This window comes from Pseudomonas sp. MYb541 (assembly GCF_037479595.1).
Classification (GTDB): Bacteria; Pseudomonadota; Gammaproteobacteria; order Pseudomonadales; family Pseudomonadaceae; genus Aquipseudomonas; species Aquipseudomonas canadensis.
Genome location: NZ_JBBGYS010000028.1, coordinates 1 through 88,649 on the forward strand (window position 1 = coordinate 1; position 88,649 = coordinate 88,649).

The 88,649-nt window shown below is 60.2% G+C and carries 87 protein-coding genes, 2 tRNA genes and 1 pseudogene; 52 read left to right on the forward strand and 38 right to left on the reverse strand.

The genetic code is table 11. The annotated features are described in order from the left end of the window. From cysN to WH299_RS17745, 3 genes are all read right to left on the reverse strand, one after another. On the reverse strand, positions 1 to 1,879 hold a 1,879-nt coding region (gene cysN, locus WH299_RS17735; RefSeq protein ID WP_339550914.1), incomplete at its 3' end, for a sulfate adenylyltransferase subunit CysN. Between the two features lie 9 nt (positions 1,880 to 1,888). Beyond that, positions 1,889 to 2,806 (reverse strand): sulfate adenylyltransferase subunit CysD, encoded by a 918-nt coding sequence (gene cysD / locus WH299_RS17740; RefSeq protein WP_005784641.1) that lies wholly within the window; start codon positions 2,804 to 2,806, stop codon positions 1,889 to 1,891. 256 nt (positions 2,807 to 3,062) lie between these two features. After that, the gene (locus WH299_RS17745) at positions 3,063 to 3,821 is read right to left on the reverse strand and encodes a Nif3-like dinuclear metal center hexameric protein (RefSeq protein WP_339550915.1); all 759 of its coding nucleotides are present in this window, start codon (positions 3,819 to 3,821) and stop codon (positions 3,063 to 3,065) included. Positions 3,822 to 3,922: 101 nt separating this feature from the next. Between WH299_RS17745 and algW the strand changes: the two genes are divergently transcribed. Both algW and WH299_RS17755 read left to right on the forward strand, forming a co-directional pair. Continuing rightward, positions 3,923 to 5,077, forward strand: coding sequence for a Do family serine endopeptidase AlgW (algW, locus tag WH299_RS17750; RefSeq protein ID WP_028618771.1), 1,155 nt, complete (start codon positions 3,923 to 3,925; stop codon positions 5,075 to 5,077). 112 nt (positions 5,078 to 5,189) lie between these two features. Beyond that, a complete protein-coding gene (locus WH299_RS17755) occupies positions 5,190 to 7,286 on the forward strand; it encodes a TonB-dependent siderophore receptor (protein ID WP_339550917.1) in 2,097 nt (698 codons plus the stop codon). Positions 7,287 to 7,412: 126 nt separating this feature from the next. Here the strand turns inward: WH299_RS17755 and hemH are convergent, their stop codons facing one another. Both hemH and WH299_RS17765 read right to left on the reverse strand, forming a co-directional pair. Next, positions 7,413 to 8,438: a ferrochelatase gene (gene hemH, locus WH299_RS17760; protein ID WP_126570458.1), complete on the reverse strand. Its 1,026-nt coding sequence runs from the start codon at positions 8,436 to 8,438 to the stop codon at positions 7,413 to 7,415. 14 nt (positions 8,439 to 8,452) lie between these two features. Beyond that, on the reverse strand, positions 8,453 to 9,352 hold the full coding sequence (locus WH299_RS17765) for a TIGR01777 family oxidoreductase (protein WP_339550919.1): 900 nt from the start codon (positions 9,350 to 9,352) through the stop codon (positions 8,453 to 8,455). Between the two features lie 210 nt (positions 9,353 to 9,562). On the opposite strand from WH299_RS17765, the gene WH299_RS17770 reads away from it, so the two are divergent. The 12 genes from WH299_RS17770 to WH299_RS17825 all read left to right on the forward strand — a co-directional run bounded on the left by WH299_RS17770 (position 9,563) and on the right by WH299_RS17825 (position 19,547). Then, entirely contained in the window at positions 9,563 to 10,549 is a 987-nt protein-coding gene (locus tag WH299_RS17770) for an NAD(P)/FAD-dependent oxidoreductase (RefSeq protein ID WP_028618767.1), read from the forward strand. Continuing rightward, positions 10,546 to 10,761 (forward strand): TIGR02450 family Trp-rich protein, encoded by a 216-nt coding sequence (locus WH299_RS17775; protein ID WP_122723673.1) that lies wholly within the window; start codon positions 10,546 to 10,548, stop codon positions 10,759 to 10,761. Before WH299_RS17770 ends, WH299_RS17775 begins: the two co-directional genes overlap by 4 nt. Before the next feature lie 113 nt (positions 10,762 to 10,874). Next, positions 10,875 to 11,834 carry a YbgA family protein gene (locus WH299_RS17780; RefSeq protein ID WP_122723672.1) on the forward strand — a complete coding sequence of 320 codons (960 nt, stop codon included), beginning with the start codon at positions 10,875 to 10,877 and terminating at the stop codon, positions 11,832 to 11,834. 3 nt (positions 11,835 to 11,837) lie between these two features. After that, positions 11,838 to 12,767, forward strand: coding sequence for a MerR family transcriptional regulator (locus WH299_RS17785; RefSeq protein ID WP_126570460.1), 930 nt, complete (start codon positions 11,838 to 11,840; stop codon positions 12,765 to 12,767). After that, entirely contained in the window at positions 12,768 to 14,213 is a 1,446-nt protein-coding gene (gene phrB / locus WH299_RS17790; RefSeq protein ID WP_339550921.1) for a deoxyribodipyrimidine photo-lyase, read from the forward strand. Next, positions 14,206 to 14,628 carry a nuclear transport factor 2 family protein gene (locus WH299_RS17795; protein ID WP_122723669.1) on the forward strand — a complete coding sequence of 141 codons (423 nt, stop codon included), beginning with the start codon at positions 14,206 to 14,208 and terminating at the stop codon, positions 14,626 to 14,628. The genes phrB and WH299_RS17795 overlap by 8 nt, the downstream gene beginning before the upstream one ends. After that, positions 14,625 to 15,407: an SDR family NAD(P)-dependent oxidoreductase gene (locus WH299_RS17800; RefSeq protein WP_122723668.1), complete on the forward strand. Its 783-nt coding sequence runs from the start codon at positions 14,625 to 14,627 to the stop codon at positions 15,405 to 15,407. The genes WH299_RS17795 and WH299_RS17800 overlap by 4 nt, the downstream gene beginning before the upstream one ends. Beyond that, positions 15,404 to 16,651 carry an NAD(P)/FAD-dependent oxidoreductase gene (locus tag WH299_RS17805; protein WP_339550922.1) on the forward strand — a complete coding sequence of 416 codons (1,248 nt, stop codon included), beginning with the start codon at positions 15,404 to 15,406 and terminating at the stop codon, positions 16,649 to 16,651. Before WH299_RS17800 ends, WH299_RS17805 begins: the two co-directional genes overlap by 4 nt. Beyond that, complete coding sequence (locus WH299_RS17810) at positions 16,648 to 17,457, forward strand: DUF1365 domain-containing protein (protein WP_028618759.1); 810 nt, start codon at positions 16,648 to 16,650, stop codon at positions 17,455 to 17,457. The genes WH299_RS17805 and WH299_RS17810 overlap by 4 nt, the downstream gene beginning before the upstream one ends. Further along, on the forward strand, positions 17,444 to 18,715 hold the full coding sequence (locus tag WH299_RS17815; RefSeq protein WP_028618758.1) for an SAM-dependent methyltransferase: 1,272 nt from the start codon (positions 17,444 to 17,446) through the stop codon (positions 18,713 to 18,715). The genes WH299_RS17810 and WH299_RS17815 overlap by 14 nt, the downstream gene beginning before the upstream one ends. Then, entirely contained in the window at positions 18,708 to 19,187 is a 480-nt protein-coding gene (locus WH299_RS17820) for a DUF2878 domain-containing protein (RefSeq protein WP_339550923.1), read from the forward strand. Before WH299_RS17815 ends, WH299_RS17820 begins: the two co-directional genes overlap by 8 nt. Positions 19,188 to 19,241: 54 nt before the next feature. After that, entirely contained in the window at positions 19,242 to 19,547 is a 306-nt protein-coding gene (locus WH299_RS17825; RefSeq protein WP_028618756.1) for a YkgJ family cysteine cluster protein, read from the forward strand. A gap of 66 nt (positions 19,548 to 19,613) precedes the next feature. Here WH299_RS17825 and WH299_RS17830 read toward each other — a convergent pair whose 3' ends face one another. From WH299_RS17830 to hemA, 6 genes are all read right to left on the reverse strand, one after another. Then, the gene (locus tag WH299_RS17830; protein ID WP_123478062.1) at positions 19,614 to 20,132 is read right to left on the reverse strand and encodes an acyloxyacyl hydrolase; all 519 of its coding nucleotides are present in this window, start codon (positions 20,130 to 20,132) and stop codon (positions 19,614 to 19,616) included. Between the two features lie 112 nt (positions 20,133 to 20,244). Then, entirely contained in the window at positions 20,245 to 21,039 is a 795-nt protein-coding gene (gene murI, locus WH299_RS17835) for a glutamate racemase (RefSeq protein ID WP_339550924.1), read from the reverse strand. Further along, positions 21,032 to 21,787, reverse strand: coding sequence for a molybdopterin-synthase adenylyltransferase MoeB (locus WH299_RS17840; protein WP_122723664.1), 756 nt, complete (start codon positions 21,785 to 21,787; stop codon positions 21,032 to 21,034). Before WH299_RS17840 ends, murI begins: the two co-directional genes overlap by 8 nt. Further along, on the reverse strand, positions 21,781 to 22,611 hold the full coding sequence (prmC, locus tag WH299_RS17845) for a peptide chain release factor N(5)-glutamine methyltransferase (protein WP_122723663.1): 831 nt from the start codon (positions 22,609 to 22,611) through the stop codon (positions 21,781 to 21,783). The genes WH299_RS17840 and prmC overlap by 7 nt, the downstream gene beginning before the upstream one ends. Then, positions 22,612 to 23,694: a peptide chain release factor 1 gene (gene prfA / locus WH299_RS17850; protein ID WP_095014625.1), complete on the reverse strand. Its 1,083-nt coding sequence runs from the start codon at positions 23,692 to 23,694 to the stop codon at positions 22,612 to 22,614. Further along, positions 23,691 to 24,980 carry a glutamyl-tRNA reductase gene (gene hemA, locus WH299_RS17855; protein WP_123478056.1) on the reverse strand — a complete coding sequence of 430 codons (1,290 nt, stop codon included), beginning with the start codon at positions 24,978 to 24,980 and terminating at the stop codon, positions 23,691 to 23,693. The genes prfA and hemA overlap by 4 nt, the downstream gene beginning before the upstream one ends. A gap of 182 nt (positions 24,981 to 25,162) precedes the next feature. Between hemA and WH299_RS17860 the strand changes: the two genes are divergently transcribed. The 19 genes from WH299_RS17860 (at position 25,163) to WH299_RS17950 (ending at position 39,460) form a co-directional block, all read left to right on the forward strand. Further along, on the forward strand, positions 25,163 to 26,887 hold the full coding sequence (locus WH299_RS17860) for a tetratricopeptide repeat protein (RefSeq protein WP_028618750.1): 1,725 nt from the start codon (positions 25,163 to 25,165) through the stop codon (positions 26,885 to 26,887). A 4-nt stretch (positions 26,888 to 26,891) separates the two neighbouring features. Next, a complete protein-coding gene (gene lolB / locus WH299_RS17865) occupies positions 26,892 to 27,509 on the forward strand; it encodes a lipoprotein insertase outer membrane protein LolB (protein ID WP_122723661.1) in 618 nt (205 codons plus the stop codon). A 49-nt stretch (positions 27,510 to 27,558) separates the two neighbouring features. Further along, entirely contained in the window at positions 27,559 to 28,362 is an 804-nt protein-coding gene (gene ispE / locus WH299_RS17870) for a 4-(cytidine 5'-diphospho)-2-C-methyl-D-erythritol kinase (protein WP_218169695.1), read from the forward strand. A 36-nt stretch (positions 28,363 to 28,398) separates the two neighbouring features. Next, positions 28,399 to 28,473, forward strand: a tRNA-Gln gene (locus tag WH299_RS17875). A gap of 45 nt (positions 28,474 to 28,518) precedes the next feature. Then, a complete protein-coding gene (locus tag WH299_RS17880; RefSeq protein WP_003171603.1) occupies positions 28,519 to 29,460 on the forward strand; it encodes a ribose-phosphate pyrophosphokinase in 942 nt (313 codons plus the stop codon). Between the two features lie 137 nt (positions 29,461 to 29,597). Continuing rightward, a complete protein-coding gene (locus WH299_RS17885; protein ID WP_068933641.1) occupies positions 29,598 to 30,194 on the forward strand; it encodes a 50S ribosomal protein L25/general stress protein Ctc in 597 nt (198 codons plus the stop codon). 167 nt (positions 30,195 to 30,361) lie between these two features. Further along, positions 30,362 to 30,946 carry an aminoacyl-tRNA hydrolase gene (gene pth / locus WH299_RS17890; RefSeq protein WP_028618746.1) on the forward strand — a complete coding sequence of 195 codons (585 nt, stop codon included), beginning with the start codon at positions 30,362 to 30,364 and terminating at the stop codon, positions 30,944 to 30,946. Between the two features lie 21 nt (positions 30,947 to 30,967). Next, positions 30,968 to 32,068 (forward strand): redox-regulated ATPase YchF, encoded by a 1,101-nt coding sequence (gene ychF, locus WH299_RS17895; protein WP_122723659.1) that lies wholly within the window; start codon positions 30,968 to 30,970, stop codon positions 32,066 to 32,068. 316 nt (positions 32,069 to 32,384) lie between these two features. Further along, positions 32,385 to 33,308 (forward strand): sigma 54-interacting transcriptional regulator, encoded by a 924-nt coding sequence (locus tag WH299_RS17900; protein ID WP_122723658.1) that lies wholly within the window; start codon positions 32,385 to 32,387, stop codon positions 33,306 to 33,308. Between the two features lie 162 nt (positions 33,309 to 33,470). Beyond that, positions 33,471 to 33,659, forward strand: coding sequence for a hypothetical protein (locus WH299_RS17905; RefSeq protein ID WP_126570466.1), 189 nt, complete (start codon positions 33,471 to 33,473; stop codon positions 33,657 to 33,659). A gap of 101 nt (positions 33,660 to 33,760) precedes the next feature. Further along, a complete protein-coding gene (locus WH299_RS17910) occupies positions 33,761 to 34,129 on the forward strand; it encodes a hypothetical protein (RefSeq protein ID WP_256656601.1) in 369 nt (122 codons plus the stop codon). Positions 34,130 to 34,135: 6 nt separating this feature from the next. Continuing rightward, positions 34,136 to 34,933, forward strand: a complete 798-nt coding sequence (gene sctJ, locus WH299_RS17915; protein WP_123478322.1) for a type III secretion system inner membrane ring lipoprotein SctJ — start codon at positions 34,136 to 34,138, stop codon at positions 34,931 to 34,933. Continuing rightward, positions 34,930 to 35,487 (forward strand): type III secretion protein, encoded by a 558-nt coding sequence (locus WH299_RS17920; RefSeq protein ID WP_123478054.1) that lies wholly within the window; start codon positions 34,930 to 34,932, stop codon positions 35,485 to 35,487. The genes sctJ and WH299_RS17920 overlap by 4 nt, the downstream gene beginning before the upstream one ends. Further along, positions 35,424 to 36,104, forward strand: a complete 681-nt coding sequence (gene sctL / locus WH299_RS17925; RefSeq protein WP_311196605.1) for a type III secretion system stator protein SctL — start codon at positions 35,424 to 35,426, stop codon at positions 36,102 to 36,104. The genes WH299_RS17920 and sctL overlap by 64 nt, the downstream gene beginning before the upstream one ends. A 45-nt stretch (positions 36,105 to 36,149) precedes the next feature. Next, a complete protein-coding gene (locus WH299_RS17930; protein ID WP_123478051.1) occupies positions 36,150 to 36,368 on the forward strand; it encodes a hypothetical protein in 219 nt (72 codons plus the stop codon). 1 nt (position 36,369) lies between these two features. Then, on the forward strand, positions 36,370 to 36,762 hold the full coding sequence (locus WH299_RS17935; RefSeq protein WP_256656602.1) for a type III secretion protein: 393 nt from the start codon (positions 36,370 to 36,372) through the stop codon (positions 36,760 to 36,762). Between the two features lie 12 nt (positions 36,763 to 36,774). Next, a complete protein-coding gene (gene sctC, locus WH299_RS17940; protein WP_126570468.1) occupies positions 36,775 to 38,910 on the forward strand; it encodes a type III secretion system outer membrane ring subunit SctC in 2,136 nt (711 codons plus the stop codon). Then, positions 38,907 to 39,110, forward strand: a complete 204-nt coding sequence (gene hrpT / locus WH299_RS17945; RefSeq protein ID WP_339550926.1) for an HrpT family type III secretion system protein — start codon at positions 38,907 to 38,909, stop codon at positions 39,108 to 39,110. Before sctC ends, hrpT begins: the two co-directional genes overlap by 4 nt. A gap of 11 nt (positions 39,111 to 39,121) precedes the next feature. Then, the gene (locus WH299_RS17950) at positions 39,122 to 39,460 is read left to right on the forward strand and encodes a transcriptional regulator (RefSeq protein WP_123478045.1); all 339 of its coding nucleotides are present in this window, start codon (positions 39,122 to 39,124) and stop codon (positions 39,458 to 39,460) included. On the opposite strand, the gene sctU is transcribed toward WH299_RS17950, so the two are convergent. From sctU to WH299_RS18005, 11 genes are read right to left on the reverse strand one after another with little or no spacing between them, the layout of a single operon-like run. Next, complete coding sequence (gene sctU / locus WH299_RS17955) at positions 39,461 to 40,558, reverse strand: type III secretion system export apparatus subunit SctU (protein WP_126570470.1); 1,098 nt, start codon at positions 40,556 to 40,558, stop codon at positions 39,461 to 39,463. Beyond that, a complete protein-coding gene (gene sctT, locus WH299_RS17960; protein WP_123478042.1) occupies positions 40,555 to 41,343 on the reverse strand; it encodes a type III secretion system export apparatus subunit SctT in 789 nt (262 codons plus the stop codon). Before sctT ends, sctU begins: the two co-directional genes overlap by 4 nt. A 10-nt stretch (positions 41,344 to 41,353) precedes the next feature. After that, positions 41,354 to 41,617, reverse strand: coding sequence for a type III secretion system export apparatus subunit SctS (sctS, locus tag WH299_RS17965; protein ID WP_028618733.1), 264 nt, complete (start codon positions 41,615 to 41,617; stop codon positions 41,354 to 41,356). A 7-nt stretch (positions 41,618 to 41,624) separates the two neighbouring features. Continuing rightward, positions 41,625 to 42,278, reverse strand: a complete 654-nt coding sequence (gene sctR / locus WH299_RS17970) for a type III secretion system export apparatus subunit SctR (protein ID WP_123478040.1) — start codon at positions 42,276 to 42,278, stop codon at positions 41,625 to 41,627. Beyond that, positions 42,275 to 43,288 carry a FliM/FliN family flagellar motor switch protein gene (locus tag WH299_RS17975; protein WP_339550928.1) on the reverse strand — a complete coding sequence of 338 codons (1,014 nt, stop codon included), beginning with the start codon at positions 43,286 to 43,288 and terminating at the stop codon, positions 42,275 to 42,277. The genes sctR and WH299_RS17975 overlap by 4 nt, the downstream gene beginning before the upstream one ends. Beyond that, positions 43,285 to 43,743 (reverse strand): type III secretion system HrpP C-terminal domain-containing protein, encoded by a 459-nt coding sequence (locus WH299_RS17980; protein WP_126570473.1) that lies wholly within the window; start codon positions 43,741 to 43,743, stop codon positions 43,285 to 43,287. The genes WH299_RS17975 and WH299_RS17980 overlap by 4 nt, the downstream gene beginning before the upstream one ends. After that, on the reverse strand, positions 43,740 to 44,168 hold the full coding sequence (gene sctO / locus WH299_RS17985; RefSeq protein ID WP_126570474.1) for a type III secretion system stalk subunit SctO: 429 nt from the start codon (positions 44,166 to 44,168) through the stop codon (positions 43,740 to 43,742). Before sctO ends, WH299_RS17980 begins: the two co-directional genes overlap by 4 nt. Further along, positions 44,155 to 45,513: a FliI/YscN family ATPase gene (locus WH299_RS17990; RefSeq protein ID WP_123478032.1), complete on the reverse strand. Its 1,359-nt coding sequence runs from the start codon at positions 45,511 to 45,513 to the stop codon at positions 44,155 to 44,157. The genes sctO and WH299_RS17990 overlap by 14 nt, the downstream gene beginning before the upstream one ends. Next, positions 45,510 to 46,415, reverse strand: a complete 906-nt coding sequence (locus WH299_RS17995) for an FHA domain-containing protein (protein ID WP_123478318.1) — start codon at positions 46,413 to 46,415, stop codon at positions 45,510 to 45,512. The genes WH299_RS17990 and WH299_RS17995 overlap by 4 nt, the downstream gene beginning before the upstream one ends. Before the next feature lie 34 nt (positions 46,416 to 46,449). Then, complete coding sequence (sctV, locus tag WH299_RS18000) at positions 46,450 to 48,543, reverse strand: type III secretion system export apparatus subunit SctV (RefSeq protein ID WP_323623512.1); 2,094 nt, start codon at positions 48,541 to 48,543, stop codon at positions 46,450 to 46,452. Then, complete coding sequence (locus WH299_RS18005; protein ID WP_339550930.1) at positions 48,540 to 49,604, reverse strand: HrpJ domain-containing protein; 1,065 nt, start codon at positions 49,602 to 49,604, stop codon at positions 48,540 to 48,542. Before WH299_RS18005 ends, sctV begins: the two co-directional genes overlap by 4 nt. Before the next feature lie 262 nt (positions 49,605 to 49,866). Here WH299_RS18005 and WH299_RS18010 point away from each other — a divergent pair, with 262 nt between their 5' ends. The 5 genes from WH299_RS18010 (at position 49,867) to idi (ending at position 52,963) form a co-directional block, all read left to right on the forward strand. Further along, entirely contained in the window at positions 49,867 to 50,418 is a 552-nt protein-coding gene (locus tag WH299_RS18010; RefSeq protein WP_028618724.1) for an RNA polymerase sigma factor, read from the forward strand. Between the two features lie 192 nt (positions 50,419 to 50,610). Next, positions 50,611 to 50,687, forward strand: a tRNA-Met gene (locus WH299_RS18015). Positions 50,688 to 51,069: 382 nt separating this feature from the next. After that, on the forward strand, positions 51,070 to 51,861 hold the full coding sequence (locus WH299_RS18020) for a terpene synthase family protein (protein WP_339550931.1): 792 nt from the start codon (positions 51,070 to 51,072) through the stop codon (positions 51,859 to 51,861). After that, positions 51,848 to 52,150, forward strand: coding sequence for a methyltransferase (locus WH299_RS18025; RefSeq protein WP_339550932.1), 303 nt, complete (start codon positions 51,848 to 51,850; stop codon positions 52,148 to 52,150). The genes WH299_RS18020 and WH299_RS18025 overlap by 14 nt, the downstream gene beginning before the upstream one ends. A 270-nt stretch (positions 52,151 to 52,420) precedes the next feature. Next, positions 52,421 to 52,963: an isopentenyl-diphosphate Delta-isomerase gene (gene idi, locus WH299_RS18030; RefSeq protein ID WP_339550933.1), complete on the forward strand. Its 543-nt coding sequence runs from the start codon at positions 52,421 to 52,423 to the stop codon at positions 52,961 to 52,963. Between the two features lie 2 nt (positions 52,964 to 52,965). Here idi and WH299_RS18035 read toward each other — a convergent pair whose 3' ends face one another. Beyond that, positions 52,966 to 57,264: an AvrE-family type 3 secretion system effector gene (locus WH299_RS18035; protein WP_339550935.1), complete on the reverse strand. Its 4,299-nt coding sequence runs from the start codon at positions 57,262 to 57,264 to the stop codon at positions 52,966 to 52,968. A gap of 243 nt (positions 57,265 to 57,507) precedes the next feature. Between WH299_RS18035 and ggt the strand changes: the two genes are divergently transcribed. Then, the gene (gene ggt / locus WH299_RS18040; RefSeq protein ID WP_126570478.1) at positions 57,508 to 59,337 is read left to right on the forward strand and encodes a gamma-glutamyltransferase; all 1,830 of its coding nucleotides are present in this window, start codon (positions 57,508 to 57,510) and stop codon (positions 59,335 to 59,337) included. A gap of 26 nt (positions 59,338 to 59,363) precedes the next feature. Then, positions 59,364 to 60,089, forward strand: a complete 726-nt coding sequence (gene pgeF, locus WH299_RS18045; RefSeq protein ID WP_122723654.1) for a peptidoglycan editing factor PgeF — start codon at positions 59,364 to 59,366, stop codon at positions 60,087 to 60,089. On the opposite strand, the gene ddlA is transcribed toward pgeF, so the two are convergent. Both ddlA and WH299_RS18055 read right to left on the reverse strand, forming a co-directional pair. After that, a complete protein-coding gene (gene ddlA / locus WH299_RS18050; protein WP_339497133.1) occupies positions 60,079 to 61,173 on the reverse strand; it encodes a D-alanine--D-alanine ligase in 1,095 nt (364 codons plus the stop codon). The two genes, pgeF and ddlA, sit on opposite strands and share 11 nt — an antisense overlap. Positions 61,174 to 61,217: 44 nt before the next feature. After that, positions 61,218 to 61,856 carry a LysE family translocator gene (locus tag WH299_RS18055; protein ID WP_323623517.1) on the reverse strand — a complete coding sequence of 213 codons (639 nt, stop codon included), beginning with the start codon at positions 61,854 to 61,856 and terminating at the stop codon, positions 61,218 to 61,220. A gap of 142 nt (positions 61,857 to 61,998) precedes the next feature. Between WH299_RS18055 and WH299_RS18060 the strand changes: the two genes are divergently transcribed. Beyond that, on the forward strand, positions 61,999 to 62,820 hold the full coding sequence (locus tag WH299_RS18060) for an AraC family transcriptional regulator (protein WP_028618706.1): 822 nt from the start codon (positions 61,999 to 62,001) through the stop codon (positions 62,818 to 62,820). Here WH299_RS18060 and WH299_RS18065 read toward each other — a convergent pair. Next, entirely contained in the window at positions 62,797 to 64,134 is a 1,338-nt protein-coding gene (locus WH299_RS18065; RefSeq protein ID WP_339550943.1) for an MFS transporter, read from the reverse strand. The genes WH299_RS18060 and WH299_RS18065 overlap by 24 nt on opposite strands. A gap of 122 nt (positions 64,135 to 64,256) precedes the next feature. Between WH299_RS18065 and WH299_RS18070 the strand changes: the two genes are divergently transcribed. Then, the gene (locus tag WH299_RS18070) at positions 64,257 to 65,141 is read left to right on the forward strand and encodes a LysR family transcriptional regulator (RefSeq protein ID WP_126570479.1); all 885 of its coding nucleotides are present in this window, start codon (positions 64,257 to 64,259) and stop codon (positions 65,139 to 65,141) included. A 94-nt stretch (positions 65,142 to 65,235) separates the two neighbouring features. On the opposite strand, the gene WH299_RS18075 is transcribed toward WH299_RS18070, so the two are convergent. From WH299_RS18075 to WH299_RS18085, 4 genes and pseudogenes are all read right to left on the reverse strand, one after another. Beyond that, a complete protein-coding gene (locus WH299_RS18075; RefSeq protein WP_339550936.1) occupies positions 65,236 to 65,814 on the reverse strand; it encodes a flavin reductase family protein in 579 nt (192 codons plus the stop codon). A gap of 53 nt (positions 65,815 to 65,867) precedes the next feature. Next, complete coding sequence (locus WH299_RS29695) at positions 65,868 to 66,299, reverse strand: methyl-accepting chemotaxis protein (RefSeq protein ID WP_371923945.1); 432 nt, start codon at positions 66,297 to 66,299, stop codon at positions 65,868 to 65,870. Between the two features lie 108 nt (positions 66,300 to 66,407). Further along, a pseudogene (locus tag WH299_RS29700) lies at positions 66,408 to 67,226 on the reverse strand (PAS domain-containing protein); the annotation flags it as partial. A 63-nt stretch (positions 67,227 to 67,289) separates the two neighbouring features. Beyond that, positions 67,290 to 67,622 carry a DUF2790 domain-containing protein gene (locus tag WH299_RS18085; RefSeq protein WP_028618701.1) on the reverse strand — a complete coding sequence of 111 codons (333 nt, stop codon included), beginning with the start codon at positions 67,620 to 67,622 and terminating at the stop codon, positions 67,290 to 67,292. 226 nt (positions 67,623 to 67,848) lie between these two features. Here WH299_RS18085 and WH299_RS18090 point away from each other — a divergent pair, with 226 nt between their 5' ends. The 3 genes from WH299_RS18090 (at position 67,849) to WH299_RS18100 (ending at position 71,621) form a co-directional block, all read left to right on the forward strand. After that, positions 67,849 to 69,168 carry an OprD family porin gene (locus WH299_RS18090; protein WP_126570481.1) on the forward strand — a complete coding sequence of 440 codons (1,320 nt, stop codon included), beginning with the start codon at positions 67,849 to 67,851 and terminating at the stop codon, positions 69,166 to 69,168. A gap of 345 nt (positions 69,169 to 69,513) precedes the next feature. Continuing rightward, positions 69,514 to 70,188: a heavy metal response regulator transcription factor gene (locus tag WH299_RS18095; RefSeq protein WP_028618699.1), complete on the forward strand. Its 675-nt coding sequence runs from the start codon at positions 69,514 to 69,516 to the stop codon at positions 70,186 to 70,188. After that, positions 70,185 to 71,621 carry a heavy metal sensor histidine kinase gene (locus tag WH299_RS18100; RefSeq protein WP_126570483.1) on the forward strand — a complete coding sequence of 479 codons (1,437 nt, stop codon included), beginning with the start codon at positions 70,185 to 70,187 and terminating at the stop codon, positions 71,619 to 71,621. The genes WH299_RS18095 and WH299_RS18100 overlap by 4 nt, the downstream gene beginning before the upstream one ends. Here WH299_RS18100 and WH299_RS18105 read toward each other — a convergent pair. From WH299_RS18105 to WH299_RS18120, 4 genes are all read right to left on the reverse strand, one after another. Beyond that, positions 71,545 to 74,682 (reverse strand): CusA/CzcA family heavy metal efflux RND transporter, encoded by a 3,138-nt coding sequence (locus tag WH299_RS18105; RefSeq protein WP_308908315.1) that lies wholly within the window; start codon positions 74,680 to 74,682, stop codon positions 71,545 to 71,547. The two genes, WH299_RS18100 and WH299_RS18105, sit on opposite strands and share 77 nt — an antisense overlap. 18 nt (positions 74,683 to 74,700) lie before the next feature. Further along, entirely contained in the window at positions 74,701 to 75,804 is a 1,104-nt protein-coding gene (locus WH299_RS18110; protein ID WP_177050428.1) for an efflux RND transporter periplasmic adaptor subunit, read from the reverse strand. 18 nt (positions 75,805 to 75,822) lie between these two features. After that, the gene (locus WH299_RS18115) at positions 75,823 to 77,043 is read right to left on the reverse strand and encodes a TolC family protein (protein ID WP_339550939.1); all 1,221 of its coding nucleotides are present in this window, start codon (positions 77,041 to 77,043) and stop codon (positions 75,823 to 75,825) included. Between the two features lie 109 nt (positions 77,044 to 77,152). Further along, complete coding sequence (locus tag WH299_RS18120) at positions 77,153 to 78,058, reverse strand: cation diffusion facilitator family transporter (RefSeq protein ID WP_126570486.1); 906 nt, start codon at positions 78,056 to 78,058, stop codon at positions 77,153 to 77,155. 292 nt (positions 78,059 to 78,350) lie between these two features. On the opposite strand from WH299_RS18120, the gene WH299_RS18125 reads away from it, so the two are divergent. Further along, positions 78,351 to 79,721, forward strand: coding sequence for a GntT/GntP/DsdX family permease (locus tag WH299_RS18125; protein ID WP_028618693.1), 1,371 nt, complete (start codon positions 78,351 to 78,353; stop codon positions 79,719 to 79,721). Positions 79,722 to 79,724: 3 nt separating this feature from the next. Here WH299_RS18125 and WH299_RS18130 read toward each other — a convergent pair whose 3' ends face one another. Beyond that, a complete protein-coding gene (locus tag WH299_RS18130; protein ID WP_339550940.1) occupies positions 79,725 to 81,014 on the reverse strand; it encodes an MFS transporter in 1,290 nt (429 codons plus the stop codon). Positions 81,015 to 81,199: 185 nt separating this feature from the next. On the opposite strand from WH299_RS18130, the gene WH299_RS18135 reads away from it, so the two are divergent. Continuing rightward, positions 81,200 to 82,618, forward strand: a complete 1,419-nt coding sequence (locus WH299_RS18135; RefSeq protein ID WP_339550941.1) for a short-chain fatty acid transporter — start codon at positions 81,200 to 81,202, stop codon at positions 82,616 to 82,618. 36 nt (positions 82,619 to 82,654) lie between these two features. Here WH299_RS18135 and WH299_RS18140 read toward each other — a convergent pair whose 3' ends face one another. Together WH299_RS18140 and WH299_RS18145 are read right to left on the reverse strand one after the other, a co-directional pair. Then, positions 82,655 to 82,777, reverse strand: a complete 123-nt coding sequence (locus WH299_RS18140) for a HepT-like ribonuclease domain-containing protein (protein ID WP_122723638.1) — start codon at positions 82,775 to 82,777, stop codon at positions 82,655 to 82,657. A 1-nt stretch (position 82,778) separates the two neighbouring features. Beyond that, positions 82,779 to 83,108 (reverse strand): nucleotidyltransferase family protein, encoded by a 330-nt coding sequence (locus WH299_RS18145; RefSeq protein ID WP_339497112.1) that lies wholly within the window; start codon positions 83,106 to 83,108, stop codon positions 82,779 to 82,781. Positions 83,109 to 83,340: 232 nt separating this feature from the next. On the opposite strand from WH299_RS18145, the gene WH299_RS18150 reads away from it, so the two are divergent. From WH299_RS18150 to WH299_RS18165, 4 genes are all read left to right on the forward strand, one after another. Beyond that, positions 83,341 to 83,661 (forward strand): hypothetical protein, encoded by a 321-nt coding sequence (locus tag WH299_RS18150; RefSeq protein WP_122723636.1) that lies wholly within the window; start codon positions 83,341 to 83,343, stop codon positions 83,659 to 83,661. Positions 83,662 to 83,743: 82 nt separating this feature from the next. Beyond that, positions 83,744 to 85,444 carry an acid phosphatase gene (gene acpA, locus WH299_RS18155; RefSeq protein WP_123477993.1) on the forward strand — a complete coding sequence of 567 codons (1,701 nt, stop codon included), beginning with the start codon at positions 83,744 to 83,746 and terminating at the stop codon, positions 85,442 to 85,444. A gap of 122 nt (positions 85,445 to 85,566) precedes the next feature. Next, positions 85,567 to 86,736 carry a hypothetical protein gene (locus tag WH299_RS18160; RefSeq protein ID WP_339550942.1) on the forward strand — a complete coding sequence of 390 codons (1,170 nt, stop codon included), beginning with the start codon at positions 85,567 to 85,569 and terminating at the stop codon, positions 86,734 to 86,736. Positions 86,737 to 86,881: 145 nt separating this feature from the next. Continuing rightward, the gene (locus WH299_RS18165; protein WP_122723633.1) at positions 86,882 to 87,403 is read left to right on the forward strand and encodes an SET domain-containing protein-lysine N-methyltransferase; all 522 of its coding nucleotides are present in this window, start codon (positions 86,882 to 86,884) and stop codon (positions 87,401 to 87,403) included. On the opposite strand, the gene can is transcribed toward WH299_RS18165, so the two are convergent. Beyond that, positions 87,400 to 88,044, reverse strand: a complete 645-nt coding sequence (gene can, locus WH299_RS18170) for a carbonate dehydratase (RefSeq protein WP_028618686.1) — start codon at positions 88,042 to 88,044, stop codon at positions 87,400 to 87,402. The genes WH299_RS18165 and can overlap by 4 nt on opposite strands. A 154-nt stretch (positions 88,045 to 88,198) precedes the next feature. Here can and WH299_RS18175 point away from each other — a divergent pair, with 154 nt between their 5' ends. Beyond that, positions 88,199 to 88,603 (forward strand): serine kinase/phosphatase, encoded by a 405-nt coding sequence (locus WH299_RS18175; RefSeq protein WP_123477991.1) that lies wholly within the window; start codon positions 88,199 to 88,201, stop codon positions 88,601 to 88,603. Positions 88,604 to 88,649 lie beyond the last annotated feature (46 nt).

Here is an 88,649-nt window from a genome sequence, read left to right on the forward strand (position 1 = left end):
GCAACAGCTCCAGCACTTGCTTGACGCTTTCTTCCAACGACAAGGCCTGGGTGTCGATGACCAGATCGGCATTCAACGGCACGTCATACGGGAAGGACTCACCAGGGATGTTGTCCCCACCAGCAGCGTACAGCCCCTGCGGATCACGCTCGGCGCACACCAGCGGCGACGCCTGCACGTACACCGTCAGCAGGCGGTCGGCGCCGATGAGTGCTTTGGCCTGTTCACGGCCTTCGGCATCCGGGGCCACGAACGCGGCCAAGGTCAGCAGGCCCGCTTCGTTGAACTGACGCGCCACATGGGCGGCACGACGCCAGTTCTCGGTACGACCGGCCCGGTCCTGCGGCAAGCCCTTGTTCAGGTCGTGACGCAGGTTCTGGCCATCCAGCACGAACACCGCACGGCCCATGTCGAAGAGCTTGCGCTCAACCGCGTAGGCCAAGGTGCTCTTGCCAGCGCCCGACAGGCCGCTGAACAGCACGGTAGCCGGCTGCTGACCAAAGCGCAGTGCGCGCTCTTCGGTGGCGACGTGAGCCAGCTTGCCATGCTGCGCCGAGCTGCCGTGGGTGACCGGCGGCGCGATGATCATGCCCGCCGCCACGGTGCCGTTGGTCAAACGGTCGATGACAATGAACGCGCCAGTGGTGCGGTTGCTGTCGTAACCGTCCAGGGCGATGGCGGCGTCGAGGCTGACCTTGACCCGGCCGATCTCGTTCAACTGCAGCGAACTCGCCGGGCCTTCGGCCAGGGTGTTCACATCCACGCGGTGCACGATGCTGGTGATGGAACCCGGCACGTAGCTGGTGGCGCGCTTGATGTCGTATTTTTTGCCCGGCAGCATCGGCTCTTCCGCCATCCACACCAGCATGGCGTCGAAGGCATCGGTCACTTGCGGCACGTTGTCGGCGTGTACCAGCAGATCGCCACGGGAGATGTCGATCTCGTCTTCCATGGTCAGGGTCACGGCCTGGCCTGGGCCGGCGTGTTCCAGCTCACCTTCAAAGGTGACGATGGATTTGACGCGGCTGCTCTTACCCGACGGCAGCACCACGACTTCGTCGCCCTTGTGCACGATGCCACTGGCCAAGGTGCCGGCAAAACCACGGAAGTTCAGGTTCGGACGGTTGACGTACTGCACCGGGAAACGCAGGTCGGTGTAGTTGCGGTCGTTGGCGATCTCGACGGTCTCGAGGATCTCCATCAGCGACTGCCCGGTGTACCAAGGCGAACGCTCACTCTTGTTCACCACGTTGTCGCCCTTGAGCGCCGACATCGGCACGAACGCCAGGGTGCTCGGCTTGAACGCGATACCGTCGGCGAACTTCAGGTAATCGGCCTTGATCTGCTCGAATACGCTCTGGTCGAAGCCATTGATGTCCATCTTGTTGACGGCCACCACGATATGCTTGATGCCCAGCAAAGAGGCGATAAAGCTGTGGCGACGGGTCTGGGTCTGCACGCCATAACGCGCGTCAATCAGGATGATCGCCAGGTCACAGGTGGAGGCACCGGTGGCCATGTTGCGGGTGTACTGCTCATGGCCGGGGGTGTCGGCGATGATGAATTTGCGTTTGGCGGTGGAGAAGTAGCGGTAGGCAACGTCGATGGTGATGCCTTGCTCACGCTCGGCCTGCAGGCCGTCGACCAGCAGTGCCAGGTCGATATCATCGCCAGTGGTGCCGGACTTCTTCGAATCGCGGGTGATGGCTTCCAGGTGATCTTCGTAGATCATCTTGGAGTCGTGCAGCAGGCGCCCGATCAGGGTGCTCTTGCCGTCGTCGACGTTGCCGCAGGTCAGGAAGCGCAACATTTCCTTGCGCTCGTGCTGGCCCAGGTAGGCGAGGATGTCCTCGCTGATCAAATCAGATTGATGCGACATGACAGCCCCTTAGAAATAGCCTTGACGTTTTTTATCTTCCATCGAGCCTGCACCATCGTGGTCGATGACACGGCCCTGGCGCTCGGAAGTTCGCGTCAGGAGCATTTCCTGAATGATGTCCGTCAGCGTCTCGGCTTCGGACTCCACCGCGCCCGTCAACGGGTAGCAGCCAAGGGTACGGAAACGTACTTTCTTTTTGACGATTCGGGCTTTGTCTTCGTCGGACAGGTGCTCGAGGATGCGGTCGTCGTCGATCATGATCAACGTGCCGTTCTTCTCGATCACTTCACGCTCGGCGGCGAAGTACAGCGGCACGATCGGGATGCCTTCGAGGTAGATGTACTGCCAGATGTCCAGCTCGGTCCAGTTGGACAGCGGGAACACGCGGATGGACTCACCCTTGTTGACGTTGCCGTTGTAGACGTTCCACAGCTCGGGGCGCTGGTTTTTCGGGTCCCAGCGGTGTTTGCTGTCGCGGAATGAGTACACGCGCTCTTTGGCGCGGGACTTCTCTTCATCGCGACGGGCGCCGCCAAAGGCCGCATCGAAACCATGCTTGTCCAGGGCCTGTTTGAGGCCTTCGGTCTTCATGATGTCGGTGTGCTTGGCGCTGCCGTGGGTGAAGGGGTTGATGCCCTGCGCCACGCCGTCCGGGTTCACGTGGGTGATCAAGTCCAGGCCCAGCTCCTCGACCATCTTGTCGCGGAACTTGTACATCTCCTGGAATTTCCAGCGGGTGTCGACGTGCATCACCGGGAACGGCAGTTTGCCCGGGAAGAAGGCCTTGCGTGCCAGGTGCAGCATCACGGCGGAGTCTTTACCGATCGAGTAGAGCATCACCGGGTTGTCGAACTCGGCGGCGACCTCGCGGATGATGTGGATGCTTTCCGCCTCCAGCTGTTTCAGATGCGTCAGTTTGTCGACCATGGTTACTCACGGAAAAACGATCTTATGGACGGCCAGCGGGCCGTGTTCGAGCGGGGCATGCTAGCACAGCACCTGCTTCTATTCAGGGAGCCATCTAGATCGAAACGGCATATGAATATGCCCCATAGTTTGGCGTGGAACTCGGTCAAGTGTGGGAGCTGGCTTGCATGCGATGCAGGCACCTCGGTCATTCAGACAGATCGAGTTGATGCCATCGCAGGCAAGCCAGCTCCCACACTTTATCCCGTAGTGAGGCTCAGATCGGGTTAGGGCAATCGATGAAGAGATGCTCCAGCGCGAAGCGCCGCGCCAGGTAATCCCCTAGCGCCTGCACGCCATAACGCTCGGTGGCGTGGTGGCCGGCGGCGATGAAGCTGATGTCGTTTTCGCGGGCGCTGTGAAAAGTTTGCTCGGAGGCTTCGCCGCTCAGGTACAGGTCGACGCCGGCGGCGATCGCCTGATCGATGTAGCCCTGGCCACCGCCGGTGCACCAGCCGACACGGCGGATCATTTCGCTGCCTTCGATCAGCAGCGGTTCACGGCCCATGACCTCCTGCACACGGCGGGCGAAATCACGGGGCGACAGGGGCTCGGCAAGGGAGCCGACCAGGCCGACGATCTTGGGGTTGCTCGGGTCCAGCGAGCCTTCGACCGTGATATCCAACTGACGGGCAAGTTGCACGTTATTGCCGACATCGGGGTGCAAGTCCAGCGGCAGATGGTAGGCCAACAGGCTGATGTCGTGCTTGAGCAGCGTCTTGAGGCGACGCTGTTTCATCCCGGTGATGCAAGGGTTTTCGCCTTTCCAGAAATAGCCGTGGTGCACCAGGATCAAATCGGCCTGGGCTTCGACGGCCGCATCCAGCAAGGCCTGGCTTGCGGTCACGCCGCTGACGATGCGCATCACTTGAGGGCGGCCCTCGACCTGCAGGCCATTGGGGCAATAATCGGCAATTTTAGCGCTGCCAAGGTAGCGGTCCGCTTCCTCGACGAGGGTGGTAAGGGGGACGGCCATAAAAGACTCCTAAATATCCCGTTCGCAGGCGTCGCAGCCTCGTATAATGCGCGACATTATGGGCGCTCTCTCGCCCCCTGCAACCTGTCAGGACTTACTTGATGCTCAAGGCGCTGCGTTTTTTTGGATGGCCATTGTTGGCTGGCGTGCTGATCGCGATGCTGATTATTCAGCGTTACCCCGAGCTGGTGGGCCTGCCCAGCCTGGATGTGAACCTGCAACAGGCACCGCAGACCAGCGCGGTGGTGCAAGGCCCGGTGACTTATGCCGACGCGGTCACCATCGCCGCCCCGGCGGTGGTCAACCTGTACACGACCAAGGTCATCAACAAACCGGCGCACCCGCTGTTTGAAGACCCGCAGTTCCGCCGCTACTTCGGCGACAACGGGCCCAAGCAGCGGCGCATGGAATCCAGCTTGGGGTCGGGCGTGATCATGAGCCCCGAAGGCTACATCCTCACCAACAACCACGTGACCACCGGCGCCGACCAGATTGTGGTGGCCCTGCGCGACGGTCGCGAAACCCTGGCCCGCGTGGTGGGCAGCGACCCGGAAACCGACCTCGCGGTACTGAAGATCGACCTGAAAAGCCTGCCGTCCATCACCCTCGGTCGTTCCGATGGTTTGCGCGTCGGTGATGTGGCACTGGCCATCGGCAACCCGTTCGGCGTGGGCCAGACCGTGACCATGGGCATCATCAGCGCCACCGGGCGTAATCAGTTGGGCCTCAACAGCTACGAAGACTTCATTCAGACCGACGCGGCCATCAACCCGGGCAACTCAGGCGGTGCACTGGTGGATGCCAATGGCAACCTGACCGGTATCAACACGGCGATTTTCTCCAAGTCCGGCGGCTCACAGGGCATCGGCTTTGCGATCCCGGTGAAGCTGGCGATGGAAGTGATGAAGTCGATCATCGAGCACGGCCAGGTAATCCGCGGCTGGCTGGGGATTGAAGTGCAACCGTTGACCAAGGAGCTGGCCGAGTCGTTTGGCTTGACCGGACGCCCAGGCATCGTGGTCGCCGGGATCTTCCGCGACGGCCCGGCGCAGAAAGCCGGCCTGCAACTGGGCGATGTGATCCTCAGCATCAATGGCGAACCGGCCGGTGATGGCCGTAAGTCGATGAACCAGGTGGCGCGAATCAAGCCGACCGACAAGGTGGCGATCCAGGTGATGCGCAACGGCAAAGAGATCAAGTTGCTGGCGGAAATCGGGCTGCGTCCGCCGCCTGCACCGGTCAAGGAAGAGGAATAACCCGTCACTCACAGGTGCTCGTACGCGGGCACCTGTAAGCTTATATTTCAAAGCAATTCATTCTCATTGGTCATGTTATATTGTTTCAATACCGCTATTGGAACGCTCTATCATGCCGTCTCGAAGAATCGCCCCCTTGGCTGGCCTGGCCTTGGGTTTGCTGCTCGACCCCGCTTACGCCGAAGAAAACACCCTGGAACTCGACGCCATCAGCGTCACCACCGACGCCTATGAGTCCACCACCGGGCCCGTCAAAGGCTACCGCGCCACCCGTTCGGCCAGCGCGACAAAGACCGACACCGCGATTCGCGACATCCCACAGTCTATCAGCGTGATTCCCGCCACGGTGCTCAAAGACCTGGGCAGCAGCAACGTGGAGCGCGCCCTGGAGTTTGCCGGCGGCGTGTCCAAGCAGAACAACTTCGGTGGCCTGACACTCTACGAATACAGCGTGCGCGGCTTTACCACGTCGGAGTTCTATCAGGATGGCTTCAGCGCTAACCGTGGCTACCCGAGCACACCCGACGCGGCGAACATCGAGCGCATCGAAGTGCTCAAAGGGCCCGCCGCCAGCCTGTATGGCCGTGGCGATCCTGGCGGCACGGTGAATATCGTCACCAAGAAGCCCCAGCCTGAAGCCTTCACCACCCTGCAAACCAGCGCCGGCAGTTGGGACCGTTATCGCACTGCCATTGACGTCAACACCCCGCTGGACAGCGAAGGCAAGGTGCTGACTCGGGTCAACCTGGCGGTAGAAGACAACCACAGCTTCCGCGACCACGTGCAAAGCAAGCGGGTATTCGTCGCGCCTTCGTTCAGTTGGCAATTGGACCCGGACACCAGCCTGCTGGTGGAAAGCGAATTCGTCCGCCACAGCTCCACCTTCGACCGTGGCATTGTCGACGCCTCCGGCGTATCCCGCTCCACCTTCCTCGGCGAACCCAACGATGGCGATATCGACAACCACAACAACCGCATTCAGGCGACCCTCGAACACCACCTCAATGACGCCTGGAAACTGCGTCTGGCCAGCCACTACAAGCAAGGCAGCCTGTGGGGCGACGCCTCGGAAAACCGCGCGCTGAATGCCGACGGCCACACCATCGACCGCCGCTACCGCGAGCGCTCCACGGGTTGGCACGACAGCATCACCCAGCTTGAACTGCGGGGAATGTTCGATATCGGCAGTTGGCAGCACGAGTTGCTGATCGGCACCGAATACGAGGACTACCGCAAGAAAGAACGCGTCACTGCGATTGGCGGTAGCCGCTACCCCATCGACATCTACAATCCGGTTTACGGCAAGCCCAAACCCAACGGCGCGCGCTCCGGTACTGACTTCTTCGAACAGACCAAAAGCCACGCGCTGAACCTGCAAGACCAAATTATCTTCACCGACCGCCTGCGCGGTATGGTCGGTGCGCGCTTCGAACATTTCGAGCAGAGCATCGACGACTTCACGCGCAACCACGCCAAGAGCAAGCAGACCCACGACGCCTTTACCCAACGCGCCGGCCTGCTCTATCAGCTCACACCGCAACTCGGGGTGTTCGCCAATGCCTCAACGTCGTTCAAGCCCAATAGCGGCCTGGACGCCAACAACAAATCCTTCAAGCCCGAAGAAGGCGTGGGCTATGAAGTGGGAATCAAGAGCGAGCTGTTCGACGACCGCCTCAGCGCCACCCTCGCCGCCTTCCATATCGAGAAGGAAAACGTACTGACCCTGGACCCGGCCACCAACCTCAACCGCGCCGTGGGCAAGGCGCGCAGCCAGGGTTTTGACCTGCAACTGACCGGGCAAGTGACCGATGCCGTAAGGGTGATTGGTGCGTTTGCCTACATCGACGCTGAAGTGACCAAAGGCGATAAAGCCATTCCCGCCGGCAGCCGCATCCTTGGCGTGGCCAAGCACAGCGGCAGTCTGTTGGGGGTGTATGAGTTCCAGGATGGCGCGTTGCGCGGCTCGGACCTGGGCGCGGCGTTCACGTATGTAGGCGATCGTTCAGGGGAGGCCGGCACGAACTTTGAGTTGCCGGCCTATCACACCGTTGATCTGCTGGCCCATTACAAGGCTACGGACAACGTCACCGTGGGGCTGAACCTCAACAACCTGTTCGATGAGAAGTACTACGAGCGGTCGTACAGCAACTATTGGATCAATCCGGGTGAGCCGCGCAATCTCACGGTCAGCCTGACCCTGAATCTGTAAACACGGTCAAACCATGTGGGAGCAGGCTTGCCTGCGATAGCGGTGTATCAGCCAACAACTCTATCGGCTGACACTCCCTCATCGCGGGCAAGCGCGCTCCCACATTCTGATCTTCACTTGGTTCGGTTACAGCGTTGTCGGCGCCCGCTCGCACAAGGTATTGAGCGCCTTCGCCCACTGCGGATCATCATTCAGGCACGGCACCAATACTAACTCTTCCCCCCCAGCCTCGCGGAACTGCTCGAGCCCACGATCGCCGATTTCCTCCAGAGTCTCGATGCAGTCGGCGACAAACGCCGGGCACATCACCAGCAGCTTTTTCACGCCTTGCTTAGCCAGGGCTTCCAGGCGCGCTTCGGTGTAGGGTTCGATCCATTTGGCGCGGCCCAGGCGTGATTGGAACGCCACCGACCATTTATCTTCCGGCAAGCCCAGTCGTTCAGCAAAATCGCGGGCGACGCTGAAACATTGCGCGCGGTAGCAGGTTTTCAACACCTCAGGCGAGGCGTTCTTGCAGCAGTCGGCATCCTTGAAGCAATGCTGGCCTGTCGGGTCGAGTTTGGTCAGATGACGTTCTGGCAGGCCGTGGAAACTCAGCAGCAGGTGATCGTAATCCTGCTCCACATAGGAGCGGACACTCGCCGCGAGCGCATCGAGGTATTCCGGCTGGTCGTAGAACGGCTGCAAGATCGAGAACTGCACGCTCAGCTTCTTATCACGTACAACCCGCTTGGCCTCTTCAATCACCGTGGTCACAGTGCTGTCGGCGAACTGCGGGTACAGCGGCGCCAGGGTAACTTTGCGGATGCCCTGGGCGGCGAGGCGCGTCAGCACGCTTTCAATGGACGGTTCGCCGTAGCGCATCGCCAACTCCACCGGGCCTTGGGTCCACTGCGTGGTCATCTGCTGCTGCAAACGCCGGCTGAGCACCACCAACGGCGAACCCTCATCCCACCAGATGGAGGCGTAGGCGTGGGCCGACTGCTCGGGGCGCTTGATCAGGATCAACGACACCAGCAAGCGCCGCACCGGCCACGGCAGGTCGATCACATAAGGGTCCATCAGGAACTGATTGAGGTAGCTGCGCACATCGGCCACCGAAGTGGACTTTGGCGAGCCCAGGTTGACCAGTAACAACGCGTGATCCGTCATGCAACATCCTATCTCTAGAGGCGGCTGGACAAGTCATCCAGAGCCGCGCGCAACTCAGTGAACTGGAAAGTGTAACCGGCGGCCAACAAGCGCTCGGGCACCGCCTTCTGCCCGCCCAACAGCAGGCCGGACAATTCGCCCAGGCCCACCTTCAATGCAAAGGCCGGCATCGGCATGAACGCCGGGCGGTGCAACACCTGGCCCAGGGTTTTCGCAAACTCGCGATTGCGCACCGGGTGTGGCGCGCAGGCATTATAAGGACCACTGGCATCAGGCTTGTGCAGAAGAAAATCAATCAGGGCGATTTGATCCTTGATATGCACCCACGGCATCCACTGCCGACCATTGCCGATAGTCCCGCCCAGCGCCAGTTTGAAAGGCAGCAACAGCCGCGACAAAAAGCCGCCCTCGGCTGACAACACCAAACCGGTCCGCACCAACACCACGCGAATCCCTAACGCTTCAGCGCGTAGGGCGGTTTCTTCCCAGGCGATGCACAACTGGCTGGGGAAATCGTCCTGCACCGGGCCGCTGGCTTCGGTCAATTCGCGTTCGCCGCCGTCGCCGTACCAGCCCACCGCCGAACCGGAAATCAACACCGCTGGTTTTTGTTCCAAGCCTTCAAGCCACGCCAGCAAAGTTTCTGTAAGACTGATGCGGCTGCTCCACAACAGCGCCTTGCGCTTGTGAGTCCACGGGCGGTCAGCGATCGGCGCACCCGCCAGGTTAATGACCGCATCCACCGGGCCGATAACCTGTTGCAGGTGCTCAACGCCTGCGACTTGAGCGCCGCATCGCATGGCAACCTGTTCCGGATGACGGCTCCACACCGTCAGCCGATGACCCTGCGCGAGCCAGTGCTGGCAGAGTTGGTGGCCGATCAGGCCAGTACCGCCGGTCAGCAAAATGTGCATGGGATGTTCCTCATGTAACGTTCGCCGCCCATCGCTAGTCTATTTTATAAGCAGGGATCGATTTGAACGGGCGTAACATTGGATTAAGCCTCTGCTTTAACCATAGGTCACGCCGTAAGAACAGGTAAGCCAAAACTTATACCAAAAAACAATATTGTACAGCTATTGGTGTCGGCGTAGTCTGTACCCAACGGTAAAACGAGGCCCCCTATGACTGTTCCCATCGCGATCATCGGCACCGGCATCGCCGGTCTCTCCGCCGCCCGAGCGTTACGAGACGCGGGGCACGTTGTACAACTCTTCGATAAAAGCCGTGGCAGCGGTGGCCGCATGTCCAGCAAGCGCAGCGATGCCGGCTCCCTGGACATGGGCGCGCAATACTTCACCGCCCGCGACCGGCGCTTCGTCAACGAAGTGCAACGCTGGCAAAGCAATGGCTGGGCCGAGCAATGGAAACCCCAGCTGTACAACTTCAAGTCCGGCCAACTCACCCCCTCCCCCGATGAACAGATCCGCTGGGTCGGCACGCCGCGCATGAGCGCCATCACCCGCGCCCTGCTCGACGACCTGCCGGTGGAGTTCGGGTGCCGCATCACCGAGGTGTTTCAAGGCAAACAACACTGGAACCTGCTGGACGCCGACGGCGAAAACCACGGCCCGTTCAGCCACGTGATCATCGCCACCCCAGCACCCCAGGCCACCGCCCTGCTGGCTGCTGCGCCCAAGTTGGCCAGTGCCGCCGCCGGCGTGAAGATGGACCCAACCTGGGCCATCGCCCTGGCCTTCGAAAAGCCTCTGGATACGCCGATGGAAGGCTGTTTCGTGCAAGACAGCCCCCTCGATTGGCTCGCGCGCAACCGCAGCAAACCGGGGCGTGACACCCACCTCGACACGTGGGTACTGCACGCCACCAGCACGTGGAGCAAGGCCCATCTGGACCTGCCCAAGGAAGCGGTGATCGAACATCTGCATGGCGCCTTCGCCGAACTGCTGCACAGCGCCATGCCCGCGCCATCTTTCAGCCTGGCGCACCGCTGGCTCTATGCTCGACCGTCCAACAGCCATGAATTCGGCGTGCTGGCCGATGCCGACCTGGGCCTTTATGTATGTGGCGACTGGTGCCTGTCGGGCCGGGTCGAAGGGGCATGGCTCAGTGGCCAGGAAGCCGCGAGACGCTTGATCGAACACCTGCAATGAACCGCATCAATCCTGCAAAACTGCTGCTGTCGAAATGGACAGCAGCTCAGCCTCGCAACAAAGAAAAACACTTCTTGGTCACCGAACTGTTTCGGGATGCAGAAGGCGTCGTGCTGGAAATCGAACTGCAAGCCGTCATGACCCGTCGCGCCGAACGCTGCGCCTGGCAAACCCTGCAAAACGATGACGCCTGGAAAATCGGCTGGAAATAGCTGACCTGCAAAAAACTTGTACAAATAATTTGACTTGTACAGCATCGAACCTATGATGAGATTTAGTTGTACAAGACTTTAATTTTGTACAGGAATCTTGCAGAGGTTCGCTTATGTCCAGCACCACTAAACCGAAGATCGCCATCAGCGCCTGCCTATTGGGCGAGAACGTGCGCTTCAACGGCGGCCATAAACAATCCCTGTTGTGCAGCCAGACTCTCGCCGACTATTTCGACTTCGTGCCGCTGTGCCCCGAGGTCGCCATCGGCCTGGGCATTCCCCGCGAACCGATCCGCCTGGTGGGCGACCCGGCCCACCCGCAAGCCGTCGGCACGGTACACCGCGAACTGAACGTCACTCAGCCACTGGACGATTACGGCCGGCAGATGGCGTCGGAACACACCGACCTGTGCGGCTACATCTTCATGCAGAAGTCGCCGTCGTGCGGACTGGAGCGGGTCAAGGTGTACCGCGACAACGGCACCCCGGTCGACGGCGGCGGGCGTGGTATCTACGCCCAGGCGTTTTGTGCGCGTCACCCCAATCTGCCGGTGGAAGAAGACGGTCGATTGAATGACCCAGTGCTGCGGGAAAACTTCCTGACCCGCGTCTTCGTCTACGCCGATTGGCAACAGCTGCTGGCCGAAGGCCTGACCCGCCACCGGCTGCTGGCCTTTCATTCACGCTACAAATACCTGTTGATGGCCCACAGCCCGGCGCACTACAAAAGCCTCGGACACCTGCTGGGCAGCATGACCAAAGAGACCCACCTCGATGAACTGGCCACCTGTTACTTCAGCGACTTGATGACCGGCCTGAGCCAATGCGCCACCCGTGGCACCCATACCAACGTGCTGCAACACATCAGTGGTTACCTCAAACAAGTCATCAGTACCGACGACAAGCAGGAAATGCAGACCGTCATCGGCCAGTACCGCCAAGGCATCGTGCCGCTGGTGGTGCCATTGACCCTGCTCAAGCACCACTTTCGCCAACACCCGGACCGCTACATCGCGCAGCAGGCCTACCTGCAGCCGCACCCGGAAAACCTCAGCCTGCGAAATGCGATCTAGACCATGAAAGCTGTCCTGCAAGACGAACCCGGCGAAGACATCACCCAAGCCCTCGAAGACGGCTGGCTGCCAATCCGCGAAGTGGCGCGCCAGACCGGCGTCAACGCCGTGACCCTGCGCGCGTGGGAGCGCCGCTATGGCCTGATCGTGCCCCAGCGCACGCCTAAAGGTCATCGGTTGTTCAGCGCCGAACATGTCCAACGCATCCACACCATCCTCACCTGGCTCAATCGCGGCGTGCCGGTGAGTCAGGTCAAAGGCCTGATTGACTCAGCGCTCACTGTTCCCGATATCGTTGAAAACGAATGGCACACCCTGCGCCAGAGCCTTGTGCAAGCCATCAGCGAATTGGCCGAACGCCGCGTGGATGACGCCTTCAACCAAGCCATGGCGCTGTACCCGCCACGCACCTTGTGCGAGCAACTGCTGCTGCCACTGTTGCAGGAGCTGGAACAACGCTGGCAAGGCCAGTTCGGCGCGCAGATGGAGCGGGTGTTTTTCCTGTCCTGGCTGCGCAGCAAGTTCGGCGCGCGTATTTATCACAACAATCGTCAGCTGCATGGCGCGCCGTTGCTGTTGGTGAACCAGTCCGACGTTCCCCTGGAGCCGCACCTGTGGCTCAGCGCCTGGCTCGCCAGCAGTGCCGACTGCCCGGTAGAAGTATTCGACTGGCCGCTGCCTGCCGGTGAGCTGGCCCTGGCGGTAGAACACCTGCAACCGCGCGCGGTGCTGCTGTATTCGAGCAAGGCGCTCCACCTGTCGGCTTTCGCAAAACTTTTGGGTGGCGTCAGTTGCCCAAAATTGATGGTCGGACCAACGGTATGCATCCACCAGGCCGAGTTGACCGTATTAACCCAAGACATTCCTGATTTGTTCGTCGCCGAAGACCTGTTGTCGGCCCACCAGCTACTGATCCAGCGTGGACTTGTTTAAATGCATTTGATCTGGCTGCGCACCGACCTGCGCCTACACGACAACACCGCCCTGGCCGCCGCGAGCCAGCGGGGCCCGCTGGCGGCCGTGTACCTGATCACGCCGCAGCAATGGCTGGACCATGACGATGCGCCGTGCAAAGTGGACTTTTGGCTGCGCAACTTGCAAGACCTGAGCAAGACGCTGGGCGCGCTGAACATCCCCCTGCTGATTCGCACTGCGGCCACTTGGGATCAGGCACCCGACGTATTGAGCATGTTGTGCCGCGAGCTATCGGTGGAGTCAGTCCACGTCAACGAGGAATACGGCATCCACGAAAGTCGCCGAGACGCGGCCGTGTCCAAGGCCTTGGAAGCTGATGGCGTGACCTTCCACAGCTACCTCGACCAACTGTTCTTCCAGCCCGGCAGCGTGTTGACCAAGACCGGCACGTATTTCCAGGTGTTCAGCCAGTTCCGCAAGGTCTGCTACACCCGTCTGCACAGCGCGCTGCCGCGTATCATCGCAGCGCCAAAGGCCCAGGCACCGATCAAGCTGAACAGCGACCCGATCCCAAAGACGGTCGAAGGTTTCGAACCACCCAGCGATAGCCTGCGCGCCCTCTGGCCGGCCGGTGAAGACGAAGCCCGGCGGCGCCTCGACGCCTTTGCCGATCAACAAATCAGCTACTACAAAGACGAGCGCGACTTCCCCGCCAAGCCCGGCACCAGCCAGTTGTCCGCCTACCTTGCGGCGGGTGTGGTTTCGCCGCGTCAGTGCCTGCATGCCGCGCTGCAAACTAATGGCGGCGAGTTTGAAAGTGGCGACATGGGCGCCATCACCTGGATCAACGAGTTGCTCTGGCGTGAGTTCTACAAGCACATCCTGGTGGGTTACCCACGGGTTTCTCGTCACCGCGCTTTCCGCCCCGAAACCGAAGCCGTGGCCTGGCGCAATGCGCCCAAGGATCTCGCCGCCTGGCAGGAAGCGCGCACCGGCTTGCCAATCATCGACGCGGCCATGCGCCAACTGCTGGAAACCGGCTGGATGCACAACCGCCTGCGCATGGTGGTGGCAATGTTTCTGACCAAAAACCTGCTGATCGACTGGCGCGAAGGTGAGCGTTTCTTCATGCGCCACCTGATCGATGGCGACCTCGCCGCCAATAACGGCGGCTGGCAGTGGAGCTCATCCACCGGCACCGACTCGGCACCGTACTTCCGGATTTTCAGCCCGTTGAGCCAGTCGGAGAAATTCGACAGCGAGGGCATTTTCATCAAGCACTGGCTGCCGGAGTTGGCCGCACTGAATAAAAAAGAAGTGCACAACCCCGAAGCCGTCGACGGCTTGTTCGGCGTGGCCGACTACCCGCGTTCGATTGTCGACCTGAAAAAGTCCCGCGAACGCGCCCTGGCCGCCTTCCGCAGCCTGCCTTCGCGCCAAGTTGTCGGGGGCGAACATGAGTGACTTCCTGCGCCGCTTCGCCCAGGTCTTCGCCACGCTGGACAAGCACAATCTGCATTTGCTCGACAACCTGTACAGCCAGGACATCGCCTTTGCCGACCCGCTGCACGAAGTCCACGGCCTGCCCGCCATGCACCGTTACTTCGCAGAGCTGTACAGCAACGTCAGCCAACTGCGCTTCGACTTCCACGGCTTCGACCAGGTGGCCGAAGGCGAAGGTTACCTGCGCTGGAAAATGAGTTTCTGCCACCCGCGCCTGGCGGGCGGCAACGTCATCCGCGTGGAAGGCTGCTCGCACCTGATGTGGCGTGACAAGGTGTACCGCCATCGCGATTACTTCGATGCCGGTGCCCTGCTGTACGAACACTTGCCCGTACTGGGCCGCGTCATCAGTTGGCTGAAAAGGAGAATGGGATGAGCAGTACATCGCCCCGCCGTTATTGGCTGACTGGCGCCAGCAGTGGCATCGGGGCCGCATTGGCCGTGGAGTTGCTCAACAGCGGCGCCCACGTGGCGCTCAGCTCGCGCACCAAAGGGCCTTTGGAAGCGCTCGCGCAACGTTATCCCGGCCAGGTGATGGTGGTGGCGGGCGACCTGACCAACAGCCAGACCGTGCGTGAGATCGGCGAACATATTGGGGTGGTCTGGGGTTCGCTGGACACCGTGATCCTCAATGCCGGCACCTGTGAGTACGTGGACGCGCGGCAGTTTGATTCGTCCATCATCGAGCACGTCGTGCGCACCAACCTGCTGGCCAGCAGTTATTGCATCGAAGCCGCCCTTCCGTTGTTACGCGCCGGGCACACGCCGCACTTGGTGGGTGTCGCCAGCGCCGTGACCTACCTGCCGATGCCGCGCGCCGAAGCCTACGGTGCGTCAAAAGCCGGCCTGCGCTACCTGTTCGAATCCTTGCGCATCAGCCTGTCGCCGGAAAATATCGACGTCACGGTGATCAGTCCGGGTTTTGTCGACACGCCGTTGACCGAACGCAATGATTTCCCGATGCCACTCAGTTGGCCGGCGGACAAAGCCGCCAAACATATCTTCAATAAACTGGAAAAGCGTCCGCTGGAAATTGCCTTCCCCGCGTTGTTCATCGCCGCTCTCTGGCCACTGTCGAAACTGCCGAACCGCGCACAATTGGTCATTGGCAAGCGCATGTTGCGCAGCCAGCCGCCGAAGAAGGACGACCTGTGAAGATCGCCATCATCGGCAGCGGCATCGCAGGGCTGACCAGCGCCTACCTGCTCAGCCGCCAGCATGAGATCACGCTGTTCGAAGCGGGCGACCGCATCGGCGGGCATACCCACACGGTCAACGTGACCGTCGAGGGCCAAAGCTATGCGGTGGACACGGGCTTCATCGTATTCAACGACTGGACGTACCCCAACTTCATCCGCCTGTTGGGACAGATCGGGGTAACGTACAAACCTACCGAGATGAGCTTTTCGGTGTGCGACGAGCACACTCGGTTCGAATACAACGGTAATAACCTCAACAGCTTGTTTGCCCAGCGCCGCAATATTTTGTCGCCGAGGTTCTGGGGCATGCTGCGTGACATCTTGCGCTTCAATCGCCAGGCGCCGCTCGACCTGCAGGAACAGCGCATCAGCGCCGAGATGACCCTGGGCGACTACCTCGACGCCAACGGTTACGGCGAGCGGTTTATCCGCCATTACATCGTACCGATGGGCGCGGCGATCTGGTCGATGTCGCTGGCCGACATGCTGGGTTTCCCCTTGCAGTTCTTCGTGCGTTTCTTCAAGAACCACGGTTTGCTGTCGGTGAGCAACCGCCCACAATGGTGCGTGATCGAGGGGGGGTCCAGCCGCTACATCGAACCGCTGACCCGCAGCTTTCGTGAACAGATCCGCCTCAATTGCCCTGTGCATAACGTCGAGCGCACCGACGACGGCGTGGTTATCCACAGCCCGGCCGGCAGCGAGGCATTTGATCGTGTGGTCTTCGCCTGCCACAGCGACCAGGCCCTGGCGTTATTGGCCGACCCGAGCCAGGCCGAACAAGACATCCTGGGTGCCCTGCCCTACGCCGACAACGACGTGGTGCTGCACACCGACACTCGCCTGCTGCCCGATCGCAAACTGGCCTGGGCCAGCTGGAACTACCGGCTCAGCGGCACTGCGCAGAAGCAGGCGGCAGTGACCTATGACATGAACATCCTGCAAGGCATCGACAGCGCCACCACCTTTTGCGTCAGCCTCAACCAGACGACGATGATCAACCCGCTGAAAGTGCTTGCCCGCTACACCTACGCCCACCCGCAATACAGCCTGGCGGCGGTGGCAGCTCAAGGGCGTCGGGAAGAAATATCCGGCGTGCGCAATACCTTTTATTGCGGCGCCTACTGGGCCAACGGTTTTCACGAAGACGGCGTGGTCAGCGCGCTGCACGTGGCTCAAGCCTTTGGGGAAACCCTGTGAACAGCGCCCTGTACAGCGGCTGGATTGCCCATCGCCGGTTTGCGCCCAAGGCCCATGCCTTTCGCTACCGCATCGGCTTGCTGTACCTGGATTTGAGCGAAGAACACGAAGTGCTTGGCCTTTCGCCCCTGGCCGGGCGTAGCCGCCTGGCGCCCTTCGGTTTTCGCCAGCAGGACTATCTGCGTGAATTGACGCGCACCGGCATCAGCTTGAGTGATGCCGTGCGCCAGGAAGTCGGCAAGGCACTGGGGCGTACACCCCAGGGCGTTATCTGCCTACTGACCCAGGCCCGCAGTTGGGGCCTGGCTTTTAACCCCGTGAGTTTCTTCTACTGCTTCGAGGCCGACGGACGTCTGGCCGCGATCCTGTGTGAAGTGACCAACACCCCGTGGCGCGAGCGTTATCACTACGTGTTGCCGGCCCTGGCCCTGGGCACGGATGAGCACCAGCATTTCGCCGTGGCCAAGGCCTTCCATGTGTCGCCGTTCTTGCCGCGCGACTTGGAATACCGCATGAGCTTCAGCCCGCCCGCCGCCAAACTCGGCGTGCACATGGCTGACTGGCAAGGCGAATTGAAAGTCTTCGACGCCACCTTGAGCCTGCAAAAAGAGACGCTCAACCGTGCCAGCCTGCACCGCTACCTATGGCGCTTTCCGTGGATGACCGCCAAGACGTGTCTCGCGATCTATTGGCAGGCCCTGCGCCTGTTGCTCAAACGCACACCGATTTTTTCCCACCGGGCCGCCGATGGCGCCTCTCGCACTGCAGTCGGGTACACCAAGGATCGCCGCCATGAAATCCCCTAGTTTATCGGTCAAGACCCATCGCCTGAACGTCAACGGCATGACTGCCGCGCTGCTGCGCAAAGCCGTGCTGCGTCAACTCAGCCAATTGCGCCATGGTCAATTGGTGGTGATCGAAGACGGCGAGCGGCAAGTCTTCGGCGCACGCGAAGCGCACCTGCTGGGCGAAATCCAGATCCTTGATTCGGCCGTGTGGGGCCTGGTGGCGGCCAACGGTTCCATCGGTGCCGGCGAGGCATTTATCCACGGTTACTGGAGCAGCCCGGACCTCACGGCAGTGGTTCGCGTGATGGTCAGCAACCTCGACGTACTCGACGCGATGGAAGGCGGCCTGGCACGCCTGGCACGCCCCTTCACCCAGGGCCTGCACTGGCTCAACCGCAATACGCGCAAGGGCTCGCAGAAGAACATCGCCGCCCACTACGACCTGGGCAATGACCTGTTCGAAGAATTCCTCGACCCGACCATGATGTACTCGGCGGCTCAATTCCTGACCGCCGACGACACCCTGGAACAGGCGCAATTGAACAAGCTGGAGCGCATCTGTCAGAAACTCGCCCTCAAGCCCGGCGACCACCTGCTGGAGATCGGCACCGGCTGGGGCAGCATGGCGCTGTACGCGGCGCAGCATTATGGCTGCAAGGTCACCACCACGACTTTGTCCAAGGAACAGTTCGCCTACACCGAAAAACGCATCGCAGCCCTGGGCTTGCAAGAGCAGGTCACGCTGCTGCTGCAGGACTACCGCGACCTTACTGGCCAGTACGACAAGTTGGTGTCGATTGAGATGATCGAGGCGGTGGGCCATCGCTTTCTGCCGACCTACTTCAAACAGTGCGCGCACTTGCTCAAGAGCGACGGCCTGATGTTGCTGCAAGCCATCACCATTCGTGAGCAACGCTTTGAACAGGCCAAGCGCAGCGTGGATTTTATCCAGCGCTACATCTTCCCCGGCGGCGCCCTGCCCTGCGTGCAGAACATGCTGCACATCGTCAGCCGCGATACCGATATGAACCTGCTGCACATGGAGGATTTTGGCCTGCATTACGCGCGAACCCTGCGCCTGTGGCATGAGAATTTTCGCCGCGCCCACGGTCGCCTCGCCGAACTGGGCTACGACGAGTATTTCCTGCGCCTGTGGGAGTTTTACCTGTGTTACTGCGAGGGTGGCTTTATGGAGCGCACCATCGGCACGGCGCAATTGCTGCTGGCCAAACCTTCGGCGATCAACCCGCCGCTGCTCGGTCGCTTCAGTGCTTAAGACCCTGGCCAACGCCGCGCTCTTTCAGTGCGGCTGGTTTGCCTGCGTACTCGGCGGTGACAGTGCATGGTTATTCGTTGGGCTGGCGGTGCTGGCCATTCATCTGTTGTGGATAAGTTCGTGGGCCGCAGACGCCAGGCTGATCCTCATTGTTACCGTCGTGGGTACGCTATTGGACACTGCGTTGCGCACGCTGGGTGTGTTTCAGTTCACCGAGCCGGGCCCGCTGATTCCCTTCTGGTTGATCCTGTTATGGGCGTTGCTGGCGACCACGTTGCGCCATTGCCTGGCCTGGAGCGCCCGCCCCTGGTGGCGTGCGGCGGTACTGGGCGCATTCGGCGGCCCGCTTTCCTACTACGCCGGCAGCCAATTGGCGGGGGTGCAGTTTGGTTATGGGCTCGCCCCCACGATGGCGACGCTGGTGCTGCTGTGGGCCTTGGTATTTGTGGGGTTGCATCGGTTGGCGCGCTGACGTCTGTCAGTCGTTTCACACCTGCGTCACCCGCTTGCCTTACACTGCGCGCCTATGACCAACATCCCTCACACCCAAATCACCGAATCCGCGGTCACCTGCTCGACCTGCGCGGCTTGCTGCTGCCAGCTGGAAGTCATGCTGATCACCGACACCGGCGTGCCGGAGCGCTATATCGACACTGATGACTGGGGCGGCGAAGTGATGCTGCGCCTGGACGACGGCTGGTGCGCGGCGCTGGATCGGGACACGATGATGTGCACGATCTATGAGCGACGGCCGCTGATCTGCCGGGAGTTCGAGATGGGGGCGCCGGAGTGCCTGACCGAGCGCGAAGGGATCGCAACGGCCTACCGCTGATCGTCTGGTGAGTGGAGCTCTAAATGTGGGAGCGGGCTTGCTCGCTCCCACAAGGGTTCTCCGCTGTTACAGCGGCAAGGTGTAGTGCACCGAGTAACTCTCGACCCCATCGTTATTGCTGCTGATGCCCGCGTTGGAATAATGCGTGGCACGAATGCCCACTTCATGCCCGCCCGCGAAGCGCAGGCCGAAGCCCAATCGGTCTTCGAACTGGAAAGCCTGGCCGATGTTGTTGTCTTCCAATTTGGTGCGCGAGAACACCGCTACGCCAATCCCCGCTTCGATGTACGGCTTGACCTTCTCCCCGGCAAACTCATACACAAACACCGGCGAGAACGACAGGCTGCTGGCGCTGGCACGTTTGTCACCATCCCAATAGGTGTAGGCGCCGCTCCAGTAACCGGTCAGTCGACCGGTGTCGCTCTGCCACCAGCTTTTGTCCCAGTCCGATGTCAGCCCCAGCCGATAAGTCATGGTCGAATCGCTGGTGCTCCCCACACCGAATTCCAGGCCAGCAGCCTGTGCCGAAACAGAGTGCCCCACTACAGCGGCCGCAATCGCGGCCAAACAGAACAAGCGCTTCATAAGAAACATCCTTTCCAAACGAAGTTATAGAATTTTTTACAGGCAATCTCGCTATAGAAGCTGGCGTGTAGTCAGAAGTTCCAGCTTATAACGCCGATATTTCACGAATTTTTCACGAAGCGAAGCTTCGCACATCGCCCGGATATTTCCATAGTGTCGGTAGGATATTTCTTAAGTGATACATATCGCCGCTGGTCCAGAACTGCGCAGGTTCTGGATTACCGTCGGCCAGCAACTCGCGCTCGCCCAGCAAACGCTTGAGCTGGCGGGCCACGGCGGCACCGGTGTCGATGAGAATGATGCTGGGGGGCAGCATCTGCGCCAGGAGTGGCTTGAGGAAGGGATAGTGGGTGCAACCGAGGATGATGGTGTCGCAGCCGGCGCTGAGCAGTGGTTCGATGTAACCCTGCAACATCTGGCGCAGGGCTGGGCTGGTCAGGTCACCGCTTTCAATCAACTCGACCAGGCCTGGGCAAGGCTGGGTGATGACCTTCACATCGGTGGCAAAACGGTCGAGCAAGGCGGCAAACTTGGCGCTTTGCAGCGTGCCGGTGGTGGCAAGCACCCCGACAACGCCACTACGAGTAGCAGCGGCTGCGGGCTTGACGGCGGGCTCCATGCCCACCAGCGGCCAGTCGGGAAAATCCAGGCGCAGGTCGGCGACAGCGGCGACGGTGGCTGTATTACAGGCAATCACGAACGCCTTGGCGCCCTGCTCCCGGAAAAACGCTGCCACCCGCCGCGAACGCTCGAGGATAAACGCCGGGCTTTTCTCGCCGTAAGGGATGTGCCCGCAATCGGCCACGTACAGCAGTGATTCGTGGGGCAGCAGTTGCTGGATTTCCTCCAGCACGGTCAATCCGCCGATACCGGAGTCGAACACACCGATCGGCGCGCCCTTATCCATGTTGCGTCCCGCACACGCTGCAACCGGGGTCACGTTTGACGCGCAACTCGCGAAAGCGCGTGGTCAAGGCATCGATCAGCAACAAACGGCCCACCAGAGGCTCACCGAAACCAGCCAGCAGTTTCAAGGCTTCCAACGCTTGCAGGCTACCGACCAGCCCCACCAGCGGGCCGACCACGCCGGCTTCACTGCAGGTCAGTTCGGTATCGCTGCCGTGCCCGTATAAACAGTGGTAGCACGGGCTCTCTTCGCGGCGCGGGTCGAACACCGACAGTTGCCCTTCAAGGCGAATGGCGGCACCGCTGATCAAAGGTTTGCCCGCCGCAACGCAAGCCGCGTTGACCGCTTCGCGGGTGGAGAAGTTGTCGCTGCAATCGAGCACCACGTCCACCGCTTCGACCGCTGCTGCCAGTGAATCGGCATCCAGCGCGGTGCGATGGGCAATCAACGTGATTTCGGGGTTGATGGCCGTCAGGCGGCGCAGGGCCGAATCGACTTTGGTCTGCCCGACGCTGTCGGTGTCATGGATGATCTGGCGTTGCAGGTTGGTCAGGTCGACGGTGTCGAAGTCCGCCAGATGCAGTTCGCCCACGCCCGCCGCCGCCAGGTACAGCGCAACGGGCGCGCCCAGGCCACCGAGACCGACGATCAAGGCACGGCCGTTTTTCAGGCGCAATTGGCCGTCAATGTCGACATGTTGCAACAGAATCTGTCGGCTATAGCGCAACAGCTCCTGATCGGTCAGCACGGCCGGCGTCCCAGGGTGATGCGCTCGTGGCCGCCGAGGTCGATGCGGCTGTGAACCTCTTCAAAGCCTTCCCTCAACAGCAGGTCGCGCACGGCCGGCGCCTGGTCGTAACCGTGCTCCAGCAGCAGTCGCCCGCCGGCATTCAGGTGGGCGGGGGCTTCTTTGATGATCAACCGCAGGTCGTCCAACCCGTCATGGCCAGCCACCAATGCGCTAGCCGGCTCAAAACGCACATCGCCCGCCACCAGGTGCGGATCATTGGCGGCAATGTAAGGCGGGTTGCTGATGATCAGATCATAGGTATGACCTTGCAGTGCACTGAACCAATGGCTGTTCAGCACCATTGCGTTGTTAAGGTGCAGGCGCTGGCGATTGCGCTCGGCCAGTGCCACCGCTTCCAACACTCGGTCGACGGCGGTGACTTGCCAGGCAGGGCGCTCGCTGGCCAGGGCCAAGGCGATGGCACCGCTGCCGGTGCCCAGGTCGAGGACCTTGGCGGGCGTGGCCGGTAACAATTCCAGGGCCGCTTCCACCAGCAATTCAGTGTCCGGACGCGGGATCAGCGTGTGGGGCGCGACCTCCAGGTCCAGCTTCCAGAAACCTTGCTGGCCGAGAATATACGCCACCGGCTCACCGCCACGACGACGTTGCAGGTAGCCGGCAAAAGTCAGCGCGTCTTCACTGGTGACGATTTTCTCGGGCCAGGTGTGCAAGTAGCTGCGCGACTTGCCCAGAGCCGCCGCCAACAACAATTCGGCATCCAGACGCGCAGTGGGCGAATCCGGAAGGTCAGCGGCGCGCAGCAGGCTGGCGATGATGGTCATTTATTCACCTATCGCCGCGAGTTGATCCGCCTGGTATTCGGCGAGCAATGGCTCGATCACGGCGTCTACGCCACCGGCGAGAATCTCGTCCAGGGAGTAAAGCGTGAGGTTGACCCGGTGGTCGGTGACCCGGCCCTGGGCAAAGTTGTAGGTGCGGATGCGCTCGGAGCGGTCGCCCGAGCCCACCAACAGCTTGCGCTCGCTGGCAATCGCGTTGGCGGCGGCGCTGGTCTGCTGGTCGTTGAGCTTGGCCGACAGCCAGGACATGGCCCGCGCACGGTTCTTGTGTTGGGAACGCTCTTCCTGGCACTCCACCACGATGCCCGACGGCAAGTGAGTGATGCGGATGGCGGAGTCGGTCTTGTTGACGTGCTGACCGCCAGCGCCCGACGAGCGATAAGTGTCGACGCGCAAGTCGGCCGGGTTGATCTCGATGGCTTCCTGCTCGTCCGGCTCAGGCAGCACGGCCACGGTGCAAGCGGACGTGTGGATTCGGCCCTGGGACTCGGTCGCCGGCACGCGTTGTACGCGGTGTGCGCCGGACTCGAACTTGAGCTTGCCGTAGACGTTATCGCCTTCAACCCGCGCGATGACTTCTTTATAGCCGCCGTGCTCGCCTTCGTTCTCGGACAGGATTTCTACCCGCCAGCCGCGGCGCTCGGCATACCGCGAATACATGCGGAACAGGTCGCCGGAGAAGATCGCTGCTTCGTCGCCGCCAGTGCCGGCACGGATTTCGAGGAATACGTTGCGCCCGTCGTTCGGGTCCTTCGGCAGCAGCATGCGTTGCAGGTCGCCTTCCAGCGCGGCCAGCTTTTCCTTGGCTTCGCGGACTTCTTCCACGGCCATTTCACGCATGTCCGGGTCGCTATCCTTGAGCAGCGCCTGGGCGCCTTCGAGGTCGGCCTGGGTTTTAAGCCACTGCCCATAGGTGGTCACAATCGGCTCAACTTCCGCGTATTCCTTGGAATACGTACGGAATTTGGCCTGATCAGAGATGACTTCGCCATCGCCGAGCAGGGCGGTCAGTTCTTCGAAACGGTCCTGGAGCACGTCCAGTTTATTGAGCAGTGACGCTTTCATTGCGGTTTTTTATCCGAAGAGCTATCTGACGCGCCCTCACCGAGGGCAAAGAGTTCCTGGGCCATGGCCAGCGCATCGAGGCGGCCTTCGGCGGTAAGCTTTTTTAATTGTACGCTGGGCGCGTGGAGCAGCTTGTTGGTAAGACCGCGCGCCAGTTGCATCAGCACTTCTTCGGCGCTGCTGCCGTTGGCCAGCAAGCGCTGGGCCTTGATCAACTCCTCGTCGCGCAGGCGTTCGCCCTGCTGACGATACGCCTTGAGCACATCCACCGCCGCCAATTCACGCAGGCGCACCATGAATTCTTCGGCGCCCGTGCTGACCATCTCTTCAGCAGCCTGGGCGGCGCCCTGACGGCTCTTGAGGTTTTCGGCGACCACTTCGTGCAGATCGTCGACGCTATAGAGGTAAACGTCGTCCAACTCGCCGACTTCGGGTTCGATATCCCGAGGAACGGCGATATCCACCATAAAGATCGGTTTGTGTTTGCGCAGCTTCAATGCGCTCTCGACCGCGCCCTTGCCAAGAATCGGCAACTGGCTGGCGGTGGAGCTGATGACGATATCGCTGCGCACCAGTTCGGCCGGGATATCCGCCAGCAACACGGCATGCGCGCCGAACTGCTCGGCAAGGATGCTCGCACGCTCCAGGGTGCGGTTGGCGACAACAATGCGCTTCACGCCCAGATCGTGCAGGTGACGGGCGACCAGGGTGATAGTCTCACCAGCGCCGATCAGCAGGGCCTGGCTGCGCTGCAAGTCACTGAAAATCTGTTTGGCCAGACTGACGGCAGCAAACGCCACGGACACCGGGTTTTCACCGATGGCCGTATCGGTGCGCACTTGCTTGGCGGAATTGAACGTCGCCTGGAACAGCCGGCCCAGCAGCGGGCCGACGGTGCCAGCCTCACGCGCCACGGCGTAGGCGGATTTCATCTGGCCGAGGATCTGCGGTTCGCCCAACACCAGCGAATCGAGACCGGATGCCACACGCATCATGTGACGAACTGCCGCATCCTCTTCGTGCACATAAGCGCTCGCGCGCAGGTCGTCGAGGCTTAAATGGTGGTAATCGGCCAGCCAGCGCAGTACCACATCCGCTGAAAGATGTTCCTGCTCTATATAAAGCTCGCTGCGATTGCAGGTCGAAAGGATCGCAGCTTCGCGACTGTCGGTGAGCCGGCAGAGCTGCTGCAGGGCCTCAACCAACTGCTCTGGCGTAAACGCCACGCGCTCGCGCACGTCTACGGAGGCAGTCTTGTGGTTAATACCGAGTGCGAGGAAGGCCATTCAATATCGCTGATGATGTCGGGAAGCCGACAATTGTCCTACTTCGAAAGATTCAGAACAACCACCGTAAGCTATTGTCCTAATGCCTTGTGTCTATAAAGGCACCCACTGAGACTCGGTTATGTTTGGCCGAAGGCTTGTGTCATGATGATCCGACCGCAGGTTAGTCGTCCTCTTCCTATATGAATAGATCTTCCGCGTTGCTCCTTGCTTTTGTCTTCCTCAGCGGCTGCCAGGCCATGGCCCCCGTGTCGCCGGACGGTACGCCGCCGGTGGAAGACAGCACCCCTGCCCCTGAAAAGCCCAAGGTTTATTCCTCGTTCAGTGAAGAAACGGTGTACAGCCTGCTGACCGCGGAACTCGCCGGCCAGCGCAATCGTTTCGACATTGCACTGGACAACTACGTGACCCAGGCCATCAACACCCAGGATCCGGGGATTTCCGAGCGCGCGTTCCGCATCGCCGAGTACCTGGGCGCCGACCAGGCTGCGCTGGATACCTCGCTGATCTGGGCGAAGAACGCACCGGACGACCTGGAAGCACAACGCGCGGCGGCCGTTCAACTGGCACGCGCCGGGCGCTATGACGACTCCATGGTCTATATGGAGAAGGTCCTGCAGGGCAAGGGCGACACCCATTTCGACTTTCTCGCGTTGTCGGCGGCCGACACTGACCAGGACACGCGCAACGGTTTGATGAAGAGCTTCGACCGCCTGCTGCAAAAACACCCGAAGAACAGCCAACTGATTTTTGGCAAGGCCTTGCTGCTGCAACAGGATGACGAAGCTGACGCAGCGCTGAAGCTGCTCGAGCAGAATCCGCCGGAAGAAGGCGAAATCGCGCCTATCCTGCTGCGTGCGCGCCTGCTGCAGAATCTCAATCGCGGCAAGGAAGCGATTCCGCTGCTGGAAAAAAGCATCAAGAAGTATCCGGAAGACAAGCGCCTGCGCCTGACCTACGCGCGCATGTTGGTCGAGCAGGACCGCATGGAGGACGCCAAAGTGCAGTTCGCCAGCCTGGTCCAGCAATACCCGGACGATGACGAATTGCGCTACTCCCTGGCACTGGTGTGCCTGGAAGCCAAGGCCTGGGACGAGGCCAAGGGTTACCTGGAAGAGCTGATCCAGCGCGAAAGCCATGTGGATTCGGCGCACCTGAACCTTGGCCGTATCGCCGAGGAGCGCAACGACCCGCAGGCCGCCCTGCTCGAATACGCCCAGGTCGGCCCAGGCAATGATTACCTGCCCGCCCAGTTGCGCCAGGCCGATATCCTGATGAGCAACGGTCGCACAGACGAGGCGGAAAAACGCCTGGCTGCGGCGCGCGATGCCGAGCCGGACTATGCGATCCAGCTGTACCTGATCCAGGCTGAGACCTTGTCGGCCAACAATCAGGGTGAACGTGCCTGGAAACTGCTGCAACAAGCCTTGCTGCAATTCCCCGACGATTTGAACCTGCTGTATACCCGCGCCATGCAGGCGGAAAAACGCAATGACCTGGCCCAGATGGAAAAAGACCTGCGCCTGATCATCAAGCGCGACCCAGACAACGCCATGGCCCTCAACGCCTTGGGTTACACGCTGTCCGACCGCACCACGCGTTACGCCGAAGCCAAGGTGTTGATCGAACAAGCCCACAAGCTCAACCCGGAAGACCCGGCCGTACTCGACAGCCTGGGCTGGGTGAATTACCGCCTGGGCAACCTGGACGAAGCCGAACGCTTGCTGCGCCAGGCTCTGGAACGCTTCCCCGACCAGGAAGTCGCTGCTCACCTGGGCGAAGTGCTATGGGCCAACGGCAAACAGCGTGAAGCACGACAAGTCTGGGAAAAATTCCTCAAGGAACAACCCGAAAGCCCCATCCTGCGCGGCACCATCAAGCGCCTGACCGGATCCGAGACCCTTTAAGCTTATGTTCTTGCGCCACATTGTTGTTTTCAGTTTCATCGCCCTGCTCGCCGGTTGCGCGGGCATAGGTAGCCGCGAATCCGTTGAAGGCCAGGGCAACCCGGCGCAATGGAAGCAGCACAAGGATCAGCTCAGCAGCATCGACGGCTGGCAAATCGAAGGCAAAGTGGGGGTTCGCGCGCCGAAGGATTCCGGCAGCGGCACCTTGTTCTGGCTGCAACGCCAGGACTACTACGATATTCGCCTGTCCGGCCCGCTGGGCCGCGGCGCGGCACGCCTGACCGGTCGACCGGGGCAAGTCAGTCTTGAAGTGGCCAATCAGGGCCGTTATGAAGCGACTTCGCCGGAAACGTTGCTGGAACAACAGATTGGCTGGAAGCTGCCGGTGTCTCATCTGGTCTGGTGGGTACGCGGCCTGCCCGCGCCTGACAGCAAGAGTCGCCTGAGCCTCAACGGTGACAGCCGCCTGGCCACGTTGGAACAGGACGGCTGGCAGGTGGAGTATTTGAGCTACGTAGAGCAAAGCGGTTATTCGCTGCCTGAACGCATCAAGCTGCACGGTCCCGACCTTGACGTCACGCTGGTGATCAAGGACTGGCAACCGCGCAAACTGGGGCAATAACGTGACTGTACAAACACTGACCCTGCCCTCCCCGGCAAAACTCAATCTGATGCTGCACATCCTCGGTCGCCGTGAAGACGGTTACCACGAGCTGCAGACGCTGTTTCAATTCCTCGACTACGGCGATGAACTGACTTTCGCCGTGCGCGACGATGGCGTGATCAAGCTGCATACCGAATTCGAAGGTGTGCCTCACGACAGCAACCTCATCGTGAAGGCGGCGAAAAAACTTCAGGAACAATCCGGATGCGGACTAGGCATCGATATCTGGATCGATAAAATTTTGCCCATGGGCGGTGGAATCGGTGGCGGCAGCTCGAATGCCGCGACCACTTTGCTGGGGCTCAATCACTTGTGGCAACTGGGTTGGGACGATGATCGCCTGGCCGCGCTGGGCCTGACACTGGGCGCCGACGTCCCGGTTTTCGTGCGTGGCCACGCGGCTTTCGCCGAGGGCGTGGGGGAGAAACTCAGCCCGGAATACCCCGAAGAGCCTTGGTATGTCGTGCTTGTGCCGCAAGTATCTGTAAGTACAGCAGAAATTTTTTCAGATCCGTTGTTGACACGTAACTCTTCTCCCATTAAAGTGCGCCCCGTTCCCAAGGGAAACAGTCGAAATGACTGCTTACCGGTTGTAGCAAGGCGTTATCCAGAGGTACGTAACGCTTTGAATTTGCTAGGTAAATTTACCGAAGCAAAATTAACCGGAACTGGAAGTTGTGTGTTTGGGGGCTTCCCAAGCAAAGCTGAAGCTGATAAAGTCTCGGCCCTTCTTACAGAGACCCTTACAGGGTTTGTAGCAAAGGGAAGCAACGTTTCGATGTTGCATCGCAAGCTGCAAAGTCTGCTCTAAAGGAACCGAGTGTTAGGCACTCGTTGCAACAGATACAGGGGCGTCGCCAAGCGGTAAGGCAGCAGGTTTTGATCCTGCCATGCGTTGGTTCGAATCCAGCCGCCCCTGCCATTTTCTATACTCATCCAGGTTACCCTCAGCCTCTAGGTACTGCGCGTGTCCAAGATGATGGTCTTTACGGGGAATGCTAACCCCGATCTGGCTCGGCGTGTTGTACGTCAGCTGCATATCCCTCTCGGTGACATCTCTGTCGGTAAGTTCTCCGACGGCGAAATTACAGCCGAGATCAATGAAAACGTTCGCGGTAAAGACGTCTTCATTATTCAGCCGACTTGCGCTCCGACCAACGATAACCTGATGGAACTCGTCGTGATGGCTGATGCCTTCCGCCGCTCCTCAGCGACTCGAATCACAGCTGTAATCCCTTACTTTGGTTATGCCCGTCAGGATCGCCGTCCGCGTTCCGCACGTGTGGCTATCAGCGCGAAAGTCGTCGCTGACATGCTGACCGTGGTAGGTATCGACCGTGTTCTCACGGTTGACCTGCACGCTGACCAAATCCAGGGGTTCTTCGATATTCCGGTAGATAACATCTACGGCTCCCCCGTATTGGTGGATGACATCGAAGACCAGCGCTTTGAAAACCTGATGATCGTGTCCCCGGACATTGGTGGCGTCGTGCGTGCACGGGCTGTTGCCAAATCCCTGGGCGTGGACCTCGGGATCATCGACAAACGCCGTGAGAAAGCCAATCACTCTGAAGTGATGCATATCATCGGTGATGTCGAAGGGCGTACCTGTATTCTGGTTGATGACATGGTCGACACCGCCGGCACCCTGTGCCACGCGGCGAAAGCCTTGAAAGAGCACGGTGCGGCTAAAGTCTTCGCCTACTGCACACACCCTGTGCTGTCGGGCCGAGCGATCGAGAACATCGAGAATTCCGTGTTGGACGAACTGGTGGTGACGAACACCATCCCGTTGTCCGCCGCCGCTCAAGCCTGTGCGCGTATCCGTCAACTGGATATCGCACCGGTCGTTGCCGAGGCGGTCCGCCGCATCAGCAATGAAGAATCGATCAGCGCGATGTTCCGCTAAGGGTCAAACCTTCGGCACATCTAACTGACGAAAAGCGCCCCGCCCCGACATTCTGTTGGGGCGGGGCTTTTTTGCCCATGTCGAGTACGGCGCTGGTCGCAAACGCCCCTCGATGATGGCTATTTTGGAGATACAAAATGACTGACTTTACTCTGAACGCTCAAGCGCGTACTGACCTGGGGAAAGGTGCGAGCCGCCGCCTGCGTCACGCCGCCAACATCCCAGCCGTTGTATACGGTGGTAACAAAGCTGCTGAATCCGTGACCATCCTGGCCAAGGAAATCGCCAAACTGTTCGAAAACGAAGCTGCCTACAGCCACGTTATCGAGCTGAACGTCGACGGCACCAAGCAGAACGTCATCGTTAAAGCGATGCAGCGTCACCCGTCCAAGCAGTTCATCATGCACGCTGACTTCGTTCGCGTTGTAGCTGGCCAGAAACTGACCGCCATCGTGCCTGTGCACTTTGTTGGTGAAGACGCTCCGGTCAAGAAAGGCGGCGAGATCTCGCACGTTCTGAACGAAATCGAAGTGACCTGCCTGCCGAAAGACCTGCCTGAGTTCATCGAAGTCGACCTGTCGGCTCTGGAAATCGGCGCTATCGTTCACCTGTCCGACCTCAAAGCCCCTAAAGGCGTTGAGTTTGTCGCACTGGCTCACGGTGATGACAAAGCTGTTGCCAACGTTCACGCTCCACGCGTTGCTCCAGAAGCTGAAGAAGGCGCTGCAGAGTAATTCACTCTGTATTGCCGGAGCTTGAGGAAACATCGCGGACCGGAACGTAGCGAGAAAGCGGGCGATAACGCGGCGTTTACTCTTGAGTAAATAGCTTCTGTCGTCCACTTTCGCCGCACACCGGTTGCGGCGATGTTATCCACAACTCCAAAGGAAGGGCCCCTGTCGTGACTGCCATTAAACTGATCGTTGGCCTGGGAAATCCAGGCGCCGAATACGAACAGACCCGGCATAACGCGGGGGCCCTTTTTGTTGAGCGCATCGCCCACGCCCAAGGTGTGAACCTGGTGGCCGATCGCAAATATTTTGGCCTGACCGGGCGCTTTTCGCACCTGGGTCAGGATGTTCGTCTGCTGATTCCCACCACCTACATGAACCGCAGCGGCCAGGCTGTCGCGGCACTTGCGGGCTTCTTCCGGATCAAACCCGAGGAAATCCTGGTGGCCCATGACGAACTGGACCTGCCACCCGGTGTTGCCAAGCTCAAGCTGGGCGGCGGGCATGGCGGGCACAACGGCCTGCGCGACATCATTGCGCAGTTGGGCAATCAGAATAATTTCTACCGTCTGCGGCTCGGCATTGGCCACCCAGGCGTTGCCAGTATGGTTTCAAATTTCGTCCTGGGTCGTGCGCCACGCGCCGAACAGGAAAAACTCGATGCCAGCATCGACTTTGCCCTCGGCGTGCTGCCGGATATCTTCGCCGGTGAATGGAACCGCGCGATGAAAAACCTGCACAGCCAGAAGGCCTGACTCTTACCGAGGGGAAACACCATGGGATTCAATTGCGGCATCGTCGGCCTGCCCAACGTCGGCAAATCCACCCTGTTCAACGCCCTGACCAAGTCCGGTATTGCGGCGGAGAACTTCCCCTTCTGCACCATCGAGCCCAACAGCGGTATCGTGCCGATGCCGGATCCACGCCTGGACGCCCTGGCGGCCATCGTCAATCCAAAACGCATCCTGCCGACCACCATGGAATTCGTCGACATCGCTGGCCTGGTTGCCGGCGCGTCGAAAGGTGAAGGCCTGGGCAACAAGTTCCTGGCCAACATCCGTGAAACCGATGCCATCGCCCACGTGGTCCGCTGCTTTGAAGACGAGAACGTGATTCACGTCTCCAACAGTGTCGACCCGAAACGCGACATCGAAATCATCGACCTGGAACTGATCTTCGCCGACCTCGACAGCTGCGAGAAGCAACTTCAGAAAGTCGCGCGCAACGCCAAGGGTGGCGACAAGGACGCCGTGGTCCAGAAAGGCCTGCTGGAGCAGTTGATCGCTCACTTCACCGAAGGCAAGCCGGCACGCAGCCTGATGAAGAACATGGGCGTCGATGAGAAGGCCGTGATCAAGGGCTTCCACCTGCTGACCACCAAGCCTGTGATGTACATCGCCAACGTCGCTGAAGACGGCTTCGAGAACAACCCACTGCTGGACGTGGTCAAGGCCATCGCTGACGAAGAAGGCGCCATCGTTGTTCCGGTGTGCAACAAGATCGAAGCGGAAATCGCCGAACTGGATGACGGCGAAGAAAAGGATATGTTCCTCGAGGCCCTCGGCCTGACAGAACCTGGCCTGAACCGCGTAATCCGCGCCGGCTACGAGATGCTCAACCTGCAGACCTACTTCACCGCCGGTGTTGAAGAAGTCCGCGCCTGGACCGTCAAGGTCGGTGCCACCGCACCACAGGCCGCCGGTGTGATCCACACTGACTTCGAAAAAGGCTTTATCCGCGCCGAAGTGATCGCCTACAACGACTTCATCCAGTTCAAGGGTGAAGCCGGTGCCAAGGAAGCAGGTAAGTGGCGTTTGGAAGGTAAGGAATACATCGTTAAAGATGGCGATGTGATGCACTTCCGTTTCAACGTGTAATCGCTACTCGCGGTTTACGTCGAATATAAAAAGCCGATGCACTGCATCGGCTTTTTTGTGGGCGACGACTTTACGAATACTCTGACACAACAGATCAGTCTAAATATCAACGGTTTTCAGACTCTGCCTACTCTCCCCTGCACCGCTCTACTTAATACGTTTAGCGACCGAAAACTATCAAACTTATCCCACATGACTTCGGCAACTAATCACCCTAAGGACCGGTGATAACTGTTATAAAATTCGCTCTATTGTGCAGAGCCTGCACGTTGTCTTTTCGACAGTGAAGCAAGAGCGAGTATGGAGTAATCATCCGATGTCGGCGCTTGACCACATGGAAAACGAAACAAGCACCTCACTCATTGAAGACGCTGACATTGAACATGTCTTGAGCAGCACTGCCCCCCTCAACGTTGACATCCTGTTGCTGGGAGAAACCGGCACCGGCAAAGATACCTTGGCACAACGCATTCATCGGCTATCAGGGCGACGGGGTAACCTGGTCGCGGTCAATTGCGCAGCCATTCCGGAGACCCTGGCGGAGAGTCAACTGTTTGGAGTCAACAGCGGCGCGTACACCGGCGCCGTGCAATCACGAGCAGGCTTCATCGAAGCCGCGCACCTGGGCACCTTGTACCTGGATGAAATCGACAGCTTGCCGCTCTCGCTCCAGGCCAAGCTGCTGCGAGTTCTGGAGGCTCGTGGCGTTGAGCGCTTGGGTTCGACCCGCTTCATTCCGGTGGATATGCGCGTTATAGCGTCTGCCCAGCAGTTGCTGCATAAAATGGTCGAGCGAGGGGCGTTCAGGCGCGATCTTTATTTCCGCCTGAATGTGGTCACCATCCAGCTCGCGCCCCTGCGTGAGCGCCGTGAACGCATTATCCCTTTATTCTTGAGCATGCTCAGGCAGGAGGCCGAGCGATTCAAACGCCCACCACCTTCGCCGCCCTGCACGCTGCTGCTGCAACTGCTTGACTATTCCTGGCTGGGTAACGTGCGTGAATTGCGCTCGGCCGCCAAGCGCTGCGTACTGGGACTGCCACCGCTGTGTGGGCCGACCATGCCGGATGAAGGGGTCGAGATAGGCCTCAAGGGCCGCCTTCAACAGATTGAAAAGACGCTGATTGAAGAGTCTCTGCTGCGGCACGAACACAATGTGGACCGTGTGGCAGTCGAGTTAGGCGTGGCCAAACGCACGCTTTACTACCGAATGAAACAACTTCATATTTCGTTGGATTAAACCCCAGGCAATCAACTAACAATTCGAAACATTTGCACGGAAAACTTCAGGAACGCCATCCACACCAACGGCCACATAGTTAGTGCCAGCAGCGATTCAAACATTATGAATCAAACTGGCAAACCCACTATCTTTATTGCAGGCATCCATGGAGAACACCCAATGACGATACCCTCTAACACCGGCTATACCCCTTATCCGGTAAACAATGGTTATGGCGCAGGCGCAGGCGCACCGAGTTTGGAAGAAACCGCCGAAGGATCTAAAGAAGACAACAAAAAGATCGCAGAGTTGTCTCGAGACGCCAGGTGGCAAGTCGGCTTGAAGGCTGTTGCTGACAGCTACCGTTAAGAATGGCCAGCTTCCCCGAGGCAATCAGTCGGGGAAGTTTTCTACACCGGCGACACTTACCCAGCGTCGCCCTCCTGAGCCCTTGATGCAAAAGGTCTGGCATGCAAATCAAAACCGTTTTTTCCGCAGAGCATGACGACACTGGCAGCGCACACAGATCAGTTGAATATTCACCCGCACCGTCTGCCGATATCCATCTCTTCACCTCAGCCCTGGCACAGCCAACCCCCCTGGCTGCCACCACGCATCGGGCTGAACGGAACAGCCTGCTGGCAGATGCGTCAGACGCGCTCGCCCACTCAACAGAACGCATGGGCAAAAGTTTGCGCGCCCTCAGTAAAAAAAATAACGAGCGTGCAATGCGGGACTACCCCAGCCACCTTTCCAACACCTTGCTGCTGACTCACATCCTGGTCAAGAGTGTCGGGAAAACCGCCCAAGGCCTCGATAAAATCAGCAATTTGCAGTAGATGGGCATGAAGTCCTTCCTCCCCGCTCTGCTGCTTTTATGGCTCGCCTTCTTGCTGAACGGTTGCAGTGAGCGCGTCGAACTCCACCGCCAATTATCCGAACAGGAAGCCAACGAGGTCATTGCCGAATTGGCTGACAAGCATATCCGCGCACAAAAAGTGCCGGCTAAAGACGGTGTTGTCGTGGTCGTCAATGCCATCGACATCGGTCGTGCCGTGCGTACGTTGGAGGCGGTCGGATTGCCCAAGATCGCACGTACCACATTGGGCGATACGTTTCGCAAGGACGGCGTCATTTCAACACCACTGGAGGAGCGGGCTCGGTACATCTATGCCCTGTCCCAGGAGCTTGAGGCGACCTTGTCGAACATTGACGGAGTCATCGTCGCCCGGGTGCATGTGGTGCTTCCAGAGCGCATCGCGCCGGGAGAACCGGTGCAACCGGCCTCTGCTTCGGTGTTCATCAAGCATGATCCGCGGCTAGACCCCGATAATATCCGTTCTCGGGTTCGCCGAATGGTTGCCAGCAGCATCCCGGGAATGTCCACGGCGGTGGATAACCCGCAAAAGCTCACGGTGGTCTTCGTGCCTTCAATCGCCTATCAAGAGCAACGGCAGCTGGCGTATTTCGGGCCGTTCTTGATACCCGCAAATGACCTCGGCTTTTGGCGCGCCAGCATGACCCTTACATTGGTTGCCATCGTGATGACGACGGCCGCGTTACTCTTCCTGCGCAACCGGCGACAGCGGGCAATCCAAGCGGCGGCCGGCTACTCAGATAATCCGCAAGCGACCAACCCGTGAGTGAACACCTGGGCTGGGCGCAATGGTGGGCGCGTCCTTGGAGGTCGGCACACGATGACTGGCGTACCCTCGGCGACCCAGTAATCAACGCGCTGTGCCTTATCGACGCCCCAGTGAACTGTACCGTCGAAGGGATTACCCCCGGCCTGCCCCCTGCTCCTCACCCCACGCTGCTCAAGCTGGCCTTGGCGTCGGCCTCGGAACTCGATTTCGTGCTCGATCTGCTTGACAGCATTTGTAGGCCGCAAACCACCACCGCCTTGCAGGAGGATCATTACCTATGGTGCAAGCGAATTGCCAAGGCCCTGCCCCCGCAAACACTGTTACCTGCAGACGATCCGTTGCAGCTGCTGCGTGCATGGGTTGAGCCTCCCGTCTGGCAACGCCTCCGATTGCGCTTTTGCTTTGCGCGTGTGCTCGAACTGGAAAGAAGCCACCGCCCATACGCCGGCGATGCGAGTCGCCTGGATACCCTGTGGCAAGCCGTGGTGTGGCGCATGACAACACGCGCCAGCACTCGCTTGGTGCCTGCGCCCCACGCAATGGACAACTGAAGATGCTCTGCCGACGCAAAATCACGCTGCCGCCCGACGCCCATAGCCTGTCGCACGGGCTGATTCCCAGAGAGGTGCTCGCTGACTGCACCCAAGCCGAACACCTGTTAACCCGCGCCAAGGCTCAGGCTGACGCGTTGCTCAACCGCGCACAACTCAGCCGCGAGGCGCTTTTGGAGCAGGCGGGCCAGGCGTTCTGGCAACGCGCCAACGCACAGCTGCATCGATGGGAAAACGAGCAAAAAGCATTGAGCGACAACCTGGAGCGGTACATCACAGGGGTCGTCAACCAGGCGATCAGGCACCTGCTTGACGAGACGCCGCAGCCACAACGCCTGGCAGCGCTGCTCAAGCAATTGCTGGCAAGCCAGGTACCGGAGGTGAATGCGCTCCTGTTGTGTCATCCACGGGAAATCGAGGCACTCAAACATTGCCTCAGCCGCCATGACGCCGCGCGTTGGAGACTTCAGCCAGACGACACCATCAGCACTCAAACCCTCGTTCTGAAAACCGACGAAGGCGACTTTCACATCAATTGGGCCTCCATGCTTGCCCCGTTTTCCAAAGAAGGTGATCAGGCTCCACTGGCTGGCCTGGCGCAATCAACTTGGAACTGAATAGCCAGCACTGACCACAGAGGTGAGGTCTATCAGGAGAGAATCATGGACTTCTATAACGGCTTCAAACGTGAGCTTCTGGGCCAAGTTAAGGCTGACACCCTGCGTTATAAAACCTTCGAACAGTCCCCTGCGGAGACCTCAGAGGACATGCTGATGTTTTACGAGAGCATGTTTAAAAGGCATCACTCCGATTGGGCGTTCAACGAGCACAGCCGGGTCAACCACATGCTGTTCAAAACCGCACTAGACGGTGTGCCATAAGTTGGAAGATCAACTTATTGACTGGTTGGGCGGCGACTCAGAACAGATGCTCGCCCTCGAGAACAACGATGAAATCATCCTGAAACGTCACGGCGACGCCGTGTTGATCTGCGTTCAACTGACGTCCTGTCGGCCGGATCACGCACCGTTGCACTGTTGGCTGCGACTGGGTGCGGTCAGCCTGAATCACTTTCAAGGCTCGCTTGCCCAAGCGCCTGACAGTGGCGCGCTCTGGTTGGTCCAATGCCTGCGCACAGACCCGCACGAGACGTCGTTGCTCAACAGCCTCGAAGCCCTGCTCAACCAACGCGACACGTGGCGCTCGACGTTCGCGCGCCTTGCCCTGCCGGCTCATCAATCCAAACCTACTTCGTTACGTTCGCTGTCGTATTAACCAGAGAACTCTATGTACAACAAGACCCACAGCTATAACCGCATGCCTACTGCCTTGCCCGGAACATCGTCAAGGCTTGCCCCCTGGCGTTGCCTGCTCACACTCCCCTGGTTGCTGATACCTGCGCAAAGCGTCCTGGCCGCCATTCCCCCGGAATGGAAAAACACCGCCTACGCCTATGAGGCCGAACACAAACCACTACGCGAAGTCCTCGAAGACTTCGCCCAGACCTTTGGCACGCAATTGCAAATCGAGGGCCTGCTGGAGGGGGACGTCAACGGCAAGATCCGCGCGAACACCCCACAGTCACTGCTGGACAGACTAGGTGTCGAACACCGTTTCCAGTGGTACCTCTACAACAACACGCTCTACATCAGCACGCTGGATCAGCAGGAGTCAGCACGCCTGGAGGTCTCATCAGAGACGATTTCCGACCTCAAGCAGGCGCTGACCGATATCGGATTGCTCGATAGCCGTTTCGGTTGGGGCGAGTTGCCCGAAGACGGGGTCGTACTCGTCTCCGGCCCCAAGCGCTATATCGAACAGATCAAGCAGTTCAGCAGCCAGCGCCGCTCACCGGATGAAAAACAGAGCGTGTTGAGTTACCCGTTGAAGTTTGCCAATGCGACGGACCGCCAGGTGGATTACCGCGGAGAAAAACTCAACATTCCCGGTGTCGCCAGCATTTTACGCGGGCTGCTGGAACCACGCTCTGCCTCTACGCTCACGGGGCTGAATCCACGCCCATCATCCCAACCCGCGCCTCTCACGCCCAATGTGCCGCGACTGGGCAACCCGCTGCTGGGCCAAATGCTCGGTACACAGGGCAACACCGGGCCAGTGGACGCAGCACCCGCATTGACGCCGCGAGCACCGGTACCCGCCAGCCGGATCCGCGTCGAAGCCGATGTGCGCAATAACGCCGTGCTCATCTATGACCTGCCGGAACGCCAGGCGATGTACCGCGAACTGATCACCCAACTCGACGTTGCGCGAAAGTTGATCGAAATCGACGCGATCATTCTCGACATCGAGCGTACGCAATTGCGCGAATTCGGGGTGAACTGGGGTTTCCAGAACAGCCGCTTCCGGGGCGGCGTCAACATGGCACCCGGCACATCGTCGCAGTTGTCGATTGAAAACCGCGATCGTTTCTACGCCGATATCCGCGCGCTGGAAGAGAAGGGACTGGCAACCATGGTGTCGAACCCATCGGTGCTGACCCTGGAAAACCAACCGGCGGTGATCGATTTCAACCGCACCCAATACCTCACTCCCGGCAGCGAAAACGCAACCATTTTACCCGTCACCGTGGGCACCAGCTTTCAGGTCGTGCCCAGGGTCACCACCAGCCGCGGCGTTCACCAGATCCATTTGGCAGTGGACATTGAAGATGGCAATTTCGACGCGACCAACCCTGACCCCAACCACCTTGATGTACGCCGGGGCAAGGTCAGTACACAAGCCGTGATGGCGGAAAAGCGCTCGCTGGTGGTCGGCGGTTTCCATGTCACCGAAAGCACAGACAAACAAAGAAAGATTCCCCTGCTGGGAGATATTCCCCTGCTGGGCAAGGCGCTGTTTTCCTCGACGGAGCGCCAGAACAATCGACGTGAACGCCTGTTTATCCTCACACCCCGCGTTATCGGGGACCAGGACGACCCGTCTCGCTATTTGCCGCAGGCCGACCAGGCCGAGTTGCAAGCCGCCCTCACACCGCTGGCCAGGCGGATTTCACCGCACGAACCGGTGATCAAGCGCAGTGACATCATCAGCACCCTGGCACGTATGGTCAGCGGGGAAGTGCCCAAAGCGTTCAACTCGGCGCCGATGCCTCTGGGACTGAACAGCTTGTGCAGCACCCGTGACTTACTGGCGCTTAATACCGACCGCAGCCAGTGGTACGCAGGCCCGCATTACAACGTGGCGGTCGTGGTGTTGCGCAACCAGTTCAAGCGCAACGTACGTATCGACGAAAAAGAGTGCAGCAACTCGCAGACCCTGGCGGTCACCGTGTGGCCGCGCGCCTGGCTCAAGCCAGGCGAAGAAGCCGAGGTGTTTATCGCCATGCGTCCGGTGGTGAAGGACGAACACCTCAGTGTGCCCCGCCCCTCCTTGATCACTCCAGCCCGGAAGGCCACGCCATGAAACACAGCTTGTTGTACGTCACCCTGATCTTCGCAGTCCTGCACCTCGCCGGTTGTACACCCACCTGCAAAGGTGATTCATACTCACGCCCACAATCGACCCAGGGCAAGATGGTGATCTGGTGGCCGCCGCAGATGCGCGTCGAACCTGGGCCCGCCGGCGAGCGGCCGGATTACCAGACAGTGTCGCTGGAACGGTGAAGCTTCCAGGTATGCCCGATGATCGACGCCAGGCATTCCTGGACGACCTGGTGAGCGGCACCGCCGCTCACCTGTCCCTCGCGCCCGGTATCAAGGTAGGCGCACTGAACGCTGGAAATTGCCCGGGACTTGCCCTGCACGTCGCTCGCGAAGCGTTGCAGGCCGGGCAATTGCAGCGCGTGCTGGAGCGACGCTTTGAGCAAGCGTTGGCATTCGATGGCTGCTTTATTTACCTCGACGCCCAGAACACCCTGGTGATCTGGCACGCACTGCCGGCAACTGCCAGCACGCTCGACAGGATCCTCAGCCGGATGCTGTCGCTGGCCACGCTGCAAGCCTTGGACAGGTGATCAACGCCGCTCAAGCTCGGGCAGTTCCAGGGTTTCGCGCTTGGCCTCATCGTCGAGCTCGCGCAAGGTCCGGTAAATCAGCGCCACGGCCTGCAAGGTTTCACGAGGGATGCTGGCGCCCAGTTTTTTCGTGTAAAGCGTGCGCGCCAGCCATACACACTGGATCACCGGTACGTCGGCCGCCTTGGCACGGCGGATCAATGTGCGGGCTTCATCGTCCGTGCCTTTGCTCACCAACATCGGCAGCGGTGTCTTACCCGGTCGGTAATACAGCGCGACAGCAAAGTGCGTTGGGTTGACCACCAACATGTCGGACTCCTCCAACTTGGGCAGCTTGACCTTCGGTTCTTCCTGGGCCAACTGGTACGCCAACGAACGGCGCTGCCCCTTCACATGAGGGTCACCCTCCATGTCCTTGTACTCTTTGACGACCTCCACTTGAGTCATGCGCATGCGCTTGGCAAAAAAGTGCTTGGTCAGGGTCAAGTCGACAAGCGCCAGCACTAGCAGCATGCCAAGGCACACATGCAACAGATGACGGAACAGCGCGATCAACGCCACGATGTAGCTTTGCAGGTCACTGTTGGCCAGGTTGATCAGCGTGCCGATCGAGGGCCGGATCACCACATACAGGATCAAACCGATAAGGAATGCTTTCGCCACGCTCATCAACAGGTTCATCAACTGCTGCGCAGAAAACATCTGCTTGACCTGGCTCACGGGGTTGAGACGATTGAAATCCATCTTCAGGGCTTCCGGCGCAAACAGCAGCCCGAACTGCATCCAACTGCTGATCAGCTTGGTAGTAATCGCAACCCCGACCATCAACAGGGCGAAGGAGAAGAACACCCCCAGCCCGTCGAACAGCACCTCTTCCAGTGCGCGCGTGAAAGGCTGATTCAGACGTGACATCGGCAACAGCATCAATTGCTGGAAGCGTTGCAGACTGGTTTCGGCGGTGAACAAGGCGATTTCACTGATCGCCGTCAACGCCAGCAGTTTTGCGACATCCTGGCTCTGGGCGACCTGGCCTTTCTTGCGTTGGTCCCGCAGTTTCTTGGCGGACGCCGGGTGCTTTTTTTCGCCGGAATCACTCATGGCACCGCGACCTTGAACAAAACGCCCAATGAATGTTTAAGATCGCCCAGCAGGCTCATGCGCCCAACGATCAGATCCTCCAACAGCGCAAAGTACAACAGCAGAATGCCAATGCCCGCCAGGCTCTTGACCGGTGGCGCCAGGGTACTCACTTGTAACTGCTGGCTGTAGACCCCCAACAGTGCAATGCCGAACTCCAGCAACAACAACACCGCAATAAAGGGCGCGGCATAGAGCAGCATGTGGGTGAAGGTATCGCCAAGCAGGTCGACGAACACACCGATGCCATTCGCCGCAGGGAGCGGAAACCACAGGGTGGGCGGCCAGATCAGGTAACTGTCCCAGATCACTTGGGTCAACGTGCCCAACCCGAGACTGGTTATCAGCAAGAAAATCGCCAATTGCTTGAACAAGTGCCCGATTGGTGTCGCATCCGGCCCCAGTGAAGGGTTGAGTTGCCCACCTGCCAAGGCGCCGCGCTGGTTGTCCAACAGTGCCCCCACTGACTCGAACATCCAGAACGGCATTGCCAGAAGCACCCCCAGTAAGATACCCAGTGCCACCTCCTTGAGTACCAACGCAGCCAGCATTAGTGCGGAGTAATCCACGCCCGCCAATGCGGCATGAATACCCGGCGCGGGCATCAACGCCATGACCATCACCAGAGTGTGCCGCGGCATACCGCGTATGTGTTGAAAGCAGAACGCCGCCACCAGGATGCCGCAGGGGTAGATGCGTGCCATGCCGATCACCAGGCTGGGTAGGTATTCGAGATAGACCAACATGAGCAGGACCTCAGTTCAGCGCCGAGCGGCCGATCATTTCAAAGGTCAGGTTGATCAATTGGATCAACTCCACACCAATCCAACGGCCCGTCATGATCAGCGTGACGCCCACCGCCACCAACTTGATACCAAAGGGCAGTGTCTGGTCCTGTATCTGCATCAACGCCTGCACCAGGGACGTCAGCACCCCCACCACTACTGCCACGATCAACGGCGGCGCCGTCAGCAGCACCACCAGCAACATGCCCTGCTTGAACAGCACGATAGGTTCCATAGGGCACTCAGAGATAGGAAAGGAAAAGACTGTCGAGCAACCGCGACCAACCAGACACCATCACGAACAACAACAGCTTGAGCGGCAGGGAAATGGTCATCGGCGAAACCATTTGCATGCCCAGCGCCAACAACAAGTTGGAGACAATCAAGTCGATGACGATGAAGGGAATGTAGATCAGAAAGCCGATCTCAAACCCCGCCTGCAACTGCGATAAAACGAACGCCGGAATCAGCAGGATGAGGTCTTCGCGCTGTACCTCCTGAGCCATCTGCGCAGGCCATAAGCGCTTGGAATTCTCCAAAAGGTGTGTCAGTACATCCGGGTCAATATTGCGCAGCATGAAGGCACGTAGGGGTTTGATGGCCTCATTTCCCGTCTGCAGAAGCGTTTGCACGCTGCTCAAGTCAAGGGGTGAAACCTTGATACTCTCCGCGATTTCATACCCTACCGGCGCCATGATAAACAGCGTGGCCGCCAACGCGATGCCATTGATGGCCATGCTGGGCGGCACCTGCTGCACGCCTATGGCGTTACGGGTGATCATCAACACAATCACAATTTTCAAGAACGCTGTGCAGACGATCAACAACATGGGCATCAATGACAATGCCGCCAGAAACACCGCGAGAACTAAGGGGTCCAGCCCTTGAAACATCATCCGCCGAACATCACGCGGGACAGCTGCAAGCCCAGGCGCCCGTCGATCTCAACCAACTGCCCCAGGCCGATCGGCCGGTCACCGTAATAGAGGCCAGCCATACCGGGAGCGTAACCAGCGATGCCCAATACGGCCCCGGGCGCGAGGCTGCGCAAATCGCCCAGGGTGAGGTTCAGCGTTCCGCAGCGTATGTTCAGTGCCATGCTCAACTCATCAAAGGGCTCATGGCCGAATACGTCCAATACCGGCTCATCTTCGTCATACCCCGAGTAGTGGGGAGGGGTAAATTCTTCATCCACGGATGTGCCCTCAATTGAAGTCAGTGTCAGACATAACACGCCTGTGTCATCGTCAATGCGCCCATGCAGTCGCTGCCTGCCAACCTGTACATGGCCAGCGCCCTGGGCCTGGAAAAAACTCTGTTCCAATATCAGCACATCACCAACGCGCAGGCTGCGCGCTTGTGCAATCGGCAGTTGCAGGCGCCCAAGGGTCACGGCAATTGCCAGTTGAAACGACGCTGGCAACGGCGCGGCATTGCGGCGCCACGCTCCGGCATCACACAACGCGAGGAAGTTCACTGCCGTCAGCCACAGGTAGCCCATCGCCCGGGATGCCCCCAGCGTCACGCTGAGTCGGCAACCAAAACCCTTGGGGCGATCGACCTCCAGCAGTCGCACATGACCCAGCAGCGCTTGTACCTGCGGGCTTAGGTGGTGCTGGAACAACGCCCAGAACCAGGAGTCCGGATCGTTGCCCGCCTTGGCCAAGGTCACCGGACATTCACCCAGCAGACTGAGCAGGGGGCCCGCCTCGGCCAATGCCAGCACCCCGCGTGCCGTTTCAAAGCACAATGATTGCTCCCCATTGGGCGCACGACCCGGTTCGAGCGACAGCTCTCCACGCTGCCCCGCAACGTCGAACGACAGGCGCAAGCCGCGTCCGAGACGACGACGTGCAGCAACCACATCGCCACTGACCCGCGGCAACGGCACCGCCGGAATCATCATGCCGACCCGACAGAGGGAAGCAGCAGGCTGACCGTCTGCCCCAACGTTTGTGTAAACCGGTTTTCAAGCTCTTGCCGCACGCCATTGAGCCAGCGCGCCGTCTCATCCTCTTGCGCTTCAAGCTCGATGCTCCAGGCGCTCTGTTCACGGCGCACACTGGCGTTGATGCGCCCCAGGCGAGGCAGGTACAGCACCGCTTGAAGCGGCCACTGCGAAGCGGCCTGCATACGAGGTGCCAATTGCTCGGACAGCGCCTCGATCATCGCAGCACCGCCCGACGCCTTGGTTCCCGACAACTGAGTCCCGGCACCAGAACCTTCACCGTCATCAGCCCACAACTGGGAAAACAATCGCGTCAGCTCCGTGGGTACAACGCCTGCCATTCCCGGCTCTCGCTCTTCTCGCGCGTCACGCGGTCGGGGACGCTCGGCGGGTTTATCTGAAACCTGGGTCATGTCGGCTCCTGCGCCAGTAAAAGAGATAACTCCTTGAGTTTTTCCACCTGTCGCAGGCAGGCGGTGACCTGTTTCTGAGCCCTGCCGACGCAGGTCTGTTTTTCTTCCTGCTGGCCCTGCAAGGCTTCCAATTGCCCCATGCCCCGGCGAGTCGTGGCAGACAACGAGCGCTCCTGCGCGCCCCAGGACTTCAGCGCCTGCATGTTCAATACCTGCCCCTGGTGCTGGCTGAGCAACTGGGCGCTTCGCTCGGCTTCCTCGCGTCGGGTCTGCTCAAGCGCATCCTCGGCCTGACGGATATTGGCAAGCAGGGCCTGCTGGGCCCGCTTAGCCTCACGCAAGACGCGCTCGGCCCGGTCTGCCCGGTGCCGTCGCAGGCGTCGCAGCGTCTCGACTTCGCCAAGCAGCCCTTCAGAATGGGACATAGGCGGTCAGCTCCTTGAGTTGTTCCAGCGTCACAGCCATCGGCGCAGGCTCACGCAAGTCCTGGCGCAAGAAATTGTCCACAGCCTGGCGACTGTCCACGGCCAGATCGGTCAAGGCATCGCTACCGGGCTGGTACTCCCCCAGCTTGAGCATCAGTTCGATCTGCTGATACGCCGACAACAAGCGTCGCAACGCCGTACCCGCCTGGATGTCCGCAGGCTCGGCGACGTTGCTCAAAATCCGCGACAGACTTGCCAACACATCCACTGCGGGATAGTGACCACGCTCAGCCAACTTACGAGACAGCACGATGTGACCGTCGAGTAGCGAGCGGACTTCATCAGCCACCGGATCGTTCATGGAGTCCTGCTCGATCAGCACGGTGTAGATCGCCGTGATCACACCTTCACGGGTCAACCCGGCACGCTCCACAAGACGCGGTAGCAGGCTGTATACCGAAGGCGGCAGACCGCCGCGGCCAAGGGGTTCGCCGGCGGCAAGGCCGATTTCGCGCTGGGCCCTGGCGAACCGGGTCAGGGAGTCAATCAGCAGCAACACACGCAGCCCCTTGCGCCGATAACCTTCAGCCAGCGCCGTCGCCGTGAAGGCCGCTCGGGCTCGCTCCATACTGGATCGGTCGGATGTGGCGCACACCAGTACGGCCTTGGAACGCAGTTGCTCATCGAGCTCATGATCGAGGAACTCGCGCAGTTCCCTGCCCCGCTCGCCGATCAGACCGAACACGATGACATCGCACTCCACGTTACGGGCGATCTCGGCCAATAGGGTGGTCTTGCCGCAACCTGCTCCGGCGAACAGGCCCACGCGCTGACCTTCACCCAGCGTCAGCAGGCCGTCGATCGACCGCACGCCGGTGGCCAGCGCGCGGTTGATGCGCGGGCGCTCAGTGGGCAGCGGTGCCTCGCACAACACCGCACTGGTGTCCGGCAAATCAGCCTCGACAAACGCACCGGGGCCTTCTCCCGTGATCGGCCGCCCGAAACCATCCAGCACTTGGCCCAGCAATGCCTCGCTGACCTGCACCCGATGCGAGACGCCAAGGCGCTCGACGCCCGCGCCCACCTGCACACCCTCCAGGTTGCCCAAGGCGCTTAGCACCGCGTCCTGCTGATCAAAACCGATGATCTCGGCCAGCATGTAGTCGCCCGGCTTTTTCTCGACCCGGCACAAGTCACCGATACGCGCTTGGGGCAGCCGACACTGCAGCAACATGCCATTGACGCGCTGGATGCGCCCCCGCATCGTCACCGGCGCGAAGGTGGCCAGCGACTGGACTTGACGCTGCTGCCAGGCCTCCAGGCGTGCTTGCAATTGCGCACTCACCAGCGCACCTCATAGCGCTGTACGCCATCGAATACCACCTTGCTGTTATCAATCAGCACCAGGCGCAGGCCATCCACTTCATCCCCGACAAACAGTCGGCTGCCCTCCTCCAGGACCACGTGGCCATTGGGCCCGCCCACGATCTGCACGATCTTGAATGGCAACGCTCCATCGCGCGCGCGCACGCGGCTGATTACCGGTACCGCGCTGTCGAACTGCTCGCCAAAACGGCTGAGCATGCGTGCGACCAATTCAACCTCATCCTGCGAGACATCCCCACTGAGCGCGACCTGTCCATTGATCACCTGCAAACTGACGCGCTGGCTCAATTCACGTTCGCCGAGCATCTTCAACAGCTGCTGGCGGACCTCGAACGGCGAGGCCAGCTCGTGCTTTTTCACCACAGGCGGCATCAGGGATGCCTGGGCTTCAGGCTTCCCGGTGGACGCCATGCCCACCACAATGAAGATCACCGTCACCACCAGCACCAGCGTGATCAGACGCTTCTGCTGAGCGTGCGAGATCGCCGATAACTTGAGCACCGGCACCGGTACCGGCTCACTGCCCCGTGCCGACACGGCCGGTGCAGGGCCTGGAGACTGGGGCCAAGGTTCATCGGCCAAGGTGACGCACAGCCGCACGTTCGCCACCGAAAACGTGACGTTCAGCGCCAGGTGCGCAATCTGTGCCAGCACCTGACCATCAACATCCTGCAGCAACCCGGCCTCAGCCTGCACCGACCAGTTCGAGTCCATGAGCCGCAGCCGGGCATGCTGCTCAGCGATGCCAGGGTCGTTCAGCACCAAGTCAGCATCGGCGTGGGCACCGATGCTCCACTGCTCCCCGAACAAGGGCAGCGCAGCCCCCTGATGTCGCCCATCAAGCACTCGCAATTCGAACATCAGTGAGCCCTCCGGGATGGACATAGCCAAGTCTTCATGCCACCGCACCGCGCATCAATTCGTCCTGGCCCAGGTCGAAGCGCCCCAGCACCTTGACCTTGGAGGCGCTGCCCAGCTCAGCAAAAGACAGCACCGGCACGTGGTTGAATTCTTCCAGCAACAGCGCGCGCAGCGGGCTGCGCAAGTCCTGTGCGACCAGCATCACGCTCTTGAGCTTGGGCCGTACGGGAAAGGCTTGATTGAGCAGGCTGACCAACGCTGCGCTGTGTTCGTCATCAAGGGCGAAGAACACCCCGGTCTGGGTCTGGCGCAGCGCCTCACGCAGGATGTTTTCAGTCTGCGGCGACAGCAGCCAGGCATGCAGGCCGTCGGCTTCGCTGCACTGATGGTAAATCTGCGCCTTGAGCGCAATACGCGCGTAGTCGGCCAGCGCGTCTGGCTCACGTTCATGCTGTCCATACTCGATCAGCGACTCGACGATCAGCCGTACGGCGCGCAACGGCACACCCTCGCTGGCCAGGCGTTGCAGTACCGCCGAAAACCGCGACAGCGGCATGATCCGCTGTAGCTCCTGGACCAGTTCCGGTTGGTTGTGCTCCAGCCAACTGAGGATCGACTTGCTCTCCTGGATCCCCAGGAACTGCGGCCCGCTGAGCATCATTGCCTGCTTCATCCGCTCGACGATCAGGCTCGCTGAGGTGAAGCGCTCCAACTGCGGATCATCCAGCAGCGGATCATCCGGCGCCAGCCAGAGCCAATCCTGTTCATCGCGCTCTGCCAGTCCCGGAATGGCGTGCGCAGGCTCAACCGTCAGCGCTTTACGCTCAACCGCCACATGGCTGACAACCGATGCCTTGACCATCGGTACTTCGTGGACACAGAAGCGCATTTCGTCGTCGGCGAGCGAATCATCGAGTTCCACTTCGAAAGGAGGCAGCGTCAGGCCGATATTGGCCACCATTGCATTTCGGGCCTGGCGAATCGAGTGAACAAGATCAGTCACCTCAGGCGTGCCCCGTAACACCGGGGAGAATTGCAACAGGTAGGGTCTCGACGGATCAAACCCACGCAAGTCCTCACGGCCGTTCTCTTCGGGGCGCACCGCTTCAGTGGTTTCAGCTTCGGGTTGCTCCCGCCGTTGACGCTGGCGCATCAGGTAGTACCCCAGGCTGCCGGTTACCAGTGCGATCAGGATAAACACCAACGTGGGCATGCCGGGCACCGCCGCAAAGGCGAGCATTCCCACCGAGGCGATCATCCAACTCTTGGGTTCGCTGGTCATTTGCCGGGCAATTTCAGCGCCCATGTTGCTGGCGCCCTTGCGTCCGTCCGGCGCTACACGGGTGATGATCATGCCGGCGGTGAGGGAGATCAGCAGCGCCGGGATCTGTGCGATCAGGCCGTCGCCGATGGTCAATACCGAGTACAACGTAATGGACTCGGAAGCGCTCAAACCGTGCTGAAACATGCCGGTGGAAAAACCACCTAGCAAGTTCACCACAACAATGATCAAGCCCGCGACTGCATCACCTTTGACGAACTTCATCGCGCCATCCATGGCGCCGAACAACTGACTCTCACGGGACAACTGCTCCCGTTTGTCCCGCGCTTGCATGCCGTCAATCAAGCCGGCCCGCAAGTCGCTGTCGATGGACATCTGCTTGCCGGGCATCGCGTCCAGGCTGAAACGCGCCGCCACTTCGGCCACCCGCTCCGAACCCTTGGTGATCACCAGGAAGTTGACCAAGGTCAGGATCAGGAAGATCACCATCCCCACGGCGAGGTTACCGCCAACCACAAAATTACCAAAGGCCTCGACGATATGACCGGCGTCCTGCTCCAGCAAAATCAAGCGCGTCGTGGCAATCGACAGAGACAGGCGGAACATGGTGGTCAGCAGAAGGATTGACGGAAACGATGAAAACGCCAGGGGGCCCGGCAGGTACAGCGCCAGCACGATCAACAGGCATGAGATGCAGATGTTGAGCGCGATCAGGATGTCCACCAACCAGGTAGGCAGCGGCACGATAAAGATGAAGACGATGGCCATCACCACCACGGCGCCCAGTACTTCTGCGCGTTGCGCGACCTTAAGCAAAAAGCCGTTGATGGCCGAAAGTGCAGTCACGCCATGATCCCCAGCTCACCCGGAAAACGCGCAGGGCCACGCGTCATCCGATCCAGCTCCCCAATCACCGTCAGGAAACCACGCAGGGTTTCTTCGCGTACTCGACCGTCGAGCCATATCGCCAGAGGCAATTGCTGGACCAGGGGATAAAGCGCATTGAGGGCCAACAATTGCTGGACGTTCGAATTACCTGACAAGTCGCTTCCAAGCCGCAAGATTTCAGCAGCAGCGATACCTGCGCCTGCGTAACCCAGCAGGCGTTGCAACAGGCTCACTGCATCATGATCGATACCCAGGCGTTGGAGCAGGGCATTGCAACCGGAGAACACGCCGCTCAACTGTCCGCAGCTTTGCAGGCCTTGCAACAGGGAACGCAACAGCGGCGTAGGGAGTGAGGACACCTTGGCCGCGATGTCATCCGCCAGAGCCTTGCGCATCATATTGAACCCGTCGGCAAGCCGTTCGCCGCCATACACCCCCAACAGCGCCTGCATCATCGTCGCCAACGATTGGCGTGTGACCACACTGGCGTAGTAGAGCGCACGCAGCGCCTGGCGCTCCTGTGGATCTGCACTGCCCGCCTGCAGCGCCAAGGCAATGTTCAGGCCTGCCTGGATCTGCCCTTTGAAGCGGACCTCCAACTTGGCGATGGCATCACGGGCCAACGCTGCTTCCGATGAGCGCACTTCAGCGTCTGCCTGGGTTGCCACATATTTGAGTACCACGAATGCACGCGCGGGGTCCCCGCCAGCCAGCTCCAGCAATTTGTCGACATGGGGATGCTGCAGCAATTGCAAGCGGATGCGGCGCGAAAGGCTCGCAAGGCTCGCCTGGGCAGGGTGCCCCAACTGATCATAAATTTGCGCAAGCTGTTCGACCGGAGGCACGCGCACGCTCATCTTCCGCTGACTCAAGGGCTGGCTGTTGTTTTGCACTTCCAGGCTGAACAGGTGAGCGAGCTCATCCAAGCCGGGAACTGGCGCCGGCGTGGATGCCTGGCTGACAGCAGGTTTATCCAACTGCTGGACCGTTTGCACATCCGGGGAAGATTCGACTTTCATGGACAGACCTGAACAAGAAGAGTGTTTCCCTGTGTGGCAAGGCCAGCTCAAACGGTTCCATCAAGTCGAATGTCACGAAAAATTTGAAAAGACTTGCACGCACCTCAACGGCTCTATGCAAGGTCCTGCGCAAAACCACACCATTTCAAGATATTTATCGTTATAAATCAGAGAATTACATAAAAAACCGTCTTGGCATAGCCAGTGCAAAAGGGGTTCCCGTCGACACCTTTTCGACTGCGTCTACACCAAGGAAACAATCATGAATATCCCTATTGAAGCTTTAGCGCACCTCGTTGGCAGCTCGCCTCAATTCATGCTTCACCTGACAGACGACCAGCAAAAAAAACTTCGGCGCTTCATTCACAAGCGCGTACTCAACCCAGAGGATGCGGATGATCTTCTGCAGTTGACGTATCTGGAAGCCTGGCGCAACCGAGAGCGTTTCAGCGGCAATGCCACGCTCAGCACGTGGATGTGTGGTATCGCGCAAAACCTGATCCGCAATCACTTCAGGCGCTTGTACGCCAAGCCCGTGCATTGCGAGTTTGATGAGTCGCTCTGGCATGGCCAGGAAGACAACCACAATCTGGATTGGGAGTTCGAGGTAAACCGTCGCCTGGAAAAAACCCTGAGCGCTATCGACCATCTGCCAATGGAAATGCGCAAGACGCTGTACGCCTCACTGGAAACCGACGGCAGCTATCAGGACACAGCCGACGCGTTGGACATTCCTATCGGCACCGTGCGTTCACGCCTGTCACGAGCACGCGAACAGCTTAAGCGGGCCACGCACAACCCGAAACATCCCTAGCGTCATTGGACGCGTTGAGCGGCAGGGATATCTGCTCAACGCGATCAAGTTTTGCGGGGCATTCGGCAGGGCGAAGAGTGATCCACTCGTCGCCAGATCCGCTGATTTCGCTTAAACAGTTGAAAGCGTAGATAAAAATTCAAAATAAACACTTGACGCATTCCCGTTCTACGCGAATAATGCGCGCCACTTGGCTACATAGCTCAGTTGGTTAGAGCATAGCATTCATAATGCTGGGGTCCGGGGTTCAAGTCCCTGTGTAGCCACCAAGTACCGATCCATAGATGTCTACAGCAGTCTATGAATCACCTCAAGAAGCCCGCCTAGTGCGGGCTTTCTTGTTTCTACCGTTTCAAAAGACCCTAGCGCTGACAGCGCTGCCTCCTGAATGCCCTCCCCCAAACATCAACCCAGGTACGCTCATGACCCGGCTGCAATGGGGTTAACCGCGAGCGCTGAAACACCGCTTCCCCTTCAGTTGTGCGGGGTTTCCCGCGCCCCTCTCCGAAATACCTGACATCCAAGAACATTTACTTCCGAGCATGATCCGCATCGCAGGAATACAGCCGCGCGGCCTGAACGCCCCCCTAGTGGAGGTTGCTTGAATGTGAAACAAGGATGTCATATGACAAATAACTCAGGGGGGGCTTCATGCCGATACCACCGCTGATCATTCCCGAGATACCGCTTCCGTTCTCGAGTCCGCCGCCGCGCGCCGACAGCCCTCAGTTGCGGGAACATGCCCTCGCCTGGGCGCAACGATACGGTCTGATCGGCCGCCGAGGGGCGCACCGGCTAAGCACCACAGCATTGCTCGACCTCGGAATGGCACTGTGCGGGCAGGCTCCCACACACAAGGCCGAAACCCTCGTGTGCTGGTACCTGTGGGCGCTAATACTCGATGACCGAATCGATGATGGGCCCTGGGCAGAAAATGGCGTCCTGGAGCGTTTCGTCACAGCGGTACAGGCAATAACCGAGAACGACTGTGTCGATCAGCCGCATGAAATCGGCCGATTTGATGACCCAATGCTCAGTGTCCTGGTTGATGACCTATGGTCACGGACACGGAGCTGGGGTAACGAACGTTGGCGGCATAGAGTCGTACAGCATTTACTGCGACATCTGCGTGCGCAGGCGATGCTGGTAAAAATGCGGGACACAGGAACGGCAATCACGCTGGCCGAGTATCTGCCGTTGCGACGGGATTCGTTCGGGGCACTGTTCTTCTTTGATCTCATCGATGCGGCAGAAATGCTCGACCCCTACGAGCACTCAGACACCATCGAATGGTGGAGCACACTCCGCGAGCACGCTGCCGATATCATCACCTGGACGAACGATATCCACTCGATTGCCAAAGACGTGGTCTGTGGTGAGCGCTTCAACCTGGTATCTGTTCTAGCGGACATCGGCTGGAGGTCGCACTATGAGCACCATTGACTCAGCCGAGGAGCCCGGCTACACCAACAGCTATCTCGGTGATCAGCACGCTGGCCAATTGATGCGGCTACGCACCCTGGAGCGTGCCTTTGACCCGTTGAGCCGAACAGTCTTTGGCCTGCTGCCTCTTCCGGATAACCCGGCCATTCTTGACCTCGGCGCTGGCGCCGGATCATTCGCCGGCTGGCTGAGCAAGCGTTACCCCGATGCGACGGTCATCGCCACTGACATTGACACCCGCGTTCTTACCGACATACCTGGCATTCGGGTGTACTCCCCGACCGGCTAAGAGAGCGGGGTCTCTCATTTATCGGACATCGCACTCTCGAAGGCCGAATCGGCGATGACAGCCCGGCTGATGCCTTCTGGGCGTCAACCACAGCACAAGCCGGGCCGACGCTGCTCAAGCTCGGGCTACTCACTCAGGATGACCTGGATGCCATGGCCGGGCTGCGCGCCTCCTCGACCTTCACCGAGGCCGCGTTGACATTCATCAGCGCCTGGGGACAAGTGCCCGAGCGAGGGTAGACAGTCGCAACTGCAAGAAAGAGGACACGTGATGACTGACAATGTGGTTTTAGTCGATGAACAAGATCGTCAGATCGGTGTATGTTGCAAACGCGACGCACACCTGGGAGCGGGGCAGCTGCATCGCGCATTTTCGGTTCACCTGATCGACAGTGCCGGACGCCATCTGATCCAGCGCCGTGCCGCAGGTAAAATGCTGTGGCCTGGTTTCTGGTCGAATGCCTGCTGCAGCCATCCGGTACCTGGCGAGACTGTTCTGGATGCGGCGTCTCGTCGTCTGCGCGAAGAACTGGGGGTCTCTGCCTCCTGCCGCTTCCTTTACAGTTTTGAATACCATGCGCGCTTTGGTGTGATCGGTGCGGAACATGAATTATGCCATGTGTTGATTGCTCAATCTGACGCGATGATCTTCCCGACCGCCGAAGAGGTCAGCGAGGTCGAGTGGCTGACCCGCGCAGAAGTCTCAGCCCAGCTGTCCGATCCTACAGCACACTTTACCCCCTGGTTTCGAATGCAGTGGCGCCACCTGCTAGCGCAGCACCCTACATTCGATACACCCACATTTCATGAATAACTTCAATTCGCTGACCGGCCTTGTGTCCTCACGCGCAGGTCTCCCAGGTCAATCGTCAGATCAGGGCTCGGCAGACTACCCAGTGTGTCGTTCAGGTTCATCCGCAATGGCTTATCGGGGTCCAGCCCATATTCAAGGTCTGCATTGACGCGCTTCTGGGAATGACTCAGGCCAGCACTGCTGGAAAAGCTGAGGTTCGTCATAGCCGGTATCGACATGCCATGGGACTGGGTGGCGGTATAGCTAAGGCTCATGTTTTTGACCCGCAGATTGTTGCGATCGCTCAGTGCGCGCCTGATCAGCGGCTCGGTACTTTCACCGGCAAGGTGACTGCGCTCTATCGTTCGCAGGATCTCGGGCTTGAGTTCCATGCCAAGCGTTACCGAAGTGCCCTCGCCACGCTGCAACTGATCGAGCACCTGGGCAAATTGTGGGTCATCCCTCAACCACTGCTTGATCGCCGCTTTGTTGGCCGGCGCCACGTCATCCAGCCAGGCATGGCGACCATCGTCCCGCAACCCGACACGAGTGACCGATGAATCAACCGACGCCAGTTGGCGCAGCCCATTCTTTGCCAGGTCTTGCTGGAGAATCAGCTTATCCAGTGATTGGCAGATCGCGTGGTAGACGTCCGCTTTCGTCGCAGTGGACGGATGAGTCGCAAGGAACTGCCGCAGAGCAACCATCTGTTGATCCACTGTGCCCCCCGACAGCTCGGTCGCCGCCAGCTCCCGCCTGAACGTCGGCGAGTAAAGCGACACGCTGCGCTTGAGGTCATCAATCTGCGACTGAGTCACCGGTTGAGGGTGCTTGAAAGAAAAACTGAAGGCCTGCGATTCACCGCGATCAAACTTCACCATGACCGACAGTTCCGGCAATGCAAACACCGCCATGCTGGGCCCACCGCTTTGCGCCCCGACCAACGCCAATGCATTGAGGGGGGCGATATTGGCCCCCACACCACCCTGTCTGAGGAACTGTGCACTGGCTGCCGTATTGTGGCGGGTGCCCGTAGCAGTGCCCGTGGCGGACTGACTCTTATCCTTATGAAAAAGATTGAGGTTAGCCACCCCACCAACGCCTGCACGGATCACTGAGTCCAGCTCAGCAATGTTTTCCTGCGGGCTGTACATCAGGCGCAATTGGGCGAGTGCGTCCAGGTTCACGTCGCCACTGAGCTTCGAACTCTTGCCCGTCGCATGCTCCTCGCCCAGCCCCAGCAAGTCATAGACGGTTCCAGTCTCGGCAGTAAGGATCGACATCATTTTGCCAAAGTCAGCCTCCTTCACGTCGAAGGCGATGTTCGTCCCGGTATTTTTAGCGACCGCTGCGGTCAGCTCCGCAGCGACCCTCAACCCTGGCGTCACTGCGTCTGATCCTCGTCCCAACGTCACACCCGAGGCAACCGAGCCGGCCAGCCGCCGCATGTCATCCGAATTGATTTCAACCCGAGCACCTTTGTCGGTACGGCTGATACTCACCCCATGAGTATGGGACATGGAGGCGCCCAGGAAAAACTCCACGGGGGCTACTGGCTTTATCCCTGTCACCATCAACCCCAGGCTTATACCTTGGGTTCGGCTCGGGGAAAGGGTCTGGCCACTGTCCAGTTGTTGCACTTGCTGCGTCATCGCCTCTTTGATGGGAGCATCCTTAGGCAACCCCAGCAGTCCCGAAAGATGCCAGTGAAGCGCAGAGCCGGGTGTTCCAAGGTCCTTGGCCAAGAGCTTGAAGTTGCCATACAAGGATTCGGCCTGCTCGTAACTGGCAATACCTTGACTGGCCAATGTGTGTACAGGGCTGTCCTTGAACGCTTGCATGACATCCTGCAGAGACGTTTCTATGCGCGCCAGGCCGCTTGGGCTAAGGCCTGACGTCGCGTCGAGTGCCTGTACCAGGTCCGTCAATTGCTTGAGCGTATTCGCATGATGGATCAGGTCGCCTTCGATCAATGCCGAGGGGTGATTAAGGTCCCGCTTGCCCCCGGGCTTGGGCGCGGGAAGCGTCAAGCCCTGCCCCTCAAAGTTGGCCAACAACGCGGCGGTCGGTTTTTCCGGCGAGGGAGAGATTCTCCTGAACGCTTCATGGAGCTGATGAAGCGTCGAACCAGGGTTAATTTCCGCCCGGCTCAATGTGGGCTTTGGGTCAAATGCTACACCGTGAGTGTCGCCCAAGCGGCGCGCGCTTGACTGGCTACTCTCCTCTACCTGCGTCAGCGCCTGGCGAATCTGTCCGGCCAGCGCCTGCCGCGGCCCTGGCTCGCTCAACGCGGTGAGTCGCCTATTCAATTCAGCTGAAACCGGCCTGCTCTGCGCGAGAGGATGGAGTTGCTGATGCAGTCGCTGATGGTCAGCGTAGATGCCCTCCAACCCCTTGCGGCCAGTGAAACGCTGCTGAGCGCCTTTGGCCTTTTGGCTGAGGGCCTCCAGGGGATGAAAGTGTGCGCTGATCCCTTGAAAAAAATCACGCTTGAGCGGTACACCCTCACGGGACTGCCCCATGACATTACTGCCGACGGTCAGTGCCCCTCCGGGAAACTGCGCGCGCATTTGCTGACTCGCCAACGTGTCGGCTAACGAAGGCGCCGAGGTTGTCGATTGCACCGCGCCCCACTCCATTGCAGTCGCGCTGGCGTTGTTCAGTCGGTAGAACTGCTTGTTCCACCCAGCAACCAAGTGCTTATCCGCCCCCATTCGCAAGGACTCCAGCGGTTGGCGATCCGGAAGTTCAACTCTGCTCCAGTGCTGCATGCTCGCGGTGTTGCCCTGCCAGGCCTCGCGATCCAATCTGAACAGTTCTCCACCCTGGGTGTGTGCATACAGATTGCCCGCGTGATCCAGGTTAAGCGTCTTTATGTCAATCGAAGGTGATGCGTGTAGCGGCCAGGCGCCCCCATCGTGATGGACCTGAAGCTGGTTGTTCTGGTCGGCAGTGACAAAATTACGCCCGTCAGCGACAGCAAACCCAGTGACGCGCTGCTGAGTATCCCCTGCGAGTACTTCGTCAACAGACACATGCGGGCGCGGCGCGGGAAGCGCGGCCAAATCATGGCTGGCCCCCTCAATCAGCGGATCGCGCACTTTACTGATGGTCACCGCCTTCAGTTGCCCCTCCTGCACCACATAGGCACGGCCGTCCAACCCGCGCTCCAGATGCTCGACACCGGGTTGCGCGGTGTCTTGCCAACGCTGCTCCGCCGCGTCCCAGGTCAGCAGGTTGCCGGCATCCAGTGCAACCTTGCCTCGCGGTCCAAGATCGACCGCCGCCGCCAGTGCCTGCTGGCTGGGCAGGGGCAGGCCTTTCTCAATGCCCTTGACCAACACGTCGCTGAGGTTCCACTGCGGGCGAAGGTCGTTTGCGTCACTCAAGGGCACACTGTGCAATTGCTGGCGTGCGTCTCGCACCTTGGCATTGAGTTGTCCTTGATCATCATGAAAGAAGCCTTCGACACTGATCGCGCCCTTCAATGCTCGCTCCAGCGACTCGATGGGTAGCCGAACGATCGGCAGTTTGCCATCGCGCGCCATGCGTAGGTCTGCCCGGATCCACTCACCGTCCGTGGTCGCACCATGCAAGGTGTTTCCCGACAACCCGATACGAGTGAGCTGCACAGGCAGTCCGGTCTCATCGACCAGGCGCACCGCTTGTGGGCTGTTTCCCAGAATATGCACATAAGAGGCATCATCGCCTTGCCTCAGCAGCACCGTAGTATGACCTTGCGTATCACTGTCTTCGAAACTCAAAGGTGTCTTCAACAGTTGCCCATCATGGGTCAGACCTAGGCGGCTGAAGGCTCGGTTATCCGCATCGGGCATCCAGGAAAGTGTGAGAGGTTCAAAGCGAAACAGTCGCTGGCCATCCAGGCGAAACTGCTGGCCATCCGCTGTAGTCTGAACAGCGCTCACGCTCCCTACGTGCGCGCGCCCCGGACTATCGCCAGCGCCGCCAGTTGTATCCGGGAGGCTGCTTTTGAACACTGCGGCGACAGCCGGCGTGGACTGGATGTGAAACACATACTGGCGCTCATCCTTCATCCGCAACGTAGGCGTACCTGCTGTCGAAGGACCATCAGCCACATAGTGTTTATTGGGCTGGTTGAGGTGGCGGGCGATATCACGCCCAATCAGTGTCTTATCAGACTGCACCTTGCCATCGCTAAGGGACACATCGAACTGCATCGAAGTCGGTTGCAATGGTTGATAGTGCAGCAACACGGGTGGAGGCGGTTCCTGGGCCGACCTCTTCAAGCGTTCCACCAGGTCATGCTGTAACTTGAAAAGGGCTTTCAATTCCGTACGCATGGCAATACTCCCAAACAAAATTCATCACCCCCGTCTAGTGGGCATCCTCTCTGTTTGGTTCCAATCAGGCTTTTTCACAACGGCGACTGCATTCGCAGGAAAAAACCGCTCATCTGTATTTTGACGCTCGCCCGCCCCACTGTTAGTGTCCGGCTCCACCCTTGCACGCATGCCGTGCTCTACCTGCAAGGCACGATTTATCTGTAAGAAGCAGTACCCCAAGGACAACAGATCATTCTCAAAATGAACGGAGTTCAACGCGTGTTTTCGATTTCCCGCCGTCAACTGTCAGTGATTGCCGCAGCCCTTGCACTGGCTGCATGCAACACCTCTGTCAACGAACAGCCACCGGCACCCGAACTGGGTTCAGGCTACCGCACCGACCTCACCACCCAACAGGCTGAGCGTCATATGGCGGCCGCCGCCAACCCGCTCGCGGCCGAGGCCGGGCGAGAGATGCTGCGCAAAGGCGGTTCGGCTATCGATGCGGCGATTGCGATGCAGGCGGTGTTGACCTTGGTTGAGCCGCAGTCATCCGGCATCGGCGGTGGCGCGTTTATCATGCTGTGGGACGCAAACACCGTGCACGCCTATGACGGCCGCGAAACAGCGCCAGCCGGGGCGACGGAGCGGTTATTCCTGAAGACCGATGGTAAGCCGATGGCGTTTCCAGAAGCTCAGATTGGCGGACGGTCGGTCGGCACGCCTGGGGTATTGCGTGCACTTGAGATGGCACACAAGAAGACCGGTCACCTGCAATGGGGCGAGCTGTTCGAGCCGGCGATCCGGCTGGCGGAACAGGGCTTCGCCATTTCTCCACGCCTGCACAGCCTGATCGCAGCCGACCGCTACATCGCGCAATCACCGGACATGGCAGCGTACTTCCTGAACGCCGATGGCTCACCAAAAGCCACCGGTACGCTGTTGAAAAACCCCGCACTGGCCAACGTGTTCAAACGCATCGCCAAGGAAGGGCCGGATGCACTGTACCAAGGGCCGATTGCCGATGAGATCGCACGCAAGGTGCAGGGCCATCGCAACGCAGGCAGCCTGTCCCTGGCGGACCTCAAGGGCTACACCGCCAAAGAGCGCAAGCCGCTGTGCACCGATTACAAACAGTGGAAAGTCTGCGGTATGCCACCGCCGTCATCGGGCGGAGTCGCCATCGCGCAAATCCTCGGCACCTTGCAGGCGCTGGAAGCACGCGATCCCGCCCTGGCCATCGCAGCCATGCAACCGGTGAAAAGTTCGTCGCCTGCTGGCCTTGAGCCCGCGCCCGAAGCCGTGCACCTGCTGGCCGAAGCCGGGCGCCTGGCGTTTGCCGATCGCGCGCTCTATGTCGCCGACGCGGACTTCGTTCCAGTGCCCGTGGCGGGTCTGGTCGCACCGAACTACCTGGCCAAGCGTGCGGCCCTGATCGGCGAACGCAGCATGGGCATCGCCAAGCCGGGTGTACCTGCGGGTATCCAGGTGGCCTACGCGCCGGATCGCTCGCCGCTGCGCATTTCCACATCACAAGTGGTGGCGGTGGATGACCGGGGCGGCGCTGTGTCGATGACCACCACGGTGGAAGCGGCATTCGGCTCACATGTGATGGTGCAGGGCTTCTTGCTCAACAACCAGATGACCGACTTCTCGTTTGCTCCCGAGGAAAACGGCCAGCCAGTCGCCAACCGCGTCGAGCCCGGCAAACGCCCGCGTTCGGCCATGGCGCCGACCCTGGTGTTCGACCGCAAAAGCGGCGAATTACTGGCCACGGTGGGTTCACCCGGTGGCTCGCAAATCATCGAGTACGTGAGCAAGTCCCTGGTGGCCATGCTCGACTGGAAACTCGACCCGCAAGCCGCCATCAGCCTACCTAACTTCGGCAGCCGCAATGGCGCGACCGAGTTGGAAACCGGTCTGTTCAGCCCCGCGCTGAAACAGGCCCTCAAGGACAAGGGCCATGCGCTGAGCGAGATCGATATGACCAGCGGCATCCAGACCATCGTCCGCACGCGGGATGCCCAGGGCAAAGTGTCGCTGAGCGGCGGCGCCGACCCTCGGCGCGAAGGCGTAGCGGTTGGCGACTGACTATTCAATCAACGGAGAACGCGCTTGTGCAGCAGGCAGATAATCTCGGCGCCATCCCTGGCGTCGACCACGGTTTTTGTTCGATCAATGATCCGCTGCGCCCGCTAGAGGTGTTCATCTGCAAGCAAGTGCACAGTGCTTCGGTGATTGAATGGCAAGCGGACCAGGTGTCCAATACGGTGGAGGCGGACGGGGTGTGCACGGGCGAGGATCAGCCCATCGCTGTGATCACCGCCGATTGCCTGCCCATTCTCATTGCCTCGAAAAACGGCGAGAAAGTGGCTGCCGTGCATGGCGGGTGGAAGGGATTACAAGCTGGGATTGTTGCCAACGCCGTCCAGCGCTTTGCTGATGAGGGCATGGCCGCCGACCAGTTGCGGGTGGCGATAGGGCCGTCGATCAAGCCGTGCTGTTATGAAGTGAGCGAAGCGTTTATCGCACAGTTCCAGGCGGATCAGGGGCACTTGTGGTTAAGTGGGCGGGCACCGTGGAGCGTTGTGCAACCCACGCCGTTGCTGCCGCCTGAGATCGCACCACCCCACGCACGGCAAGAGGGAAGTGCGTGGTTTGATTTGAGTGGTTATGGGGTGATGTTGCTGCAAGCCGCCGGCATCCGGCGGGAGCAGATCGAGGTGAGTGAGGTGTGCACTTACTGCACCTCCCCCACCTTTGCCAGCTACCGCCGAAGGACGCATCATCCGGAGGAAGTGACGACACTGATTTACTCGTGGATTGCTCGCATCACCGACTGATCTTCAACCCCTTGCGCCCCGCGTGCCGCTCCAACGCCAGCTCGATCAGCCGGCTCACCAGTTCGCTGTAGCTCATCCCCGCCGCCTGCCACAGCTTGGGGTACATGCTGATGCGGGTGAAGCCGGGCAGTGAGTTGATTTCGTTGATCAGCACTTCACCGTCGTCGGTGAGGAACACGTCGACCCGTGCCAAACCGGAACAACCCAGTACCTCGAACGCCTCGACCGCCAGCCCGCGAATACGCTCGCTGGCTTCCTGGCTGATGTCGGCCGGCACCACCACCTGGGCGGCCTGGTCGTCGATGTATTTGCTGTCGTAGGAGTAGAAACCGCTGCTCACCACGATTTCGCCACAACCGCTGGCGATGGGGTTTTCGTTGCCGAGCACGGCACACTCGATTTCACGGCCTTTTACGGCGGATTCAACCAACACCTTTTCATCAAAACCCAGGGCCAATTCAACAGCCGCGTGGTATTCGGCTTTGTCGCCGACTTTACTCACGCCCACGGAGGAACCTTGGTTGGCAGGTTTGACGAACATCGGCAGGCCGAGTTTGTTCACCGCAGCCTCAAACGAAGTACGCGCCGCGTTGCTGCGGGTCAGGGTGATGAACGGGGTAACGGCGATACCAGCATCGCGCAGCAGGCGTTTGCTGATGTCCTTGTCCATGCACACCGCCGAGCCGAGTACGTCGGAACCGACAAAAGGCAGGTCCGCCATGCGCAACAGACCTTGCAGGCAACCGTCTTCGCCGAGAGTGCCGTGGACGATGGGGAAAATCACATCGACATGTTCCAGCAAGCCCGTGCCCGAGGTCTCCACCAGCTGCTGGTTGGCCTTGCCGGGCACCACCGCCAGTTCGCGGTTGGACTGGTTGAGGGCGATCAGGGACGGGTTTTCCTGGTTGAGCAGGAAGTTCGATGTGTCGTTGAGATGCCAGTGGCCAGCCTTGTCGATACCGATCAACACCGGCTCGAAACGGGAGCGGTCCAGCGCGTCAACAATGTTACGCGCCGATTGCAACGAGACTTCGTGCTCGGCCGACCGGCCACCAAAAATAATACCTACCCGCACCTTGCTCATGACCCGGCCTCACTGTTGAAAGTAAGGCTTCTTACCACGGGCGGTCAGCGATTCGCTACCAGATGTGCACCGAACAGCAGGTAGCAGCCCCCGGCAAAGCGGTCGAGCCACTTGCGCGAGCGACTGTAGAGATTGGCCATGCGCTCGCTGGAAAACACCAAGGCCACGCAGGAATACCAGCTGAACGACAAGGTGGCCATGGTGATGACCGCCAGAGTCAGCAGCAGCGGTGAGGGAGACGGCGGCATGGTGGACGCGAAGATGGTGGCCACAAATAGCGCCGCCTTGGGGTTCGACAAGTTACCCAGCAACCCCAGCCGCCAGGCGGAAAACAGCGAGCGCCGAGCCTCGTCCGGCAGCATGCTCTGGCTCATGGCCGGTGCCGAGCGCTTGAACAACTTCAAGCCGAGATAGATCAAGTAGCAGCCACCTATGATCTTGAACGCCAGGTAAAGCATCGGCGCAGCGGTAAACAACGACTTGATGCCCAGGCCTCCGGCCAGTCCCCACAGGATGGTCCCCGTCGCCACACCGGCCGATGCCACCACGCCATGGCGGCGCGAACAACTGGCGGCCAATTGCGCCGTATTGAAAAAGTTGGGGCCGGGCGTCACCACTGCCACCGTCCACAGCAGGGCCAGCGAAACCAGGGGCGCCAGGTAGGCGGGGTTGAAAAAATCCATGGGAGGCAGCTCCATCAGCGCAAGGCACGAACAGCGATCATAGGCCTCGCCCACGCCCTGCACAATCGTACAAGACCCCGGCAGACAACCCGCGCCAGACTGGGTTAACGTACTTATCTCTCCTTCTTTGTGACGCGCCACCATGGGCAAACCCACCGCCACCCTCGACTGGCTGCACCGCGCCCCGCATGCCAGTGGCCTGGACCGTATCGAGGCGTATTTTGCCGGCTTCGCCTTCGACCCTCATCGCCATGACACCTACGCCATCGGGCGGACGTTGACGGGCGTGCAGAGTTTTCACTATCGCGGCGACATGGTGCACAGCCTGCCCGGCACCACCATGGTGCTTCACCCCGACGAGACCCACGACGGTCACGCCGGCAGCGATGAAGGCTTCAAGTACCGGATGATTTACGTCGAACCATCGCTGATCCAGCAGATCCTCGGCGGCAAACCGTTGCCGTTTATCCCCAACGGTTTATCCACCGACCCACGGCTGTTTCGCGCCAGCGAAGTACTGCTGCAGAACCTGGATAACCCCATCGACCCGTTGCAGGAACAGGACGCCCTGTTTGACCTGGCCCACGCCTTGAGCAACGTCTCGGGCGGGATCGTCAGCCGCAAGACCTTCGACTATGTAGCCGCAGAGCGCGCCCGTGAGTTTATCCACAGCGCCCTGGGCCGCAGCATCACCCTGGATGAAATGGCCGACCACGCCGGCCGCGACCGCTGGGCCTTGTCGCGGGATTTTCGCTTGCTGTTCGGCACCAGCCCCTACCGCTACCTGACCATGCGCCGGCTGGACCTGGTGCGCAGCCTGCTGGCCCAGGGCCAATCGCTGGTCGACGCGGCAATGACCGCAGGGTTTACAGACCAGAGTCACATGACCCGGCAATTTCGCAGCACCTACGGCATGCCGCCGTCGCGCTGGGTAAAAATGTCAGACCGCTTCCAAGGCAGATAACCCGGCCGGTTGCTTGAGACGCAGCGCCAATATCGCGCCAGCCAGGGCAATCGCTGCGCTCCACCACAACGCCCGTTCGATGCCCCCCGCGCTCGCCACCGACACCAGCACCGCCAGCCCCAGGGCCCCGCCGATCTGCTGGCTGGTGGAGGCCATCCCAGCCGCCACGCCCTGCTCGCCCGGACGAATGCCCAGGCCCGCTGCCACCCACATCGCGGTCCAGGTCATGCCCTGGCCGATGCTCAGGATGAAAATCCCCGGCAGCAGCGACCAGAACCCCACGCCGGTCGGCAACGCCCATACCACCAGCGCAATGCCCAGCGCGCCAGCCAGTTGCCCACTGACGAGGGTGTTGCGCAACCCCAGCCGCACCAGCGAGCGCTCCGCCAGCCAGATGCCGAACGTGCACACCAAGGTCGCCGGCAAGAACGCCAACCCCGCCTGCAATACGCTGTAGCCGTAAACTTGCTGGTAATACAGCGCAAGGAAGTAGTACTGCACGCCAAAGCTGCTCATGAACACTGCCGTCAGCACCATGGCCATGCGCAGCTCACGGTAGGCAAACAGGCGCAGCGGCATCAGCGGGTCGCGGCCTCGGTGTTCGATCCAGGCGAACAGCCCGAGCAGTACCAATGCCATGCCCAGGCAGCCGAGGGTGGACGGGGCCGTCCAGCCCCATTCCGGGCCTTGTACCAACGAGAACACCAGCAAGGTACCGCCGACGGTCACGGTCAGCGCGCCACTGATATCAAAGTTACGCCCGCGCGCGGGCGCAGCGTCAGCGGGGATCCAGTACCGCGCCGCCCACGCACAGCCGCCCGCCAGAGGCACGTTCACCAGAAATACCGCTTCCCAACCCCACACCTGGGTCAGCACGCCGCCAAGCAACGCGCCCAACGCCAGCCCCGCCGCCGACGCCGCACTCCACACGGCAAACGCACGGTTGCGCGCCGGCCCTTCGGCGTAGTGAGTGTTGATCAGCGCGAGCGTGGCCGGGAACAGCATCGCACCGCCCACGCCCTGCACCGCCCGCGCCAGTACCAGCAATATCGCGCTGCCACCCAGCACCGCCGCCAGGGAGGCCAGGGCGTAGAGCGACTGCCCCACCCGGTACAAACGGCGCTTGCCGAGCAAATCCGTGGCCCTGCCACCCAGCAGCAGGAACCCGCCAAATGCCACGCTGTAGGCGCTCACCACCCACTGCAATTGCTGGGCAGAAAAATCCAGGTGAGCACCGATCTGCGGCAAGGCGACAAACACGATGGTGGCATCCAGCGCGATGATCAATTGCGCGGTGGCCAGCAACGTCAACATCCAGCCTGAGGGTCGAGAAGGAGACATCACAGCGTCCTGTCCGAAAATGAGAGGGCATCAGTTTCTTTCATGCCCGATCGATGATAAATAGCGCTATCACTCTTTCAATAATGACTTTAATCATGGATCTGAACGCTGTTCGCCTGCTGGTCCGCGTGGCTGAAACCCGCAGTTTCACCCGTGCCGCCGGTGACCTGGGGCTGACCCAATCCGGTCTGTCCCGCGCCATTTCGCGCCTGGAAAGCGAGCTGGGGGTTCGCCTGCTGCAACGCAACACGCGCAGCGTCAGCCTCACCCCCGATGGGCAGATGTTGTACGAGCGCAGTGCACCGTTGCTGGCGGAATTGGCCGAAGCCGAAAAACTGCTGCTCGACCGGCGCAGCAACCCGTCCGGTCTGTTGAAGATCAGCACGCCGTCACTGTTCGGGCGCAAAGTGGTGATGCCAGTGATAGGCGAATTGACCTTGCGTTACCCCGAGTTGCGCATCGAGGCGGTGATGACCGACCGCCTGGTGGATATCGTCGATGAAGGCTTCGATGCGTTGCTGCGTACCGGCGAGATCCAGGACCAACGCCTGATCGCCCGCGCCCTGCCGCCACTGCGTTGGGTCACGGTTGCCGCACCCGGTTATCTCGCACGTTTCGGCACCCCGCACTGCGTCGATGACCTCAAGCACCACAACTGCCTCACCGTACGTAACTTGCGCAGCGGCCGTCTGGTGGACTGGCAGTTCATGATCGACGGCAAGGTGCAGGATGTAAGCGTCGAAGGGCGGCTGATCTTTGACATCGGCGATGCCCTGGTTGACGGCGCCGTGGGCGGTTTTGGCATCGCCCAGGTGATGGATTTTGCCGTGCGCGACGACCTCGCGGCCGGGCGCCTGGTTCCGGTACTGGAACACGTCGCCGGGCGCAGTCGGGCGATCTCGCTGGTCTACCCGCCGTCCCGGCAGTACTCACCGAAGCTGATGGCGTTCGCCGAAGCCCTCAGCCAGGCAAAATGGTAACCCTGTAGGAGCCGGCTTGCCGGCGATGCGGCCTGTGGAATAGACGTACTCCTCAAGACGGTTATCGCCGGCAAGCCGGCTCCTACAGGGGGCGTCAGGCCAGGGTCTTGCCGGTGATCGGCTGGCCGATGGTCAAGAAATGCCCGCCCGCCACATGGTGCAAGGTGCGCAGTTCATCATGGCCTTCGAAGTGCCAACGACCGTCGCTGAATACGCGCTCATCGGCATAAGCCGCCACCACTTCACCGAGGAACAGATCATAGGTCTGCTGGTTATGGGGCTCGGGCAACAGACGGCACTCCAGCCAGGCAACGCAACCTTCCAGCAACGACGCTTCGGTGTGTTCACCCTTGAACGTCTGCAAGCCGTAGGCGGCAAATTTGTCAGTGTCGGCGCCGGTGATGTTACCCACGGTTTGCACAAGGTCGGCCTGGGCCGCGCAAGGCACCTGGAGCACAAAGGTGCCGGCGCCCTCGAGCAGTTGGCGGGTCCATGTTGCCTTGTCCAGCACCACGGCGACTTTCGGCGGTTCGAAATCCAGCGGCATGGCCCAGGCAGCGGCCATGATATTGCGCTGGCCATTGTGCGCGGCACTCACCAGTACGGTCGGTCCGTGGTTGAGCAAACGGTAGGCCTTGGACAGCGGAACGGGGCGACGGTGGGTAGGGCTCATGGACGGTCGGCTCTTCATGCAAGAAAGCGCCTACGATACCTGAAGCCCCAGGCTCAACTCGACAGTTGGTTGGCGAACTGCCCCACCGCGCTGACGACCTTCTGCGCGCCGTCCTGGATCTCCACGATCACCGTGCCCGCTTCGGCCGCCAGGGCCAGGCCTTGCTCGGCTTGCAGGCGACCTTCAGTCATCAGGCTCACAGCATCGCGCGCCATGTCCTGGTTCTGGCGCACCACGCCGACGATCTCTTCGGTCGCCTTGCTGGTCCGTGATGCCAACTGCCGAACTTCATCGGCCACTACGGCAAAACCACGGCCCTGCTCACCCGCGCGCGCCGCTTCGATGGCAGCGTTGAGCGCCAGCAGATTGGTCTGCTCGGCAATACCGCTGATGGTCTTGACGATGGTGCCGATGACCTGGGACTGAGCGTTCAGCGCCTCGATGCCGTCGCCGGCCTGCTGCATGTGCTTGGCCAGGTCGCGCATCACATCCACGGCCTGGGTCACCACGGTGGTACCGCGCTGGGCACTGTTGTCAGTTTGCAGCGAGGTGCTGTAGGCAATGTTCGCTGCTTCGGCGACCGCCTGCTCCTGGTTGACCTGGTCGGTGATCACCGTGGCGAACTTGACCACTTTGTACAGCCGGTCATTGGCGTCCAACACCGGGTTGTAGGTCGCTTCCAGCCACACCACACGGCCATGGCTGTCGACCCGCTTGAAGCGCGCCGCGACAAACTCACCGGCGTTCAAACGTTTCCAGAAGTCCTGGTATTCGGTGCTGTTGTATTCCTGCGGCTCGCAGAACATCCGGTGATGCTTGCCCTGGATCTGCGCCAGACTGTAACCCATGCCGCCGAGGAACCGATCATTGGCGGTGAGCACGTGGCCACCGAGATCGAACTCGATCACGGCCGTCGAGCGCACCAGGGCGTTCATGAGGTTTTCATGCTCGCGGGAGGCCTCGATCGTGCGGGTTAGATCGCTGGAATAAATCGAAAAATGCTTGATGCGCCCATCGGAACTGCGCACCGGCTGCACAATCGAGCGCAGCCAGGCTTCCTGGCCATTGCCACGCATCAGGCGCACGGTGCCGGCGAAGTGTTCACCGCGCACCAGCGCGTTCTTGAAGCGCTGCTGGAACTCATCCCGACGCACATGGACGGGCTCCAGGTCTTCGATCTTCCGTCCCAGCAGTTGGCCGCTCTGATAGGCCAACTCCTGCAGGAAGTTGGCGTTGGCCCATTCCACCCGGCCTTCGGCGTCCAGCGTCAGGCACAGCATTTCGCTTTCCAGGCTCTCCTTGACCTGATTCAAGCTGGACAATTCTTCGCGAAGAGCCGACAGCTCCTGCTTCAAACGGGTGTTGAACATGGGGCACCGATGGTCAAGTGGGGAGAGTGATCTGACCTGCATCGGCGCTGCCGGCGTTTTCTGAAGAGGGCTTTAGCCTCAGGTCCAACAATATTTCTGGATCCATTAGCTGCCATTGTTTCGGCACACGCCCATCACTTTATATTCAAGGGTATTGAGCTTGCCGCTGGAGTCTTCATAGGTCATGCGCGACGGCACCGCGTTGCACGAACGGATCGGCGGCGTGACGTTGACCACCTTGGCAATATCCAGCTCCAGGCCATAGCGATACACCTGGACCTCGGGCGCCGGCTTACCCTTTTTGGCGGCATAGTCGGCCATGGCTTTCTCATTGCGCTCCATCATCAGCGCGAACGTACGATCGCCCCCGCCCTCGGCCAATACACCGAAAGACAAAACTGCAGTTAACACGCCCAGCGCGACGGTATAAAAATTCATGGTTAGTTCCTCGGTTGAAATATTCAGTGCCGAGACTAACCAACTGACCCTGACGCAATCTTCACCAGAACATTACTTATTTGTTAGATAACGGTGAGCTTCCAGAATTGTAATGTTCACGCCACTTCTTCGTTATCCACAGTTTGTAACTATCAGCCCGGGCCAGATCAATAAGAACGCCCACTCCCATAAGAAGCTGAACACTGCCAGTACCCAGGAGCGAACCATGCGTATCCGTCACTACAGCCTTCCCCTTTCACTGTGCGCCGCCTTGCCCTTGGCCGCCGTGGCTGCGCAAGAAAAACCCGAGGGGTTTATCGAAGGCAGCAGCCTTAACGTGCTGGCACGTAATTTTTACTTCAACCGCGATGATCGCAAGGGCCAGTCCAGCCCCACCGGCAACGGCTACTCAGAAGCCTGGGCGCAGGGATTGATTGGGCGCTTCGAATCCGGTTTTACCCAGGGCACCGTGGGGTTTGGCCTGGACGCATTCGCCATGGTCGGCGTGAAGCTGGATTCGGGCACCGGCCGCAGCGGTGGCAAAGGCTCGTTCGGCGTGTTACCGGTGGACAGTAACAACCATCCGGAAGACAACTACAGCAAAGTCGGTGGCGCCGCGAAATTGCGTGTGCTGGACACCGTTATTAAAGCCGGCGATGTATTCCCGCTGACCCCGGTCGTGGCATACGGTGACTCACGCGTTTTGCCGGAAAGCTTTCGCGGCGTCACCGCACAAAACACCAGTCTTGAGGGCCTGAGCTTGCAGGGCGGACACTTGAGCGGCATGAGCCAGCCGACGCAAAGCGGCATGGACAAGGGTTTTGCCACCTTCTACGCGGGCCCGGTCGACTCGCCCTGGATCGGCTATTTCGGCGGCGACTACACCGTCAACAAAAACCTTGGTTTCAGCCTTTACAGCAGCCGCCTGAAAGACGCCTGGAACCAGTACTACGTCGGCAGCGCCGCCAGTTATCCACTCAATGATGACGTCTCGCTGTTCGGTGACTTCAACTACTACAAGGCAGTGGACGAAGGTAAGAAGCTACTGGGTGAGTTCGACAACAACATCTGGAGCGCCAGGCTCGGGGTGAAGGTCGGCGCCCACAGCCTGGCCGTCTCGCACCAACGCAACAATGGCGATGACGACTTCGACTACCTGCGCCAGTCGGACTCGATCTTCCTCAACAACTCGATCCAGTACAGCGACTTCAACTCGCCCAAGGAGCGTTCGTGGATGGTGCGCTACGACCTGGACATGCAGGCGTTCGGCATTCCCGGCCTGTCGTTCATGACCCGCTACGGCAAAGGCACCGGCGCTGACTACAGCAACGCCAACGCGGTGTACATGCGCCGCGATGCGGCTGGCAATCCGCTCACCGACCAACGCCGCTGGGAGCGGGACATCGAAGCCAAATACGTGGTGCAGGAAGGCAGCTTGAAGGACTTATCGCTGCGACTGCGCCAGGCGACAGTGCGCTCTAGTGCATTTGAGTCGGACCTGGAAGAAGTTCGGTTGATTGTCGAGTATCCAATTGCAGTGCTTTAAGGGATACCCATTACATTCACTTGCCGATGGCCTACATCTGTTTACAAGTTGAAGTCTGTCAGAACTGTAATATTGGCCTCACCTTCTCGTTAGTTTGCACTTTTTACACTGCACATCGAACACAACTCATCTCTGCGGCTTTTGTGTAGCTCCTTTGGAACAGAGATGAACTTTTTGCGCCCCGCTTGGGGCGTTTTTTTTGTGTGCAGGGTCAGTGACGAATCGTCGCACTCGTCTGTCGCGGCTTGACCCTAAAGCTACTTCACGCTTCAGAGTTTTCCTACATATTACTCAGCCTCGCCATGAGGCCATGCCCCTTTTCGTTTTCTTTGAAGGTAACCCCCCATGCGTATCCTTGTGGTTGAGGACGAACAAAAAACCGCCGACTACCTGCAGCAAGGCTTGACCGAAAGTGGTTATGTCGTCGATTGCGCCGCCAGCGGCATTGATGGCCTGCACCTGGCCAGGCAACACAGTTATGAATTGGTGATCCTCGATGTCAACTTGCCCAACACCGACGGTTGGGAAGTGCTGGAGCAACTGCGCCGCGACGGCAACCAGCGCGTGATGATGCTCACCGCGCGCGGCCGGCTGGCCGACAAGATCAAGGGCCTGGACATGGGCGCCGATGATTACCTGGTCAAGCCCTTCGAATTTCCCGAGCTACTGGCCCGCGTGCGCACTTTGTTGCGGCGCAGCGAGCACATCCCGCTGCCAGACGTGCTGCGCGTCTCGGACCTGGAACTGGACCCCCGCCGACACCGCGCCTATCGCGGCAATCGTCGGATTGACCTGACCACCAAGGAATTCGCCCTGCTGCACGTACTGATGCGCCAGGCCGGTGAGGTGATGACCCGCACGCAGATCATCTCGCTGGTCTGGGACATGAACTTCGACTGCGACACCAATGTGGTGGAAGTCTCCATCAGCCGCCTGCGCGGCAAGGTCGATGACCAGAGCGAGGTGAAGTTGATCCATACCATTCGCGGCGTGGGCTATGTGCTGGAGGCGCGCCCATGAAGACCAGCAGCCTGTCGATGCGCCTGGGGCTGACGGTGAGCCTGATGGGCGCGGGGTTGGTGGTGCTGCTGGCGAGCCTGGCGTACCTGGCCCTGACCCATGAACTGGACAAGCTGGCACGCAAGGGCCTGGAAAACAAAATGGAGCAACTGGCCCATACCCTCAACCAGGGCCTCGATGAACACCGCATCACTAACCGTCCTCATTCACTGCTGGACCTGGTGATGGGCCACGACAACATCTACCTGACCATCCTCGGCGTACGGCCCGATGCACCAGTACTGCTCAGCGTCGGCGCCAAGCCCCAGCAACCGCTGCTGCTCGATGTGCCCACCGGCAAAAACCTGGCCTATTTGAACTGGGTCGACGGCCAGGGCAATCGCATCCTCAGTGCGACGCGCCTGATGCCCTTGCAAGGCGGCGAATATGTACGCGTGCTGCTGTCGCTGGACCGTTCCGATGATGAGGCGTTGCTCAGTGCCTACCTGCGCTCCACGGTGATCGCCCTGCCGATGTTGCTGATCCTGATCGGCATGGGCGCCTGGTGGCTGGTGCAGCGCGGGCTCGCACCGTTGCAACAGTTCAGCCGCGTGGCGGCCAAGGTCACGACCCAGGACCTGACCCATCGCCTGTCCCTAGACAATCTGCCCAAGGAGCTGGGCGAGTTGGCCGAGGGCATCAACGTTATGCTGCATCGCCTCGACGCTGGGGTGCAGCAACTGTCGCAGTTCTCCGACGACCTGGCCCACGAACTGCGCGCGCCCTTGACCAACCTGATGGGCAAGGCCCAGGTGACCTTGTCCCGCGAGCGGCCTTCGGAGGAATACAAAGCCGGCCTGGAATCCTGCACCGAGGAAATGGAGCGCCTGTCGCGGATTGTCTCGGACATGCTGTTCCTCGCCCAGGTCAGCCACCCCGCCGCGCGCGCCGGGTTTGCCCCGGTGTCACTGGCACAGGAAGCACAGCGGGTGATGGAGCTGTTCGCCCTCAGCGCCGAGGACAAACACATTACCCTGAGCCTGCGCGGCGACGCCTGGGTGATGGGGGATCGCCTTATGATCCAGCGCGCCATTTCCAACCTGCTGTCCAATGCCATTCGCCATACCCCCGATGCTTCCAGTGTTTTGCTGCTGGTGGAAAGCTACGACCAGAGCGTGTCGCTGTCGGTGGGCAACCCGGGGCGTGGTATCGAAGCTCATCACCTGCCGCACCTGTTCGAACGTTTCTACCGCGCCGACAACAGCCGCGCCCGTGCTGAAGGCGGCACCGGCCTTGGGCTGGCAATTGTGCAGTCGATCATGCGCCTGCATCAGGGGCACGCCGACGTCAGCAGCCAGCCGGGCCGGTTTACACGGTTCAGCCTGGTGTTTCCTCTTCCTTGCGATGCGCCCACTGATACAACGCCGGCAGCACCAGCAAGGTCAGCAGCGTAGAGGAAATAATCCCGCCGATCACCACCGTCGCCAGAGGCCGCTGCACTTCGGCGCCGGTGCCGGTGGCGAGCGCCATGGGGATAAATCCGAGGGACGCCACCAACGCCGTCATCAACACCGGGCGCAGCCGGGTCAGCGCGCCCTCATTGATCGCCATTGACAGCGAGCGCCCTTCCTCGCGCAGGTTGCGGATGAACGCGATCATCACCAGGCCGTTCAACACCGCCACGCCGGACAAGGCAATAAAGCCCACACCCGCCGAGATCGACAGCGGAATATCCCGCAGCCATAGCGCCATGATCCCACCGGTCAAGGCGAACGGAATGCCGGTGAACACCAGCAGGCCGTCCTTGAGGTTGTTGAACATCATGAACAACAGCCCGAACACCAGCAGCAGCGCCACAGGTACCACGATGCGCAAGCGCTCGGACGCTTCCTTCAACTGTTCGAACTGGCCGCCCCAGGTGGTCCAGTAGCCCGCCGGGACCTTCACCTGGGCGAGAATCGCCGCCTCAGCCTCTTCCACGAACGAGCCGATATCCCGCCCACGCACGTTGGCGCTGACGATCACCAGGCGCTTGCCGTTCTCTCGGCTGATCTGGTTCGGGCCGAGCACCAGGTCCAGGCTCGCCACCTGAGATAACGCAATGAAACCCAACTGGCCAGACGCATTACCCGGCACCGGAATCAACAGCCGCGACAGCCCATCGATATCGGTACGCAGCGCGTCGGACAAACGCACGACCATGTCGAAACGCCGGTCGCCTTCGTACAACGTACCGGCCTGACGCCCTCCGACGGCGACGGCGATGGTGTCCTGCACATCCCCCACGTTCAGGCCAAATCGCGCGGCCTTGTCGCGGTCGATATTGATGGTCAGCACCGGCAGGCCGGAGGTTTGCTCAACCTTGACTTCCGAGGCGCCATTGAGCTTTTTCAGCGTCTCGGCAATTTCCCCGGCGGTCTTGTTGAGCACTTCCATGTCATCGCCAAACACCTTCACCGCCACATCGCTGCGCACGCCGGAAATCAGCTCGTTGAAACGCAACTGGATCGGCTGCGACAACTCGTACGCACTGCCCGGCACAATCGCACTGGCGCGCTGGATATCAGCGATCAGGGTTTCGCGGGACTTCTTGGGATCCGGCCATTCGTCCTTGGGTTTGAGCATCACGTAGCTGTCGGAAATGTTCGGTGGCATCGGATCCGAAGCAATTTCCGCAGTGCCGGTGCGCGCGAATACCCGCTCGATTTCCGGCACCTGGGCCATCAAGATTTTTTCCAACTGCTGCTGCATCTGCACCGATTGCGTCAGGCTGGTGCCGGGCACGCGCAGGGCCTGCTGGGCAAAGTCGCCTTCGCTGAGGCTGGGGATAAATTCGCTGCCCATGCGGCTAGCGACTACACCCGAAGCGACGATGGTCAGCACGGCCAAGCCGAACACTAGCGGCCGACGCGCCATCACCCAATCCAGCACTGGCGCATAGATCCGACGCGCGCTGCGCATGACGATATTTTCTTCTTCCTTGACCTTGCCGGTGACGAACAGCGCAATCGCCGCCGGTACAAAGGTTACCGACAGAATCATCGCACCCAACAAGGCAATCACCACGGTAAACGCCATGGGGTGGAACATCTTCCCGGCCACGCCGGTGAGGGCGAAGATCGGCAGGTACACCACCATAATGATCAGTTGCCCGAAGATCAGCGCTCGCCTTGCTTCCTTGGCGGCGGCGAACACTTCGTGCAGGCGCTCGCTGCGCGTCAACAGTCGCCCATGACGCTGCTGTGCGTGAGCCAAGCGGCGAATGGCGTTCTCGACGATCACCACCGCGCCGTCGACGATGATGCCGAAGTCCAGCGCGCCGAGACTCATCAAGTTGGCGCTGACTTTGTTGGTGAACATGCCGGTGAAGGTGAACAGCATCGCGAGCGGTATCACCATCGCGGTGATCAGCGCGGCACGGATATTACCGAGGAACAGGAACAGCACTGCGACCACCAGCAGCGCACCTTCGAAAAGGTTTTTCTTTACGGTGGCGATGGCCTTTTCGACGAGGTTGGTGCGGTCGTAGACGGTGACGGCGACCACGCCTTCGGGCAGCGACCGGTTGATCTCTTCGAGTTTTTTCGCCACCGCCTGGGACACGCTGCGGCTGTTTTCGCCGATCAACATAAACACCGTGCCCAGCACCACTTCGCGGCCATTTTCGGTGGCGGCGCCGGTACGCAGCTCACGGCCGATCTCGACCTGGGCCACGTTGCGCACGCGAATCGGCGTGCCGTCCGAGCTGGTGATGACGATATTGGCGATGTCGTCGATGGACGCCAATTGCCCCGGCGCACGGATCAGCAGTTGCTCGCCGCTGCGCTCGATATAGCCGGCGCCGACGTTGGCGTTATTGCGTTCCAGCGCCGTGACCAGGTCATTCAAGGTCAGGTTGTAGGCGGCCAGTCGCTTGGGGTCGGGCGCAATCTGGTATTCCTTGGCGAAGCCGCCGATGGTGTTGATCTCGGCCACGCCCGGCACGTTGCGCAGTTGCGGTTTGATGATCCAGTCCTGGATAACCCGCAAATCCGTTGGGGTGTAAGGCGTGCCGTCGTCCTTGAGCGCGCCGTCCTTGGACTCGACGGTCCATAGGAATATTTCCCCCAACCCGGTGGAAATCGGCCCCATCGCCGTCTCGATGCCTAGGGGCAATTGCTCACGGGCGACTTGCAGGCGCTCATTGACCAATTGACGGGCGAAGAACAGGTCCGTGCCATCCTTGAAGATCACCGTGACCTGGGACAAACCGGAACGCGACAGCGATCGTGTCTGCTGCAAACCGGGCAAGCCCGCCATGGCGGTTTCGATGGGAAAGGTGATGCGCTGCTCGGTCTCCAACGGTGAATACCCGGCCGCCGCCGAGTTGATCTGCACCTGCACGTTGGTAATGTCGGGCACCGCGTCGATGGGCAACTTCTGATAGCTGGCGATGCCGACACCGGCCATCAACAGCACCGCCAACAGCACGATGATGCGCTGCTCGATGGCAAATTGGATAAGGCGCTCAAACATGGGAAATCACTCGCGGGATCAATGGGCGTGTTCGGCCGAGCCTTTGCCCAGTTCGGACTTGAGAATGAAGCTGCCAACGGTGGCCACCTGTGCGCCGGCGTCGAGGCCCTGGCGTACTTCGACGTAGCCGTTTTCACTCGCGCCCAGCTCCAGGTGACGGGTGATAAAACCGTGCTCGGTGCGCACGAACACCGAGGGCTTGTCCTCGACGGTCTGGATCGCCTCCTGAGGGACGGTGACCTTGGCCTGGAACGTGTCGGCGGCCAGTTGCACGCTGACAAACAGACCAGGACGCCAGGCGTCGTCAGGGTTGGGCACACTGATGCGCACCGTCGCGGTGCGGGTTTGCTCACCGAGCAAATTGCCGACATACGCCACCGTACCCTGGACTTCAGTGCCCATTTCGGTGGAGCTGACCTTGACCGGTTTGCCGACCCGGACCTTGTTCAAGTCCTTGGGAAACACACCGAACGTGACCCACACCTGGGACAGATCCGAGAGGATGAAGGCGTTAGTCGTCTCACTCACGACTTCACCGACACCCAGGTGTTTTTCCACCACCACGCCGGCGAACGGCGCACGCAATTCATAACGATTGCCACCGACCAGCACAGCACTGCCACTGAGGGCGGTCATCTTTTGTCGCGCATTGTTCAGGGCGATTTCGGCTTCTTGCAGGGTTTGGCGCGCCAGCAGGTAATCCTGCTCGGCGGAGATTTTGTCCTGCCACAATTGGCGTTCGCGCTGGAAGGTGGTGCGCGCCAGCTCGACCCGCCGCTCGCTGGCCGCCAACTCGCTGCGCTGATCGGAAATCTGCTGGCTGGCGATCACCGCCAACAGCTCGCCCTTCTTCACCGACTGACCGAGGTTGACCTTCACCGACTCCACCACACCCGCCGTGCGCGGGACGATGTGAGAGGTACGGTCCTCGTCGAAACGTACCTCGCCCGGCAGCACCAGCAAGGTGCTGACCGAACGCGGTTGAGCCTCAGCGATTTGAATGCCGGCGGCCTGGATCTGCTGTTCGGTGAGTTCGAGTTCGCCTTCTTCATCGGCCTTCGCAAAACCGGACAGCATCAGGCTCAAGGCGACGGCGAGTGCCACGCCGTGTCTGTTGTTCATAGAGGACTCCAAAGGAAATCAAAAGCGGGCGAGGTCGCCGTAAATCCGTTCGATACGCACCCAGGCGTCAGTGGCCTGGGCGGTGGCGGTGAGGTACTGCGTGCGCGCCGCGATCAGGGTGCGCTGGGCGTCCAGCACGTCGAGAAAGCCGAACTTGCCCATTTCGAAACCCCGGGTGGCGCTGTCCACCGCGCTTTGGGCGGCGGGCAAGATCTGCTGATTGAACGCGCGCACTTCGGTATTCGCGGACTGCCACAGGTCGAGGGCCTGGCGGGTTTCGGTACGCAGGCGCAGCTCGGTGGCGTTACGCAGATCGCGGGCCTGGTCGGCACGACGAGTGGCGGCGAGAACGTTGCCCTGGTTGCGGTTGAACAACGGGATCGGCATCGACACGCCCACCAGGTTCACCCGCTCACGCACGCTGGCGTCGTACTGGCTGCCGATGGACACGTCGAGATCGGGAATGCGCTGGGCTTTTTCCAGGCCAACGCTGGCTTCGTTTTGCAGGATGCTCAGTTCGGCCAGGCGCAACTCGGCGGTCTGCTCAAGGCGCGCCAGCAGCTGAGTGGCAGACGGCACGGTCGGTGCGGACAGGTTTTGTGTGGCGACAGCCTGGAAGTTCGGCGCGGCGCTGCCCGTGCTGGCGGCCAGGCGACGGTAGGCATCGGTAAGGCCAATTTGCGCGCGGTCAAGTTCCAGGCGAATCTCCGATACTTGCACTTGGGCTCTTGTGGCTTCCACCGGCGAGGCTTTGCCTGCTGTCACCCGACCGTTGGCGACGACCAAGCCACGTTCGGCCACGGCCATGGAACGCTGCGCCAGGTCGAGGCGTTCCTGGGCGCGCAGGGCGCCGTAGTAGTTGTCGATGACTTCGGCGCGCAGGGTGTTGCGACGCTGTTCCAAGGTCAACGCGGCGGCGTCTTGGGCGCGGGACGCCACATCGATGCGCGCCCCCCGTTTGCCGCCCAGTTCCAGGGCCTGGCTGATCTTGATGCTGGTGGTGCGGGAGTCACGGCGAGTGTCCTCCACATCCCAGGAGGCCACCGGATTGGGGATCAGCCCCGCTTGCTGACGACCACCCTGGGCAATGTCGATTTCCCATTGCGCGGCCGCCAGGTCCGGGTTGTTGGCGAAGGCAGTTTGCAGGGCCGAGTCGAGGGTGAGGGTTTGTGCCTGGGCGGCGCATGCGGCTGCCCACAATGCCGCCGCCCCCAACAGTGTTCTAACCGAAAGTGCCATAACGAAAGTTCCACGCCCATGAAGTCGCTGAGGTTTCCCAGCGGGGGCAATGTAGCGTTCGGTACTTATCAGGGCGGTGGGCAGAACATTACAAATCCGTTAGCCAGGATCAGGCATGCACTTCGTCATGCTCGTCATGCTGGAAGCCCTCCCCTTCGACCTGAATAGTGGCGTGGGAAATATCGAATTGTTCATGCAGTAATGCCGTCACTCGTCGGAGGATCTGTTGCTCGGAGCCCTGGGCCGCATCGGCGACCAAGTGAGTACTCAACACATTTTTGCCGCTGGTCAGGGCCCAGATGTGCAGGTCATGCACGTCCTTGACCCCCGGCACGCTGCGAATGCTCTGTTCGATCTGGTCGATATCCACGCCGTCCGGCACGCCTTGCAGCAGCACGTTCATGCTCTCCTTGAGCAACGTCCAGGTGCGTGGCAACACCCAGAAACCGATGGCCGCCGCGACCAACGAGTCGACCCAGCCCCAGCCGGTGAACATGATCAACACCGCCGCAATAATCACGCCGATGGAACCGAGCATGTCACTCCACACTTCCAGGTAAGCGCCCTTGACGTTGAGGCTCTCGCCGCTGGCCGCGCTGAGCAGGCGCATGGAGATCAGGTTGACGATCAGCCCCAGCACCGCAATCACCAGCATGCCGGTGGACTGGATTTCAGCGGGCGCCTGTAACCGTTGGTACGCCTCATACAGGATGTAGAACGCCACGGCGAACAACAGCAACGCATTGAACGCTGCGGCCAGGATCTCGAACCGCGCATAGCCGAAGGTGCGCTTGCGGTCGGCCGGGCGCTTGGCAATCTGGATGGCCACCAGGGAAATCGCCAGGGCCAGGGCGTCGGTCATCATGTGCGCGGCATCGGATAACAGCGCCAGGCTGCCGGTGACGAAGGCCCCGATCACTTCGGCAATCATGAAGCTGCCGGTCAGGCCCAAGGCGATCCATAGCTTGCGTTCGTGGCCGGCGCGTACTTGGGCGTGGTTGTGTCCTGCGCTCATGGGGAGTGCTCCTGATCTGTTGTAGGAGCCGGCTTGCCGGCGATAGCGATGTTAACCGTAGGCGTCGATCTTACGTACGCCATCGCCGGCAAGCCGGCTCCTACAAAGATAGAGCCCTGGCGCAAAAACATTGGCATGCCTTGCAAAGTTGTCATCTGCACGCCAGCCCACCGTTATCTTTGGCGCACCAAAATCGTACACGAGCGCTCTGCAGCGGTTCTATCAGGTATGCTTTTCGAACAGGAAACAAAAAGAAACAATTTTTCCAACCTGTTCGATAAGGAGTCCTGTTTTGGAGTTATCGACTGCCGCGTGGATGGTCCACGACACCCGCCTTATGCTCTGTGTACTGCTGGCCATCGCCAGCATCATCGTGCTGATCAGTGCGACCAAATTACCGCCGTTCCTGTCGATCCTGATCGGCACGTTTATCGCCGGGGTCGGCGCCGGCCTGCCGCCGGAAGAAGTGGCCAAGGCATTCAGTAAAGGCGCCGGAGCCATCCTCGGTGAAGCCGGGATCATCATCGCCCTGGGCTCGATGCTCGGCGCGCTGATGGCGGAATCCGGTGCAGCCGACCGCATCGCCACTACCTTGCTCGGGTTGGGCAAAGGCAAGTCATTGCCCTGGGTGATGGCGCTGGTCGCCATGGTGATCGGCCTGCCGCTGTTTTTCGAAGTGGGCCTGGTGATGATGGTGCCGATCATCTTTGTGATGGCTAAACGTTCGAACCAGCCGCTGCTGAAAATCGCCATTCCGGCACTGGCGGGCATGACCACCCTGCACGCCCTGATGCCACCGCATCCGGGGCCACTGATTGCGGTGGGCGCGTTGCACGCCGACCTGGGCCTGACCATGTTGCTGGGCTTCTGCCTGGCGGTGCCGGCAGTGATCCTGGCGGGCCCGATCTACGGCAACTGGCTATCCAAGCGCCTGCATGTAGATGAGCCTGCCGACATCGGCGCGCTGTTCAGCGCACCGCCCAAGGCCCCGCGCCAGCCGAGCTTTGGTGTGTCGTTGTTGATCATTCTGCTGCCGGTGATTCTGATGCTGGGCAGCACCTTGGCCAAGGTCGCGCTGCCGGCTGAAAGCACCGTCGGCCTGACCTTGAAATTCCTTGGCGAACCGCTGATCGCCCTCGGCCTGGCCGTGATCGCCGCCGTGATCTGCCTGGGCTGGGCCGCCGGCATGCCGCGCGCGGAAGTGGGTAACACTCTGCGCAAAGCGCTCGCGCCCATCGCCGTATTGTTGCTGACCATTGGCGCGGGGGGTGGCCTCAAGCAAACGCTGTTGGACGCAGGCGTGAGCCAGACCATCAGCAAGGTCGCCGAAGGTGCGCACATGCCGTATCTGTTGCTCGCGTGGTTGATTGCGGTTGCGCTGCGCCAAGCCACCGGCTCGGCCACGGTCGCTACCACGACGACCGCCGGCATCCTCGCACCGATGATGGCGGGGCTGGCGGCGACACAGAGTTCGCTGGTAGCACTGGCAATCGGCGCCGGCTCGGTGTTCTTCTGCCACGTCAACGACGCCGGGTTCTGGATGGTGCGTGAATACTTTGGCTTGCAGTTGAAACAGACGATCTGGGTGTGGTCGGTGTTGCAGACCATTGTTTCAGTCGTTGGTCTAGTCGGAACGCTGCTGCTCTGGCACTTCTTGACTTAAAGCCTAGGCAGCCAAGCTATGGCGCTTACCAAACAGCGCCACACTCCCCACCCCTACCGCCCCCATCACCACGCAATACCCCACGCAAATCCACGGGCTGGTCGGCATCAGCGCAATCAGCAACAACGGCGTGGTACTCGCCCATAGCGCGTAGGCAATGTTGTAGGTGAAGGAAATCCCCGACACCCGCACCTGCGCTGGAAACAGGCCGACCATCACCGACGGCACCGCGCCCACCACGCCACAACTCAGGCCCGCCACGGCGTACGCCGCGCCCAGCCAGATACCGCCGCTGATCAGGCTGGCGTACAGGACCGCAATCCCCACCGGCAGCAACAGGCTGTAGACCAGCACCGCGCGCCAGGCGCCGATACGGTCGACCAGCAAGCCCGCCAGCACACAACCGATATTGAGGAACACGATACCTAGGGCGCTCAAGGCGAACGTGTGGCTAGGGCTCATGTCGAAGGTTTTCTGCATCATGGTCGGGGTGATGACCACCAGCACCACCACGGCGGAGGTGAGCACGCAGGTGAGGATCATTGCCGGTAACAACACGGCGCGGTGGTCACGCAACACGGTGCGCAGGGGGAGTTCGGCGGCGGCCTGGCGGCGGGCCTGCATTTCGAGGAACACCGGGGTCTCGCTGAGCCAGCGACGCAACCACACGCCAATCACGCCGAACACGCCGCCGAGCAGGAAGGGAAAGCGCCAGGCGTAGTCGAGTATTTCGGCCGGGGTGAAGACTTGCGCCAGCAGGGTCGCTGTCAGTGCGCCGAGCAGGTAGCCGAAGGTCAGGCCGGCTTGCAGGAAGCCCAGGGCGTAACCACGATGGTGGGTCGGCGCGTGTTCAGCGACAAAGGTCCAGGCGCTGGGTACTTCACCGCCCACGGCGGCGCCTTGCAGCACGCGCAGCGCCAGCAGGATCAGGGGCGCGAAATAACCGATTTGCGCGTAGGTTGGCATGATCCCGATCAGCAGGCAGGGCAGCGCCATCATCAGGATGCTCAGGCTGAACACGCGCTTGCGTCCAAGGTGATCGGCGAAGTGCGCCATCAGGATGCCGCCCAGCGGGCGCGCCAGGTATCCGGTGACGAAAATGCCGAAGCTTTGCAGCAGGCGCAGCCACTCGGGCATTTCCGGCGGGAAGAACAGTTGGCTCAAGGTCAGCGCGAAAAACACGAAGATGATGAAGTCGTAGATTTCCAGGGCACCGCCCAGGGCGGCCAGGCCCAGGGTTTTGTAGTCGGAGCGGGAAAAACGCTGCGCCTGTGTAGGAAAGGTGGCAGTCATGTAGAGGCTCGGCAGACAAACAAAATGGCGTGCAGGTTATGAGCTGAGCCCAATGATGGCAATCGCGGCAGATATATTTGTTTTCCTCATTGATCGATGAAGATAACTGCATTCCCATATCAATGGCCGTAGCGGAACATGCCGGAAAATTGCCTGCACCCTAATAACTATAAGAGGAAAGACTCGTGGCCGACGCTATCGAAGAAAGCCGCTATGCCCGATTTGCCCTGCGTTGCTCCAACTTCGCAGAACGCTGGTTTCCCGACTCCTGGGTGTTTGCGGCACTCGCCGTGATCATCGTCGCCATGGCGACCCTGGGCATGGGCGCCGCGCCAACCGAAGCCGCCAAAGCGTTCGGTGACGGGTTCTGGAGCCTGATCCCCTTCACCATGCAGATGGCCTTTGTGGTGATCGGGGGTTATGTGGTGGCCAGCTCGCCGCCCGCGGTAAAACTGATCGACCGCCTGGCGCGTATCCCCAAGAACGGCCGCTCCGCCGTGGCCTGGGTGGCGTTGATCTCGATGGTCGCCTCCTTGCTGAACTGGGGCCTGTCCCTGGTATTCGGCGGCTTGCTGGTACGGGCGCTGGCGCGTCGTACGGATTTGAAGATGGATTACCGCGCAGCCGGTGCGGCGGCGTATCTGGGGCTGGGCGCCGTGTGGGCGTTGGGGTTGTCGTCGTCCGCCGCGCAGTTGCAGGCCAACCCGGCCAGCCTGCCGCCGTCGATCCTGTCGATCACCGGTGTGATCCCGTTCACCGACACCATCTTCCTGTGGCAATCCGGCGTGCTGCTGCTGGCATTGATCGTGGTCTCGCTGATCATCGCCTACGCCACCGCCCCCGGCCCGAACAGCGCGCGTGATGCCAAGGCCTGCGGCGTCGACCCGGCGTTCAACTTGCCCAAGATACAAGCACCGACTCGCCCCGGAGAGTGGCTGGAGCACAGCCCGTTGCTGACCATTCTCCTGGCATTGCTGGCGGCGGGTTGGCTGTTCCATGAGTTTTCGACCAAGCCAGCGATCAGTGCAATCTCGGGGCTGAACACCTACAACTTCCTGTTCATCATGGCCGGCGCCCTGCTGCACTGGCGCCCACGCAGCTTCCTCGATGCGGTGGCCCGCGCAGTGCCGACCACCACTGGCGTGCTGATCCAGTTCCCGCTGTACGGCTCGATTGCCGCGCTGATGACCGTCGTCAAAGGCGGTGACGGCCAGACTCTGGCACACCACATCTCGACCTTCTTCACGTCCATCGCCTCCCACGACACCTACGCGCTGCTGATGGGCGTTTACTCGGCGGTGCTCGGTTTCTTCATTCCGTCGGGCGGCGGCAAGTGGATTATCGAAGCGCCCTACGTGATGCAAGTCGCCAATGACCTGCAGTACCACCTGGGCTGGGCGGTGCAGATCTACAACGCCGCCGAAGCGCTGCCGAACCTGATCAACCCGTTCTATATGCTGCCGTTGCTGGGGGTGTTGGGGTTGAAGGCACGGGATTTGATCGGGTTTTCGTTCGTGCAGTTGCTGGTGCACACACCGCTGGTGTTGTTCTTGCTGTGGGCGTTGGGGACGACGTTGAAGTATTTGCCGCCGGTCATGCCTTGATCAACGGATGAAGCACCTGTTGTTGCAACGGGTGCTTCATACAGCTGCGACGGGAAGACGCTCCAATAAATCAGGTAAAGCGCTCTGGATCGTGTCCCAAACCACATCAAGGTTAATATCGAAGTAACCGTGGGCGATTCGGTTGCGCATTCCGCGCATGCTACGCCATGGGACTTGTGAGTGAGCTGCCGCAAAATCCGGGTACTGGCCGCGCCTCTGCCAACACTTTCGCGCGAAACTTCAACGGCAAATCAGCAGGCGTCAGCAAGTCCACATTGACCCCGAGCAGATCCTCAAGCTCGACCTGCAGCCCGCCAAGATCAAAAAGGGTCGTTCCCGGCGGAGCATCGACCAACAAATCCAGATCACTGCCCTCTTGGTCGGTCCCCAGCAACACAGACCCGAATACTCTTGGGTTTGAGATGCGAAAGCGTCCTACCACCTCTCTGACGGCGGCTCGCTGTAGGTCAAGGGCGGTTGAAGGTTTCACGGTTCACCTCAATGGCATCCAGTATCTAACCAGTCTAGCAGTGCAGACCGCCGGTAGACACATGCATATAAAACACCTGGCCCTGAATACAATCGACAAGATAAAAGCCAACTCTCTGACCAAACGCGTGGTCTTATCTCACTCAGATGGATGGCCCTTCCTGACTCCTCCCGCCAATGCCTTTGATTAACCTGTCTCGGCTTTCTCCTCACCTGACACCAAGGAAAATCCGATGACGCCTCTCTCCAAATCACTGGAAGAACTGATCACTGATATCTACAAGGACGACAAGATTTCGATCCCTGAATACCGAACATTGCGCGACGACGCCGACCGCCGCATGGCCGCCGTGATCAAGGAGTTCGGCCTGCATAACAACATCACCGCGTTCCAGAAATCGATCGACGTGGCGATGCAGCTGTTGCAGACCAGTGTCATCGATGCAAAGAAGGCCAAGCTGACCGACACGGGCGAGGCCATCGTCAAGGATGCGGTGACGGCCCAAGTGGAGTACTTGCGCGCCGGCAGCGAACTGGCACTGCGTCTGCTGTGAAATCACTGTCTTCGTTCCGTCACATTGCATTGCTACCGTCCTGCGAAATATCTTGCAACATTTCGCCAAGGACTCCCCCGCAATGAGTGACGAGCACGAAGACCGCCCTTCCCCCGATTCCGCAGCCCAACCGCCGGTCGACACCAGCCGCAGGCGCTTTCTGGGAGGCGCAGCGGTGTTGGGGGTCGGCGCGACGTTAAGTGCCTGCGGCAACACCAGCGAAGCGCCGGGCAAACCGGTGGCACGTCCGCTCACGTCGCAAGAGTTGGACAAGGCACTGCACGATCAGGTGAAAACCGTGGTGGTGATCTACGCCGAGAACCGCAGCTTCAACAATCTGTTTGCGGATTTCCCGGGGGTGGAGAAACCGCTGTCAGCACTCTCTGCCGCCGACACACAGCAACGCGACCGCGACGGCAGCCCGCTGACCACCCTGCCACCGGCCTGGGGTGGCGTGCTGCAAGTCGGGCCGCAAACGGTGGACGGGGTGACCTACCCCAGCGAAGTGCAATTCCAGGAAAACCTGCCCAACGCGCCGTTCGCGCTTAAGGGCCCGAACGCGCAAGACCTGCCCCTGAGCCTGGTCACCCGCGACTTGTGGCATGTGTTCTACCAGAACCAGATGCAAATCAATGGCGGTAAGAACGACAACTTCGTCGCCTGGGCCGACTCGGGTGGCCTGGTGATGGGTCATTACGCCCAGAGCCGTTATTCCCTGCGCCTGTGGGACGTGGCCAAGGAGTTTGTACTCTGCGACAACTTCTTCCAGGGGGCATTTGGTGGCTCGTTCCTCAACCACCAGTACCTGATCAGCGCCACCGCGCCGTTTTACCCGAATGCCGCGCAATCGGTGGCCAAGGCGCAGATCGCCACGCTGCAAAGCGATGACCCCACCGACCCGCGCCTCAAGCCGCTGGACAAGTCCCCGGCCAGCGCGATGACCGGCCCGCCACAGTTCGGCCCTAGTGCGTTGACCCCGGACGGTTACGGCGTGAACACCCTGGCGCCGCCTTACTGGCCGACCTGGATCCGCGACCCGGAAAACCCGGATTACTCCAAACCCGACTTGCCCAACGTGCTGGTGCCGCAAACCCACGAACACATCGGCGACAAACTCTCGAAAAAGAATGTCGACTGGGCCTGGTATGCCGGTGCTTGGCAAGCCACCTTGGAGCAGTTCAAGGATTCGGGCGGTATCCCGAAGATTCCTAACTTCCAGTATCACCACCAGCCATTCAACTACTTCAAGCAGCAGGGCCCGGAGAATCGCGCCGAGCGTGACAAGCGCCTGCGCGATGGCGGTTTGGGTGATGAGTCCAGCACCAACAAGTTCTTCGCCGACGCCCAAGCCGGCAAACTGCCCGCTGTGACTTTCTACAAGCCTCAGGGCAACCTGAATATGCATGCTGGCTACGCTGACGTGGCCTCGGGCGACCGCCATATCGCCCGTGCCTTGAAGGTGCTGCAAGAGAGCCCGCAGTGGAAAAACATGGTGGTGGTGGTCACCGTCGATGAAAACGGTGGTTGGTGGGACCACGTGGCACCGCCCAAGGGCGACCGCTGGGGCCCTGGCACGCGGGTTCCGGCGATTGTGGTGTCGCCATTCGCGCGCAAAGGCACGGTGGACCATACGGTGTACGACACGGCGTCGATCCTGCGCTTGATCACCCGCGTATTCCAGTTGGAGACATTGGACGGCCTCAAACAGCGGGACGACGCGATGACCGCCCGTGGCCAGAAACCCATGGGCGACTTGAGCAACGCGTTACAGTTCAGCCTGTAGGTTTTCTTATCCAATAGCGACACGCCTGGCGATTTAACACGCGGTTTTCCTGGTCAACCGCTACTGTGTGGAGGTGGGCTTTCACCCCGCGCAGACGGGCTTTCGCTGACAAGGAAACAACAATGTTTAAACCGACCAGGTTGTCCTTCACCCTGGCCGCACTGATGGCGAGTGCGGTCGTACAGGCCGACATCGAGGTGCCATTGGGGAGTACGCAACGCGTGACCCAACTGTTCGCCTTCCCCAACAATTGCAATGTGATCTGCTTTCGGCCATGGACGCTGGAGCAGACGGCTGAACATTATTTGAACCAGAGCCTGCAACGGGATGGCTACAGCCGCGCTAAAGTCAGCGTCAAGACCCATGACGGGCAGGTCTCAGCGACCTTCAGCGGTGTGCCTGACAGTTACGGTCAACCCCTGACCACGTTGCTCAATACCGCCGACCTGGCCTACCAAGGCGCCAACAAACTCAACACTGACGGCAAGTGGGCCTACAACTGGTACTTGTTCCTGCCATTAGGCATGGCTCTGGAAAACCGCAAGAGCATCGAACTGCTGCACTTCCCGCCGGATTACTCGCTGACCCAGGCCCAGGACTATCTGGAATCCGCCACCACCGACCGCTGGGCCACCCTGCTCACGGACAATGGCATCCCGGCCACCGAAACGCCGGCTTACCAGACCATCATCGATATCGCCCCTATCGCCGCGCCCTCCAACGCGGGCAAGGACCTGGAAACCGTCTACAGCTACTTCACCGACTACCAGACACGCATGGTCCAGGAACTGAGCCTGCCCGCCAAAGGCGCATTGCCGATCGTGGCGTTTGGCGCACCGGTGCGAAACTGGATCAAGCAGCAGTACGGCCAGACCGTGGGAGTGCTGGGCCTGGCGCAGATCAGCCCGGCGGCAGGCAAGAGCGTGTCAGTGCTGGGCGCCAACCATCCAAGCTACATCTGGTATGCCGCAAGCCCCGATACCTACGACGGTAATGAACAGAAAGCCGACGAGGCCGGCTTGAAGGTGATGGGGCAGGACCTGAGCGCTGCCTGCTGGCAGGCCGGAATGGGTCAGAAACCCGCGAGTGATCCGAACGTGTTGCTCAAGGCGTGCATGAATACGTGGCAGGTCACACGCAAGGAGCAGACCTGTGAATTGTTCTACACCTCGGTGCGCAACTTGTCCCCGGAGGATGCGAACGCGAAATGCGCCACGCCCGGCATCAAGACGCAATTGAAACAACTCAAGAATGCCGCCCCCATCCCAGCCATTGCGGCCCCGGCGCTGTAGTTCGTACAAAAAGACCGATTTCTACTGTCAACATTGACAGTAGAAATCGGCCCCATCTTCAGCGAGTCTTGAGCGGCGCCCATCAGCTGCAAGACTGGTAGTCAGACACCACCCGCAGGTCGATGCAGCCTAAACCAGGAGAGTCATGAAAACTCAGGCCAAGGATAAGGCTGAAACTGCTGTGAGCGACTGTCTCTACCCGTTCAAGCCAACGCTCGGAAAGGGCTACCCTTCGAGCGAGAAATTCGAAGTGGTGCTGAACATTGAAGGCGTAGGGATCGGAATCAGGGCACGCACGGCCTTTGACAGCCGTGTATGCATCGCCAAAGTCTCCGGCTACGCCCTGAGCGAGCGACGCCTGCACACGTTGCAGCTATCGTCGCGTACCCACCTCTACGACTGTTGGTTCAGTGGCCTGTTTTCACATTCATGCAAACCGAATGTGTTTCTCGACCTGCACTATCTGGAGGTCTGGGCCCTGTGTGAAATCCACCCAGGCGAGCTGCTGACCATGGATTACGCCACGACCGAAGACGTGCTGTTCCGGCAGTTCGCATGCCAATGCGGAGAGCTGAACTGCCGAGGCTGGATTACCGGTCACGACGAGCTACTGAACGCCGAGGGCCAGGCGTTCATGGCCCAGTGGCGTGAGCGAAAACGCCCTTAGGCATCACCCAACGGACGCAGGCGATACTGCGGCGGCAATTGCTCGAAACCACTGATCGTGGTGTTCAAGCTCTTCCAGCGGCCATCCTTGATGCCGTAGATGCAGCCATGGATCGACAGGCTCTGCCCACGGTGCCAGGCATTTTGCACAATGCTGGTGTGGCCGACGTTGGCCACTTGCTGGATCACGTTCAGCTCGCACATACGGTCGACGCGCTCTTCTTCGGTCGGCAACTGGGCCAGCACGTCACGGTTTTCGTAATAGAGGTCGCGAATGGTGCGCAGCCAGCCGTCGATCAGGCCGAATTGGCGATCCTGCATCGAGGCGCGCACGCCGCCGCAGCCATAGTGGCCGGTGACGAGGATGTGTTTGACCTTGAGCACGTCCACTGCGTACTGGATCACCGACAGGCAATTGAGGTCGGTGTGCAGCACCACGTTGGCCACGTTGCGGTGCACAAACAGGTCACCCGGCAGCATGCCGACGATCTCGTTTGCCGGCACGCGGGCGTCGGAACAGCCGATCCACAGGTATTCCGGGGTTTGCTGGCGCGCGAGCTTGGCGAAGAATTCGGGATCTTCCTGTTTGATCGCGTCCGCCCAGCGTTCGTTGTTATCAAGCAGGTCTTGTAGTTCGTTCATCAGGGAAAGCCTCAGGAATGATGCGCAGTTTTGTGACTGACGACCCCACGTCCAGGTCACGCCCTGCCGGCGAATAACAAGCGTGAATTAGCTTGAATCTTTGGGCCACGCAGCCTGTCCACACACTATAAGCCCCACAGTATGAGGATTGGCCATGACTGAATCACGACGTCCCTACGGCGCTACGCAGCCTGAACCCATTGATGACAATGAAGACCGCATGGGCTCGATGCGCGAACTGGATTTTGACGAAGAGGAACCGACGGCGGAGATCGGCGATGAGATCCCTCGTCGCGAACGTGAACACCGAATGCCCGACGAACGGGTGCGTGAAGCAGGGCTCACCGGCGCGGCCACAGATGATCACGAGCCTACTGATGATGATTTAAGCCCGGAAACGTTGATCCGTGAGGATGGCGCGCGCGATGCACGGGAAGAAGGCGAGGATAACCCGGCGGATTACGACCTGAGCATCGTCGATGAAGATGAGATTGGCGGGGGTAATGGGTTGGATGAGGCCGAACTGGCGGATATCGACCCGATAGACGGTAAACCCTGATACACCTTCGCTCAGACTATTAACCACGACCTGTAGGAGACCGGCT

What these genes read in the sequence shown, in the direction of transcription:
- algW (WP_028618771.1), top strand. Translation starts at nt 3,923, where the DNA reads ATGCTCAAGGCGCTGCGTTTTTTTGGATGGCCATTGTTGGCTGGCGTG.
- WH299_RS17765 (WP_339550919.1), bottom strand. Translation starts at nt 9,352, where the DNA reads ATGCACATTTTGCTGACCGGCGGTACTGGCCTGATCGGCCACCAACTC.
- WH299_RS17770 (WP_028618767.1), top strand. Translation starts at nt 9,563, where the DNA reads ATGACTGTTCCCATCGCGATCATCGGCACCGGCATCGCCGGTCTCTCC.
- prmC (WP_122723663.1), bottom strand. Translation starts at nt 22,611, where the DNA reads ATGACCATCATCGCCAGCCTGCTGCGCGCCGCTGACCTTCCGGATTCG.
- WH299_RS17885 (WP_068933641.1), top strand. Translation starts at nt 29,598, where the DNA reads ATGACTGACTTTACTCTGAACGCTCAAGCGCGTACTGACCTGGGGAAA.
- sctO (WP_126570474.1), bottom strand. Translation starts at nt 44,168, where the DNA reads ATGTCCCATTCTGAAGGGCTGCTTGGCGAAGTCGAGACGCTGCGACGC.
- WH299_RS17800 (WP_122723668.1), top strand. Translation starts at nt 14,625, where the DNA reads ATGAGCAGTACATCGCCCCGCCGTTATTGGCTGACTGGCGCCAGCAGT.
- acpA (WP_123477993.1), top strand. Translation starts at nt 83,744, where the DNA reads ATGAGTGACGAGCACGAAGACCGCCCTTCCCCCGATTCCGCAGCCCAA.
- sctR (WP_123478040.1), bottom strand. Translation starts at nt 42,278, where the DNA reads ATGATGTTTCAAGGGCTGGACCCCTTAGTTCTCGCGGTGTTTCTGGCG.
- WH299_RS18025 (WP_339550932.1), top strand. Translation starts at nt 51,848, where the DNA reads ATGAGCACCATTGACTCAGCCGAGGAGCCCGGCTACACCAACAGCTAT.
- ddlA (WP_339497133.1), bottom strand. Translation starts at nt 61,173, where the DNA reads ATGAGCAAGGTGCGGGTAGGTATTATTTTTGGTGGCCGGTCGGCCGAG.
- WH299_RS18110 (WP_177050428.1), bottom strand. Translation starts at nt 75,804, where the DNA reads ATGAACAACAGACACGGCGTGGCACTCGCCGTCGCCTTGAGCCTGATG.
- WH299_RS17780 (WP_122723672.1), top strand. Translation starts at nt 10,875, where the DNA reads ATGTCCAGCACCACTAAACCGAAGATCGCCATCAGCGCCTGCCTATTG.
- WH299_RS18035 (WP_339550935.1), bottom strand. Translation starts at nt 57,264, where the DNA reads ATGCGTACGGAATTGAAAGCCCTTTTCAAGTTACAGCATGACCTGGTG.
- sctS (WP_028618733.1), bottom strand. Translation starts at nt 41,617, where the DNA reads ATGGAACCTATCGTGCTGTTCAAGCAGGGCATGTTGCTGGTGGTGCTG.
- prfA (WP_095014625.1), bottom strand. Translation starts at nt 23,694, where the DNA reads ATGAAAGCGTCACTGCTCAATAAACTGGACGTGCTCCAGGACCGTTTC.
- WH299_RS18010 (WP_028618724.1), top strand. Translation starts at nt 49,867, where the DNA reads ATGAATATCCCTATTGAAGCTTTAGCGCACCTCGTTGGCAGCTCGCCT.
- WH299_RS18090 (WP_126570481.1), top strand. Translation starts at nt 67,849, where the DNA reads ATGCGTATCCGTCACTACAGCCTTCCCCTTTCACTGTGCGCCGCCTTG.
- lolB (WP_122723661.1), top strand. Translation starts at nt 26,892, where the DNA reads ATGTTCTTGCGCCACATTGTTGTTTTCAGTTTCATCGCCCTGCTCGCC.
- WH299_RS18115 (WP_339550939.1), bottom strand. Translation starts at nt 77,043, where the DNA reads ATGGCACTTTCGGTTAGAACACTGTTGGGGGCGGCGGCATTGTGGGCA.
- WH299_RS18160 (WP_339550942.1), top strand. Translation starts at nt 85,567, where the DNA reads ATGTTTAAACCGACCAGGTTGTCCTTCACCCTGGCCGCACTGATGGCG.
- WH299_RS18165 (WP_122723633.1), top strand. Translation starts at nt 86,882, where the DNA reads ATGAAAACTCAGGCCAAGGATAAGGCTGAAACTGCTGTGAGCGACTGT.
- WH299_RS29695 (WP_371923945.1), bottom strand. Translation starts at nt 66,299, where the DNA reads ATGCGCGACCTGGCCAAGCACATGCAGCAGGCCGGCGACGGCATCGAG.
- cysD (WP_005784641.1), bottom strand. Translation starts at nt 2,806, where the DNA reads ATGGTCGACAAACTGACGCATCTGAAACAGCTGGAGGCGGAAAGCATC.
- WH299_RS17815 (WP_028618758.1), top strand. Translation starts at nt 17,444, where the DNA reads ATGAAATCCCCTAGTTTATCGGTCAAGACCCATCGCCTGAACGTCAAC.
- hrpT (WP_339550926.1), top strand. Translation starts at nt 38,907, where the DNA reads ATGAAACACAGCTTGTTGTACGTCACCCTGATCTTCGCAGTCCTGCAC.
- WH299_RS18065 (WP_339550943.1), bottom strand. Translation starts at nt 64,134, where the DNA reads ATGTTGACGTTGCTGGCCACCGCGCAATTGATCATCGCGCTGGATGCC.
- WH299_RS18120 (WP_126570486.1), bottom strand. Translation starts at nt 78,058, where the DNA reads ATGAGCGCAGGACACAACCACGCCCAAGTACGCGCCGGCCACGAACGC.
- WH299_RS17950 (WP_123478045.1), top strand. Translation starts at nt 39,122, where the DNA reads ATGCCCGATGATCGACGCCAGGCATTCCTGGACGACCTGGTGAGCGGC.
- WH299_RS18140 (WP_122723638.1), bottom strand. Translation starts at nt 82,777, where the DNA reads ATGCGCGGAATGCGCAACCGAATCGCCCACGGTTACTTCGATATTAAC.
- WH299_RS18070 (WP_126570479.1), top strand. Translation starts at nt 64,257, where the DNA reads ATGGATCTGAACGCTGTTCGCCTGCTGGTCCGCGTGGCTGAAACCCGC.
- WH299_RS17900 (WP_122723658.1), top strand. Translation starts at nt 32,385, where the DNA reads ATGTCGGCGCTTGACCACATGGAAAACGAAACAAGCACCTCACTCATT.
- WH299_RS17745 (WP_339550915.1), bottom strand. Translation starts at nt 3,821, where the DNA reads ATGGCCGTCCCCCTTACCACCCTCGTCGAGGAAGCGGACCGCTACCTT.
- sctU (WP_126570470.1), bottom strand. Translation starts at nt 40,558, where the DNA reads ATGAGTGATTCCGGCGAAAAAAAGCACCCGGCGTCCGCCAAGAAACTG.
- sctC (WP_126570468.1), top strand. Translation starts at nt 36,775, where the DNA reads ATGTACAACAAGACCCACAGCTATAACCGCATGCCTACTGCCTTGCCC.
- WH299_RS18100 (WP_126570483.1), top strand. Translation starts at nt 70,185, where the DNA reads ATGAAGACCAGCAGCCTGTCGATGCGCCTGGGGCTGACGGTGAGCCTG.
- WH299_RS17785 (WP_126570460.1), top strand. Translation starts at nt 11,838, where the DNA reads ATGAAAGCTGTCCTGCAAGACGAACCCGGCGAAGACATCACCCAAGCC.
- WH299_RS17930 (WP_123478051.1), top strand. Translation starts at nt 36,150, where the DNA reads ATGGACTTCTATAACGGCTTCAAACGTGAGCTTCTGGGCCAAGTTAAG.
- can (WP_028618686.1), bottom strand. Translation starts at nt 88,044, where the DNA reads ATGAACGAACTACAAGACCTGCTTGATAACAACGAACGCTGGGCGGAC.
- WH299_RS18060 (WP_028618706.1), top strand. Translation starts at nt 61,999, where the DNA reads ATGGGCAAACCCACCGCCACCCTCGACTGGCTGCACCGCGCCCCGCAT.
- WH299_RS18130 (WP_339550940.1), bottom strand. Translation starts at nt 81,014, where the DNA reads ATGACTGCCACCTTTCCTACACAGGCGCAGCGTTTTTCCCGCTCCGAC.
- murI (WP_339550924.1), bottom strand. Translation starts at nt 21,039, where the DNA reads ATGGATAAGGGCGCGCCGATCGGTGTGTTCGACTCCGGTATCGGCGGA.
- WH299_RS17910 (WP_256656601.1), top strand. Translation starts at nt 33,761, where the DNA reads ATGCAAATCAAAACCGTTTTTTCCGCAGAGCATGACGACACTGGCAGC.
- idi (WP_339550933.1), top strand. Translation starts at nt 52,421, where the DNA reads ATGACTGACAATGTGGTTTTAGTCGATGAACAAGATCGTCAGATCGGT.
- ggt (WP_126570478.1), top strand. Translation starts at nt 57,508, where the DNA reads ATGAACGGAGTTCAACGCGTGTTTTCGATTTCCCGCCGTCAACTGTCA.
- sctJ (WP_123478322.1), top strand. Translation starts at nt 34,136, where the DNA reads ATGAAGTCCTTCCTCCCCGCTCTGCTGCTTTTATGGCTCGCCTTCTTG.
- ispE (WP_218169695.1), top strand. Translation starts at nt 27,559, where the DNA reads ATGCTGCACATCCTCGGTCGCCGTGAAGACGGTTACCACGAGCTGCAG.
- phrB (WP_339550921.1), top strand. Translation starts at nt 12,768, where the DNA reads ATGCATTTGATCTGGCTGCGCACCGACCTGCGCCTACACGACAACACC.
- WH299_RS18175 (WP_123477991.1), top strand. Translation starts at nt 88,199, where the DNA reads ATGACTGAATCACGACGTCCCTACGGCGCTACGCAGCCTGAACCCATT.
- WH299_RS17830 (WP_123478062.1), bottom strand. Translation starts at nt 20,132, where the DNA reads ATGAAGCGCTTGTTCTGTTTGGCCGCGATTGCGGCCGCTGTAGTGGGG.
- WH299_RS17995 (WP_123478318.1), bottom strand. Translation starts at nt 46,415, where the DNA reads ATGTTCGAATTGCGAGTGCTTGATGGGCGACATCAGGGGGCTGCGCTG.
- WH299_RS17825 (WP_028618756.1), top strand. Translation starts at nt 19,242, where the DNA reads ATGACCAACATCCCTCACACCCAAATCACCGAATCCGCGGTCACCTGC.
- WH299_RS17975 (WP_339550928.1), bottom strand. Translation starts at nt 43,288, where the DNA reads ATGATGATTCCGGCGGTGCCGTTGCCGCGGGTCAGTGGCGATGTGGTT.
- hemA (WP_123478056.1), bottom strand. Translation starts at nt 24,980, where the DNA reads ATGGCCTTCCTCGCACTCGGTATTAACCACAAGACTGCCTCCGTAGAC.
- hemH (WP_126570458.1), bottom strand. Translation starts at nt 8,438, where the DNA reads ATGACGGATCACGCGTTGTTACTGGTCAACCTGGGCTCGCCAAAGTCC.
- WH299_RS18150 (WP_122723636.1), top strand. Translation starts at nt 83,341, where the DNA reads ATGACGCCTCTCTCCAAATCACTGGAAGAACTGATCACTGATATCTAC.
- WH299_RS18095 (WP_028618699.1), top strand. Translation starts at nt 69,514, where the DNA reads ATGCGTATCCTTGTGGTTGAGGACGAACAAAAAACCGCCGACTACCTG.
- WH299_RS18105 (WP_308908315.1), bottom strand. Translation starts at nt 74,682, where the DNA reads ATGTTTGAGCGCCTTATCCAATTTGCCATCGAGCAGCGCATCATCGTG.
- WH299_RS17795 (WP_122723669.1), top strand. Translation starts at nt 14,206, where the DNA reads ATGAGTGACTTCCTGCGCCGCTTCGCCCAGGTCTTCGCCACGCTGGAC.
- WH299_RS18005 (WP_339550930.1), bottom strand. Translation starts at nt 49,604, where the DNA reads ATGAAAGTCGAATCTTCCCCGGATGTGCAAACGGTCCAGCAGTTGGAT.
- WH299_RS18055 (WP_323623517.1), bottom strand. Translation starts at nt 61,856, where the DNA reads ATGGATTTTTTCAACCCCGCCTACCTGGCGCCCCTGGTTTCGCTGGCC.
- WH299_RS18085 (WP_028618701.1), bottom strand. Translation starts at nt 67,622, where the DNA reads ATGAATTTTTATACCGTCGCGCTGGGCGTGTTAACTGCAGTTTTGTCT.
- ychF (WP_122723659.1), top strand. Translation starts at nt 30,968, where the DNA reads ATGGGATTCAATTGCGGCATCGTCGGCCTGCCCAACGTCGGCAAATCC.
- WH299_RS17775 (WP_122723673.1), top strand. Translation starts at nt 10,546, where the DNA reads ATGAACCGCATCAATCCTGCAAAACTGCTGCTGTCGAAATGGACAGCA.
- sctT (WP_123478042.1), bottom strand. Translation starts at nt 41,343, where the DNA reads ATGTTGGTCTATCTCGAATACCTACCCAGCCTGGTGATCGGCATGGCA.
- WH299_RS18075 (WP_339550936.1), bottom strand. Translation starts at nt 65,814, where the DNA reads ATGAGCCCTACCCACCGTCGCCCCGTTCCGCTGTCCAAGGCCTACCGT.
- WH299_RS17860 (WP_028618750.1), top strand. Translation starts at nt 25,163, where the DNA reads ATGAATAGATCTTCCGCGTTGCTCCTTGCTTTTGTCTTCCTCAGCGGC.
- WH299_RS18020 (WP_339550931.1), top strand. Translation starts at nt 51,070, where the DNA reads ATGCCGATACCACCGCTGATCATTCCCGAGATACCGCTTCCGTTCTCG.
- WH299_RS17755 (WP_339550917.1), top strand. Translation starts at nt 5,190, where the DNA reads ATGCCGTCTCGAAGAATCGCCCCCTTGGCTGGCCTGGCCTTGGGTTTG.
- WH299_RS17980 (WP_126570473.1), bottom strand. Translation starts at nt 43,743, where the DNA reads ATGACCCAGGTTTCAGATAAACCCGCCGAGCGTCCCCGACCGCGTGAC.
- WH299_RS17905 (WP_126570466.1), top strand. Translation starts at nt 33,471, where the DNA reads ATGACGATACCCTCTAACACCGGCTATACCCCTTATCCGGTAAACAAT.